Here is a 115,343-nt window from a genome sequence, read left to right as displayed (position 1 = left end):
GACGCAGATGTTCCCCGCCATGCCGGTGAGGAGGAGCGTCTGCGCGCCGAGCGACTCGAGCAGGATCTCCAGCGTGGTGCCGTAGAAGCCGGAGTGCTTGGGCTTGAGCACGAAATAATCGTCCTCTCCGGGCCGCAGCAGCGCCGCGATCTCGCGGCCGCGCACGCCCTCTTCCAGGCAGTGCTCGATCTGACGGTGGAAGTTGGATTGCCAGCGGCCGAAGTTGTCGTTCACGTAGACCGCCGGGATGCCGGCGTCGCGACACCGCTGCTTCAGCGCCCGGATGCGGTGCGCCATCGGGAGCGCGTGGGCGAGCAGCCGATCACCTCCCTGGAAGTCCAGATCGTTGATCACGTCGATGAGGAGCAGCGCTGTCCGGCTCTCGTCCGGCGCGGCGCCGTGAAGATCGTGGGAACGCCGAGGCATGTCGTGCGCCGGTTATAACCTGCCGGCGAGGGCGCGTGGGGCAGCGATCACCGCCGATCACCGCCGCGCCCGGTCCGCCGTGGCGAAACGCGACCTCGGCCGTGGCAGCGCGCGGCAGGAGGCGCCGGTTCCGCGATGCCCCCAGGCGGCCAGGACGGGCGCGCGGCGCAGGATCAGCGAGGACGCGTCGTCGGCCGCCGGCTTGCATTGCTCGCCATGACGGACCTGGCGCGGCCCTCGGGTCGCCTTCCGGGTCGAAGGAGCGCACATGCCTCGCAGCATCTGGAAAGGGAGTATCAGCTTCGGGCTCGTGCAGATCCCGGTGGCCCTCTACCCCGCCGAGGAGCCCGACGAGCTCCACTTCACGCAGCTCGACAGGCGCACCATGGGGCCGATCCGCTACGAGCGCGTGAACCGGGAGACGGGCGAGCCGGTGAGCTGGGACGATATCGTCCGCGGCTATCCCTACGAGAAGGGCGAGTATGTCGTCCTGTCCGACGAGGACCTGCGCCGCGCGAACGTGGAGGCGACGCAGACCGTGGACATCCTCGACTTCGTCGACGCCTCGGAGATCGACCCGATCTACTACGACAAACCGTATTTCCTCGCCCCCGCGTCCCAGAACGGCAAGAAGCGCTCGCCGGTGACGGCGTATGTCCTGCTGCGCGAGGCGCTGCGGAAGACGGGCAAGGTCGGTATCGCGAAGGTCGTGATCCGGACGCGCGAGCACATCGCCGCGGTGAGGCCTCACGGCAGAGGGCTCGTGCTGAACCTGCTCCGGTTCGCGCACGAGCTCCGCTCCGATGAGGAGCTCGACCTGCCCGAGATGGACGCCCAGGGAAAGGGGCTCGGGAAGCGGGAGCTGGAGATGGCGGAGCGGCTGGTGGCCGAGATGGCCACCGCGTGGGAGCCGGAGAAATACAAGGACGAGTACCGCGACGACGTGATGAAGCTCATCGAGAAGAAGGTGAAATCCGGCCGCACGACGGCGCCCGCGGAGCCTGTCGAGGAAGAGCGCCACCGCCGCGCCACCGGCACGGTGGACCTCATCGCGCTTCTCAAGAAGAGCCTCGGACAGAAGGGCGAGAAGGCCGCGAACGACGAAGCGAACAGCGGCGCGAACGACGGCGCGAAGGACGGGAGAAGAGCGCCGGAAGAAGGCGGCAAATCCAGGGTGCGAAAGGCGGAGGCCCCGAAGCGGAAGGGCCGCGGCTCGCGTCGGGCCGCGTAGCCCGCACGGAGAAGCGGCCTGCCTGCCGCCCGCCGGTCTCACCGGGGGCGCAGAGGAGGTAGAGCGAGCTCATGCGCCCCAAGTATCCGGCGGACGTCACGGCGGCTTTTCTCGAGCTGCAGGGGCAGCCCCCGCTCGCGGCGCAGAAGCTGGCTCCGGGCGCCCGCGTCGCCGCCGACGAGGCGCCGCCCTCCTTCGCCGCGATCCTGACGCAGCTGATCGAGACGCTGTTCTTCGCGTCCATGGCGACGGAGGAGGGGCGGCTCAACCCGATCGGCGTCGTGTTCGCCGAGCGCCTCGCCGAGTTCGAGTCCGGAGAGCCCGCGTGGGATCTCGTGCGGTTCGGGTCTCCGGTGGCGTTCGACGCGGAGCACCTGGCCAACCTGGGCCCGGCGAGCGCGTGGCCGCGCGCCTTCCTGGCCGTGGTGCCGCTCGATGGGTCGCTCGCCGTCGCCGGCATCGCGGTGCCGCACGGCCGGCCGTCGTTCGCGCTCGATCAGCTCGTGCGCGTCGTCGCCTCGAAGCCCGGCGTCGTGGCCGTGTACCGCGGCGAATGGGAGGTCGTCCGTTACGAGCGCGGCGCCGTGCGGACGTGGATGCCCAAGAACCGGCCGCTGCTCGACTCCATCGAGCGGACCGTCGCGCGGGACCAGGCGAGCGCGCTCGCCCGCAACGTGCGCGGCTATCTGCTGCGCATCGTCGAGGGAATGGTCGAGCTCGGTCGCGGCGGGCTCCTCGTCGTCCTGGGGCCCGGCGAGGGCCTGCCGCAGCTCTTCGGGGAAGAGGGCAATCAGCTCGACACCGAGGTCAAGCGGCTGGCCCCTGCCCTGTGCCTCGGCTCGGCCATCCTCGACCTCGCCGGCGCGCACGAGACCCACCTGCCGGACGGGCCATGCCAGCCGTCCGGGGGGAGGCCAGCGCCGCGGGACTCGGAAGACGCGCTGCAGAGATCCGAGCGCGTCAGCCGGCTGCTCGAGCTCATCGTGCGGCTCACGACCGTCGACGGCGCGGTCGTGATGAGCCACGCCCTCGACGTGCTCGCGTTCGGCGCGAAGCTCCCGCCTCCGAGGGCGATCATCTCCGAGGTCTTCGCCGCCACCCCCGACCAGCGGATGGACGCGAGCTTGAGCCTCGACGCGCGCGGCACCCGCCACCGCGCGGCCGCGGCGTTCGTCGCAGGGTACCCGGAGAGGATCGCCTTCATCGTCTCCCAGGACGGCAACGCGGCGACGTTCCAGGAGATCGAGGGGAAGGTCGTCTACTGGCCGCTTTGACCAGGCGCGGCGCGCGAGGCGCGACCTGCGAACTCAAAGATGCCGCAGGATGGCCGCAGGCATCTGATCGAGCGGCGCCGCGGCCGCGGCGAGCCCGGCCTCCAGCACGCGGCGGGGCATGCCGTAAACGATGCAGGACGACTCGGCCTCCGCGAGGACCCTCCCGCCCGCCGCGCGGATCGCCCGGGAGCCCTCCAGGCCGTCGTCCCCCATGCCCGTCAGCACGACCCCGAGGACGCCGGGCCCGAACTCGACCGCGGCGCTCGCGAAGAGCCGATCCACGGACGGGCAATAGAGAGACGCGCCGGCCGTCGCCGGGAAGCAGACGGTGGCGCGCCCCAGGTTGCGCCGGACCTCGATGTGCGTCCCCCCGCGCGCGAGGACCACGAGCCCGGGCCGGAGCGGGAGATCGTCCGACGCCTCGACGATCGAGAGCGCGCTCCCGTCGTCGAGGCGGCGCGCCAGCGATTCCGTGTAGCCAGCGGGGATGTGCAGCGCGACGACGATGGGGGCCGGGAACCCGGCGGGCATCGCCGCGAGGAGCCGCGTCAGCGCCAGCGGGCCGCCGGTCGACGCGCCGATCACGACGACCTGGGTGCGCGAGAGCGCCGGGATCGCGCCAGGCGCGGGCGGCGGCGCGGGCGGCGGCTCCACGCGGTGGACCTTCGCCTCGGCGGCGGCGAGCACCTTGCGGACCAGCTCGTCCGCGAGGCCGAAGAGGCGATCGGTCGCGAGCGCCGTCGGCTTCTCGATGAGATCGGTCGCGCCTTGCTGGAGCGCCCTGACGCCGAGATCGCTGTCCGCGTCGGCGCTGCTGACGACGATCACCCGCGGCGCGCCCTCGCGCGGCAACGACGCGAGCACGCCGAGGCCGTCGAGGTTCGGCATCACGAGATCCAGCGTGACGACATCCGGCTTGTAGCGCGCGATCTTCTCCAGCGCGTCGAGGCCGTCCATGGCCGTGTCGACGACCTCGATCGAGGAGCTCGCGCCGAGGACCTGCCGCAGCACCTTGCGCACGAAGGCCGAGTCGTCGACCACGAGCACGCGGACCGCGGGGCGCCTCATGGCTCCGCGTTCCGGTACAGGAACACGCCGCCCCGCTCCTCGCAGGCGAGCGCGGTGCCGAGCCTGAAGAGCGACTCGGAGACCCCGACCAGGAGGATCCCGCCCGGGGAGAGCGCCCCCGAGAGGTTCTTGACCACCCACCGCGCCGTGTTGTCGTGGAAGTAGATGAGCACGTTGCGGCAGATCACGACGTCGAGCCGCCCCAGCGCCGCGATCTGGGACGCGTCGAGCAGGTTGATCCGCCGCCAGTCGATCGCCCGCCTCAGCTCGGCGCTCACGACGACGCGATCGGGCGTCACCTGCAGCCACCGCTCGGCGAACGGAGGCGGCGGGGCGTTGCTCCGGAGCGAGCGCGGCCCGAGCACGCCGGCCTGGGCCCGCGAGAGCGCCCGCGCGCTGACGTCGCTCGCGATGAGCTCGACCTTGTCGAGCAGGCCCCGCTCGGCCAGGAGCATCGCGAGCGTGAGCGGCTCCTCGCCGCTCGAGCAGGCCGCCGACCAGATCCGCGGCCGGCCGCCCGCCGCCACCCGCGGCGCGACGAACTCCGAGACCGCGAGCTCGAGCTGCGCGAGCTCGCGGAAGAAGTACGTCTCGCCCACGACCAGCCCGTCGATCAGCGCGTCCATCTCGGCCGCGCCCCCCGGGTCGTAGCGGAGGAAGTAGTAGTAATCGAGCAGCGAGTCGAAGCCGGCGTCGAGGGCGCGCGCCGACAGCTTGTCGCCGAGCAGCTCGCGATCGGTCGCGTCGTAGTGGAAGCCGATCTTCTCGGCGACGAGCGCGCTGAAGATCGCGAAGACCTGCGGAGAGATGGGGAGGCGGCTCGTCATGCCCACGGGATCAGGCCCACTGCGCGAGGACGGACGCGGACACGCGCCGCACCTCGGGATCTGGATCGGTCCGCGCGGCGCGCTCGACCGCCGCGAAGCCCTCGCGGGTGGCCACCGCGGCGAGCGTCGTGGCGGCCGCCTTCCGCGCCGGCGCGCGCGGCAGCCGGAGCGCCTCGAGGAGCGCGGCGTGCGCCCCGGGGAGCCGCATCCGCGCGAGCGCCGCGGTCAGGAGCGGCGAGAGCTCGTCGTCCGCCGTCCCCAGCGCGTCGAGGATGCCCTCGATCCGGCCCGGCACGGGCGTCGAGAGCGCGGCGAGGAGCGGCCCCTGCGCCCGCGACGTGACCAGCAGCGCGACCAGGGTCCTCGTCGCCTCGACGCCGGGCCGCCCGGCGATGAAGCTGGTCGCGGCCGCCCGCACGCTCTCGTCCGAGTCGCTCGCCGCCCGCACGAGCGCGGGCAGGACCTCGGGCGACGAGAAGCCGGAGATGGCCGAGACCGCGACCAGCCGGGTCGCCACGTCCGTGGACGAGAGCGCGTCGAGCAACGTCGGCAGCGACACCTCCCGCCCGGCGATGCCGAGCCCGATCAGCGCCGACCGCCGCATGTCCGTGTCGCCGTCCCGGGCCGCCTGCTCCAGCGCCGCGAGCGCGAGATCACCCTTGATCCCCGACAGCGCCTCGATCGCCGCCACGCGCACCTGGCCGCTCTCGTCCCGGAGCCGCTCGGCGATGACCCCCGCCGCCGCCTCCCACCCGAGCTTCCCCAGCGACTGGCAGGCGTAGTACCGGACCCACGCGTCGCCGTCGCGGAGCCCCGCGAGGAGCGCGCCGATCACGCGAGGATCCCGGCGCGACTGCCCGAGCGCCCGCATCGCCACGGCCCGGATCCGCGCCGTGGGTTCGGCCGCGACCTCGACGAGCGCGTCGAGCGCCGCCGGCGCCGCGAGGGACGCGAGGCCATGGATTGCCTGCTCGCGCGCCCGCACGTCGGGGTCGCAGAGGCTGTCGAGGAAGACCGGCAGCGCCGACGGAGGCGCGAGGTGCCCGAGGATCCGGAGGGCCGTCCGCCGCGCGGCCGGGGCCCCGTCGCGGGCCGCGGCGAGCGCGAGCGCCTCGACGTCCGGGCCGCCGATGCCCTGGATCGCGGCCGTCGCGGCGTGGACCACGCGGGGGCTCGGGTCGTCGAGGAGCTGGAACAGCGCGCGCGCCGAGCCGGGCTCCGCGATGCGCGCGAGCGCGTCGCACGCCGCCGCGCGGACCTCCGCGTCCGGATCGGCGAGGCAGCGCTCCACGTCGCCCGCGGCCGCGACGCCCCGGACGAGCGGCAGGAGCAGGAGCCTGCGCGCGCTGTCGCCGTCGCGCAGCGCCGCGAGCACCCGCGGGTCCGCGCTCCGCGAGAGCTGACCGAGCGCCTCCGCGGCGGCGCTCGCGACGGGAGGATCGGCGTCGAGCAGGCGCGTCAGCTCGAGCAGGGCCTCCTCGCCCCCGATCGCGCCGAGCACGCTGCAGAGGGCGGCCTGCTCGGCCGGATCCGCGCCCGCGAGGCTCTGGGAGAGCCGCCGCGCCACGCCGGGCGCCGGCGCCTCGCTCCGGAGCGCCTCGTCGATCGGCGCGACCGTCGCGTAGCGCTCGCGGTACCGCTCGCGCAGCTCGGCGAGCGCCGCCGCGGCGACACGCACGACGCCATCGCTCGGCCGCCCGAGGAGGCGCACCAGCGGCGCCACGGCGCCGCGGCTGCCGGTGCGGCCGAGCGCCCGCGCCGCCTCGAGCACGTAGCGCGGATCCTCGAGGAGGACCGCCAGCGGGTCGGTCGCGCGCGGGTCGCCGCTCCGGCCCAGCACGTCGATCGCCGGGAAGACACGGAAGAAATTTCCACTCGATACGGCATCCACGAGCGAGTCGACCGCGGACCTGCCGCCGACCCGGCCGAGCGCCTCGATCGCGGCGACCGCGACGTTGTCGTCGGGGTGCGACGTGAGCTCCGCGAGCCGGGAGACGGCCTTCGCGCTGCCGCGGCGGCCGAGGATCTGCGCCGCGTCGGCGACGAGCGCGGGGCGAGGATCCAGGGTCAGCGCGAGCACGGCGGCGTCGACCTCGCCCAGCGACGCGACGAGCGCGTCGACCGCGGCGGCGATGCGCGCCTCGCTGTCGCGCCGTGCAGAGAGGCACGCGCAGAGCGGGTGGACCGCCGCGTCGCCGAGCGCGGCGAGCGACGCGACGACGGCCCGCCGCACGGTCCAGCTCGGATCCGCGAGCATCTCGACGAGCTCAGGCACCCCCGGGGGCCCCGAGGCGGCGAGCCGCTCGACCCGCTCGACGCGCAGCCGCTCCGCGTCCGAGATGGCGAGCGTGGGCGCGGGTCGACGAGCGATCATGCTGTCTCCGGCGGCGTGGGGTGCTGCGTCCCGTTCGCCTTGATGTGGGCGACGGCGTGGGCGAACGTCGCGACGACGCCCGCGACCGCGTCCGCGTGCTCCGCGCTCGCCTGCCGGATCCTGCCGAGCTGCTCGAGCACCTGGCCTGCGTCGCTCGCGATCGCGCCGGTGTCCCTCGCGTGCCTGGCCGTGGAGGCGAGCAGCTCCCGGACCGGGTCGCGCAGCCGCGAGAGCGAGGCGGCGTGCTGCTCGCTCCGGGTCGAGAGCTCGCCGATCCCCTTCTCGGCGGCCTGGAGCGACGACGTGTGCCGGTTCGCGCCCGACGCGAGGGCCATGCTCGCCTCCGCCTGATCGGCCACGGCCCGCGCCGCCTGCCTGGCGATCCGGCGCACGGACTCCCCCTCTTTTGCCAGGGCCGCCGTCGCCTTGCCCTGGTCCGCCGTCGCGGCGGTCACCGCCGCCGCGAGCCGCGCGACCTGGCGGGCGGACGCCTCCAGCTGCTTCGCGGCCCGCGCCTGCTCGCCGATGCTACGCGCCGACTGGACCGACACCCGCCGGATGTCGTCCATCGCTCGTGCGATCTCGGTCGCGCCGCCCGCCTGCTCCGCGAGGCCGGCGACCATGCGCTGCGACGCGCCCGTGACGTCCTGCGTGAGCGCCGTGATCCCGGCCAGGGTGCGGGTCTGCTCGACCATGGCGGCGTTGGTCTGCTGGGTCAGCGCGCGCATCTGCGCGGCGACCTTGGCCAGCTGCAACGCCCCCGTCGCCTGCTCGTCCATCGCCCGCGACACGCGCTCGGCGGTGGACGTGAGCTGCGCGTTCGCCTTCACGGATTCCCGCAGCGCGCGCGCCTGCTCGGCGGTCGCGTCCTTCGTCTGCCGGGCCATGCGCCGCATCTCCGCGCTGCCCTGCGCGAGCGCCTGGATCGCCTTGGTCTGCTCGACCGCGGAGCGCGCGACCGCCTTGCCCTCGTCGCTCATGCGCGACGCGGTCTGGGTCAGGGAGGCCACCGCCTGCACCTGCTCCGCGTTCGCCCGGTCGATGTCGCGGATCGAGCGGCCGAGCTCCTCGACCCCCTGCAGGATGGACGCGAGCGCCCGATCGGCGTCGCTCGCCAGCCGGGTCCCCTCGTCCGCGACCTTCACGCCCTCGCTCGAGGCGGCCACCGCCTCCCGGGCGCTCGCCTGGAGCGCGCGGACGATCTTGGCGATCTCGGCGCTCGAGACGGCGGCCCGATCGGCGAGGTTGCGGATCTCCTCGGCGACGACGGCGAAGCCGCGGCCGTGCTCCCCCGCGCGCGCGGCCTCGATGCTGGCGTTGAGCGAGAGGAGGTTCGTGCGGTCGGCGATCAGGTTGATCGTCTGGACGATGTCGCCGATCTCCTCCGCCCGCTTGCCCATCTCCTTCATGACCGACGCGGAGTCGGCCATCGCCTGCCGGATGCTCCCGAGCCCGGCGATGGACCGGCCGACCGTCGCGGCGCCCTGGCGCGCGGTCGCGACCCCCTGCTCGGCGGTCGCGCGCGCGGTCTCGACGATGGCGACGATCCGCCGCGTCGAGGCCTCGACCTGCGACGACGTGGCGGCGTTGCCGGCCGCGAGCCCGCTGATCTGCTCGGCGCTCTGCGCGGCCTGCTGCGCGGCCCGCGCGAGCTGCTCGGCGGCGACCGCGTTGGCCTCGATGGTCGCCGCGTTCTTCTCGGCGGTGGCCGCGACCTCCTCGACCGAGCTCGCGATCTCCGTGATCGTGCTCGCGGTCGTCGACGCGCTCGCGTCGAGCGCCTTCGCGCTGTCGGCCACCCCGCGGATCGACCGCGCCATCTGCTCGGCGGTCGCCGCGGTCTCCTCGACCGCGCTCGCCATCTCGGTCGCGTCCTTCGCGACGCGATCGAGGGAGCCGCTCACGCCCACGACGGCCCCGGCCATGCTCGAGATCTGCGCCCCGACCCCCTTGGCGTCGGCCGAGAGGCGCGCGACGCCCTTCGACATCTCCTCGATGGTGGCCCCGATCTGCTCGATGGCCGCGGCGCTGCTCTCGCCGCGGACCGCCGCCTCGTCGGCCGATCCGCTCGTCACGGAGACCGCGCTGAGGAGCTCCTCGCTGGAGGACGCGAGCTCCTCGGCGCTGGCGCTCACCGCCTTCACCGAGCGGGCGATCTCCTCGAGCGCGACCGCGGTCGTGTCCGCCGAGGCGGCGAGCGCGTCGGCGTCGCCCTTCACGCTGGCGAGCGCGGGGGCGAGCGCGCCGATGCCGCCCGCCATGCCCTCGGTCCCCCTCACGGCCTCGATGATGGCGTCGCCCACCCGCTGCCCGGAGCGGGCGAGCGCCTGCGCGGCCACCCCAGCCTCCTCGATCTCGCCCGCGAGCGCCCCCGCCATGGCTCCCTGCTCCTTGCCGGAGGCGGCCTGCTCGGCGCCGAGGGCGGCGAGCCGCGCGGCCGCCTGCTCGACGCCGGCGACGGTCGCGACCGCCTGGCGGAGCGCGCGCTCGGTCTGCTCCGCCCGCGCGAGCGCGCCGTCGATGTCCGCGATTGCATCAGATGCCATGATCCTGCTCCTCACCGATGATCCTGCCGACGTCGACGAGCATGACGAGGCGCTCCCCGAGCTTCGCGACGGCCCTGACGAACCCGGCGCTCTCCTCCGCCATGACCTCGGGGGGCGGCCTCAGCTCGCCCTCGGCGATGTTGACGACCTCGCGCGCGCTGTCCACCAGGAGGCCCACGGTGCGGCCGCCGTGCTGGACGACGATGACGCGCGAGTCCAGCGTCGGCTCCGCGCTCGGGAGCCCGAAGCGGACGCGCAGATCCACGACCGGGACCACGCGGCCCCGGATCTGCACCAGGCCGCCGACGTACGATCGCGCCCCCGGCACCCGGGTCGCCCCGGCGAACGACTCCATGTGGAGCACGTCCGCCGCCGAGATGATGTACTCGGTGTCCGCCACCTTCAGGACCACGTGCAGATCGCTCACGAGGCCCACCGGACGAGCGCGCCGCGACCGCCGCGGCCAGCGGAGAGCCTGCCGCTGAGGGTCACGAGGTCGAGGACGAGCGTGGGGCGCCCGTCGCCGAGATCCGTCGAGCCAGACACGCCCGGCACCCGGACGAGCGGGTCCTCGAGCGGCCGCACGACCACCTCCTGCTGGCCGATCACGCGGGTCACGCCGAACGCGAAGGGCGCGCCGTGGCGACGAACGACGAGCGCCCTGCGCGCCGGCGAGGCCCCGAGCTCGAAGAGGGCGCCGAGGTCGACGAGGGGCACGACCTCGCCGCGGCGCTCGATCAACATGGTCCCGCCCCGCGCTTCGCCCACGGCTGGCAGCATCGTCCCGCCCCGCGCTTCGCCCACGGCTGGCAGCATCGTCCCGCCCCGCGCTTCGCCCGGCGCTGGCAACATCGTCCCGCCCCGCGCTTCGCCCAGGCCTGGCAACATCGTCCCGCCCCGCGCTTGGCCAGGCGCTGGGCCGCGGAGGATGCGCGCGGCGTCGATCTCGATGACCTCCTCGACGCCCGCGACGGGCGTCACGAACAGCTGGTCACCGCACAGGAAGGAGAAGGCGTCCACGATGGTCAACGTGAGCGGGATCCGGAGGGTGAAGGTGGTGCCGGCGCCGGGCGACGTGCTCACCGAGAGCTCGCCGCTGAGCTGCTCCACCGCGATGCGGCGCACGATGTCCATCCCGAGCCCGCGGCCGCTGGTCTTCGTCGCCTGATCGAGCGTCGACAGCCCGGGGAGCGTGATGAGGTCGAGCAGCGCCGCCTCGCTCTCGGGCGCGGGGCGGCCGGCCCGCCTCGCGACCAGCGCGCGATCGATGCCGCGGCCGTCGTCGGCGACGCCGAGCTCGAGCTGGTTGCTGGAGCGCTCGAAGCAGGAGACCCGGACGACGCCCTCCTCGGGCTTGCCGAGGCGCCGCCGCTCGGCGGGCGGCTCGATCGCGTGATCGACGGCGTTGCGGAGCAGGTGCACGATCGCAGGGAAGACGCGCTCCGCGACCGCCTTGTCGAGCTCGGCCTTGCCGGCGTCGATCTCGAGCCGGACCTGCTTGCCGGTCGCGCGTCCGAGGCCGCGGACGACGAGCGGCACGCGCTCGAGGAGCTCCGCCACGGAGATCATGCGCGCGCGCATGATGGCGCCGCGGAGGTCGCGCAGCGTCCGGTCGTGCTCGCGCAGGATCTCCGACAGATCGCGGGTGTCGACCCCGCGGGCGCGCAGCTCGGCGGCCGCCCGAGCGAGCCGGAACCGCGTCACGACCAGCGCCGAGAGCTTGTCGAGCGCGTCGTCGAGGCGCGCCACCTCGACGCGGACGACGCCTCGGAGCTGGGGCTCCCGGTCCGCCGGCTCGTCCGGCTCGCGCTCCGCCAGCGCCGCGACGGCCGGCGGGACGGGGGGCTCCACGGTGAGCGCGCGGACGCCATCCGCCGCCGCCGCGCGCGCGACCTCCTCGTCGGGCGCGCTCGTGAGGACGAGGAGCGCGAAGACGATGCCGCCCGGCGCCCCATCGCTGGCCGGCACCGAGAGCGGGACGACCTTGACGATCTCGGCGAGCTTGCCGACGCGCTCGCGGACGGTCGTGATGTTCACCCCCTCGGCGGTGCGCGCCGGCGAGGGGACGAAGTCGACCCGCAGCGCGCGCCGCCCGCCGGCCACGCCCTGCGCGAGCTGCACCCGCTCGCCAGGCCCGAGCTTCGCGAGGATCTCGGGATCGGCGCCGATGGTCGGCACGGGCGGCGTCGGCGCGGCGGCGAGATCGAGCGCGGTGAGCGCGGCGAGGAGCTCGGGCGCCGCCGGCAGCACCGGCTTGCCCTCGGCGAGGGCCCGCGCCCGCTCCTCGATGGACCGGAGCCCGCGGAGCAGGACCTCGATCGACAAGGCGGAGAGGCTCCCGGCCGCCCGGTCCGCCGCCCGGAGCACGGTCTCCATCGCGTGGGCGAGATCCACGATCGGCTCCACGCCGACCATGGCGGAGAGGCCCTTGATGGTGTGAAGGGCGCGGAAGAGCTCCCGGATCGCCTTGGGGCTCGACTCGCCGGCGCGGAGGGCCGCCTCGACGGCGAGGAGGTTGGCCATCGACGCGGAGAGGTGCTCTTCCACCTCGACGAGGTAGCCGGCCACGAACTCGTTCACATCGAGCGCGCCGCCCATCCGGTCATCCGGCGCTGGCGCCGTTGTCCTGCAGGAGCGCGCGCACGCTGGCCAGGATGGCGTCGGGAGTGAAGGGCTTCGTCATGAACTCGGACGCCCCCGCGGCGAGCGTGCGGACGCGGGACTCCTCATCACCCCGGGTCGTCACCACCAGGATCGGCAGGCTCCGCAGCCTGTCTTGACCCCGGATGAACTCGATCACCTCGAGTCCCCCGATATCGGGCATATTCAGGTCGAGCACCACGAGATCGAACGGCCTGAGCGAGAGCGTCTCAATCGCCTCAAGCCCGCTCGCCGCGTGCGCGAACCCGTGCTGCTCTGCCCGGAGGCAGGCCACCACCATCTCACGCATCACCCGGCTGTCATCGACGACGAGGATCTCTGCCACAGCGGTACTCGATCGGGGGAATAGCCTTTCCGAATCCGGGGTGTCAATCGCGCTTGTGCGTCCGTGGGAGAATCAGGGAACTCCCGTCAGACACGTCCCGAGCTGCGGATGCGACGCTCGGGTGAGCAGCGCGCAGCGGCCATGCGCTGCCCGCGCGTAGAGGACCCGGTGCGCCAGCGAACGTCGGCGGGCGCGAACGCCACGACAGACGTCGATGGAACCCGGCGAGCGTTGCGTGATGCATGGCGCAATGACCAGAGGCAACCTGACGCGACCAGAGGCAACCTGACGCGACCAGAGGCAACCTGACGCGACCAGAGGCGACCAGAAGCAACCGACGCAGACAGGCAGAAGAGGGCGACAGGGCGCGCCTTTCATCGTATTAGGCTTGCATCGTCGCGGGCTCTCCCTCAGATGAGACTGGGCGGTAAAGATGCTTGCGGAACCAACACGTTTCCGCGTCCCGTCCCATCCCGAGAGGCGCCGCCCTGTGGCGAACTGCCTCACGGCCCCTGCTGCTCCTGGAGAACCATGAATCGGCCAATGACGATGGACTTCGTGCTCGCCGACGTCGCGCGCGATGCGAACGGCCCGCCCCGGCGCCCGGCGCCGGCCGCGGGGCGAGGCGTCCGGGAGGGGGGCATGGAGCCGCCGCCGAGCGAGCACGCGCAGCGCGGGGTGGTGTGGATCCTCGACGATTCGTTGCTGGAGGCCGAGATGGCCGCGCGCGCCCTCGCGCCAGGGTACGAGGTCCAGATCTTCACGGACGCCGCCGCGATGCTCGAGCGCGTGGCGGGGGGCGATCTGCCGGATGTCCTCGTGCTCGACCAGGTGATGCCGAGCATGTCCGGCACCGAGATCTGTGGCCTCTTGCGGTCGCGCGCCGCCACGGTCGGGCTCCCGATCCTCATCCTGACCGTGGCCGGGCAGGAGGAGGACCTCGTCGAGGGGCTCACCGCGGGCGCCGACGACTACGTGGTCAAGCCCTGCCCGGCGGCCGCGCTGTCGGCGCGCGTCGGCGCGCTCCTTCGCTCGAAGCGGCTCCGCGAGCGGGCCGAGCGGGCCGAGCGGATCGCGGCGGTGGAGCGCGATCTGCTGCAGGCGCTCATCGAGCAGAGCGGCGACGGCATCATGGCCGCGGACGCGCGCGGGGCGCTCCGCATCTGCAACGGCGAGGCCCAGCGGCAGCACGGGGTGTACGCGAGCGACGCGCGCGACGCGCTCCGGACCCGCGGGCTGCTCGCGCTGGACGGCCGGCCGCTGCGCCCCGACGAGGACCCGCTCCACCGCGCGCTCCGGGGCGAGAAGGTCGAGAACGCGCGCTGGCTCGTCACGCGCCCGGACGGCTCCATCCGCGCCCTCGCCGGGACGGCATCGCCGCTCAGGCACGCCGACGGCTCGCCCGCGGGCGCCGTGCTGATCACCCGCGACGAGACCGACGCGATCGAGGCGGAGCGGGCGCTCCGGGACAGCGAGGAGCGCTATCGCGTGATCATCAGCGCGCTCGAGGAGGGCATCACGCTCCAGGACGAGCGCGGCGTCATCCGCACCGCGAACGCGAGCGCCGAGCGGATCCTGGGCCTGCCCATGGCCCAGCTCGTCGGGTCCACGATGCTGGGCCCGTCGTGCCGGCTCGTCCGCGAGGACGGCTCGACGTTCCCTTTCGAGATGGTCCCCTCGCAGATCGCGCTGCGGACCGGCGCGCCCCAGTCGAGCGTCCTCCTCGGGCTGGAGCGGCAGGGCGGCTCGGTCCTGTGGCTGTCGGTGAACGCGCAGCCGCTCCGCGGCGCGGACGGCTCGGTGGCCGGCGTCGTCTCCTCGTTCTTCGACATCACGGCGCGAAAGCGCGCGGAGGAGGAGCGGCAAGACCTGCTCGCCGCGGCGCAGTCCGCCCGGCGGGAGGCCGAGGCCGCGAGCCACCTGAAGGACGAGTTCCTGGCGACGATGAGCCACGAGCTCCGCACGCCGCTCACGGCGGTCCTCGGCTGGGTCCGGATGCTGCGCACCGGCAAGCTCCCCGACGAGCGCCGCGACAAGGCGCTGGAGACGGTGGAGCGCAACGCCCAGGCGCAGGCGCAGCTCATCGACGATCTGCTCGACATCTCGCGCATCATGGCCGGCAAGCTCCGGCTGGACGTCCATCCGATCGAGCTCGCGCCGGTGATCGACGCCGCCCTCGAGGTCGTGCGGCCGGCCGCCGACGCCAAGGGGGTGCGGCTCCAGTCGCACCTCGAGCCCGGCGTGGGCGCCGTCGCGGGCGACGCGGGCCGGCTGCAGCAGGTCGTCTGGAACCTGCTCAACAACGCGGTGAAGTTCACGCCGCGGGGCGGCGTGGTGCGCATCCGGCTCGATCGCGCCGACGGGTCCGCCGAGATCACCGTGTCCGACACCGGCCAGGGCATCGAGCCCGCGTTCTTGCCTTACGTGTTCGAGCAGTTCCGGCAGGCCGAGAGCGGCACGACCCGCAGGCACGGCGGCCTGGGCCTCGGGCTCACGATCGTGAAGAGCCTCGTGGAGATGCACGGCGGCACGGCCCACGCGCTGAGCGACGGGGAGGGTCGGGGCGCCACGTTCGTCGTCCAGCTGCCGCTCGCGGCGCCGCCGAGCCACGACCGGGGGCGCCGGCTGGCGCCGCTGCCGTCCGTCTCCTCCGGGAGCGACCGCCCGCCGGAGCTCGCGGCGCTGAACGTGCTCGTGGTCGAGGACGAGGACGACACGCGCGAGCTCCTCGTCACGATGCTCGAGCAGTGCGGCGCGCGCGTGACGGCCGTGTCGTCCGCGGCCGAGGCGCTGCTCGCGGTGAAGGCGCTGCAGCCCGACGTGCTCGTGTCCGACGTCGCGATGCCCGGCGAGGACGGCTACGTGCTGATCCGCAAGATCCGCGCGCTCCCGGCGGCGAGCGGGGGGCGGACCCCGGCGATCGCGCTCACCGCCTATGCGCGCACGGAAGATCGCATGCGCGCCTTGCGAGCAGGGTTCAACACCCATGTCCCGAAACCCATCGAGCCGGCGGAGCTGCTCGCGGTGCTCACGACCATGTGCGGATCGAGGGCGGGCTCCTAGGCCGCCTGCGGCGCGCGATCGCGCGATCGCGCCATCGCGCCGCTCGCACGATCGGCGCGGCGCGCCGCCGGCTCACCCCCTCCGGCAGCTCCGCTCGATGGTGTCCATCAGCTTCAGCACGTCGAACGGCTTGCTGAGGATCGCGTCCGCGTCGATGCCGGCGCGCTCCGTCGCGCCGCGCGCGGTCATCACCACGGTGGGCGTGGCGGCGAGCGTCGGGTCGCGCTTCTGCTCGGCGCGAAACTGGAACCCATCCATGACCGGCATCATCAGGTCGAGCAGGACGAGCGCGATGGACGAGGGGTCGTCCCGCAGGCATGCGAGGGCCTCGCGCCCGTTCGCGGCGCAGGCGACCGCATACCCCTCCTCTTCCAGGAGCTCGCTCAACGTCCTGCGGATCGCCGCGTCGTCATCGACGATCAGGATGCGCTTGCTGGGACGGCTCGTCGTCATGCGCACTCGCTCCCTTCGCAGGGTGACAGCGACCAGGGCGCCACGACCTCGGGCCGGCCCGCGGGGCCCCCTCGCGCCGGGCGCCTCAGGCGCCCTCGAATCCCGGCAGACCCTGCCGGCCCGAGGCCCGAGGGCCGGCGAGCGGCAGGGTCACCTTGAAGGTCGAGCCCTCTCCCAGGACCGAGCTCACCTCGATCGAACCCTCCAGCGCTTCGACCACCTGCATCGTGATGTAGAGCCCCATGCCCAGGCCGCCATAGTGCCGCGCCGACACGGCGCGCTCGAACCGCCCGAAGATCCGGCCGATGTGCTCCTGCGCGATCCCGATGCCGTGGTCCGCGATCGTCAACGTGGCCATCGAGCCCGTCGAGGCGACGGTGATCTCTATCGGGTTTCCCTGACCATATTTGAGCGCGTTCGAGACGAGGTTCTCGACGACCTGCTCGAGCCGCACCCGATCCCAGCTCCCTGCGGCGTCGTCCGCCGCGCTCACGGTGACCCGCGAGCCCGCCTCCGCGATCTCGCCGCCCTCCTGGAAGCGAGACACCACCTGCCGGACGATGTCCGACAGCCGGACTTGCTCGAGCTCCAGGGCGAGGCGCCCCGCGGAGATGCGGGAGATGTCGAGGAGGTTCTCGACGAGCCGCCTCAGCCGCTCGCTCTGCCGGCGAACGAGCCCGAGCCTGTCCATGAGCCACGGGAGGCGCTCCCTGTCGGGGCACAGCTCGGGCGCGCGGCGCATCAGGGTCTGGATCTGCAGCGCGAGCGGGGTGAGCGGCGTCTTCAGCTCGTGGGAGGCGATCGAGAGGAACTCGTCCCGCAGCGCGATCGCGCTCTGCGCGTCCCTGTACAGGCGCGCGTTGTCCACCGCGAGCGCGCAGCGGCGCCCGAGCTCCTCCGCCGCCGCGAGGTCCGCCTGGCTGTACCGGCGCTCGGATCGCACGACCATGAAGGTCAGCGTCCCGAAGAGCCGCCCGCGCCGCGCCAGCGGGACGCACATGAACGAGTGCGCCCCGATGGCCCGTATCACCCGGAGGTGCTCCTCGTTCTGCGCGATGGCGCGCATCTGCTCGTCCGTGAAGTGCTCGACGAGCACCGACCTCTGCTCGAGGAGCACCTTGGTCGGCGGGTGCTCCGGGTTGCCGTCGAGCTTGGGCGCGAAGCGCTTCGCCTCCTCGGCCACGGCGGCGAGCGAAGGGTCCGAGTGCGCCACGCCGACCCGCCGGAAGGCGCCGTCCTCCTCGTCGAGCGCGTCGACGACGCAGAAGTCGGCGAGGACAGGCACCGCGAGCTGCGCCACCCGCGCGAGCGTCGTGGAATAGTCGAGAGACTCGGCCAGCACCACGCTCGCCGCGTCCAGGAAGCGGGGCAGCTCCTGCGCGCGCTCCCGCTCCGCGGCCTCGACCGCGCGCCGCCGCATCCGCGCCATCTCGATCTGCGTCCGGACGCGGGCGAGGAGCTCGCGCGGCGAGAACGGCTTCACCAGGTAATCGTCCGCCCCCGTGTCGAGGCCCTCGACGACGGCGTCCTCCCCCGCCCGGGCGGACACGAGCACCACGGGGACGCTGCTCGTCCTCGGATCCGCGCGGAGCTCCCGGAGGAGCGCGACGCCGTCGAGCTCGGGCATCATCACGTCGCTCACAACGAGGTCGGGCGGGCGCGCGAGCGCGGCCTCGAGGGCCGCCCGCCCGTCCGAGGCCGCCTCCACGCTCCACCTCGGCGTGAGCAGGTGGACGAGGTACTCGCGCATGTCCGCGTTGTCGTCGGCGACGAGGATCCGGCCCTCTCCGCCGCCCGGGGCGATCTGCGCGGGCGCGGCGTCGGCGCGCGGCTCCGGGCCCGCGGGCGCCGCTCCTTCGCGCCCGGGTGACTGGGGTGAAGACCACTGGGACGCCTCGAGCACGTGGAGGCTCGCGCTCGCCGCCGAGGGCGCCGGCTCCCCGGCGGCGACCACGCGCTCCGGCGAGAGGTGCGCGCGGCCCCTCGGGATCGCCACGGTGAACGCGCTCCCCTGCCCCACCGCGCTCGAGGCGCGCAGCGAGCCCCCGTGCGCCTTGACGAGCTCCTGGACGAGGGAGAGCCCGATCCCGGTGCCCTCGATGCTCCGGCTGCGCGCGCCGTGCACGCGGTGGAACCGCTCGAAGATGCGCGGGAGCTCCTCCGAGGGGATCCCGGTGCCTGTGTCGCGCACCGTCAGCTCGACGTGGTCCGGGTGAGCGCGCAGCGAGACCGCGATCTCCCCCTCGAACGTGAACTTGAAGGCGTTCGAGAGGAGGTTCATGACGACCTTCTCCCATTGCGCCGCGTCGACGTAGACGGGCTCGGGCAGCGGCGGGCAGTCCACGACGAGCGACAGCCCCGCGCCCTCGATCAGCGAGCGGAAGGAGCTCGCGAGCTCCGCCGTGAGCCGCGCGAGATCGGTGGGCGCGAACGACGTCTGGAGCCTCCCCGCCTCGATGCGGGAGAAATCGAGCAGCGTATTCACGAGCCGGAGGAGCCGGAGCGTGCTCCGGTGGGCCGCGGCGAGGCCGTCGCCCCCGAGAGACCCCGCCGGGCTCGACAGCGCGTCCTCGACGCGCCCGAGGATAAGGGTGAGCGGGGTGCGGAACTCGTGGCTCACGTTGGCCACGAACTCCGTCTTGAGGCGGTCGAGCGTCGCGAGCTCGTCCCGGTGCTGCGCGACCTCGCGCTCGAGCCGCCGCTGCTCGGTGACGTCCCGCCCCTCGGCGATCATGAAGACGACCTTGCCCAGCCGATCCTTCACGGGGTTCAGGTTGAAATCGATCGTGATGCGCTTCTCACCTTCGTTCCCCCCGAGGACCTCCACGTCGTACCTGACGAACTCGCCGCGCGCCGCGCGCCGAACAGCGTCCTTCAGGCGCTCCTGGATCTCCGGCGAGCCCTGCCACCAGCGGCACTCCCAGAAGGGCACGCCGTGCACCTCCCTCCGCTCCACGCCGGCGCCGCTGGTCGAGGTGTGGTTCGACTCCCAGCTCGTACCGTGGGCGTCGAGGAGGCCGAAGAACTGGAAAGAGCTGTTCATCGCGACCCGCGCCGCGAGGAGCCGCATCAGCCCCGACTCGCGGCCAGGGCTTGCGCGGGCGAGCTCCTGCTTCAGGAGCTCGGTGTCCCAGAGGAGATGTTCTTCGGAGTCGTCCACAGGTCGCACGATCGCGAGATCTTCCAGGCATTCGATGAAGTCGCGCCCTTCTGCGCGCTCCTCGCTCGACCGCTGTTTCATCCCTTCTCGCATCACGCTCGCGGCTGCTCGAGGCAGAGAACAGCTCATCCTGAAGCGCTTAGTGGAGATCGCCGACCACGCAAGGGCCGAGCGGCAACCCCCCTTGAACTTCCACGGGGGGCCCGCGCGTGGATCCGGATCGCTCGAGCACACGACCCCCCTGCGTGCGCCGCAGCTGCCGATCACCACCCAGGGGGTGACGCAGGCGTCGGGCGCTGGCCGCGCCGCGCTGAGCGGGCGGCTGCGCGACGCGCTGGCGCTGTTCGTCGCGCTCATCGCCGGCGAGTTCCTGTTCAGCCGGATCGCCGGCCTCTGCCAGATCCTCGTCGGGCCGTGGCAGCGCCAGAACGTGACCCGCAATCTGTACGCGTACCTCCAGCACCACTCCCATCGTTACATCAGCAACAACTTCGCCGGGGCGCTCGCCCACCGGATCAGCGAGACGTCGATGGGGGTCTCGCAGACCCTGTGGGCCATCCTCTTCGACTTCTGGCCCATCGCCATCGTCTTCTCGGTCTCGATCGGGCTGCTCTACAGCGCTCACCCGGCGCTCGCCGCGGTCGTCTCGGCCTGGGCGGCGCTGTTCGTCGGCGTCTCCTACTGGCTCGCGACCCGGTGTCAGCCCCACGCGGTGCGCGCCGCGTCCGCGCGGAGCGAGACAACAGGCAAGCTCGTCGACTCCGTCACGAACCTCACGAGCGCGCGGCTCTTCGCCCGGTTCGGCTTCGAGCGCGCGTACCTGGACGAGCAGCTCAAGCGCGAGCTCCGCGCGGTGCGCAGATCGAACTGGTACTCCGAGCGGGTGCGCTGGTTCCAGTTCGCGTCCGCCGCGCTGCTCAAGGTGGGGACGCTCTACCAGTCGCTCAGGCTCTGGGAGCGCGGCGACATCGGCGTCGCCGAGTTCGTCATGGCGACGAGCCTGTCGCTCCTCATCATCAACGAGGCGCGCAACCTCAGCCGCCGCTTCCTCGAGTTCTTCGAGTTCGTCGGCAACGTCGCGAACGGGGTGAACACCATCGTCCGCTCCCACGAGCTCGTCGACCGCCCCGAGGCCGTCGCCCCGACGCTCGAGCGCGGCCGGATCGAGCTCCGGAACGTGACCTTCGGGTACACGCCCGGTCACCCGATCTTCGGCGGCTCCAGCCGACGGCTGACCGCGCCGACGAGCTCCCCCGGGGTGCTCCGCTGAAAGCGTGGGAGGCACCGCTCGCCTGAGCGGCCGCCAGGATCAAGCAGGCCGCGGGCGCTCGTGCCGAGCTCAGGCCGAGGCCGGCTCCTTGAGATGAGCTTCCCCCGACGCCGAGGCGCGCGGGACTGGAGCGCGCCGGCGCCGGAGAGGCGCGCTTACCGGAAGCTCCACGGCTGCGGCTGACCCATGCGGGCGCGGAGGCCCTCCTCCCAGCGGACGAGCCGCGGCGTGAGCCACGCCGTGCCCACGGCCAGGACGGCGCCGGCGACGACGTCGACCGCGTAGTGCCAGCGGAGGAGCATGGTCGAGACGATGATGTTCATGGAGAAGAACGCGGTCACCACGGCGAGCCAGAAGAGGCGCCGGTCGGTGCGGGCGCGGTGGAACGTGTACAGGGCGAACCAGAGGGGAGCGGCCGTGTGCAGGGAGGGAAAGACGTCCTTCATCGCGCCGCCGGCCTGCACGACGCTGCTCACGCAGCCCCAGAAGAAGCCGCCGTCCAGCGGCCCCTGATAGAGGTGGCTCAGCGCCTGGATGGGGCCGTACGCAGGGACGGCCATGTAACCGAGCTGGCCAACACAGTAGACGATCGTGGTGCCGACCGCGTACTCCGTCGTCCCCCGGCCTGGTCGGGCGACCCATACCGCCAGCACCATCGAGAGGAAACAGATCAAGAAGTAGCTGAAATAGAAGAAGGAGAACCACTCCACGATCGGGCGCGTGTTGAAGCGCTCCATCCAGAGCGCCGGCTCGACGCGGAAGAGGAGGAGATCGAGGTGGAGGAGCTCCGCGTCGACGCTATCGCTCCGGACCGCCGGCAAGAGGGTCCGGAGCGACAGGTAGTTGAGGAGGAAGGCGCCGACGAGCGAGAGTCGGTAAAGGACGCTCCGCAGCAAGGGCGCCAGAAACGTCGCGCGGCGCACGAGCACGCAGACGGACACCAGGGCGGCGATGCCCGCCAGATTGCGGTTCATGCACTGCGCTCGCAGCTCCGTCGGCGGCGCGCCAAGCAGGAAGATCGTCGTCAAGGCGAGATAGCCGATGAGGATCGCGTCGTGGAGAGCGAACACGCCGACCAGGCCGCGCAGAGCGTCCTTTAACAGCGCGCCTTCGGGCTCGACGTCGACCAGCCCGCCGGAGCCGGCGACCTCATCGCAGTCCGTTGTGAGCCTCTCTTGCATTCGGGGACGTTCCAGGGATGGGATGGTGCGCATGGGCTGATGACGCCGGGCCGCTCTGTATCACGTGTTCGCGCGTGGCGTCACCGTGACATCGGTGACGCTCCAGCGACCGGGAGGCAACAGGCGCAGCAACTCGGGGGCCACACGGACGTCGAGTTTTTGACGGGCCGGTTCGCGCCGCTTGACAGCGGTAGGGAGCCTCCACGCCCCCGGCATGGCGGCCCCGCGACAGCCCAACCGCCGCCTCGGCGGACCGCACGCGTGCGAACGCAGCGACGCAGCGGCGCAGGGTCTACGCGTCACGACGACACTATCGCGTCCCAGGTTGGGCTGCCCGGCTCCCGGAGGCGCAGAATCTGCGCGACGGCATCGCCCCTGGATCTGCGGGACGGATGCGCCCACAACGCCGGTCGGGGGATCCGCGATGGCGATCGACAACGCGCGCCGTCAAGCACGCTGGGCACTGGAGCACGATCGTCGCGGCGTGCCGGCGGCGGTGACGTCGGCGACGTCGCGAGCGCTGGAGTCGTCCACACGAGAGGACGCCGTGGATTTCGACCGCGCGGCGCGGACGAGGCGCGATGGCCCGCGCGCTCACGACCGGTGGGGCAGTCTGCCGCGCGGCGGGGCGTCCGCTGGAACGCCGCGCTCGCCGGGCTGAGCGGCGCTGGACGCAACGCGACACCATCGGCGCTGCGCACGTCGGCGCAGAAACCGCGCCTTCCCCGGGCGCGCCCGGAGGATCGCGCTCACCTCACCCTGCTGGAGCGCACCCTGGACGCTCCCGAGCGCTCACGAGAATCCACGGAAGTCCCGCTGGATCCGCGCCGGTGACGTCGCGTGTCCATGGATCCCTCTTCATGGCACTCACGTTGCAGTCCCCCGGAGGAGCCGACATCGTTCAGCGACGATCCCACAGGGCACCACGCCTGGGTCACCCCGTGAGGGCGCTGGAGCGATGCGCCCAGACACCAAGGAGACGACTCATGGCACAGCAACACGGTCAGAGCAGCAGTCGTGGGTTCGCCGCGATGGACCAGAAGCAGCAACGCGCGATCGCGAGCATGGGCGGCAAGGCCGCGCACGAGAAGGGCACGGCCCACGAGTTCAGCTCCGAGGAGGCCCGCGCGGCCGGCCGCAAGGGCGGCGCGAGCGTGAGCCAGAATCGCGAGCACATGGCCGCGATCGGCCGCAAGGGCGGCGCGGCCGTGAGCCAGAACCGCGGACACATGGCGCAGATCGGCCGCAAGGGCGGCGAGTCGCGCGGCGACGGACAGAGCGACGCGCCGGGGGAGAGCGCGCGCGAGGGCGAGCAGGGCGGCAGCGCCGCACGTGCCGACGCCGCCGAGCCGCGCCACGAGACGAACTGAGCAGCGCCGCGGCACATCGCCGCCGGTGATCGGGCGCGCGGGGGTGTCCGCGCGCCCGATCGTCCGTCACGGCGACAGGGTGACGAGGAAGACGTCGCCGTTGCTGCGATCGCCCACAGACGCGCTGTGCTCGATGGCGGGGAGGCCGCCGCCGAGCTCGATCCGCTCGCCGTGGAAGAGGCCAGCGGCGACGGTGTTCCCGCTTCCGGTGACGGCCTGGGCCGTCGAGAAGCAGAAGACCCCATCGCGGTAGACGTCGGACCAGAGCTCCTCGGAGAAGTCCGGACTGAGCTTCGCGACGAACGCATCGCCCGACTCGGGCGGCACGGTCTCCACGGGCGCCCCGCCGAGCTCGAGCGCCTCCGTGAAGTAACCGCTCAGAACGTGGTTGCCCCAGGGGTCCTGCGAGAAGCCCCAGACGAACTCGTCGCCCGCGGACGGGAGCCCACGGGCGGCGAGCGGCTCACCGGTCTCTGCGTCGAGCCGGGCCAGGTAGAGGTCGTAATCCCCGACCGCGGCGCGCTCGATGGCCGTGGGCCCGACGCGGAACGGAGCGCTGTAGTTGCCGAGGACGACCGGGTGGCCATCGAGCCCGAGGCCGATGAACTTGGCGAACTGCTCGCCGGCGGCGCCCAGCGACCGGCCCCAGACGAGGCTGCCCGACGCGAGATCGAACCGCAGGACGAGCCCATCGATGCTGTAGATCGGCTCGTCGTCGCGCGAGCCGTCGATGGCGCTCTCCACGACGTGGCCGTCGATCTCGAGCCTTCCGCCGAACGCGCCGGCCGCGTAGAGGGCCGACTCGCCGACCGCGATGCTGCGGAAGCGCTGCCAGCTCTCCGCGGAGCCGAACCGCCGGCTCCAGAGGTGGCCGCCGCCGGCGTCGAGCTTCGCCACGACGACGTTGGGACCCCCGCTCCCCTCGAGCGCGGTCCCGGGCGCCTCGCTGAAATTGATGCTGCCGTCGACCATGCCGAGGACGACGATCTCGCCCGCCTCGGTGACGGCCACGGCCGTGGCGCCCTGATCGAGCTCGCCGCCAAAGCGCTTGCTGAAGAGGTGGTTGCCGCCGGCGTCGAGCTTGGCGACGAAGAGGTCCTTCCCGCCGGCGCTCACGAGCTCCGTGCTCGCGTCCGCGCCGAAGTTGAGGGTCCCCTCGAACTCCCCGGCGACGACGACGTTGCCGCTCGGATCCGTGGCCACCGCAAACGCGACCTGATCGGACTTGCCCCCGAAACGCCTGCTCCAGACGTGGCCTCCCGCCGCGTCGAGCTTCACGACGAAGAGGTCGAGACCACCGTCGCTCACGAGGGCGTCCGCCTCGCCACCGAAGTTGATCGCCGTCTCGAAGCCGCCGACCAGGACGACGTTATCGTGCAGATCTGCCGCGATCGCCTCGATTCGCTCGTTCTTCGCCTCGCCGGCGCCGAGCCCCCACAGGGCATCTCCGAGGAACGCCGGAGGCTCGCCGCCGCCGCTGCCGCCCGCGCCGCCGTCGCCGCCTGCGCCCCCCACTCCACCTGATGCACCGGCGCCCGTTTCGCCACCTTGCCCCCCGGCGCCTCCGACTCCATCGCTACCGCCGGCGCCTCCGACTCCACCGCTGCCGCCGGCGCCTCCGACCCCGCCTTGTCCCCCAGCCCCCCCTTCACCGCCTTGCCCGCCGCCGCCTCCGGCCCCGCCCTGCCCGGCGACGCCGCCGGCGCCGCCTTCGCCGCCATGCCCGCCGGCGCCTCCGACGCCGCTCGTAGACGAGGTGACGCCGTCCTCAGGCTCCGAGTCGCAGCCGTTGCAGCCCAGGGGGAGCCCCATGCTCGTCAGAAGAGCAATCCGAGCCACGTTCGTCACCAGGTGCGCTTTCATCCATCCTCCATGTCTCGACGAAGAGCCCGAGCCGCGGGCGCTCGGTGGAGCCAAGGCCGATCCGGCACCCCTCGCTGTGGGCTGTCGAACGTCCTCAATCTGCTGTGTCGTGGACGTCAAGTACGCGTGCGCGCGGATTGAATCAAGCAGCTGTCGCGGCGAATTCGTGGCAACGATCGGCTACCCCTGGATCCGCCGGAACGGCGTGTCCCGCCTGGACGGCGCGCCTCGCCTGAACGGCGCTCCCCGCTGACCAACCGTTCTCTTGCATGCGGCCCGCGATCGCCTCGGACGCGCGCCGCGCGCGTCGCAGGTTTGCCTCATCGTGGCAGAATGCCTCACCGTGAGCCCCGCGGCACGTCCAACATACAAGCCGCGCCGGGCGGCGGTGGGCGCGGTACGCGATCTGCATCGTCCCGCGAGTGATGTGGGTGGCTTGGCTCAGGAGCGCCACGACTCTCTCTACGCTCGTCACGCTCGCTCCCTTCGCGTGCAGCGGCGACAAGCGCCGCGCGGGCAAGCGTCGGGACGGCGCTCGGCCGCTCCCCCGCCTGTCGCCCGCTCGCTTCAACGACCTCTCCGCCAACCCGCGGGAGGGGTCTGACGACCTCGCCCGAGCGCGCATTCGCGCGCGAACGAAGAGCGCCGCCGGCGCGCGTCCCCCCGCGCGCGCCGGCGGCGCGGCGGCCATGGAGGCCGCATCCGGGGCGTCTGGCGCGGCGGATCATCACGCCTCCCGGGCGGCAGACCCCATGACCCATCACCGAGACGAAGCGCCGAGCCAAAGCGCTCGGCGCCCAGACGCGGAGCGCCTATGACGGAGCGAGCCTACGATAAGAACACCGCCTGGACCCACGCCGTCATCCCTCCGATGACCCCCCTCGCGACCGACCACGAGGCGGACGTGTGCGTCGTTGGCGCGGGGATCGCCGGCCTGACGACGGCGTATCTCCTCGCGAAGGCCGGAAAGCGCGTCGTCGTCCTCGACAACGGCGCCATCGGCGGAGGCGAGTCAGGGCTCACCACCGCGCACATCACGCACGCGCTCGACCGGCGCTGGGCCTCGCTCGCGAAGCTCCACAGCAAGAGCCGCCTGCGCCTCGCCGCAAGGAGCCACACGGCGGCCATCGAGACGATCGAGCGGCTCGTCGCGGAAGAGAAGATCGACTGCGACTTCCGGCGCGTCCATGGCTATCTCTTCACAGCCCCGGGGTCGCCCCCGGCCACCCTCCGGGACGAGATCGAGGCCGCGCAACGCGCCGGGCTCGGCTCGACCCATTACGTCGACCGCGCGCCGCTGCTCGATTTCGATACGGGGCCCGCGGTCCGTTTCCCCGATCAGGCGCAGTTTCATATCCGCAGGTACCTCGCGGGGCTGGCGCGGGCGATCGAGCGCGACGGCGGCAGGCTCTACACGCTCGCGCACGTGGTCGACGTCGACGAGGACGCCGTGCCTCACGGGGTGGTCGTCAAGACGGCGCGCGGGCACCGGGTGATCGCCGGCGAGGCCGTGCTCGCCACGAACTCCCCGTTCATTCCGCGCTTCTCCGTGCACCTGAAGCAAGCCGGCTACCGGACCTACGTCGTCGGCCTGCGCATCCCGCGGGGCGCCGTCCCACCGGGGCTCTACTGGGACACGGCCGAACCGTTCCATTACGTCCGCCTCGCCAACATCAACGGCGCAGACGGCCCGGACGAGGTGCTCCTCGTGGGAGGAGAGGACCACAAGACCGGACAGGCCAGCGACGCGGACCAGCGCCACGCGCGGCTCGAGGCATGGGCGAGAGAGCGCTTCACGCAGGCCGGCGAGGTGCTGCACCGCTGGTCCGGCGAGGTGATGGAGACGGTCGACGGCCTCGCGTACATCGGTCGCATCAAGAAGGGATCGAGGATCTTCATCTCCACGGGCGACTGTGGCAACGGCATGACGCACGGGACGATCGCAGGCCTCGTGATCTCGGACCTCGTGCAGGGCCGCGAGAGCCGGATGGCGTCGCTCTTCGATCCCACCCGCGTCAACCTGAGCCTGGCCGCCGTCTCCGAGTACGCGAAGGAGAACCTCAATGTCGCGTGCCAGTACGCCTCATGGCTCGGCAAGGGCGATGTCCCTGACGTGGCGCAGATCGCGCCCGGCGCAGGCGCCGTCGTGCGCAGGGGCCTGAAGAAGCTCGCCGTCTACCGCGATCCGCAAGGGCAGATCCACGAGATGTCGGCCATGTGTACCCACCTCGGCGGCGTGGTCTCGTGGAACTCCGCGGAGCGCAGCTGGGACTGCCGCTGTCACGGCGCCCGCTTCGACGCCATGGGCCGCGTCCTCCGAGGCCCGGCGACGGCCGATCTCACGCCGATCGCGCCGAGCGAGGCGCCTCTCAGCGCCGGAGGCTCGGTCTCGCCTCCGAGGGAGCGGGAGCGGGTCGCCGACCAGCCTGCGGTCGTGCCCCTGCCCCAGAGTCGCTCGGCCACGTGAACGGAGCGAGTCGCGAGCGCCAACAACCGATGAGCGCAATGGACGTGGATCGACGTGATCGACGTGATCAACACGATCGACGCCCTACGCGATGCGCGCGCCATGGCCTCATGAGCACGATGCGCGCGCGCCGGCGTAGTTGACCCCCGCGCGAGCGGCGTGCGATCATGATCGAGTAGTCCGGGACAGTCCCGGGCGGCTTGGTGATGAGATGAAATTGTTGCGCCCCCGTGCCTCCCGCGCCGCAGGCATAGCCCTGGCTGTCCTCTCGGTCGCCGGGGCGCTTCCGGCGCGGGCCGAGCCCTCGGCGGCCGATCGTCAGACCGCGCGGACGCTCCTCATCGAGGGGCGCAAGAAGCGCGACGCGGGGGACGTCGCCGGCGCCCGCGAGGATTTCCAGGCGGCCCACGCGCTCGTGCGCGCCCCCACGACGGGGCTCGATCTCGCGCGCGCCGACGAGGCGCTCGGTCGCCTGATCGAGGCCCGGGAGACGGCCTACGAGGTCGTCCACCTGCCCCTCGGGAGCGACGAGCCGCCGGTGTTCACGCAGGCGCGGGCGGCCGCCGCGGCGATGGTCGAGCAGCTCGAGGCGCGCATCCCGTCGCTCCAGCTCCGGGTCGAGGGCGCGGCGCTGGACAAGATCGACGCGCGCGTGGACGGCCAGCCGATCCCCCGAGCGGCGCTCCCCTACCCGCGCAAGCTCAACCCCGGTCGCCACGAGGTGGTGGTGACGGCGCCCGGCTTCCAGACGGCGCGGCGCGAGGTCACGCTGAAGCAGGCGGAGCGCGCGCCGGTGGAGGTCCGCATCCACCTCGTGCCGGGGCGCTCGACCGAGCCGCAAGCAAGCGCAGCCGCAGGTGGGAGCATGGGCGCAAACGTGGGCGGAGCGCAGCAGCCGCCCGCGGACGCGCCGGCGGAGCCCCGCGCGCCCGTTCCGCTGTGGGCGTGGACGGCGGGCGGCGTGGGGCTCGCGGCGATCGCGGGCAGCGCGGTGTTCGCTGCCGACCACCTGGCCGCGCGGGCTCGGGTCGAGGACGAGTGCCCCGGGTCCGTCTGCGATCGGGGCGTCCACGACTTCGAGAGCATGGAGGCGCTCCGGGCGCGGTGGAACCGCAGCCTGGGGCTGTCGGTGACGCTCGGCGCGGTCGGCCTCGCCGGCGTGGGCGCGGCGCTGGGCGGCATCCTCCTGCGGCCCAGGGCGGGCGGCGAGCGGGCGTCGTCGCTCGTGCCGATCGCGACGCCGACGGCGCAGGGCGTGATGTGGCAGGGGGTGTTCTGATGAGGGTGAGACGGTTCTACCCGGCGACAGCCGGCGCGGCGCTCGGCATCGTGACGGTCGGCGCTGCGGCGCTCGGCGCTGCGGTCCTCGGCTGCGCTCCCGAGCTCAGCCTGCCGACCCCTGTGGGGGCCGGCGGCGAAGGCGGCGGTGGCGCGCCGCGGTCGGGCGGCGAGGTGCAGTGGGCGCGCGCGCTCGGGGGCGACGGGGAGCGTGCAGGGACGAGCGTGGCCGTCTTCGACGACCGCACCGCGGCGCTCGTTGGCAGGCTCACGAAGGCGGAGGACGTGGCCCTCGACGACGAGAGCGTGACCCCGATCGGCGAGGAGAACGTCTTCTGGGCGCGGCTCGCGGCGAGCGACGGGTCGGGGCTCGGGCTGAAACGCTTCGGTGCGTTCGATCCGCAGACGGTGAACGCGCTCGCGCCGGACGGGAACGAGGGCCTCCTGGTCGCGGGGGAGTTCTCCGGCACGCTGGAGTTCGGCGGCGAGCCGCGGACGAGCGCCGGCGGGCGAGACGGCTACGTCGCGAGGCTCGACGCGGAGGGGAAGGAGCTGTGGCTGCAGCCGCTCGGGGGCATCGGCTTCCAGGCGGCGACGAGCGTGGCGGCGACGGCGGCGGGGCTCCTCGTCGTGGCCGGCCGCTTCTCGGGCGCGCTGCACGTCGGCAAGGACCGGCTCGAGAGCGCCGGGGGCAGCGACGTGTTCCTGGCGAGCTTCAACAACGACGGCGTGCTGCTCTGGAGCAAGCGCTTCGGCGACGGCTTCGATCAGCAGGCCCGCGCCGTGGCGATGGACGCGCGCAACAACGCGATCGTGATCGGAGATTTCGCCGGCACGCTCGATCTGGGCGGCGAGCCGCTGGAGAGCGCCGGGGATTTCGATGTGTTCGTGGCGAGCTTCAACGCGCTCGGCGAGCACCGCTGGAGCAAGCGCTTCGGCGACGCGGGGCCGCAGCGGGCCAAGGCGGTCGCGGTGGACGGGGCGGGCAACGTGATCGTGGGCGGGGAGTTCGGCGCGACGATCGATCTCGGCGGGGGCCCTCGGACGGCCGGAGAGCGCCAGGCGGTGTTCGTGGCCAAGCTCGATCCGACGGGCGAGCACATCTATAGCCGGGTGATCGGCGAGGACGGCGCGTCGCTGGGACAGCTCCTCGTCGACGGCGCGGGGGACGTGGTCGTCGCGGGGGGGTTCCGCGGAGACACGACGCTGGCGGACGGGTCGGTGACGAGCGCGGGGGACGACGACGTGTTCGTGGCCAAGCTCGATCCGGAGGGCGGCTACCGGTGGAGCCACCGCTTCGGCAGCGCCGGCGCGGACCGGGCGACGGGCGTGGCCATCGACCGCGACAGGCAGGTCTACGTGACCGGCGCGTTCACCGGGAAGGTGACGTTCGGGGAAAAGCGGATCGAGGGAGGCGAGGGCACGGATGTGTTCGTGACCAAGCTGTCGCCATGAAGGCCATGAAGGACGGAGGCGCGATGAAACGTGCGGGGACGAGGGGCGTGCGGTCGCGCGGGCGACGGTTCTCGGTGGGGATCGTGGCGGGCCTGTTCGGGCTGATCCTGCCGGCCGCGGGGTGGGCGGAGGACCCCGATACCGATCTGGATGGGGTCGTGGATTCAGCGGACAACTGCGTGCAGACCCAGAATCCGGACCAAGCGGATGCCGACGGCGATGCGGTCGGCGATGCGTGCGACGACTGCCAGTCCGTTCTCAACCAGGATCAGCGGGATTCGGACTCCGACGGCGTCGGCGACGCGTGCGACAACTGTCCTGTCGGGATGAACCCGGACCAGTCGGATGCGGAGGCGGACGGCACCGGCGACGCCTGCGACGACGATGACGACAACGACGGTGTCCTGGATGCCGACGACAACTGTCCTTTCACGGCGAACGCCGATCAGCTGGACTCCGATGGAAACGGCACCGGCGACGTTTGCGAGGCCGGTGACGACGACGGCGACGGCATCGACAACGACGTCGACAACTGCCGCGACGTCCCGAACTCGCTCCAGCAGGACAGAGACGACGACAAGATCGGCGATCTCTGCGACAACTGCCCTGCCACGCGCAATCCGAACCAGGAGGACGGCGACGGCAACGGCATCGGCGACTTCTGCGAGCCCGACATCGACACCGACGGCGACGGGCTGCGCAACGCAGAGGACAACTGCCCTGTAGATCAGAACCCTGGCCAGGAGAACGCGGACGGGGACAGCCTCGGGGACGCCTGCGATCCCGACAGCGACGACGACGGCGTGGTCGACGTGGAGGACAACTGCGCTGTCGTGTCCAATCTGTTCCAGGAAGATACGGACGACGACGGCACCGGCGATGCCTGCGAGGACGACGACGACAACGACGGCGTCGTGGACGCAGAGGACGACTGCCCGCACGTGCCCAACCAGGATCAGGCCGACGGCGACGGCGACGGCCGCGGCGACGCCTGCGACCTCGGGGCCGACGTCGACGGCGACCGCGACGGCATACCGGACGAGACGGACAACTGCCCGCACGTGCCGAACCCCGATCAGACGGACGCCGACGACAACGGCGTGGGCAACGCTTGCGAGGACCTGGACGGAGATGGCCTGAGCGACGCGGCGGACAACTGCGACGAGGAGTACAACCCCGATCAGGCCGACAGCGACGGCGACGGTCAGGGCGACGCCTGCGAAGAAGACGACGACAACGACGGCGTCCCGGACGAGCAGGACAACTGCGCCTCCGTCCCCAACGCGGATCAGGCCGACAACGACGAGGACTATCAAGGCGACGCCTGCGACGTCGATGACGCGGACGACGACAACGACGGCGTCCCGGACGGCGACGACAACTGCCCGCTCGCGGCCAACGCGGATCAGGGGGATGGCGACGCCGACGGGGTCGGCGACGCCTGCGACGACAGCGGCGGTGCGGGCAGCAGCGGCGGCGGGTCCACGGAGCCGGAGGTCTCGTCCGGGCTGGTCTGCGCGATGCAGCGAGGCGAGCGTGGCGGCGCGCTCGTCGGCCTCGTGGCGCTCCTCGCGGGCGCGCTGGGCCTGGGCGCCCGAAGGCGGCGCGATCACGCGGCCTGATCGCCGCTGCGCGCGGCCCTGACGCGCAGCGGCCACGCGACCCCTTGAGAGCGACGAGCGTGCCCGCTCGCTTGCCCCCCGGAAGAGAAGAGACAACCGCGAGCACAACGTGGGTTATCACCCCACGGCCACACGCCGGTGTCGCGATGGCTCCGCGTTTTTTTCGCGACGGGTCTTTTTCTGAGCCGTGACCTGACCGCGGCGGAACTGCTCCGGATGAACGCGCCGGTAGTCCCGCTCCGCAGCGCGCGCTGCGGACGGGAGCGCCTGAGCCACCTCTGGAGACACCATGCGCCTAGCTCTCTCTCTTTCTCTCTCGTTGGTGACCGCCCTGTCTGGACTCACCCTCGGCGCCGGCTGTAGCGACAGCACCGTTGACGGCGCCGCCCCGTCCGGCGGCGCGGGGGGTGGCGACACCGCGAGCGGCGGCGGCAGCGCGAGCGGCGGCGGCAGCGCGAGCGGCGGCGGCAGCGCGAGCGGCGGAGGGGCCGGCACCGGCGCTGCGGGCGGCGGCATGGCGACCCCGACGAGCATCGTGGAGTGCCAGGGCAAGACGTACGCGTGCGGGGATCTCGTCGACAACGACGACGATGGGCTCCTCGACGCGCAGGATCCGGACTGCCTCGGCCCGTGCGACAACACCGAGGGCAGCTACTACGGCGGGATCCCCGGCCAGGCGGGGCCGGCGTGCACCGTCGACTGTTATTTCGACCAGGACTCCGGCTCCGGCAACGACGATTGCCACTGGAACCACAAGTGCGATGAGCACGAGGTCGCGCCCGGGTTTCACCCGGAGTCCAGCAACGGGACGATGTGCGCCTATGACAGCGGGGCCTCGACGCCGGGCGCCGACGGCAAGAGCTGCAGCGATCTCAACGGCGAGCAGTCCGAACTGTGCCATACGATCTGCGGTCCGCTCACGCCGAACGGCTGCGACTGCTTCGGCTGCTGCGAGCTGCCCGCGGGCGGCGGCAAGTACGTCTGGCTCGGCTCCGACGCCGATGGCACCGGTGAAGGCTCCTGCTCGCGCGGCCACGAGTCCGACCCGACCCGCTGCGAGCCCTGCACGCCCGTGGATGCTTGCCTGAACGAGTGCGGCCGCTGCGAGCTGTGCCTGGGCAAGGACACGCTGCCAGACGACTGCTTCGAGTCCGGCACCGGCGCAGGGGGCGGCGGCGGTGCTGGAGGCGGCGCCGCGACAGGCGGCGGCGGCGACGCCACCGGCGGCGGCGGCGGGCCCACCGGCGAGCCCCAAGGCCAGTGCGCGGCGGGGGTCCAGCCGTGCGGGCTCTCCGGCCAGGAGCCTTGTGCCGCAGGCTACTACTGCATCACCGGCTGCTGCCAGGTCATCTTGAACTAGCCCCTACGCTTGCCCGGGTTCTCCCTGGATTCGAGGGCAGGGATTGAACCACGAAAGACACAGAAGAACCGGAGGGATGTGTTCCCCCTGCTCGGTGCCCGCCGCGCCTGCGTGATTCACTGTCCCTGCTAGGAGCGGCGACAGGATCGCAGGCCGCGGCGCTGGCCGCTCACGAGCTGAGAAGCTGAGCCTGCAGCGACGAGACGTGGTTTGAAAGGAGACGAATCGATGGTGATGCGCTCGATGTCTGTTGGGATGCTGTGCGCCTTGATGGGGATGGGGTGCGGCGGCGACGACGAGGGTCAGCCGCAGAGCTGCTCGGTGGCCGCGCAGACAGGGTGCGCCGCCCCGCAGGTGTGCGAGGAGGTGGAGGGCGCCGAGCCCGCTTGCTTCGAGCCGGTGACCCTGAGGGGGCGCGTCTACGACTCGCTCGACGACAAGGCCATCGCGGGCGCGCGCGTGCTCGCCCGGGACCCGAGCGACGCGGTGATCTCCCGGGTGGCGATCACGGGGGCCGACGGGACCTATGAGCTCGTCGTGCCCGCGCGGCGCGACGCGAGCGGCGCTCCGGTCGAGGCCAACATCACGCTGCGCGCCGACGCGCAGACGTACGAGACGTTCCCGAAGGCGCCGCGGGTCGCGCTGCCCATCGACCTCTCCACCGCGGCAGGCAAACCGCCCGCGATCGAGTCGGCGGCGACGGAGATCTCGCTGTTGCCGCTCTCGGACAGCGAGGGGCTCGGTTCCATCTCCGGGGTCGTCCACGCCGACCAGCCCGGCGGGACGCTGCTGGTCGCGGGCGGCGCCACCGGCGCGGCCGATCTCGACGGCAGCTACACCATCTACAACGTGGCTGCGGGCGACGTCACGGTGAAAGGTTACGCCGCCGATCTCGCGCTCGACACGGCGAGCGCGACGGTCAGCGCCGGCAAGGAGACGACGAGCGTGGATCTTCACGCGACCGGAGACGCCACGGCGGTGGTGAGCGGCAAGGTCGAGATCGTGAATGCTCCAGGGGGGAGCGCGACCTCGGTCATCCTCGTCGTGGCCGATACCTTTGACGAGGCGACCGCGCGCGGCGAGACCCCGCGAGGGCTCCGGCAAGGCAACATCACCGGCGACTTCTCGATCGCCGGGGTGCCCGACGGCGATTACGTGGTCCTCGCCGCCTTCGAGGACGACGCGCTCGTGCGGGATCCTGACACGTCGATTGGCGGGACCGAGATCGTGCGCATCACGGTCTCCGGCCAGGATCTGCCCGTCGCGGAGTCGTTCAAGGTGACGGGCGCGCTCGCCGTGGTCTCGCCCGGCGCGAGCACGATGGAGGAGGTGAGCGGGACACCGACGTTCGTCTTCGAGGACGACTCCAGCGAAGATCTGTACGAGGTGCGGTTGTTCGACGCGCTCGGCGCCAAGATCTGGGAGGACCTGGAGGTGCCCAGGGTGTCGGGGAGCGAGAACGTCTCTGTCGAGTACGACGGTCCCGCGCTGATCCCGGGGATGATCTACCAGTTCAGGACCACCTCGAAGAAGGACGGCACGCCCATCTCGCAGACCGAGGATCTGAAGGGGGTCTTCGTCTACAGGTGATCGCAGGGCGCGCGGGCGCCGCCGTCAGCGGCGACGGCGGCGGGCGCGGCGCGCGCTGCCGAGCGCCACGAAGACGCCGCACAGCGCGAGCGCGCGGGCCGCTCCTGACGCGTGCCCGGTCTCGCCGCCGATGACGGCATACGCGCAGCTGATGCTCAAACAACAGCAGCAGTGGACCGGGGCCGCTCCTCCCTCGGATTGGCCCCCTCCCCCTTCCCCACCCCCACCCGCCGCATCTCGGCCACCGCCAACCCCTGTGCCGCCCGGCCCGCCGGCATCGGTGGAGCAATCGCCGCCGGCGCCGTCGCCCCTGCCTCCAGCGCCCTCGGCCGGTCCTCCGGCGTCGCCGCCGCCGCCCGCGCCGCTGCCGCCTGCGCCACCGCCGCCTGCGCCGCCGCTGCCCACGCCTACTGCAGTCCCTCCGTCATCGCCGCCTCCGCCCCCTCCCGCGGCGGCGCTGTTCGGCGTGTTCCGGCAGCCAAAGAAGGGATGGCATTCGTCCGTGGTCGTCGGATCCCCGTCATCGCAGTAGAGCGGGATGTCGCTCAGACAGAGTCCCTGGAAGCAGACCTCGCTGCCATTGCAGACATCGAAATCATCGCAGCTGGCGCCGTCCGGCAGGCTCACGTCCGCGGGGCAGCTCCCTGCGCCGTCGCAATACTCCCCGGGATCGCACAGCGAGGTCGCGATGCGGCAGATCGTGGTCGGCGGCTCGGCGGTGCACAGATCCGAGCAGCAATCGCCGTTGCGCAGGTTGCCGTCGTCGCACTGCTCGCCGAGCCCGAGCTCGCCGTCGCCGCAGACGGCGGGCCTCACCGTGAGCACCGTCGGATCGGCCGCGCCGGCGAACAGGGGCTCGTCCGTCATCGCGCTCGACTCGTTCACGCCATCGGAGTCCGCGTCGAAGAAGAGCGTGCCCTGGTTCGTGACGACGAGTCCATCGGTCAGGGGACGGAGGATCGCTTCCATCGTGAGCGCCACCCACTCCCCCGGCTCGACCTCGCCGTCCCAGCCCACCGTGTTGGTGGCGGGATCGGCCGAGACCGCGCCGCTGTCCGCGAACGCGCCTTCCAGGAGGAGCTCGGGCGGGAGCACGTCCACGAACTCGAAGCCTGCATTGTCGGGCTGCACGCGTCCACCGGTGTTGGTGATGAGCGCCGTATAGGCGAGATCCTCGCCGGCGATGCGCTCGCCGAGGACCGTGAGATAGCCGATCAGGCGCGCTGGCACGGAGACGTCGATGCGCACGCCGCTCTCGTTGTTTTCCGGCGCCGGATCGTGCTCGCTCGCGCTCACCTTCGCCGTGCTCTCGATCTCCTCGTCGACCGTGGACGGCGGGAGCGTGGGCGCGACCAGGGTGACCGCGATCGACGAGCTCTCCCGCGCGGCGAGCGAGGCGCGCCGGCACGCGAGCTCTCCGCCGGCCAGGTCGCACGTCCAGCCGGTCCCCGAGGCGCTGACGAGGCTCGCCCCGGCGGGCAGCACGGACGACACGCCGACGTCGCTCGCATCGCCCGGCCCCTCGTTGGCGACGTCGATCGTCATCGTGAGCTGGGCGCCCGGCGATACAGGATCCGGCGCGGCCGTCTGGGTGATGGCCAGATCCGCCCCGCAGGCCCTGGACACGACCGGCACCGCCGCGAACACGATGTTGTCGACCGCGACGCCGCACGGCCCGGGGCACCCGATATCCGTGCAGACCCGGCTGTCGTCCTGCGTGTAGTCGAAGCGGAGCCTCACGGTCCGCCCGCGCAGCCCCGCGCCAGGGAAGCGAATCGACACGCGCTTGCTCCCGCCGGAGCTGCCGGACCATACCGCGTTGTCCGCCAGGTAGTCCGGGTCGTCGCGGGCTGGAAGGTGCTTTGGGAAGTGGTGGCTCCCGCCGGTGACGATCCGCTCGGCGAACGCCTCCGCGAGCACCGCCCGGGGCGCGGCGCCGGCCGTGAGATCCTCCACGCGCAGCGTCAGACCGTCGAACGCCTGGATGAGCTTCTGCGGATCGTCCTCCAGCTCGTAGGTGAGATCGAAGTCGAGCGTGACGTGGGAGTTCCCGGAGCTCTCCGGGATGGTCACGGCGGGCGACACGAGCGCGACGAGCGACGTCGCCGCCTCCTCGTCGTGAAATGCCGCGTTGTTTCCGGGCGTCAGCGTCTGCGCGACGGTCCACGGCGAGGCGGAGGCCGTCCCGCCGGCGCGCACCGACTGCCAGCCGGAGGGCAGCGCCGGCGCGCTCGCTGCGTCGAAGTCCTCGCGGAGGAGGACCTCCGCGGGGCCCGGCGAGCCCGTCTCGAGCTGGATCGGCAGCTCGACCGTGCCCTGAGCCGAGCTCACCGTGAGCGTCAGATCGATCGGCGCTCCAGGAACGAAGTCCCGGCCCGTCCTGAGGACGAACGGCGCGTCGCCCGCGACCGTGCGGAGGGGCTCGATATCCGGGTAGAGCGCGCTCGCCCTCACCAGGGTCACGGAGGGCGTCTCCGTGGACAGCGCGGCGGTGATCCGGGAGACGGTCGTCCTGCCGGAGATCGGGTTGGCGAGGTGGTTCTCGAGGTAGACGCCGACGTCGACGATCTCCCCGGGATCGACGCGCTCGTTCGCGAGGGCGCCGCACGCGGCGTCGGCGATCCGGGCGCCGGCCGCGCGCAGCGGCGGGACGCGGGCGAGCTCGTCGAGGACGTCGAGGTGCACGTTGGGCGCGATCAGGGAGGTCGACGACGGCTGCCCCTCGTCGAACCGCGGCGGGGTGGCCGTCATGCTGAAGACGCTGTAGAGCTCACCGGCGAGCGCGACGCCGCCGATGCGGTCGCCGAGGTTCTGTCGGGAGGCGTCGTTGCCGTGGCCCGCGTGAAAGGGGCGGTCGGAGATCGGCGCAGGCGGGCTGAAGGAGGCGCCTTGATCGCTCGACGCGGTGTGGACGATCTCGGTCAGGTCGCCCGAGCTGTCGACATCCTGGTCGTAGTAGACGACGTGCGCGGTGCCGGTCGTTCGGTCGACGGCCACGAAGGGGAAGAACTGGGCCCGATCGCGCCCTGGATTGCTGTTGAGGAGGACGGCGGGGCCTGCGGTGCACTGCTCCGTGAACGAGCGCAGGGCGATGTCCCCTGTGCCGTCCGCGCCGCTCCGCTGGTAGACGACGTAGACCTGCCGCGTGGCCTGGTCGACGTCGATCGACGGGGCGCTCCTTCCGTGGTCGACGCCGAGGATCTGGTCTTCCATGGGGTAGCTGGCCTCGTCGAGGAGGGTGAGCGGCTCCCAGGTGACGCCTCCGTCGATCGACCGGCGGCAACCGACGTTGCGCAGCGAGGTCCCCGGCTCGATGGCGCGAAAGACGGCATAGACGACGGAGTCCCTGTCGGTCGCCCCGGGGAGGATGCGCGCGCTCGGCCCGTCGAGATCGCCACCGGCGGGCGCCTGCGCGATCGTGGCCGCGGGCGACCAGGTCTGGCCGAGATCGTCCGAGTGGCTGTAGAGGATCCTCGGAGACGCTCCGCCGCGCTGAACCCAGGTAACGGAGAGGCGCCCGGTCGCCGCGTTGACGTCGATGGAGGCCTGCTCGGCGCTCTCCCCCGCGACGAACGCGGGGGTCACCTCGACCGGCGCGGACCACGAGGAGCCGGCCGTGCGGCTACCGGGGTTCGAGGCATGGAGGCAGAGGCCCTGGAGGCCATCGGCAGGGCGAACGTAGGTGGAGGAGCTGACGAACACGTCGCGGGTCGGATCGTGGACGACGCGCGGGGCGCCGAGCACCTGGCCGCCGGCGACCGAGGGCAGCGCCCCCGCGCCGCTCGGGCCGAGGACCTCGGCGAAGGATCTCCCGCCGTCGGCGGAGCGCGCAACGCCGGACAGGCTGATCGGATCCGCGAGGGCGCCGCGCGGATCGGTGTAGGTCGCGATGAGGATGCTCGCGTCCGCGTTGGCGGCGATGGCGGCCTGGTGCTGAGCGCCGAGCGCGTCGACCGCGTGCACGGTGCGGTCGGCGCTCGCGACGGCCGCGAGCCGAGCTGCGCCGAGCGCCTCCGGTTCGTCGCTGCCACAACCGGCGCCGGCGGTGAGGAGCCCCCCGCTGAGCAACCAAGCGACCGTGCGTCGCGCGCGCATAACACCTCCGAAAGGAGATAGATGCCGCGAGCTCGCAGGACGTGCCGATTTCCCCGACATTGCGAGGCCGGTCCGGCGAACGGGCGCGATGTGCTGGGGTCGGTCTCGCGCAACGCCAGCGCAAGCCCCGCGCCGCGCGAGGGATGCGCCCGGCGCGAAGGCGCACGTCGACGCGATTTCCCTTTCTTCCTGGCCGGCGAGCCGTGTGCCAGAGGCCGGTGCGTCGCGCGCGAAGCGTCCTGGGGCCGGCAGGCGCCTGGGCGGACGGCTCAGGCGCGGCGCCCGGGGCCGCCGCGGTCGCGGCTCGCCTGGGAGGCGGGCGGCTCGGGTGGACGGTCGGGGAGCACGAGGTCCGCGAGACGGCGTGCCGCGGCGAAGGCCACCTCCGCACCTCCGACGGGGCCCTCACCCGGGTTGGCGGCGGACCCCTCACCCAGGTTGAGATCCTCACCGGGGGCGGGTCCCTCACCCAGGTTGGGATCCTCACCAGGGTTGAGTGGGGTACCAGCCCCATGCGGGTCTCCATCCAGGCTGGAAGAAATCAATGCGGATGCAATTTCCCCGGACGCGGACGAAACCTCACCCAGGTTGGCGTGCCCGACGTTGGCGCGCCCGCTCAGCGCGAGCATCGCGATGCCATGGAGGCCCGCGAAGAGCACGTAGGTATCCTCCTCGGGCCGCCTGCTGCCGTGATGGCGCAAGAGCTCGACGAATGAGCTCCAAAGAGGGCGCGCGAGCCGCAGGCGCCCCTGTTCGCGCAGGCGGGCACGGTCGAAGCGGCGCTCAGCCATCAGCCAGTACAGATCCGGATGGCACAGCGCAAACTCGACGTAACCGACGGCAAGCGCCCGCGCATCGGCGCCAGCGCGCGCTCGCGCATCGAGGCGCTCCGCGAGCCGCCGCCACCCGAGGCCATCGACGCGAATGAGGAATCCGTCGAGCGAGCCGAAGTGGTGATACAGCACCATCGTCGTCTGGCCCAGGAATGCGGCGATCTTGCGGGCCGTCAGCTCATCCCGCGTCAGCCGTCCCTCGCAGAGCGCCATGAACACGCGCTCCACCGGCTCATCGGCATCCATCACACCCATGCCCACCATCCTGCCACGTCCGCGCCTCGCCCGTTGACGCCACCAGGATAACATTGTTATCCTGGGTCATGGGGTGGCTGCTTCGCAACGCAACGTCGGTCTCCGGGGCGCAGCGCGGGGGCCGCTGGCTGGTAGGGTTGGCGCTTGCGGGGGCGTGCACGTCGCGACCGCCGACGGCGGACGACGCGCCCGCAGGGCCGTACGCGGTGGTGGACGGGTGGCCGCGTGTCCCTGACGGGATGGTGTTCGGCCCAGCGCTTGATGTGGCGGTTGACACGCGAGGGCGCGTGCTGGTGAGCCATGCGGCCGGGCGTACGTCAGGGAACGACGCGCCGATCCGCGAACCCACGATCTTGGCGTTCGATCCAGAGACGGGCGAGCTGCTCGACGCGTGGGGAGAGGGGCTGTTCTTCTATCCACACGGGATCGAGGTGGATCGCAACGACTTCGTCTGGGTGACGGACTCCGAGCAGAACCGGGTGTTCAAGCTGACGGCGGAGGGGGATGTGGTCATGACCCTCGGCGAGGCGCCATGAAGGGCATCGGTGTGTGGATCCTCGTCCTGCTCGCGGATATCGGGTGCGCGACGAGCCCCGAGCAGCTCGACCGGCCCACCAACGTGGCCTTCGGCCTGGACGGCGACATCTACGTGGCGGACGGCTACAACCATGCGCGGATCGCGCGCTTCTCCGAGGACGGCGAGTTCGTCATGGAGTGGGGCGAGAAGGGCTTCGGGCCGGGACAACTCGACACGCCCCACGGCATCGTCACCGACGACGAGGGGCGCGTTTACGTGGCGGACCGGGAGAACGCGCGTGTTCAGGTCTTCAGCGCGAACGGCCACTACCTGGCGCAGTGGAAGAGCCCCGCGCTGGGGCGACCGTGGGCGATCGCCTTCGGATCCGACCGGCACATCTACGTTGTAGACGGAGGCGATCAGGATCCAGCGCGGCCGCGGGGGCATGTGCTGCGGATGAGCCTCGACGGGAATATCGTGGACCGGTGGAGCACATCGGGGGACGGTCCCGGGGAGATCGACTGGGGGCACGGGATCGCCGTGGGGCACGACGGCAGCGTCTACGTCACCAGCCTGAGGGGTCGCGGCGTGCAGAAGTTCCGGAGGACGAAGTGAGGAGGAGAGCGCGCGGGCTCGCGCTCACAGTCACCGTGGTTGCCTCGGTCGGCGGGGCGCCGAGCTGGGCACAGACGACGGGGGACATTCCGTCGCGACCTGGTGGCCGCGGCCACGTTGCGCTGTACGGCATTTTCACAGCCTCGCCGCAGGACCGGACGGTGGCTACGATTCATGTCGCGCCGCAGGTGGCGGCGGGCGTTCGCCTGAACAGCTGGCTGCTCGCAACCACGGACGTCACCTCGGCCTGGACCACGTTTCGAATCGAGGGCGAGGCGCGGCGCTCGTCGTTTCGCTTCGGGAATCCGTTCGTGACCGTGCAGGCGGCGCTTCTCGAGGAGCGAAACCGCTCGATCTATGCCGGGGTCGGGGTTGCACCGCCGGTGACGACGTTCCCTGGCACCATCCCGAAGAATACGGAGGTCGAATACAACTACGCGGTAGCTACGGCCGCGCGCGGGTTCGCGGATTACTGGATGTGGGCACCGAACGCGATTCCGATCGCGCTGTTGCTCCGCAGCCGGGCGGAGCTGTCCATGCCGGTGATCGTTGGCGCTGAGCTGGATCCAGCCGTGCTCGTTTCCGTGAACTCCAACCCGTCTCGGCTGGCGGTCGTGGCCGCCGCTCACGCGGGCTTGCGGATGGGTCCGCTGACACCCGGAGTGCGAGTGCAGATGCTCGCGCAGTCGGCGCCGCTCGCAGGGAGAGATTTCTCACAGTGGGCAGCGATCTTGTATGCGAATGTCGAATTCCAGCCGGTGTTCGTACGCTCCCAGGTTGCCGTCAACCTGGATGCGCCGTCCGGGCTGACCGGGCAGCGAGGGGCGACTACGTGGGGGGTATCGCTGGGAGGCGGGGTCCATCTGTAGAACTGTTGAGCTCTTTCTTTGGTTTTGCTACCGGCCCACGATGCATCGCCTTCGCAGCAGCCGCCCTCTACCGAGCCACGTTGCGACGTCGCGCTCGACTGACGTTGCGCTCTGCACACGCTCTGCTCTGCCCCCCGACCTGACCATTGGGTGGCGCAGGTGGCGAAGAGGATGGCGGCCGCCACCGGCTCGATCACCCCGATCCTCAAGAATCGGCGGATTTTGAGTCTGGCACGGCGCTTGACATACCCGTCAGGCATGAGCCAGCCTCGTGCGATCGTCCCCGGCGCTACGTATCTTCTCACCCGCCGTGTACTGCGAAGGCATTTTCTCTTCCGCCCCGATTCCGCGATCACACGGCTCGTGATCTATACCCTCGCGGTCTCGGCCCATCGCTATGGTATCCTCGTACACGCCCTCTGCGTGATGTCCACGCACATTCATATCGTTGTCACAGACACACACGGCGAACTACCACGATTTCTTCAGAGATTCCATCGACTTGTCGCTCTCGGGACCAAGATCTTGCGCGCGTGGGAGGGGTCGGTGTGGGACGATCGAGCAACGAGCGTGGTACGGCTAGCAACACGGGACGCCCTGGTGGAGAAGATCGCTTATACGCTCGCAAATCCGGTCGCTGCTGGTCTCGTACCGCATGCACATGAGTGGCCAGGAGCCAAGGTGCTCGTCGGCGACATCGGCCGCGGCGTGCTGCGCGCCCGACGCCCTGAAATATACTTCAATCCACAGAACCCCGAATGGCCAACCGACGTAGCACTTGCGATCACGCTTCCACCGTCGATCAGCGATTCCAACGCCGACAAATTTCGCCGCGAGATCACAGGACGGATCGAGCTGCACGAGAGACAGGCTCACGCTGACCTACAGCGACAAAGGCTTGGCTTCCTCGGGGCTGCGCGCGCGACGAATATTTCTCCTTACGAGCGAGCAACGAGCATCGAGCCACTTCGCGATCTCAATCCAACATTCGCAGTCGGTCGCCGGCAGACAGACGCAAAGAACGCCGCCATCGCGGCCGTACGAGCCTTTCGCATCGCATACCGACATTCGATCAATCAATGGCGCGCAGGTGTACGCAGCGTAACTTTCCCTGCGGGCACGTGGTGGATGCGCGTGTTCCACGGGGTCACCGTTAACGAGGGCAAGCCTGCGGCCGCATAGACGCAGGACCAGCGACGTCGACACCATTATTTTGAGATCGGAAACCAGGAGTATCAGAGAGGCGATTCGGGACCGGAACCGAGCTGGCGCGCGCGGCTCGTAGCGCCCCCGCTGCGACGTCCACGAAATACGCTCCCAGCACGGTGGGGTTGCGTCCCCGGCCGCGGCAGGGTGGGGTTGTGCCCCGCGCGCGGCGGGGGTTGTGCCCCGCGCGCGGCGCGAACCACGGTCGGGTCGAGACCGCGGGTCGAATCGCGCCGCCTATGCTAGACCGCGCTGCGCCGATGCCCCCCGAGCGCTCCCTCACTTCCACCTCGAGCTCCCCGCTCAGCGCCACGATCGCCGAGCTCTCAGGCCATGTCGACGACAGCGCCTCGAACGATACCGCTGCCAGCGGCCCGCCCGCCTCCACGCCGGCCGACTTCGAGCCGCTCCCGTCGTTCGACCTCCCGGCGGACCGCAGGGTCGTCACGCCCCGTGAGCTCGCCGCAGAGCTCGCCGCGGCGCCGCCGGGCACCCGTCATGTCACAGGCTCGGCCGGCTCGGCCGGTGCCCTCGTCATCCGTCGCCTCGTCGCGGCCGCCGCCGGGCGCCGGATCATCGCCCTCACTCCCGACGTCGACAGCGCCCGCGCTCTGGCGGCCGATACCTCGTTCCTGCTCGTCGATCGGGACGCCGATGACGCCGAGGCCGGCGGCTCGACCACGTTCGGCCGCGTCCTTCTCTACCTGCCGAACGAGGCCAGCCCTTACGCGGATGTCAACCCGGACCGGCGGGGCGCCCAGACCCGCCTCGCCACGCTCTTCCATCTCGGCATGGACCTCCCCTGGTCGGTCCTCGTCTGCCCCATCGCCGCGCTCGCCCGCAAGGTCGTACCCAGGGACGAGATCACCGAACACGCCGAGCTCGTCATCGCCGAGCAGGAGATGGATCGCGACGCGCTCTCGGCCCGCCTCGGTGCATCGGGCTACGTCCGCAGCCCCCTCGTAGAAGACCCCGGCACCTTCGCCGTCCGCGGCGCCCTCCTCGATGTCTGGGCGCCTTCCGCCGAGCTGCCGGTGCGCATCGATTTTTACGGAGACATCGTCGCATCGATCAAGATCTTCAACCCCGACGACCAGCGCACGGTCGCCGACGTGAAGGAGGTCTGGCTCCCGCCGGCGCGTGAGGCGATCCTCACGCCTGCCAATGTCGAGCGGGCCCGCCAGCGGGTACGGGCCGCGTGTGACGTCATTGATTTCCCCTCAACCAAGGCGCGCGCCCTGGTCGACGACGTCGCGAGCGGCCGCGCCTTCTTCGGGGCCGAAGGCTACTTGCCTGCCTTCATCGACCTCGCCTCCTTCACGTCGTACCTGCCCGACGACGCGCTCATCCTCCTTGAGGACCCATCCTCCGTCACCGCCGCCGTGCGCAACGAGCTCGGTCGCGCTGCGGCCGATCGGAGCCACAAAGACCGTGAGCCGCACTTCCCGCTGACCTCCTTCTACGAGGACGAGGCACACGTTGCCTCGTGGCTCGGCGCGCGTGTCGTGCTTGCCCTGCACCGCACCGGGGTTGAGGGTGCTGCGGAAAACCGGAACTCGCTGGAGCGCTTCGAGGTCGTCCCTGAGGACATCCCGTCGCTCGCAACGCGCGACCAGTCGGACCTTGAGCGCGCCATCAAGACCGCCCGTGCGTCACGCGGCAAGCACGGCGCTCTCGATCCGCTCGTTCGTCGCGTGGTCGCTTGGCAAGAAGCAGGCCTACGAGTGCTTATCGCTGCACGCGCGCAGACCCAGGTTGAGCGCCTCGTCGCCCTGCTCCGCCATCGCGACGTGCGGGTGAAGGCCAACCTCGGTCCGTTCGACCCCGCGTTCTTCGATGGCAGCAGCTCCGCGTCTCCGCGCGACACGGCCCTCGTCGTGACGGGCTCTCTTGCGCGCGGCGTCATCGCTCCTGCCGAGGGGCTCGCGCTGGTCACGGAGGAGGAAATCTTCGGTGCCCGCGCTCACCGCCGCGCCGCACGCGCCGCCGCCTCCTCCACGAAGCCGTCGCAGGCCTTCCTCGAGGACCTCCGCAACCTCGGCGTCGGCGACTACGTCGTCCACGTAGAGCACGGCATCGGGCGGTACCTTGGCCTCGTCCACAAGCAGGTCGGCTCAACCACGGTCGATCTCATCGCCGTCGAGTACGCCGGCGGCGACAAGCTCTACCTCCCGGTCTACCGCCTGAACCAGATCCAGAAATTCAGCGGCGGCGAAGGCACCCCCAAGCTCGACCGGCTCGGCGGGCAGACGTTCGCCAAGACAAAGGCGCGGGTCGAGAAGAGCGTCCGCAAGATGGCCGACGAGCTCCTCCGCCTCTACGCCGAGCGCCGCGCCGCCACGGCGGAGCCGGTTCCACCGCCGGACGATGATTACCGCGCCTTCGAAGCGACCTTCCCCTTCGACGAGACGCCCGACCAGGCCCGGGCGATCACCGAGGTTACGGCCGACCTCGAGTCCGGCCGTCCGATGGACCGCCTCGTCTGCGGCGATGTCGGGTTCGGAAAGACCGAGGTTGCCATCCGCGCCGCCTTCCGCGCCGCAAACGCCGGCAGACAGGTCGCCGTCCTCTGCCCAACCACGGTGCTCGCGCAGCAGCACTACCTCAGCTTCCGATCCCGGATGGCTTCCTACCCCATCGAGGTCCGCGTCATGTCCCGCTTCCAGACCAAGCAGGAGCAGGACGAGGTCTCTCGCGGCCTCCGCGACGGCAGCGTCGACGTCGTGATCGGCACCCACCGCCTCCTCTCCAAGGACGTCCACTTCAAGCGGCTCGGCCTCCTCGTCGTCGACGAGGAGCAGCGCTTCGGCGTCACCCACAAGGAGCGCATCAAGGCGCTCAAGACCAACGTCGACGTCCTCACGCTCTCGGCCACCCCCATCCCCCGCACCCTCCAGATGGCGGTCTCCGGCCTCCGCGACATGTCGATCATCACGACCCCCCCGGTCGATCGCCGCGCCATCCGCACCGTGGTGACCCGCCACGACGAGGCCGTCCTCCGCGACGCCGTCCTCCGCGAGCTCGGCCGCGGCGGCCAGGTGTTCTACGTCTACAACCGCGTCGAGGGCCTCTACGAGCGCGCCGCCCGCCTCGCCGAGCTCGTCCCGAGCGCCCGCATCTGCGTCGCCCACGGCCAGATGAGCGAGCAGAACCTCGAGCAGGCGATGCTCGACTTCGTCGAGGGGCGCTACGACGTCCTCTGCGCCACCGCCATCATCGAGAGCGGCCTCGACATCCCCCGCGCCAACACGATCCTCATCGACCGCGCCGACATGTTCGGCCTCTCGCAGCTCTACCAGCTGCGCGGCCGCGTCGGCCGCTCCAAGGAGCGCGCTTACTGCTACCTCATCGTCCCGCCCCCGAACGCCATGACCGACGAGGCCCGCGCCCGCATCGAGGCCCTTGAGCGCCACACCGAGCTCGGCTCCGGCTTCCAGATCGCCTCGCTCGACCTGGAGCTGCGCGGCTCCGGCGACCTCCTCGGCGCCGAGCAGAGCGGCACCGTCGCCCAGGTTGGCTTCGAGCTCTTCTGCCAGATGCTCGACGAGGCCGTCCACGAGCTGCGCGGCGAACCCGTGATCCACGACGTCGACACCGAGCTCTCCTTCGACGCCGACGCGCTTCTGCCAGAAGAGTACATTTCCGATGTAGGCGTACGCCTCTCCCTCTACAAGCGGCTCGCCGGTGCCGCTTCGACCGAGGACGTGCAGGACCTCGCGGTCGAGATGGAGGATCGCTTCGGCCCGCCTCCGCTCGAGGCGCGCCGGTTCGTGCATCTCATGCGGCTCAAGACCGAGCTGCGCCGGCTGAAGGCGCTGGCATGCGAGGCGAGCGCCAAGGGCGTGACGCTGCACTTGCGCGAGGACACCCCGCTCGATCATGCCAAGGTGCTCAAGCTGGTCCAGCCGAAGAGCTCACCTTACCGACTCTCGCCCGACATGCGGCTCACCCGCCGAGCCAAGGAGGGCGAGGCCTTCACGAGCGGTCTGGAGGCGACCGACAAGCTCCTCAGCGAGCTCGCCGGCTGCCTCAAGGAGGGCGGTGATCTCGCCTAGCGGGAGCGCCCACGACGTCGTCGCGCCCCGCGGAAGCGCGCGGGCGAGGCGGCGCGGCGCTCCGGCGGTGATAACCTCCCTTGAGCGGAGGGACGGATGATCGATCGCCCGGATCGCGAGCGGCTCGCGGCGCTCCAGCGGAGCGTCATGACCTGCTGGTACAGCCCCTTCCAGCTGGCCCGCTCCGCGCTCGACATGACCGTCTCCCGCCTGATGGGCGCACGCGGCGATTTCCGCCTCCTCGAGGCGATCGCGGGGCCGCAGCCGCCCTTCGACTACGCCGCCCGTAGCGGCGTCATGCGCGACGAGCTCTGGATCGATTACGTGGCGGACACGGGCGATGGCTTCAACCCCACCTACGCGATCGCCACCCTCCTCGCGCGGCCGGTCCTCTCGCTGGGCGGCCGGGAGACGAGGCGCGGAGAGGTCCTCATCATGGGCGGCGACCAGGTCTACCCCTCGGCCACGCGTCAGGCGTACTGGACGCGGCTCGTCGAGCCCTACGCGGCCGCGCTCCCGAAGGCCGATGTCACGGAGGCGCCGCACCTGTTCGCCATCCCTGGCAACCACGACTGGTACGACGGGCTGATGAGCTTCATGCGCCTCTTCGGCCAGAAACGCACGCTCGGCGCCTGGAAGACGTTCCAGTCGCGGAGCTACTTCGCGCTGAAGCTGCCCCACGGCTTCTGGCTGCTCGGCGTCGACATCCAGCTCGAGTCCGACATCGACCAGCCGCAGATCGAGTATTTCTGCAGGCTGGCGACGCACGACATGCGCGACGGCGATCGCGTGATCCTCTGCACCGCCGAGCCCGACTGGGTGAAGGGCGCCATCTACAACCCAGAGCTCCAGAGCAACCTCGCCTTCTTCGAGAAGCAGCTCGCCGACGCGCGGCCCGCGGTCGAGATCGTCGCGCGCATCGCCGGAGATCTGCACCACTATCGCCGCCACGAGTCCGCGGACGGCCGGCAAAACGTCATCGCCGGCGGCGGCGGCGCGTTCCTCCACCCGACCCACGGCGAGCCGGTCACCGTGGTCCGCTCCGGCGCGGGCGCCGACCAGCGCCCTTATATGTTGCGCGCCTCGTTTCCGTCAGAGTCGGAGTCGCGCCGGCTCGCCTGGCGCAACCTGTGGTTCGCTCGGCACAACCTCGGCTTCTGGCCTGCCGCCGCCTTCGTCTACATGCTCTCCTCCCTGACGCTGCCCCGTCCCGGGCCGGGGGCCGTGGGGTGGGTCCTTGTCGTCGTGCTCGTGTTCATCGTCTTCACCGACACCTACAAGACCTGGTATCGCCGGTTCGCGGGCTCGCTCCACGCGCTCGCGCACCTCGGGGCGGCGCTGGGGCTCGCGCACCTCGGCGGCGCGCTGCTCGGCGTCGACGTCCGGGACCTCCCGTCCATGTGGAGCCTGCTCGGCGTGACGCTCTTCGTCGGCGCCACCGGCGCCGTGGTCGGGTCGACGATCATGGGCGTGTATCTCCTGATCTCGCTCAACGTCGCGCGGCGGCACGGCAACGAAGCGTTCTCGGCGCTCCGGATCCAGGACTACAAGAACTTCTTGCGGATTCACGTCCACCGCGATGGCCTCACCCTCTATCCCGTCGGGCTGAGGCAGGTGCCGCGCGCGTGGAAGGTGGCCGACGACCGCAAGCCCGGCGAGCCGCGCTTCGTCCCCGCCCGCGGCGCCCTGGCGCCGGAGCTCATCGAGGAGCCCATCACGATCCCGACCGCGCGGCAGCCACGACGGACCGGCCAACTCACGGTCGACGCGGCAGGCGCCGGGCACCGCGAGTGCCCCGCGGGCGAGCGGCGGAGTCGCCCCCCCGCAGCGGGCGCCACGGCGGGAGCCGGCGCGCCCGAGCCGTAGAGGCAGACGGAGCCCTGGCGATCGTTCCTTCTGCATGAGGCAGTTCGCCTCGGCCGGGACATTCTGCCTTCGCGCTGGCAGGCACAACCACGTACGGGCGGTCGAATCGTGGAAGCGGTCGACCGCAGAAGGACCTCTTTCGTGCCGAGCTCGCCGCGCGCGCCTGCGCGCGCGAACGTGAGGTCAGAGGACGCAGCGAGGTTTTCTGGCGCGAGCCGGCTGCGCTCAGGGCGACGCGGCGGCGTTGGGCAGCCTCGGCGGAGCGGACTTGGGACAGATCTCGCGCAGCTCGCCGGGGGGCGAGAGCGGATCGGGCCCTTCCCTGGGGCAGGAGCCCGGGCCATTCGCGATGGCGTCCTGACCACGGTCGTCCGCGGTCCATTCGCGGTTGATGCTGGGCGCGTTCGCGAGCCCCTCGGCGCAAGCCGCGGAGGCGGCGAGGAGCAGCGCGAGCGCGGCGCGCATCGAGCGGCCAAGAGAGCGTTTCATAGGCACATCCCATCTCCCCGGGGCGCCGGCGCTGGCGGCGCCGGTCCACAGAAGCTGTCAGGGTCTCCCGTCTCTCGGCGTGTATCACGCTCCGTGCCAGGTCGAGGTTGCCGGGCCGTTCGGGATGCCGGACCGCCCGCCACGGCCGCCATCGGCAGCCTCGAGCGGCGGCCGAGCCGGGCGCGGCAACGGCGACCACAAGTTCCGGTGACGACGTGCGCATGGCTTGCGCCCCCACGCAAATGCCCCAGGTGGTGGGCGGTGGGGTCCGAGCGGAGCGGGATCCCGGAAGGAGTGTCGATCATGGCGAGAGACGTCATCGAGGTACTCAACGACCTCATCCAGCTCGATCGCGACGCGATCGCCGCTTACGACCGCGCCATCGAGGCGTGCGAGCACGCTCATACCAGGGAGAGGCTCGCGAGCTTCAGGGACGATCACGCGCGCCACGTGGTGGATCTGACCGCGCATGTGACGTCGCTCGGCGGCATCGCGGCACAGACCCGCGACCTCAAGGGCAAGCTCATCGAAGGGTTCACGGCGATCACGAGCCAGGGAGACCAGAGCGCGCTCCTCGCCATGCGCGGCAACGAGGAGCTCACGAACCGGCAATACCAGGCGGCGCTGGACGAGTCGCTCACGGCCGAGGCGCGGGCGATCGTCGAGCGCAACTACACTGATGAGCAGCGGCACCTCGCGTGGATCAAGGACGCGCTGTCAAGGAAGGTCTGGGAACAAGCCGCCTAGTGGGCGGTCGGCCCGCGGCGGTGGTGAGTACGATCGGAAGCAGATTCTACGGTTGGGGGTAATATGAAATCGAATCGGTCCATCCAGTTCGCGCTCGCCATGGGAGCGCTCGCGGTCGTGCCGGCGCTCGCGGCAGCACAGACGGGCGGCACGGGCTCGCAGCAGCAACGCGAATCGGGCTCGTCGCAGCAACGCGAATCGGGCTCGCCGGGAGCGGCGCAGGGCGGCGCGCTGCATCAGGGCGACAAGCCCAGCCCGAGCGGCGCACAGCGCACGCAGCAGCAGGGGCAGAGTCAGAAGAAACAGGCGATGAATCTCCAGGAGCGGATCTCGTTCCCTGTCGAGGAAGGGTGCACCTACACGGCCTCCGTGAACGGTCGGATCGATCCCGTCGCGGCGGGCAAGTCGCAGCAGCCGTCGGGCGGCCAGACCGGCAGCGGCAACCTGGGACGGGGCGGCGCGGGAGAGCAGGGCCATACCGACGGCAGCCAGGCCCAGGCTCATGCCGGCGGCGCTCAAGCCGGCAGCCAGCCCCACGAAGGCGCCCAGGCCGGCAGGGCGCAAGCGGGCGGCCAGGCCGGGCCAGGTGCTGACTACCGCGAAGGTCAGGAGAAGGTGAAGCCCAACCTCACCGTCGCCGCCAGCGTCAGCTGCCCGAACGCGGTCGATCTCAAGGTCTCGGACACGCTGAAGACGGACAAGGCCATCAGCCGCTCGGAGCTCGAGGAGATGATCTCGCGTCGAACGAGCATCGCGACCGAGAAGGGCGGCCGCTTCTGCATGTACGTGCCGCAGTTCGAGCTGACGCGCGAGAAGCTGAGCGGAAAGGGCATCGCCCAGCTCTGCCGCGTGCCCGCGGCGGCCGAGAAGGGCGGAACGCCGTAAACGCCGAAGGGGGGAGAGGGCGATCCTGAGGGCGCGTGCCCTCAGGATCGCCCGGTGAACGCGCCGCTGCGCCGCGGCCGCGCCGGCTCAGGGGGTCGGAGCGGGCAGCGGGCAGGAGTTCAGCCTGCCGATCACATAGGGCCGCGCCCCGTTCCCCGTCGTCCAGTACACCGTGGCGCCCGAGGTGACGCTCCACGAGTGGCCGATCGGGTTCCCCGTGGCAGCATCGGCATAGAGGCGCATGTAGCCCGTCCCCGGCCCCGCGGTGAAGTTGGTGCACGTGCCCGTCCACCGGCTGTCCTTGTAGATGGTGCTGCACCCGTGGACCGAGGTGGTAGAGTCAGCGATCGGCAACGCCCACTGCGTTGTGGTCGCGTGGATCGGGTTCATGGGGGTCGTGAGCTGCACCGCCGGGCCCGTGACGATCACGGTGTGCCCGCCGTACGACGCCGTCTTGTTGAGGACGAGCACGTCGCCCGCAGCGATGCTGCTGACGCTCGTGACCAGCGAGACGAGGCTCGGAGTCTTGGTGAACTCGGAGTAGTACTTCTCCGAGCTCGGGCTCGTCGAACCCCAGTAATAGGAGATGTTGGCCGTGTCGTTCGCCGCGTCCACCACGGGGTCCGGGTCGGACCAGAACTCCTCTTTCTGAACGCTCGTGAAGAAGACGGCCCCGGTCGCCGCCGGGGTACCGGCAGCGATGAAGTCGAGCGCTCCGGCGGAGAGCAGGGAGCACGCGTCGGCCGGGGCAGAGCCGAGCGCGACGATAGAAGCAGCAGATACCATCAGAAAGCGAGCCGCATTGCTGAGCATGAAGTACCTCGGTTGACGGTTACCACGTTGCAGTTCCGCAGGCCGAGCAGATTCGGTTGAGGAGGTCGATCGTGTACAGCCAGAGAATCGCACCTGGTCGCGTCGAGCCTAGCATCCAGTGTTTACTTCCAAAGCACGGCATTCGTCAACACACTTCGAGCACGTTATCCATCGATTCAATCACTTTTCTGTGTTCATGTAGGACACGAGAGTTCTTCAGACGGCACTGCCGGATACTGTCCACCGCGTGATGGCGACCTGAAGTCATCGAATCGGTCGTCGTTTGCCTCGCGCGCCTCGCGCGCGTCGAGCCCTTCGCGAACGCTGGCGCGCAGCGTCAGCGTCCGTGAAGGGAGACATCGTGACGCGTCGGTCTGGAAGCTGGCCTCGGCGGAATCCAGCAGCACGCCAATCGCTGAGCGCTGGAGCTCGATGGGCCGCAGTGGCGACCGCAGGAGGGGAATGTCGCCGATCGGGTGAGACGAGGCATGCTGGGGACGCGGCGAGGCGGCTCGAGACAAGCCGCCTCGCCCTCGCGCCCGTCCGGACGGACCGCCTCAGTACGGCAGTTCATCCAGCGCAGGCACCTCCGGGGGCCGCCCCCGTGCGCCGTTCTTCCCGAGCCGCGCCGTGGTCGGCACGCCCGCCCCGGGCTGCGTCGGCTCGCCGTCGTCATCCGGACCCGGCGCGGGCTCCGTCAACGCGGCCCGCCGCCCCGCGAAGCGGAGATCCCGCGCGATCACCTCGGTGCGGTAGCGCTTGATCCCGTCCTTCTCGTAGCTCGACGTGCGCAGCCCGCCCTCGATGAGCACGCCGTCCCCCTTCGTCAGCACCTTGGCCAGCGCCTCGGCGCGCGGCCCCCAGAACACGATGCTGTGCCACTCGGTGCGCTCCTTGGGCTCCTTGTTCCTGTCCACGAACGACTCGTTCGTCGCCATGCGCAGGTGAAGCACCGGGGTGCCGTTGCCCGTGTAGCGCAGCTCCGGATCCGCGCCGAGATTGCCCATGAGGATCACCTTGTTCAGTCCTTCGTTCATGACATGCTCCAGTTCGCTTCTGTGTTGTCGTCTGCTGTCGTTCTCTTGTCCGTGTCGTCTCTGCCGTCGCTCACCATCCGCCGGCGCCCGCCGCCCTGCGCCTCTCGCGAGGCGCGGCGTCGTCGCGCGGCGAGAGCGGCCGCGCCGGCGGCGGCGAGCCGCCGGGCGCGCCGGCCGCCCCGAGATCAGCAATCCATCGCCGCGCTGCCGTTGCTGCCGTTGGCGCGCGCCGGCGCCGCCGCGTCGACGGCGGCGCGGAGCGACGAGGCGAGCGTCGGCTTGCCGAGCAGCGCCTCGCGGGCGCGCTCCCTCCCCTGCCCGATGTGCTCGCCCGCGAACGACAGGTGCGCGCCGCTCTTCTCCACGACCCCGAGCTGGCAGGCGAAGTCGATGAGATCCGCCGCGCCGTCGATGCCCGCTCCCCACCGGATGTCGAACTCGGCTTCTCTGAACGGAGGAGCCATCTTGTTCTTGACCACCTTGACGCGCGTCCTGCTTCCGATGGCCTCGTCGCTCACCTTCACCGGCCCCACCCGGCGCACGTCGAGCCGCACGCTCGCGTAGAACTTGAGCGCATTGCCGCCGGTCGTCACCTCGGGATTGCCGAAGACGACGCCGATCTTCTGCCGGAGCTGGTTGATGAAGATGAGCGTGGTGTCGGTGCGGTGGCATATGCCCGTGAGCTTCCGCAGCGCCTGGCTCATCAGCCGCGCCTGGAGGCCCATGTGCGAATCGCCCATGTCCCCCTCGATCTCGGCCTTGGGCGTGAGCGCAGCCACCGAGTCGACGACGATCACGTCGACGGCGCCCGAGCGCGCGAGCATCTCGACGATCTCGAGCGCCTGCTCGCCGTTGTCCGGCTGCGAGACGAGCAGCCTGTCGATGTCGACGCCGAGCGAGCGCGCGTACGTGACGTCGAACGCGTGCTCGGCGTCGATGAACGCGGCGACGCCGCCCGCGCGCTGCGCCTCCCGCATCGCGTGCAGCGTGAGCGTGGTCTTCCCCGACGACTCCGGGCCATAGATCTCCACGATGCGCCCGCGCGGGTATCCCCCGATCCCCAGCGCCGCGTCGAGCGACAGGGATCCGGTCCGGATCAGGCCGATGTCCCGGGTCTGGTTCTCGTCGTTCAATGACATGATCGCGCCCTTCCCGAACTGCTTCTCGATGGTGCCTACGACGGTCTTCACGGTGCGGAGCTTCTCAGCGATCTCGGTCATCATCTCGGTCTCTCCTTTTCGACGTGCGTTCGTTGCTTGTTGCGGTTCAACCGTTGCGTGCTGAACGTGCGCGCCCCCGAGCGCGCGGACAGACGATGCAGCGCGGCCGTCGGGGCGGCCGCGATCGCGCCCGCATCGCTGCGGGCGCGGTGATCCTTGGCCCTGCGGCGAGCTCAGGCGCCCGCGGCGGTGGTGGCGGGCGCCGGCCCGCAGGCGGCCTCGCGGTCGAACAGCCGCGCGCCGATCGCCTCGGCCACGTGCGCTGCCCGCACGGCAGAGCTCCTGTCCATGTCGGCGAGCGTGCGGGCGACCCGCAGCACCTTGGTATACGCCCGCGCCGAGAGGCCGAGCCGCTCCACGGCCGACGCGAGCACGCGGGCGCCGGTCGCGTCCGGCATGGCGACGCGCGCGAGATCGCGCGGGCCGAGCTCGGCGTTGTGCGTCGCCGCGACCTCCCCCGCCTCGAAGCGCGCGCGCTGCGCGGCCCGGGCCTCGACCACGCGCGCCCGCACCGCCGCGGAGCTCTCCGGCGCGTCGAGCGACGAGCGGCCGTCGGCGAGCGGCGCGCACAGGTGAGCGACATCGACGGGCGGCAAGGAGATGTGGAGATCGATGCGATCGAGCAGCGGCCCGCTCAGCCGCGCGCGGTAGGCGCGGACGCGATCGAGGGAACAGGCGCAGCGATTGCCGCGGTCGCCATGGAAGCCGCACGGACAGGGGTTGATGGCGGCCACCAGGATCGGACGCGCCGGGAACACGACGCGGGCGCGGGCGCGGCAAAGGGCGATCGTGCCCTCTTCGAGCGGCTCGCGGAGCGACTCGAGGACGCCGCGGCGGAACTCGAGCAGCTCGTCGAGGAACAGGCACCCATGGTGGGCCAGGGAGACCTCGCCGGGGCGGATGGGATCCCCCCCGCCGACGAGGCCCGCGGCGCTCACGGTATGATGCGGGGCGCGGAACGGGCGAATCGCGACGAGGCCCCTGTCCGGGGAGAGCAGCCCGGCGACGGAGTGGATCGCGGTGATATCAAGCGCCTCGTCGTAGGACATCGGCGGCAAGACCGTTGGCAGGCGCCGAGCAAGCATGGTCTTTCCGCTGCCTGGCGGGCCGACCATGATCAGGTTGTGTCCCCCGGAAGCGGCGATCTCGAGGGCGCGGCGCGCCCCGTGCTGGCCGCGGACCTCCGCGAGATCTGCCGCTGCAGCGCTCGGCTCCGCGTGGATCGAGGCCAGGGTCCCCGCGCCCGGGAGGGGCTTGTTGCCGCGGAGGTGCGCGACGACCTGGCCCAGGTGCTCCGCGATGAGGACGTCGATACCAGCCACGCTCGCCGCTTCGCGCGCGTTGCCCTGGGGCACGATCGCGCGCGTGACCCCCTGCGCCGCCGCGCCGCGCAGCGCGGGCAGGACGCCGCGCACGGGGCGCACCGCGCCGCTCAACGACAGCTCGCCGAGCAGGCCAATCCGGTCGAGCCCCTCGGCGGGCACCTTGCCGAGCGCCGCGAGCGCGGCGATCGCGATGGCGAGGTCGTACGCGCCACCGCTCTTCTTGAGATCTGCCGGGGCGAGGTTCACGGTGATCACATATTCGTCAAGCTCGATGCCCAGTTGCTGGAGCGCGGCGCGGACCCGCACGCGGCTCTCGCGTACGCTCGCCTCGGCCAGGCCCACCATCTGGAAGAACGACGGACCGCGGCCCGAGTCGACCTCCACCCGGATGGGGTGCGCGTCGAGCCCGAGCAGAGAGAACGTGAGCGCCGTGGCCTGCATGCCGGAGCCCTTTCGCGAAAGGCGTGCCAGGCGGAGAAGGCGGCGAACTCAGGGAATTTCGCGGCAGGAGGGGTGGCGAACGCGGCGGATGGGGTGGCGGCCGCCAGAGGGAGTCGCCGGAATCGAGAGGATCACCGGCAGGTGCCCGGGGAGCGAGCGTTGCCACGTCGACAGGCAAGGCAGTTGTCCGCAGTCCCTGTGCGTGTGGCCCCTGGCGCCCGCCGCGTCTCATTACACGCGCTCTGGCTAATTCATCACGAGCAGCAAGAATTGGTCGCTTCCACGTCGTCGGTCCGAGCGACGGCCCTGTCCGGCGGAGGATCGGATTCGCGACATCGCGGCTCGCCAACCTCGCTCCCTTCGAGTAGAGACAGGCGGATGCCGGGGACTCCGCACGAGGTGCTCGTCGTCGCGCTTCGGGATCGTCCAGCGCTGCTCGCCGATCTCTTCCACCAGCTCACCGGCTGCTCGCTCGGCGTGCCGGCCGAGGTGATCGATGCGACCGTGCGCTTCACCAAAGCCATCGAGGTTCGTCCGGATCTGCTCCTGCGCTCGCGACAGCGGGGCTGGCTGATGGTCGAGGTCCAGAATTCCATCGATGAGCGCAAGCGGAGGAGTTGGCCGCTTGCGGTCAGCGTGCTTGTCCATCAGGAGAAGGCAATGGGTGAGGTCCTCGTGATCACGGCCAGCCGCCGCGTGGCTTCCTGGGCGAAGCGGGTCGCGCACCTCCAGGGCGAGCTCGGCACGCGCTTCGAGCTGACGCCGCGGGTGCTGCTCCTGGCAGGCCGACGCGTCGAGGCGCTGCTCGATCCGATGCACCCGGAACTCGCGCTCTTCGCCGCGTGGGCCGTACACCACCGCCGCGGGCCGGCCGCGCGCAGGATCGTGATGCGCGCCCTGGAGCTGACCGAAAAGCACCTCGCCGACGAGCCGTTGCGGAACGCGCAGGCGCGTGCGATCCTCGCGGTGCTGAGCGACGCCATGCTGGCCGCGCTCAGGGAGATGGCCATGGATCCGAGCAAAGTCCCTGAAACCCCGGCGTCTCGACGTTTCCGGCTCTTCTTCGAGAAGCGTGGTCGGGCCGAGGGCAAGATCGAGGGCAAGATCGAGGGCAAGCAGGAGGCGCTGCTCGCCGTGCTCGAAGCGCGCGGCCTGTCACCGACGGCGGATGAGCAGGCTCACATCGATGCCTGCACGGCTCCTGCGGAGCTCGACCGATGGATCGCCCGCGCAGCGACGGCGGCGTCCCTGAGCGAGGTGTTCGCGCCGAAGCCGGCCAGCGTGCGGCGCCGATCCCCCGCCAAGACGCGCTCGCGCGCGCCGGACCACCGTGGACCGCGGGCACAGAACGCGACAAGGCCCCAGAAACCAGGGCGCTCGCGGTAACTGCGCGCGGCCTTGTCCTTCGCCCTCTCGCCAGCAGAAGCACCGGCGGTGCCCCACGCAGCGAGGAGCTCCACCGGCGCGACGGGTCCACCACGCAGAACAGCCCGGCCAGAGCGAGCGCCGCCCCGCCGCAGCTACTCGGGCGCGCGATACCTCGCCACCACGATCGTGATGTCGTCGTCCGGGCTCGGGCACCACCCCTCGACCGCATCGAGGATCCGGTCGCGAATCACGCCGACAGGCTCCGCCTGGACAGCCTCGATGACGGCGCAGAGCCGCTCCAGCCCGAACTGCTCGTGATGGGCGTTCCGCGCCTCGGTCACGCCATCGCTATAGAGCACGAGCACATCCCCATCCCCAAGGTAGAGCTCGGCATCCCGCGTCAGCGCCCCGATCTCGGGCAGCGCGCCGATCCAGACGCCTGAGCTCGGAATGCACCCGCAGCGCCGCGTCCGCGCCGAGCACACGACCAGGTCGTCGTGCGCGCCCGCGAACGTCACGCGCCCGTTGCGCTCGTACCGGAGCAAGAGGAGCGTCGCGTGCTCGTCGCGCTCCAGACGATCGCGGACGTTCTTGTAGATTGCCTTGTTGAGCGCCGTGATGACCTTCGCCGGGCTCGCGGCCGGGTCGTTGCACGTGAGCGCCGATACCATGCTCTGGATCATCAGCATGATGAGACCCGCCGCGAGCCCGTGCCCCGCGACGTCGCCGATCCCCAACCACCCGCCCCCGTTCGCCGGGATCACATCGTAGTAATCACCGCCGACCTCGGCCGCAGGCTTCATGACCGCGCAGAGGTCGAGCCCCTCGATAGAGAGCTGCTTCGGCACCAGCGTTGTCTGGATGCGCGCCGCGACCTGGCTCTCCTGACGGACCCGCTCCTGCTCCAGCCGCTCGCGCAGCTCCACCTCCCGGACGACCTGCCGGTGCAGCGCCGCGGCCTTGACCGCGGAGCCGAGCTGGAGGCGCAGCACCTCGTAGATCATCCCGCTGGCGCGGTGGTCGAGCACCGCGACGCCGAACCTCTCCTCGTCGCCGAACGCGACCGGAAGCACGATCCTGCTGATGCGCTCGTCGGCGTCCAGGAAGCCCGGGGGCGCGAGGAGGTGCGCCGGGAAGCTCACGGCCGGCACCTCCACCTCGTGGCCGTCCTCCATCACGAACAGCGGCTTCATGGTGGCGTGCTGAGCGTCGTCGTACAGTGACACCGCGACGTCCGAGAACCGCATCCTCGGCAGCTCCGACGCCAGCAACCCCTTGAGCACGGGCAAGCTCAAGCACGCGGAGAACCCCCGCGCGCCGTAGGTGACGTCGATCGCGGCGAGCTCCACGTTCAGCCGCTGCTCCCCCTCGACGTGCACGCACTCGCTCCCGATCAGGATGCGCGCTGCGTGCCAGAGATGCTCCAGCGCCGCGTCGCCGCTCACGGGCGCCCCCTGTACCCGCGAGCGCAAGAGCGATATCACCGCCTGGAACTCCTCGAGGAGCACGCCCTCGCGCCTCGCCCCGTCAAGGAGCGCCTGGAGCGCGCGCAGGAAGCGCCCCTCGTCGCCCGCGAGCTCCGCCTCGATCGCGGCGAGCAGGTCGCCCGCCCAGCCGTCGAGGGCGCCGCTCGGGATCGCCACGGTGCTCGCGAGCGCGCGCTCCAGCGACGCCCGCTGATCCGCGATGGCGCGCGGAAAGCCGCGCACCGAGGGGACCGGCTGCAGGAACGTGTCGCCCGCGCGGTACCCGCAGCCGCAGGACTCGCGCTGCGTGAGCTCGACCGGCGCGAGCTGCAAAGGCTCGACGGCCTCGCCGTCGATCATGCGGAGGACCGTGCTCACGGCCATCCCCCCGAGCCGCTCGATCGGCTGGCGGACCGTCGTCAACGACGGCTTCGTGAAGCGCGCGATGCCGACGTCATCGAACCCGCACACGAGGACGTCTTCCGGGATGCGGCGTCCCTCGGCCTTGAGCACCTCGATCGCCCCGAGCGCCATCCTGTCGTTGGCCGCCACCACGGCGTCGAACGCCACCCCGCGAGCCAGGAGCTCGCGCATCGCCGCGCGCCCCGTCGAGATCGTGAACCCACCGAACACGAGGAGGCGCTCGTCGCAAGGGAGCGCCCGCGCCGCAAGCGCCCTCCGGTACCCGCCGGCGCGCAGCGCGGCCTCCTCGCTGCTGCTCGGGCCGCCGATGTACGCGATGCGCCGGCACCCGTGCTCGTCCGCCATGTGCCCGACCGATATCTCGCTCCCGAGAGCGTTGTCCACCATCAGGCTCGGCACACCGTCGATCGCGGTCCCGATGCTGCACACCGGCAGCGGCGCGAAGGACCGGCAGAACGATCGCATGACCTCCATGCCGCCGTAAGGGGAGAGCGTCGACGAGGCGACGATGACGCCGTCGGCGGTCTCAGGGCCGATGAGGTGATAGAAGGTGCCCCGGTCGGCCACCTCCGGCCGGCGAGCCATGGCCGGGTCGCTGAACGCCGTCAGCAGGTTGACGTCGTGCGCCGCGGCGCCGCGCTCGACCCCGGCGCGCAGCTCGGACTGGTAGTCGCCAACGACATTGTCGATCAGAAACGCGAGCGTCCGACGCTTCCTCGTCATGGCCTCGGGCTCTCGATCATGCATCCGCGATCGAGACCAGCTCCGGGCATATGCGATCCAGGGGCTTCAGGCTCCGACGCTGCCATGTCCGCTTCGCGTCCGTGACGAACCGTATCCTGCATTTGAGGCCATGGCCCATCAGGCCGCAAATGAAGCCGACGAACGCCTTGAGGCAGCTCGAGCTCATGAAGCGCAGGTCGCGCACGTCGAACTCGACGGTGCTCACCGAGAGGCGCATCACCTCGCCCTCCAGCGCCTTGACGTACCTGCTGAGCGGCGGAGATGCCGCCATGTCCCCCGTGCCGGTGAGCTTGACGCTGAGGGTGTCGTCCCTCAAGGCTGGCTCGATCCCGAAGCTGTCGGTGACGACAGGATCCACGCTCAAGCAGCTCATCTCTTCTCCATCTCTCGGCCACGCGCGCGACGACCGCCGGCTCGTTCCTCTGGATGCTGCAGCCGACGGCCGGTGCGATGGTCGATGCGAGCTCTCCACACTACGACGTAGTCGCGCCGGATCCAATCCCTTCCCGCAGGCCGCGCGGGTCGATCTCGGCACGCGCCACGCGCCACGCGCCACGCGCCACGCGCCACGCGTGAGTGCGGGTAGCAGGTGGGAGGCGCACAGGATGCGGCGTCGCGCGGTGAGCATCGCAACATTTCGCGAACAGGCTCTCGATGCAGAGCGCGCCCGCTCGATCGCGGCATCCCGGCTCGGAGCGCGGGATGCCTCCGAATTCATGTGGATGTCGTCCGGGCGCGTGGCGCCTCGCAGGGCAGGCGCCATGCAGCGCGTCGACGGTCGCGCCGGCGCGGTTTCAGAGCGCGCTGACGAGCGGCCCGGCGTCGCCTTCGAGCCATTGCTCGGAGATCATGAGGCTCGTCGTGAGCCCGGTCTGGAAGCGGTATCCTTGCTCGATCGAGAGGATCTCGATGACCCTCCTGTCGCCGATCCGGACGGGGAAGATCACCGAGACGCTCGACGGAAAGGAGCCGTCCTCGTCGGCCCTGTGCTCGCCGACCGAGACAGACTCGCCTCCGGCGCCGGCGCCGAGCGACCTCACGGCGACCACCGACGGAACGCTGCAATCGATCCGCAGCCACTCGCGCTGCCGGCGCGCCTTGCACGCGCCGCCCCTCGCGACGCGCGCGAGCGACACCTGCTCCGCGACGTCCCACTCGGCCGCTGCCGGCCGCGCCGTCCGCTCGGGCGGCGGCGGCGTCGCCTCGAGCGCGCGCCTCGGCGGCGCCACCGCGCCTCCTCCCGCGTCCGCCGGGCCTGCCGCGGCTCCCGCCTGCGGCCCGGCCGTCGCGCCCTCCGCCGGGGCGAGCACCGACTCCGCCGCCTGCGCCGGCGCGAGCACCGACTCCGCCGCCTGCGCCGGCGCGAGCACCGACTCCGCCGCCTGCGCCGGCGCGAGCGCGCCGAGCAGGACCATCCCGATCACCGCTCTCTTCTTCATAACGTCCTCAGGAAGGCGGCGAGCGCCGCCTTGTCGTTCCTCGACATGTGGCTGGTGCGACCCATCCGGTCCTGGTTCTCGTCGATGAGCTCTTCGAGCGTCTTCGCGGATCCATCGTGGTAATAGGGCGCCGTCCCGCCGACGAAGCGCAGCGAGGGCGTCTTGAACACCTGGCCCGCCTTCTCCTCCGCGAACCCGGGCCGCGCAGCGAACCCGGGCATCGGGTAGCCCATGCGGTCGGTGTGCTCCGTCTCGGGCACGTGGCAGCGAGCGCACTGCGCCGTGTCGCTCATGAAGAGGGCGCGGCCATGCTCCTCCTGCGGCGTGAGCTTCCGCGCGTCCCTGGGCGGCGGCACGAGGCCCGCGCGCAGGAACGCCGCCAGGTGGCGCGCCCTCAGGGCGAGCTCGCCGTTGCCCAGACCACCGGGCCCCCACCGGTGAAGGCCGAACCCCTCGCGGAGGCGCTCCGCCAGGTTCTCGCTCTGGGCGTTCCAGCCATAAGGCCCCTCGGCCGACACGCGGCCCGCGAGCATGGGAGTCTGCCGGGGCACGCCGCCGCGCGGCTCCACGTCGACCGGCTGGTTCTCGGCGGATCCGAGGAAATTGACGCTCTCGCCGCCGATGTCCATCACGTGGGCCTCGTGCCACACATGGCCGTCGTCGCGCCCGTCCGGGTGGCAGCCAGCGCACCCGAGGCCGCCGCTCGTGCCCCAGTCCACCGCGTTGTAGAAGAGCTTCCGGCCAAGGGCCGCCTGCTGCGGGACCGGCGCGTCGGCCAGCGCGATGTACGGCACGGGGCTCAGCTCGAACGGAGCGTCGTCGCGGTGCTCGTCGAGGCGGACGATCGCGAGGGCGTCCGTGGAACGGCAAAACACCCACGCCATGGACTCGTCCGCGGACAGCGCGACGCCGCTGGGCGCGCCGCACAGGGTCGCCACGTCGATGTCGGAGCGCGTATGGCGGCCGAGATCGTAGGTGCGGAGCGGCCGGAGCGCAGGATCGACCGCGAGCGCGTCGAGCTCCACCAAGGTGTCGGTGCCCTCGCTGGCGACGAGCAGCGTGCGGGTGCTCTTCCGGTACACGAGCGCGCGCGGCTGGACGAACGGGGCGAGCGAGGTGTTGGGGAGCTCCAGCTCCGCGTCGTCGAACGCGGCATCGTCGAGCGCGCTCGCCCGCCAGAGCGGCGCGCCCTGGCGGCGCCGGGGCGCGAGGGGCGCCTCGTCGCTCGTCATGAGGACGTCGACCGTGGAGGCGCCGAACCACGCCTGTTCACCGAGCGCGCCGAGCGCGTGGCGCGCGACGAAGAGGCGGCGGCCATCCGGCGAGAGCGCTGCCGCGTAGCCGAGCGACGCGGAGAGCGACTTGCCATGAGGAGCGCGGAAAGGCGACGGAGAGAGGGCGACCGGCCGGGCCTCGGGAGCACCACCCAGCGCGATCCGGGTGAGCGAGGCGGACGTGAGGTGCGTGACGTACGCGGCCGCGCCATCCTCGCGGATCACGACGCCGCGGGGCTCGCGCGGGACATCGATGGCCCATGTCGCCGTCGCGGTCGCGAGATCCACGGCGGAGACCTTGCCCGCCCATGCGCTGGTGACGAGCGCCGTGCGCTCATCGGGCGTGATCGCGAGCCCCCAGGCGTCGGCCGGCAGGGGCACGCGCGCCGCTTCCACGAGCCCCACCGCCGGATCGGGCCGCAGGATAAGGAGGAGCCCGGGATCGCGGATCGTGACGAGCACGCGGTCCGCGAGCGCGAGCACCTGCGCCGGCCGCCCCGGCATGGCGATCTCGACAGGCGGCGTGCTCACGTCGACGGGAAGCGGGATGCGCCGGAGGACGGCGTGGTCCTCGTCGGCCAGATAGAGCGCGTCGTCTTGCGGCGCGCGCGCGAGCGCGCTGCCGACCCGCGTGACGGCCTTGAGCTTCTGCGGCGGCGGAGAGGCCGGCGGAGCCGGCGCCGCCGCCCCGGCGACTTCGGCGCTGCGCTCGACGGCCGGCGCCTCTCTGGAAGGGCGCGAGCAAGCCGCGGCGAGGAGCGCGGCCAGGAGGAGGGTTGATGGTCGGTGCTTCATCGGTCGCCCGAGCCAACGACGGCGCCTGGCATGCGTATTCCTCGGCACCGTCGGTCCCGGTCCTCCGCGCCTCGGCCCCCTGCGCGGGAAGCGTCGCGGCGCCTGCGACAGCCCTCCTCTCGCTTCTTGGCGACCTTGGCGCCATGGCGGTTTCTCTGCTGATCCGGGGCAACTTCCAGCAGTAAAGCAAGAGAACCTCTCCGCCTCGCTGCGACGGTATATCTGTGTGTGACGTTCGCTGTGGCACGGTCATCGCTCGTCCCGTTGCCTGGATACAGCGGCTCCCGTGGAGTCTTGGGGAGCGTTGGTGGGACCGAGGGTGGGGCGACTCGGCACATGGGAAGGTGCCGGCGCTGGCCGGCTGCGCGCGCGGCTACGCCCGCCTCGGCCGGCGCCCGGCGCCCCTCACCGCGCGATAATCGGTGAGGAGCGACCCCAGGATCGTGACCGCCCCCGCGGCGACGTGGATCACCGCGGCGAGCGGGTCGCGCTTCGCGTAGCCGAGCGCGAACGGCGCCGCGATCGCCGACACGCCGAAGGCATGGTCGATGACCTCGTGCGCCTCGATCGGGATCCGCTTTGACAGGCTCAGCCGGTAGTCGGTGAGCAGGGAGACGAAAATGACCGACGCGCCGAGCGCGACGCCCGCGATCCTCGCGGCCTTCGTCCGCGCGGAGAGCCCGGCCAGAGCGACGATGAGCCCGTTCGAGTAATCGAGGGCGGAGTGCACGTCCTCGGGGACGATCCGCGCGAGGGGCGCGGCGCCGAGGAGCGGCCTCGAGGGGATCGTCGTCGTCCGCGGCGCCCCCCGCGCGCTCGGGACGAGCGAGGCGAGCTCCGCAGTCGGTACGTCGTCCGGCGGCAGGTAGGTCGTCGGCAGCTCGGATGCGCCCAGCGAAACGTCGGATTGTGCCATGAGGTCCTCCCGCCCTGCGCAGAGGCAATCCACAGACCGGGGACAGGCCTCCTGCGCGGCGCGGGGCCCAGCTCTCTTGAGCTCGCCCCCCCCCCGCGCCCCGCACAGGTCGGTCCGCGCGCGCGGCGCGTCCCACGGAGGCCTCTGTTCGTTCGATCCGCGATGCTAGGCTGCGCCCATGGGAGTCCGGATTATTCCTCTCGGCGGCCTCGGCGAGGTCGGGATGAACGCGATGCTGCTCGAGGAGGAAGGCCGCCGCGTGCTCGTCGACTGCGGCGTCATGTTCCCCAACGATCAGGTGCTCGGCGTCGAGGTCGCGATCCCCGACCTCAGCTACGTCCGCGAGGCGGGCGGGGTCGACGCGGTGCTGCTCACGCACGGCCACGAGGATCACATCGGCGGGCTGCCGTCGCTGCTGCGCGAGTTCCCCGTCCCCGTGTACGGGACGCGCTTCACGCTCCGGCTGGTGCGCGAGCGCCTCGCCGAGCACGGCATCGACGTGCCGCTCCGCGAGGTCGAGCCGCAACAGCACTTCGCGGCGGGCCCGTTCCGCGCCGAGCCCCTCCGCGTGACCCACTCGATCCCCGACGCGGTCGGCTACGCCATCGAGACGGGCGAGGGGATCCTCATCCACACGGGCGATTACAAGATCGATCTCACCCCCGTGGCCGGCGAGCGGCTCGATCTCGGCCGCTTCGCCGAGTACGGCCGCGCCGGCGTGGCGGCGCTCCTCTCGGACTCCACCAACTCGGAGCGCGACGGCTGGTCGGTCAGCGAAACGGCGGTGGCAGAGGGGTTCACCCGGCGGTTTCGCGAGGCGAAGGGGCGCATCCTCGTCGCGCTGTTCGCCTCCAACGTCCACCGGGTCCAGAGCGTCCTCGACCTCGCCGCCCAGCTCGGCCGCAAGGTGGTGCTCGCCGGGCGCAGCCTCGTGACCAACACGCGGATCGCCCAGGAGATCGGCATCCTGAGCGTCCCGCCCGGCGTGCTCGTCGACGACGCCACGGCGGCCTCGCTCCGGCCCGAGCGCCTCGTCGTGCTCGCTTCGGGCGCGCAGGGCGAGCCGAACAGCGCCCTCGCGCGCATGGCCATGGGCGACCACCACCGGCTGCGGGTCGATCCGGGGGACACGGTGATCTTCTCTTCCCGCGCGATCCCCGGCAACGAGATCGCCGTCAGCCAGCTCGCCAACCGCCTGGCGAAGCGCGGCGCGGTGGTGCTCGATCGCGGCCTCGATCCCATCCACGCGAGCGGCCACGCGCAGGCCGAGGAGCAGAAGGTCCTCCTCGACGCCGTCCGGCCGGAGCACTTCGTCCCCATCCACGGCGAGTACCGGATGCTGCTCGCCCACGCGCGCACGGCGCTCCGGATGGGCGTGCCGGCGTCGGGGGTCTTCGTCGTCGAGGACGGCGACTCGCTGATCCTCGAGAACGGCCGGATGCGCCTCGGCGAGACGGTGAAGAGCGGGCGGGTGTGGCTCGACGCGCGCGGCGGGCTCGACGTCTCCGAGCTGGTTCTCCGCGAGCGCGAGCAGATCTCGGATCAGGGGCTCGTGATGGTCCTGGTGGTGGCCGACCGCAAGACGGGCGAGATCTTGCGCGGCCCCGATCTCCTCGGGCGCGGCGTGGCGCACTTCGAGGAGGGCGGCCCGCTGTACGCCGCCGCGCTCGACAGCGCGCGCGACGCGCTCGCGGCGCTGTCCCCCGCGGCGCGCACGCTGGCGCCGGCGCTGGAGGACGCGCTCAGCCGCGGCGTGCGGCGGGTGTTCCGGCGCGAGGCCTCGCGGCGCCCCGCCGTGCTCCCGCTGGCCGTGTTGCTGTGAGGTCCGGCGCCTCTCGGTCAGGCGGGCCAGGCGAACCGGACGGCCCGCGCGGCCCAGGCGCCTGGCCGCGGTGACAGGCGATCTGGAGTGAGCGCGGCTGTCGCCGGCGCTGGATCACGCGGACCGGCGGAGCCCCTTTGTTCTGTCGCCGCATGACCGGAGTCGCTTCATGGTCCATCCTGGGGAGTTGCCCTCAGGCCGCGTGTCCCGGCGAGCGCCCGAGCCGATCACCGCGCGACGCGGCATCATGGTGGAGCAGGCGAGATGAACGAGAGTCCCACGAGCTCGCGCCTTCTGGGCGAGGCGGAGACGACGATCATGGAGGGAAGGGACGCTGTCGCCGAGACGCAGGCCGAGGAGCCGATCGGCGCCGACACCCGCCCTCCCCCGTCGTCGCGGCGGGCGGCGCCCGCCAGCCGGCGGGCCGCGCCGTCGGCGCGGCCGAGCGAGGACGTCGCCGCGGTCTATCTCCAGGAGATCTCGGCAAGCGCGCCGCTGAGCCGCGAGCTCGAGGTGGAGCTCGGCCGTCGTATCGAGTCGGCGGAGCGCGCCATGATCGAGGCCTGGGTCGCGTCGCCCGTCGCGCTGCGGGCGCTCGCGGCGCTGGCGGACGATGTGCGGGCGGGGCGGGTGGACATGAGCGATCTGCTGCTGAACGCGGACGCCGAGGACGCGCCGAGCGACGCGACGTCCGTGAGGATGGCGCGGCTGCTCGGGCTCGCGCGGTCCCTGGCGGAGGCCGGGCGGACGGAGGCGAGCGGGCAGCGAGCGCGCGCCGCGCTCTCGGCCGGGCTCTCCGACGTGCGCCTGGGCCCCCTGGTGGAGGCGCGGATCGAGGGCGCGCTGAGCGCGGCGATCCCCGCGGTCGACAGGCTCGGGCGCCAGGCGATCGACGGTACCCTCTCGGCGATGCGCGCAGCTCGCCGGGCGGCGGCCGAGGCGAGGGCCGAGATGGTCCGCGCGAACCTGCGGCTCGTGGCGGCGGCGGCCCGGCAGCTCCGGCACCGGGGCGTGCCGCTGCTCGACCTCATCCAGGAGGGCAATCTCGGGCTGATCCGCGCGGCGGAGAAGTTCGATTACCGGCGCGGCTATCGGTTCAGCACGTACGCGATGTGGTGGATCAAGCAGGCGCTCTCTCGCGCGCTGCTCTATCAGGGCCAGGTCATCCGGGTGCCTGTCCACATCGCCGAGACCCGGCGCCGGGCGCTGCAGGCGCGGCGGGAGCTCGAGCAGGAGCACGCGCGCGAGGCGGCGCCCGAGGAGGTCGCCGAGCGGAGCGGGCTGTCGATGGAGAAGCTCCAGACATTGCGGGAGATGGCGCTGCCGCCGGTGTACCTCGACGCTCCGGTGGGGGACGACGACGGCGCGCGCCAGGGTGACTTCTTCGCGAGCGAGGGCGCCGCGCCGGACGAGCTCCTGGTCCACCGCCGCCTGCACGCGCAGGTCTCTGCGCTGCTCGAGTCGCTGACGCCGCGCGAGCGCGACGTGCTGCGGCTCCGGTTCGGCCTCGACGGCGGGCAGCCGCACACGCTCGCCGAGATCGGGGGCATGTTCTCGGTGAGCCGCGAGCGCGTCCGGCAGATCGAGGAGAGCGCGCTGAGCAAGCTGCGCACGCTGTCGCGGAGGCAGGCGCTGGAGACGCCGCTCGGGGGTTGAGGGGCACGGCGCGGCGGCTGACCCGGGCAGCCGTCGCGCCGCGATGGGCGGACGCGGCGATGTCGCGGCGGCCCTCCGCCGGACGAGCCGCTTGCGCGACAGCGCACTTGCGGGCGATGGTAGCGTCTCTTCACCCGAGGAACGCTCATGAAGGACATCCTCTCTGCCCGCCTGGAATCACCTGCTTTCTCCGCGGATGCCGTCGAGCTCCACGAGCTCACCGGGCGCGAGGTCGTCTCGCAGCCCTTCGAGTTCCAGCTCCACGTCGTCTGCAAGACGCCCGAGGGCCTCGACGAGGAGGCGCTCCTCGTATCGTCAATCACGCTGGAGCGGCGAGCGTCATGGAGGCGCTCAAGGGGGAGAAGGGGCAGAAGCTGCTGGACGGCGTGCTCGGCGTCGCCAAGGGCGTCGTGGACGCCAACACGAAATGGCACGGCCTTCAGCACGCAAGGCTCGACGAAGAAGCCGTGAAAGCGCAGGCGCGCGTCGACGCGCTCGAACGCTCGGTGATTAGCAGGATGCAAACCATCGACTTCATGACGCGCCCCGAGGGTGAAGACGCGAAGGGCGCGAGCCGGCCGACCACGCGCCAGGAGTGGGATGCCAGCCATCCCGAGGACGTCCAGAGGATCGCAAAGGCGACGGAAGACGCGAAGGCCGCGAAGGCCCTGGCCGACTCGTACAAGACGCTGAACGCGGAGAGCGACGACGCGGTGACCTGGCGAACCGCCGGGGATTCGCTCGAGAGGGCAAAGGCGGGAAGTGCGCTATTAAATGCCACGCGTGACCTCATCAGCTCCACCACGAAGATCGCCCAACGAAACACGGATCATGCCAGCGTCGCGGGCGCGAAAGGCATGGCTCTCCTGGCCAACGGCTTCGCATCGGCGGGCCGGATCCCATCTCCTGTCCCCGCACCTGGAACCCCGATCAACTTGAATTCTTCCATGGTGACATCCGCCATCACGGGGCTCACGAGCGCCTATGTGCTCGGCGGCGCCAACGCGACAATGTCAGCCAATGGGCAAGCTATCGTTGCAGGCGGGGCGGCCGCGGCACTGAAGTCCGGCGGCGCCGTCGAGATCGCAGGCAGGGCCAGAGCCCTGGTCACATCCGATGCGCTCGTGGACCTGATGTCGCTCGGTCTCTTAATGCTCAAGAGCAGCCACGCGATCACAATCGACAGCGACAATGTCGTGCATATAGAGTCGGGCACAAGGCTCGACATGAAGACTGGTAGCTCGCTCGAGATGAGAGCCACAGGGCCGCTCGTCGCCGAGTCGAGCGGCGCCGTCAACATCAAGTCCAAAGGTGCGACGAGCATCAAGAGCGCAGGCAAGGTCACGGTGGAAGGCAGCACCGCGCTCGTCAAGGGCGGCCAGTGGAGCCTGAACGCGGACTCCGCCACGGTCACCGTCGGAAACCAAGACAGCCGTCTCGCGGTCACAGGGAGCCAGGCGCGCCTCATCAAGGGAGGCTCGATGTGCAGCGTGACCAGCGGCACCGTCGAGATGCAGGCCGGCTCGACGAAGGTCACGGTAGGGAAAGGCGCGGTGAAGGTCACCGCGCGCCGGATCGATCTCGGATGACGCGGCGCTGCGTGGCCGCTTACAAGCGACATTCTTGAACGGCGGTGAGCGCGGCGATGAACAGGATGATGAAGATCCAAGAGTACTTGTACGGGCGCGCCTGCCTCTCGTTCTCCAGCCTGTCCATCTCCCTGGCGCTTCGCATCGCATCCTCGCGGATGGCCTCCACCTGCACATTGATCATCGCGAGGCCGTTCTCCAGCTGCTGATCCATGGCCTCGCGCATGGTCGGGTTCTTCGGCCTGGGCTCCTTCTCGCTGGCGAAGAGGAGCTTGCCCCTCGGGTCGAACTTCCAGGCGAGCCCCTCCTTGCCGAACAGCCAGAACGACCCGTCTGGACATACCGCGATGCTCATGTCCGCGCGCGGCAGGGCGTCGCGCTCCACGTGCAGAATCACGCTCTCGTTGCCCGTTGCGCCGACCCGCACGAGTCGATCGCCGCGGATGACATAAGCATTCCCGTCACGATCGGCGCCTAGCGCACCACGCTGCCGATCCGCGGAGCCGCCGCCGATCTCGACGCAGTATACCTTGCGCCCGCCTCGTTCGAAGCGAGCGAGCAGGTTCCCGTCGAGCAGGTAGAGCGAACCATCCGGACCGGAATGTATAGACGTGCTCGCCATGGACGAAAGCGTCACCGGATGATCGGCGAGCGACGTCAAGCTCCAGTAGGAATCCTCACCCGTGTCGCTCCGTGTGGCGCCGTTGGTCCACACGGGCATCGCCGCTCCGTCCGCCCCGATCCGCTGGAGCTTGCCATCCTTGTGGAGCAGCAGCGAGCCGTCGTGATCGCAGGTCAGGCAGCCCTGCTCGGCCAGACTCAGCTCGATGCTCGGCGCCACGGCGCCTGCGCTGTCGAGGGGTGCGCCCGTCGCCGACGAGAGCCGGAGCGGCACCCCTCCGGCGTCAATCACGAGGAGCGTGTCCTTCGCGCATCCCAGGAAGCGCACCTCCTCCGATCGATCGCGCTGGAGCCAACGGATGCCCAGCGAGGGGTCCATGGACCACAGGACCCTGTCGATCTTGTGTTGCGTTCTGCCGGCTTGATCGAGGAACCAGCGCGACTGCGTGGCTGCGCAGTAGAGGTTCCCCTCCGCGTCGACGGCCGCCTCCGGCAGCCCTTCCCAGTCGAACAGCCCCGCGGCGACGGCCTGCGCGGCGGGGGTGCGCACGACGACGGACGGCGCGAAGCAGAGATACCAGTGCGCCACCACCCGCCTTCGTCCCCGGTACACGAACTCATCCGGGACGTGGACGCTCGCGCTGCAGAAGCGGCACACACACGCTCGGCTCACCCCGTCGAAGGCGACCGGCGAGCCGCACTGCGGGCACGGAAACGTCGCCGGCTCCCCCTGGGGCGCAGGGGCTCCTGCGAGCCGGTCCGGCTCCTCGCCGACCAGGTGCGTGATGTCAGGGAGCGCTCCGGCCAGCTCCGGCGGCACCTGCCGGACCCAGGTCTGCACCGCACAGCGATCGCAACGGAGCATCGCTTGATCCACCACCGCCTGGATGCTCGATACGGGGATCGCCTTCTCGCATCCCTGGCACGCGGGCGCGCGCCGGATGTAGGCGGCCGACAGCTTGCCAGCCGCGCTGCGACGCACCTCGTTCGGGAGCAATCTTGGGCCGTTGTAGAGCGGATCACGGAGCAACGCTTGCCAGAGATCGACACCGAGCGCCGCCGGCCTCCCGCAGCTCGGGCAGCCCACCTCGCGAGCCAGCGTGTTGACCGGCATCGGCATCCTGCACGTCCCGCACGCCGTCTCGATCTTCACCGCGACGCTGATCATCCCTCTCCGCTCCCCTCCCCCGCTCCCAGCCAGCGCCCCCGGCACCCCCGGCGAGCTCACGCCCAGCCCGCACGCTACCTCAGCGACACAGGCCGCGCGATGGCCTAGCCTCGCCGCGACCATGTCCGCCGAGCGCAACGACGGCTGCGCCGCGACCGCAGCCGAGCTCCGGCAAAAGAGCCAGCGCGGCGAGCTCGCCGGCAGCCACATCGCGGACGCGGCCGCGCCCGGCATCGATCTCCGCGGCGCCGATCTCTCGCAGGCCCTCCGGCGCGACATCGATCTCCGCGGCGCGAACCTCTCCGGCGCCGTCTTCCGCGACGTGAACCTCTATGCCATCCAGAGGGGTTCTGGCGCGCCGCGCACCCCGACCGGGGGCATCGGGACGACCTCGGGCCTCCTGGCGGGAGCCCGCCAGCCCCCGCTCAGCGCGGCGAGTCCCCGCGGCGGTACTCCGCGGTCGCCTCATCGAGCCGGGCCTTGAGGGCTGGATCGAGCGCCAGCTCGGCCGCGGCGATCGTCGCGTCCAGCTGCTCCGGCCGGCTGGCGCCGATGATCGCCGACGTGATCGCCGGGTTGGCGAGCACCCACGCGACCGCGACGCTCGTCAGCGATAGCCCTGCTTCGGCGACGATGCCCTGCAGCTTCTCGACGGTCGCGAACGCGCGCTCGTTCCAGTAGCGCTGCTGGTAGTTGGACGCCGCCGCGCCGAGCGTGAAGCGGGTGCCCGGCGTGGGCTCGCCGCGGCGGTGCTTGCCCGTGAGGAGCCCGCCGGCGAGCGGGTTGTACGGGATGACGCCGAGGCCCTCCTCCTGCGCGAGCGGGAGCAGCTCGCGCTCGATCTCCCGGAACAACAGCGCATAACGCGGCTGCACGGACACGAACCGCGCGAGCCCGCGCACGTCGGCGCGGCCGAGCGCGCGCGCCAGGCGATATGCCAGGTAGTTGGAGACGCCGATGTACCGCGCCTTGCCCGAGCGAACGACGATGTCGAGCGCCTCCAGCGTCTCGTCGATCGGGGTGTCGCGATCGTCGGAGTGGAGCTGATAGAGATCCACGTAATCGGTGCCGAGCCGGCGAAGGGACGCGTCGATCGCGTCCAGGATGTGCTTGCGGGAGGCGCCCTGATCCCACGGGTTCGGGCCGACCCGGCCGACGCACTTGGTGGCGAGGATGAAGCGGTCTCTCTTGCCCTTGAGCCAGCGGCCGACGATCTCCTCGGTGCGCCCGGCCGTCGGCAAACCGCCGCCGAGCGGATACACGTCGGCCGTGTCGAGGAAGTTGACGCCGGCCGCAGCGGCCTTGTCGAGGATGGCGCGGGAGGTCTCCTCGTCCGTCTGGAAGCCGAACGTCATCGTGCCCAGGCACAGGCGAGAAACGGTGAGGCCGGTACGGCCGAGTCGGGTCGTCGGGATGCTCATGATTTTCCGTGGTGCTTTGGCTAGGTTGGCGTGAGGCCTCGAGCTGGCGCCCTCGTCTTCAGCTCCCGAGCGCGGCGCGGGCCCGTCGGTTCAGGCCTCAATAATAGATCGGCCCGACGCTGCCGCCGCCGGCGACGACGGCATCGCCGTTGATCGCGACGCTCCTCGGCGAGGCGAGGAACGCCACGACCCACGCGACCTCGCGGGAGTCGACGATCCGGCCGATGCTCACCGACGCGGCGAGGTCCTTCTCGGGCTCGGGCCGGGTGCGCTCGGTGCGGGTCGCGCCGGGGTGCACGACCGTGACGTTGATCCCCTTCGGGCCCAGCTCGTCCGCGAGGTTCTTCGTGATCGCCGCCACGCCGACGTTGCGCAGGGTGGCGACCGGGCGGCCGGCCTTGCGCACGGCCAGCCCGCCGATGTTGATGATGCGGCCCCAGCCGTTCGCGATGAGGTGCGGCGCGACGGCGCGCGCGGTCCGCAGGTAGCCCACGACCTTGATGTTGATGTCCTCGATCACCTGCGCGTCGACGATCTGGTCGAGGCGCGTCGCGGTCGAGATCCCGCCTGGCACGGCCGCGTTGTTGACGAGGATATCCACGCCGCCCAGCGCGGCGACCGCGCGCTCGACGAGCGCGTCGACCGAGGTCTCGTTGCCGGTATCGACAACCAGCGGGACGACGCGGCGGCCCGTCTCCGCCGAGAGCTCCGCGGCGGTCGCCTCCAGCTTGTCCTTGCCGCGCGCGGCGATCACGACGTCGGCGCCTTCCCGCGCCAGCTCCCGCGCGATCGCCTTGCCGATACCGCGGCTGCCGCCGGTGACGATGGCCCGCTTGCCGGTGAGTTCGAGATCCACGATCAGCTCCTTCCATCGGCAGACACGAGGTCGTGTGTCTTCTCGCGCCGAGGGAGCCGCGCCTGAGCACGTTTCATTCCACCCTGCGCTTGCCCCGTGTTCGCAGAGGAGATGGCGCTCACCGGCGTCCGCGTCGCCCTGCCCGCGCCCGCCGGGCGCTCCTGGCGGTACCGCGCGCGCCGGCACGCCGGGCGGCGTGTCTGCTTCGCAGGCAGCAGCCTGCTGGCGACGTGCTGCGGGCGGAGCAGCTCGCCCGTCACCGAGGCGCGCGGAGCGAGCGCCTGGCGCTCGAGGGCGCCCTGCGCAAGCCCGCCGAGGCGGCGCGGGCAGCGGCTCAGCGCGGCAGCGAGCCGCCCGAGAGGGCGCGGGTCACCGCGACCGGAGCCTGTCGACCACCGCGAACACGCCCGCCGCGATCGCGAGGATCGGCGCGAAGATCACGCCGCCGAACCACGCCAGCGCGTAGGTGACGCCGAGCAACGGGTCGCCCCCACCGGCGGGCGGTGGCGTGCCGCTCAGCACGGACACATGCTCGCGCAGGCCGAGCATGTGGCAGGCAACGAAGGCCGCGATGAGCATCGCGGCGCCGAGGGCCAGCTGTCGGCTCACGGGGCACCTCCCGCGCCGGCGATCCGCTCCCAGAGCGGGCCGAAGCTCAGCGCGTAGAGCAGCGCCGCGTCGCCGACCTGGTTGCTCGCGGCGTACCGCAGCCGGTCGCCCTCGCGGATCGGGAACGCGGCGAGGTCGAGCGACGTGAGCAGCCCTCCGAGGTACGGCGCGTCGCCGAAGGCCGCGGCGCCGAGCAGCGCGAGGCCGCTCGATCCGGCGCTCGCCCCGACGAGCGGCACGATCGGGCCCGAGTCCACGTCCTCCGGGCCGGCCCACGAGCGGGGCCACTCGCGCGCCCAGCCGAAGCCGAGGAGCTCCGCCCCGAGCTCGCGGCGCGCCCGCGCGTACTGATCGCGCGCGAAATCAGGGTCGATCAGGAGCAGCCCGTGCGCGACCAGCCAGAGGGACGACCCCTCCGGGCCGTCCAGGATCCTGCCGTCGTGGGTGTAGCTCGACACGAGCAGCCCCGTCTTCGGGTCCAGGAGCCGGGCGCGCGCCCCCGCGAGCCAGCGGCGGCCGAGATCGAGGCCGCGGCGCTCGCCGTGCAGCGCGTCGGCCATGCGCATCGCGGAGAGGGCGAGCGTGTTGCAGAAGGTCCAGCACTCGTCGGGGTAGCTCTCGGCCGACAGCACGGGGCTCCGTTCCATGCGGGATCGCATCTCGGCGACGCGCGCGTCGAGCTCGGCCTCGTGATCGGCGCGGCGCGCCACCAGGGCGCGCGCGCCCAGCATGAGGGCGATCTCGCCGTCCACGAAGAGGCTGCGCGCAGGCTGCTGCACGAACGGCCGCCGCGTGGCGTACGGCATCATGAAGTGCAGCATCCCCCGCTCGCGCTCGATCGCGAGGGTCTCGTCGACGATGCGGTCGATGACGGCGAGGTGGCGCGCCTGGGCGCCCGGATCCCGCAGCGCGGCGTTGGCCAGGCCGAGGACGAGGAAGGTCCGTCCCATGAAGTCCCACTCGGCGTTCGCGGCCCGCATCCGCGCGAGCGCCGCCTCCTGCGCGGCGCTGTCCTTCTCCCAGAGCGAGAGCTGATGCGCGAGCAGCGCCTGGCCACGCGGCGAGAGCGCGCCCGAGGCGCGGTGCTCGCCCGGCTCGCTCCGGAAGAAGAGGTGGAGGCACGGAAGCCATACGGCCGTGGCGACCAGCAGCGACAGCGCGGCGGCGCCGAGCCGGCGCAGGCGGCCCGCCGCCGCAGGGCGAACCACGACGCCGGCGGTGGAGGAGAGGTCGGTCATGAGACGGAGCGTGGCGCGGCGCCGTGGCCGGGCTGCGCGCGAGATGTGGCGGATCGAAGGAGGCTCCGGGGATTCTCTCACCGGATGGCCAATCTCGTACATGAGCGCGAAGATCGGGTCGACGAAGCTTCGGACCACTCTTGCGACGACACCGACGTCTACCTCGCCTCCCGTTCGCGGTGCGACAAGGACGCCACGTCATCCCATCCGACCTTCACCTACGCGAACATGCCGTGGGGTCGACGGTTGTCCTACCGCGTGACCGGATCACGCAAACGAGGAGCCGATCGCCAAAGCGCCGCACACAGGCGCTTGAGCGTCTGATATTCCAAGCGTGAGGGAGCATACATGACGAATCACGCTGGGTTCACGATCAACTTCAGGGCCACGGCGGGATCGCTGGCCCTTGGTATTGCGCTGCTCGCGGGAGGCTGCGCGGAGGAGGCCGCGACCGGCGAGGCGACGAGGGCGTCGAATGACCGCCTCGCCGCGGGCACGAGCAGGGCGCACGCGCATGTGGAGAAGCACGGGTCCTGGAGCGCGCGCCGCCGTTGGCAATCACGGGGTGTGGGCGGCGGGGGCGCGCTCTATTCGCCGTCCATCAACCCGCACGACGGCCGCGAAATCTTCATGGCCAGCGACATGAAGGGCGTCTATCGCACGAGGGATTTCGGCAGGAGCTGGACGACCCTGCATTTTCACAAGCTCCAGGGCGGCGTCCTCTCACAATTTCGCTTCACCGCCGATCCTGACGTCCTCTATGGGGTGAGCTACAGGCTGTCCACGAACGGCATCCAGGACGTGGCCACGCTGGCCAAGAGCACCGACGGGGGGGCCACCTGGGACGCCGAGATCACGACGCCCGGGCGGCCTGGAGACGGCCACTACCTGTTCGTCGACCGGCGGGGCACACGGCGGCTGCTCTTCTCGGATTCCACGGAGCTCTACTTCTCGCGCGACGGCGGCCGCACCTTCCGCTCGGTTCACGCGACGACCTGGCCGGGCGGCCTCCTGGTCGGCGGCGTTTACTGGGATGGGCGCGACATCTATGTTGGTACGAGCGACGGACTGCTCGTCTCGCACGACAACGGAGGCACCTTCGCCGTCGACACGTCGATCGGCGGCATACCGGCGGGCGAGAAGATCGTCTCGTTCGCCGGCTCCGGGCACGGCAAAAGCACGACCTTCCTCGCGGTCACGTTCTCCGCGATGGACAGCGAAGGCAACGCCCTCGTCACCGCGAACACGACCGGCGGGGAGGTGGACGCGTACGCCGGCCTCTACCGGCTGAAGCTCGGCGGGACGCGCTGGGAAGCCGCGACGTCCGGGCTCGGACCGAGCGACAAGCTCGCCTTCGTGGCGATGCCCGACGACAACGCCCGGGTCGCGTACGTCGCCGGCGGCGATCGCGACAAGCTCTCCCCCATCGTCCTCCGCACGGTGAACGGCGGAGAGACCTGGCAACACGCGTTCCGCACCGAGCACAACGCCAACATCGACACCGGATGGAGCGGGTTCGAAGGAGACATGGACTGGGAGTTCGGCGAGTACGCGCTCGGCCTCTCGGTGTCGCCCACGAACCCCGACCGCGTGGCCCTCACGGATCTCGGCTTCGTCCACGTCAGCGAGGATGGGGGCAGGACCTTTCAGCAGGCCTACGTGAAACCAGCGGATGAGAACCCGAGGGGAGCAGACACGCCTCAATCCGGCGTCTACCGCACGAGCGGCGTCGAGCAGACGTCGGGCTGGTGGCTGACGTTCTACGACGAGGACACGATGTTCGCGTCGCTCACGGACATCCGCAGCGCCTTCAGCGAGGATGGCGGCGAGTCCTGGTCTCGCGACGGCGCGAACGGCCTGTCCCTGAACACCACCTATCACGTGGTCCGGCATCCGTACACGGGGGCGCTCTACGCCGCGACCGGGAGCGTTCATGACATCTACCAGAGCCCCTACCTGCGCGACGCGCGCCTCGACGGCACGCCGAGCCGCCCGGCCAGAGGGGGGATCATGGTGTCCACCGACAAGGGCGCCACATGGTCGCTCTTCGCCGATCTCGGCCGTCCCGTCGTCTGGCTGGCGCTCGATCCGAGCGATCCGGACCAGCTCTACGCGAGCGCGGTCAACAGCCTGACGGGGGGGATCCATCACCTCGATCTGAGCGCGCCGAAGGCGGCGCCCGCCGCGCTCCCCGCCCCGCCGCGCACGCAGGGTCACCCCTACAACGTCCATGTGCTGAGGGACGGAAGCATCGTGGCCACCTACTCTGGTCATCAGCCCGGCAATACCCGGACGTTCACCGATCGGTCCGGCGTGTTCCTCCTCCAGCCTGGAGCCTCGGCGTGGGAGGACCGTTCCTCGCCCGAGATGCACTACTGGACCAAGGACATCGTCATCGATCCGAACGACACGACCCAGAGCACCTGGTACACCGCGGTCTTCAGCCATGATGAGCGCTTCTACGGGGGGCTGTACCGGACCAGGGATCGCGGCGCGACATGGCAGCGCATCAGCGACCGATACCGCGTCGAGTCGTGCGCCATCGACCCGAGAAACCCGGACCGTATGTACATGACGACGCAGCGGGACGGGCTCTGGCTCACCGAAAACCTCAACGACGAGACGCCGACCTTCGTGCTGGACGAGGGCTACCCATTCCACCAGCCGGTGCGGGTGTTCTGGAACCCATACCGCTCCGAGGAGGCGTGGACGGTCAGCTTCGGCGGGGGCATGCGCTCCAAGCTCGACCGCTGATCGCGCTCGAGCACCGAGGTCGCCGCCCGGCTGACGTCATCCCGGCGCTCGAAGGCGCCCACGAGATCGTTCGCCGAAGGCCCCCCGTTGCTCAACGCTTGGCGTCCCGGCGGAAGAGCCTCCGCATGACGGCGCGGGTCATGGCGAGGAGGTTCTCGCTGGTGAAGCGGAACCAGAAGCCGGCGTAGCACCCGTTCGTGCGGAAGCCGGGGTTGACCGCGGCGTAGCGCCGCGCGGCAGGGCGCTCGAAGTAGCGCGGCGGATACCGGCTCACCGTCTCCTCGGTCATGAAGATGTTGACGCGGAAGAGCCCGGTCTCGTCGTCGACATGGTAGTTGCTCTCCCTGGCGAGCTTCAGGAACGCCTCGCGCACGGCCTCGTCCTCCGCGGCGCCCCGGCGCTTCGGATCGAAGAGCTCGTAGTGCGCGAGCGCCTCGGTGATGGAGACGAACCCGAAGAGGCTGGCGATCGAGAGCCGGTAGAGGCGGGTCCGCGGGGCGCGGCGCTTCGTCTCGGTCAAGAACAGGAGGCCGGAGACGAGGTGCAGCCCGCGGGTCCGGAAGTCCGGCGAGATCCTGAGCTTCCCGCCGACGATGGCCCGGCTGCGGGGCAAGGCGAGCGGCGCGGTCTTCCAGAACTGGAAGCCGACGATCGCCCCGGTGTCGGCGCGGCGGAAGACGTGCACGACATCGTTGGTCCTCGCGTGGACGCAGAAGTGCCCGAAGTCCTCGGCCATGAGCGCGTTCGAGAGGGCGTGGAGCTCGCGCAGGCGCGGCTCGGTGAGGTCGCGCCGCTCGACGGTCTCGAGGCGGACGGCGGGGCGCAGCGGAGAAAGTCGTAGAAGGAGGTTCAACATGGAGGGCTCTTGACGGGCTGGGATGGCCCGGTATCCGCGGCGGATGATCGCCCGCAGGTAGTCGTCGAGCATCCCTCATCCAGAGAGGCGCGCCCAGAGAGGCGCGCCACGCGGAAAGCACGGCGCGCAGGAGGAGCGCCAGCGCGAACGGCTGGATGTCGTCTTACGACATGCCCAACAGGGCGTGCAGCGCCCGCGCCGCCTCGTCCGCGGCGACGTTCACCGGGTCGGCCAGCGCCGCGTCCGCGCCGAACGTCGTGCGCAGCGGCCGCTGCCCGTGCGGCGTCTCCAGCAGCCTCAGCAGCACGCCCGCGACCTCTTCCGGGGATGGCCCCTTCATCGTCCTGGCCATCTCGAGCGTGGCGCGCCCCACGCCCCCGAGCGCCCCGTACTCGGCGGCGCGCGCCGTGTCGTCGTCCAGCCACATGTTGTCGAAGATCTTCGTCTGGACCATTCCCGGCTCCAGGATCACGACGTCGATCCCGAACGACGCGAGCTCGCGCTTGTAGCCCTCGGCGATCATCTCCATCCCGGCCTTGGCCGCGCAGTAGAGCGTCGTGGTCGGTACGACGATGCGCCCGCCGAAGCTGGACGTGAAGGCGAGCACCCCGGTCTTTCGCCGGCGCATGTGCGGCAGCACGGCGCGACAGACGCGCTGCGTCCCGAGGACGTGGGTATCGAGGAGCCGTTGCAGCAGATCGACGCTGCCGCACTCGGTCAGCCCCATCAGGCAGCCGCCCGCGTTGTTCAGGAGCACATCGATCTTCCCCGCCTTCTCCACCACCGTCGCCACCGCCGCGGCCACGGAGGCGTCGTCCGTCACGTCGAGCGCGACCGCCTCGATGGGGATCCCCGCGGTCGCCAGGCCGGCCACCTCGTCGCGCGCCGCTCGGTTCCTGCCGTTGGGATCGCGCATGCCCGCGAAGGCCACATACCCGTTCCTCGCGAGCGTCTCCGCCACGCTCCGGCCGATCCCCGTGCTCGCGCCCGTCACCAGCGCCACCCGCTTCGCCGTCATCGGTCCTTCCCTCCTCGGGCGCCGAGAGGCCTCACCCGGCGCTCGTTGCCCCATCGACGGTGATACACGACCCGGAGAAAATTGGAATTCCGAACGAAGGAGTAAGTTATCATCCAGCCAGGATTGAAATTCAAACCGGAGGCATCGGCGGTCGCCGCCGACAGGCCCTACGCCACGGCGAACCCGGCGCAGAGCAGGTCCTATGATCGGGACGACGAGCCGAGCGGGTCCGGCAGATCGAGGAGAACGCCTTGAGCAAGCTCCGGATGCCGTCGCGAAGGCAGGCGCGCGAGGTGCCGCTGGAGGGGCAGATGGCCTGCCGCGAGCTGTGTCGCGCGGCGACGCGGCGGTGCTCCGCTCTACGAACAGCTGGAAAGAGAGCTTGCCGACGGGCGATGGTAGCGTCTCTTCACGCGAGAGACGCTCATGAAGGACATCCTCTCTGCTCGCCTGGAATCGCGTGCTTTCTCGGCCGACGCGGTCGAGCTCCACGACCTCACCGGGCGCGCGGTCATCTCGCAGCCGTTCGAGTTCCAGCTCCACGTCGTGCGCAAGAGCCCCGAGGGGCTCGACGAGGAGGCGCTCCTCGCCGAGCCCGCCGCGCTCGTGTTCCTGAGGGGCGACCGCGAGGAGCGACGTCTCTTCGGCGTCATCTCCGTGGTTCGGGACGCGCTCCACACCGAGACGCTGCACATGGCGTACACGCTCACGTTCGTGCCGCGCGCGTTCCGGTTGACCCTCGCACCTCCACGATGCTCGCGACGGGGATCTCCTTCCCGCACCCCTGGCAGCACGGGCCAAGCCGCGTATACGCGACCGACAGCCCGCCCGCCCGGCTCCGCCGCCCCTCGTTCCGGAGCATCCTCGGCCCGTCGTAGACCGGATCGCGCAGCAGCGCCTGCCAGATATCGCCGCTCACCTGCGCCGACCTCCCGCAGCTCGGGCAGCCCACCTCGCGAGCCAGCGTGTTGACCGGCATCGGCATCCTGCAGGTGCCGCGCTCCGTCGCGATCCTCACCGCGACGCTGATCATGCCTCTCCGCTCCTCTCCCCCGCTCCCCTGCCACGGCCCCTCCCGGACAACTCCGACGAACCCGTGCCAGCGCGCACGCTACCTCGGTGACACCCCCCGCGCGATGGCCTAGCCTCGCCCGAACCATGCCCGCGGAGCGCAACCACAGCTCACCTCCGACGCCTGCCGAGCTCTTGCAGAAGAGCCAGCGCGGCGAGCTCGCCGGCAGCCGCGTCTCGGGCGCCGTCGCCGCCGGCATCGATCTCCGCGGCGCCGATCTCTCGCAGGCCCTCTGGCAGGACGTCGACCTGCGCGGCGCGAACCTCGCCGGCGCCACGCTCTCCGGCGCCATCTTCCGCAACGTGAACCTCGAGGGCGCCGACCTCACCGACGCCGACCTCACCGGCGCCCTCCTCGGCGGCCCTCCCGGCGAGGCGTGCCGCCTCGCAGGCGCCGATCTCCGCGATGCCGTCCTCTCCAACGCCTCGCTCCATCAGGTCGACCTCACCGGCGCCAAGCTCTCCGGCGCGCTCCTCGAGAGAGCCGATCTCCGCGCCGCGCGCCTCCACAAGGCCGAGCTCCTCGACGCGGTCCTCTCTGGCGCGCGCCTCCAGGCCTGCGACGCCCAGGGCGCCCGCCTCGACCGCGCCGCCGTCGACGGCGCCGACCTCTCCTCCGCCGACCTCACGGGCAGCTCGCTCCGCGACGTCAATCTCCACGCCGCCGTCACGACAGGCCTCCTCCTCGGCGGCGCCGATCTCCTGCGCGCCGCCGCCGCCGGACTCGACTTCTCCGCCTCGGACCCCCCGGCGTCCCTCGCGGGCGCCGAGCTCCACGCCTCCCGGCTCACCGCGATCGATCTCCGCCGCACCGCCCTCGAGGGCGCGCGCCTCGTCCAGTGCGACCTCGCCCGGGCCGACCTCTCCGGCGCGAGCTGCGACGGGCTCGTCCTCGACGGCTCCTCGCTCCGGGGCGCCCAGCTCCAGCGCTGGCGGGCCCGCGGCGCCTCGCTCGCCGGGGCGGACCTCACCGGCGCCTCCCTCGACGGCGCCGATCTCCGCAACGCCAACCTCGCCGGCGCCACCCTCGACGAGGCGTCTCTCGCCGGCGCGAAGCTCGAGGGCTGCTCGCTCGAGGGCGTCCGCCTCGCGGGCGTCGACCTGCGCGGCCTCGACCTCGCCGGCGTGTCCCTCGGCAAGGCGGCTCTCCGCGGCCTCTCGTGGGCCGGCGTGCACCTCTCCGGCGCCGATCTCGCCGAGGCCGACCTGCGCGGCGCCGACCTCGCGGGCGCCGACCTCTCGGACGCCGACCTCTCCGGCGCCTGCCTCGCCGGCGCGAAGCTCGGCGGCGCCACCTTCCGCGGGGCGCAGCTCGCCGACGTCGACCTCACCGGGGCCGATCTCTCCGACGCCGATCTCTCGGAAGCCGCCCTGTCCACCGCCTCGATCACCGGAGCCGACCTCCGCCGGACACGGCTCTTCGCGGCCGACCTCTCCGGCGCCGATCTCCGCACCATGCAGCTCGCCGGCGCGGTGCTCGAACAATCGCTCCTCTGCGACGCGAACGGCGAGGGCGCCGATCTCCGCGGCTGCGTCCTGACGAATGCCACGCTGTCGGGCGCGAACCTCCGCGGCGCCAACCTCACCTCGGTGGAGGCCTCTCAGGTCAACCTCGAAGGCGCCGATCTGAAGGGCGCGAAGCTCGCGGGCCTACAGGCCCCCTCCGCGAACCTCAGGAGGGCGATCCTCGACGGCGCCGATCTCTCCCGCGCCGACCTCTCCGACGCCGCGCTCAACGACGCCGTGCTGCGCCGCGCCCACCTGCGCGAGGCCAGCCTCGGCGCGGCGAGGCTCCCGGGCGCGGACCTGCGCGACGCGGTGATGGCGAACGCCGATCTCTCGCTGGCCGATCTCTCGCACGCGCGCCTCGAGCGCGCTCACCTCGTGAACGCCAACCTCGAGGGCGCCGACCTGCACCGCGCCACGCTCGAGGACGCCGAGCTGCTCGGGGCGCGCACCCGCGACATGAAGAGCACCGACCCTGACCGCGCGCGCGCGGAAGACTTCCGGACGGAGACCCGATGAACGCGAACGACGCTGTCGCCCTGGAACACGAGCCCTCCCCGGGCGGCGTGCTCGAGGCCACCCTCGTCGACCTGGAAGACGCCGCGCGCGCCGTCGTGCGCCTCGTCCGGCCCGGCGCCCCCGGCGTCGAGGGCGCCACGGCGCGCGCGCGGCTCGCCGTGCCCGGCTACCAGGCCACCCCCGGCGACCGGGTGCTCGTCTCGAAACACGCAACCACATCAGATTTTTACATCGTAGGCATCCTCCTCGCCGCCCGAGGGCCGGTGATCCACACGGCCGAGGGGGCCACGGCGTCGGCCGAGGGGAGCACGATCGCGATCCGGGACGCGTCGGGCGCTGTCGCCGTGACGTACGACGCCGCGACGGGCGCGGCGCGCGTCGCCGCCCCCGCGGGGGACCTGACGCTCGCGGCGCCGCGGGGGAAGGTCGTCGTGGAGGCGGCCACGGACGTGGAGCTCCGCGCGCGGCGCGACGTCCGGCACAGGGCGGGTCGGCGCGTGGCGAGCGAGGTCGGCGAGGGCGGCGAGCCGGCGCTCGTGGTCGAGCGGGCGGCCGTGCGCGTGTCCACGGCGGCGGTCGACGTCACCTCGGAGAGGGCGTCGCTCCACGCGACCGAGGCGACCGTGCTCGCCGAGCGGATCGCCACGACCGCCGCGCAGATCGCCGCCACCGCGGGCCGGATGGAGATCCAGGCCGAGCGGCTGATCGAGCGGGCCAGGGACGCTTACCGCGACGTCGATGGGCTGCTCCAGACCCGGGCGACGCGCGCGCGCTCGCTCATCCGCGAGGCGTATCAGCTCGTCAGCGAGCGGACATCGATGGTCTCGAAGAAGGAGACATCGATCGACGGCGAGCGCGTGCTGCTCGGATGAGCCAGCGTGGAAGTGGAGGGATCCCGAGATGAAGATGCCCGCAGCGACGAAGGCCGGAGGCATGTGCTTCGCCATGCCGGACGTGTGCAAGGTGCCAGCGCCGCCGGCGCCCCCCGTGCCGACGCCGTTCCCGAACATCGGGACGCTGAACGGCTGCGAGTCGACCGTCTCCAAGGTGCTCGTCCAGAAGAAGGAGACCGTGACCGAGGCATCGAAGATGCCGAGCAGCAAGGGCGATGAGGCCGGCACGCTCGGCGGGATGGTCTCGAACGTGAACCGCGGGCAGGTGACCTTCAAGCGCGCGAGCTCGAAGGTCTACGCCAAGGGGAAGAAGATCGTCTATCACACCGCGATGTCGGCCCATAACGGCTCGAACGCGAACATGCCCGCCGGCGCCCACGTCGCGCCCTCGCAGCTGAAGGTTTTCGTGGCGGTGTGATCCGTGCCGCTCATCGCTCCTCCAGCTTGGTCCCTGCCGTGAAGGCCTCCGCGATGTGGAGTTCGGCCGTGCGCGCCTTCCAGGTCTCCGCCTGATACAGGTTGGCGCCGCGCAGGTCGGCCCCCTCGAGATCGGCGCTGTCGAAGGCGGCGCGCATCAGGTTCGCCTGGCGCAGGCGCGCGCCGCGGAGCCGCGCCTTGCGGAAGCGGGCGTCGACAAGGTCGGCGCCCTCGAAGGTGGCCCGGTCGAGCGTCGCCCGGGTGAAGCTCGCCTCCGGGAGCGCCGCGCCCGCGAAGACCCCCTCGGTGAGGTCGGCGCCCTCCCACACGGAGCCCGGGCCCCGCACGCGACGGAACGACCCGTTCCGGAGGACCACGTCGTCGGCACGGAGGTCGGCGAGCGAGGCCCCGTCCAGGGTGACGCGCGCCCCGGTAGCACCATAGCTCTTCACATCATCGAGCGTCGCGTCGCAGAAGCTCGCCTCGTCGAGGGCGGCCTGCATCATCTCGACGCCGGTGAGGTCCGCGCGATCGAAGCAGGCCCTCGTGAGCGTGGCCCCCGCGAAGCTGGCGCCGGGCGCCCGGGCCCCCTCGAAGACGGCGCCCTCGCAGCGCGCCTCGGCCGCGGCCGCGAGCTCCAGGACGGCGCCGGCGAAGCGCGCGGCCTTGAGGCTCGCGCCGGTGAGGTCGGCCCGGGTGAGGTCGGCTCCCTCGAAGCGCGCGCCCTCGGCGTCGGCCTCCGCGAGCACGGCCTCGACGAGCCGCGCGCCGTCCATGCGGGCGCCCCGGAGGTTCGCCCGCTTCAGGATGACGCCGCCCAGGTCGGCCCCGGCGAGGTCTGCGCCGGAGAGGTCGATGCCGGTCAGGTCCATGCCGGCGAGCGGCTCGCCGAGGCGAAGAAGCTCGATGATGGCGTCGCGGCCGGCGGTCGGCGGCGCCGCCACGGGATCGCTGGGAGCAGCGTCTTCTCGCGGGGGCACGTCGCCTTCCTCCGCCTGCGCCGGCGCTGCGGCAGCCTCCGCCGCGGCAGCCCCCACCGCCGCCGCGCCGCTCCCGGCCGCCGTGCGCCGCCGCGCGCGCGCCTGGGCGAGCGCCTCGGCGATGCGCGCCTCGAGGGCCGATTCACCCTCCTCGGCCGTGGCGTCGTTCGCCGCCCCCTCCTCGCCTGCCGCCGGCGCCTCGGCCGCCTCGCGCGCCGCGAGCTCCGCGAAGAAGCGCGCCCGCGCGTCGCGCCTCGCCGTCGGCTCGCTCTTCGCCCCGCCCTGCGCCATCGGCTCGCTCAGGACGAACAGCGACGCGATCTCGGAAGCGTCCTCGTCGGCCACGTCGAGCAGGCCCCGCCAGACCAGCACGAGACGGAGCGCGTCGGCGTCGAACCACACGGTGTCGAGCCGCATCGGGACCTCGGAGAACCCGCCGCCGGCCTTCTCCGTCGCCTGCTTGAACACGCGGACCCGCAGCTCGGGCAGCCGCCCCCGGACGATCTCGCCCTCCGGGCGCACGGACCAGAGCTCGAACGGCTCGTCCCCCCGGGGATAGGCGATCTGCTGCTCCGCGGGCGCGGCGTTGAAGAAGGTCCAGTCGAAGTCGTCGGGGAAGAACGGCCAGCGCGTCTTCCTCCAGCGCTCGCCGTAGGACCCGATCTTCTCGAGGCGATCGCTCCACGTCGCCGCGATCGGCGCGAAGCACGCCGGAGAGGGCCTGTCGCCCGCCGAGCGGATCACCCGATCCGGCAGCTCGAGCGACGGGAGCGCGCCGCCTGCTTGCGCGCCGTACCCGGTCCCGACGGGGTTCGGGCCGAACCCGGCGCCGCCGAAGGCGCTCTCGAAGCGGAGCGGGATGCGGTCCCACGGCCCGGGCGCGGTGGGCGCGCCGAGCGCGTCCCAGCGACGCGGGCCGACGGCCGCGACGGAGCGGTCGAGCGCGTCGCCCAGGCGCAGCCGGACGAGCGCCGTGGCGTCGCCGTCGCTGGCGCGGTGCGCGTGCCCGACCAGCAGGACGTCGGCTCTCGGCTTGAAGATCGCGAAATCGGACGGGTAGCGGAGGCTCTTCGCGGGGTCGTCGTCGACGTGGACGTCGCCGCCGGGGAGCTCCTGATCGGCCGCGATCGCCGCCGGCGCCCCGGGCACGAGGTCGAAGGTGCCCTTGACCACGACGGTGAGCGAGTCCCTCGGCGGCCGGGCCTGCCAGGGGATGGTGAAGGCGGCGAACGGGGTGATGTTCAGGATCGGGACGTGCTCGGTGGTCCTCGCGGGCGGCGGCAGGTCGGGCGAGCCGGCGAGATCTTCGCTGGTCGGCTTCGACGGCTCCGGCTCGGGCAGCGGCAGCGTGGCCGTGGGCAGCGGCGCGCCGGCGTGCGCCGCGATGTGCGCGGCCATGGCGGGGAAGGCCTGCCGGAGGGCCTCCAGCGAGACCTCGGCGGGGGCCCGCGCGGGCTCGGCCTGCTCCGCGGGCCGGGGCGGCGCGATCGGGAACGGCGCGTCCTGCTGGCGCGCGCCGCGCAGCACGTCCTGGAGATTGAACTCGCGCGTGTCCACGAGCACCGGCGGCTGCACGGACACCGGCGGCTGCACGGACACCGGCAGCTGCACGGACACCGGCGGCGCCGGCGCGCCCGCGCCTCCGGCCGCCTCCCCGGCGCCGGGACCCGCCGGTGAGGCCTCCCCGGCGACGGCGCCGGGCGGCGCCGGGTCGAACGCGCGGAGGGCCTCGGCGAAGGCAGCGGGGTCGAGGGGGCGCGTCTGCGTCAGGTCGAGCGACGGGCGCGCCGCCTCCGCGCCCGCGCCGCGCGCGGCCCACTCCTCGGCGCTCATGCCGCGGGCGACCGACGGATCCGGCTCGGGAATCGGGAGCGACAGCCGCGCGGCCGCGGGCGGCCTCACGCCCTCCGGCAGCGGCGCCGTCGTCGCGCCGACCGGCGGCGCGGCCGCGGCGGCGGGCTCGGGCGCAGGCCACGCCGCGCGCTCGTCGAGGGGCGCCAGCGTCACCAGGATCCTGCCGCGCTCGACGGCCTCCAGGGCGCGCTCGGCGACGGCCAGGGACGCGCGCCAGGTCAGCGTGCACCGGAGCGCGTCGGCGTCGATCCAGAGCGTGTCGCAGCGCACGGTGAGCTCGACGCCGGCGGGGTCGGCGAGCCGCGGCGCGCGGAGGAGCACGCGCGCCGTCACGCCGGGCAGGCGAGAGCGCACCTGGGCGGCCGTGGGGTGGAGTCCTTCGAGCAGGATCCACTCGTCCCCGCGCAGGTAGCGTATCTGCTGGTCGCGCGGGGCCGCGTTGAAGTAGCCCCAGTCCATGGCGATCGGGAGCTCCGGGACGGGCAGCAGGAGCTTCGCCGGATCCCACGCGCCGAGCGCCCGCCGCCGCTGCTGCCACGCGCTCGAGATGGGCCCGAAGCCGTCGGGGGCGTCGGGCGCAGCGGGGTTGACGATGCTTGGCAGCCGGAGGTCGGCGGGGTCGGCCCCCCTTCCGACAGGGTTCTCGGGGCAGCGCGCGCCGCCGAAGGCGAGCTCGTAGCGCACGGGCAGCCTGGAGAATGGGGCCGACGCCGTCGCCTGGCCGGTCGCGGGATCGCGCTGCCGCTCGCCCACGACCTGGAGCCGCTTGTCGATCACGGGCGCGTGCCCGTGCGCGTGCGCTTCGAAGACGGCGAGGCGCACCCACCGGTGGCTCACGCGCTGGCCGGGCGGGGCGTACGCGCTGCCGCTGAGCAGGACGTCGGCGCGGGGCTTGTGGGGCACGGCATCCGAGGCGACATAGAGGCTCCGGCCCGCGTTCTGCTCGTGGAAGACGTCGTCGAAGAGCGGCAGCGGCGCGGCCAGCGCGGCGACGCCGTCGGGCGAGAGCTGGAAGGTCGCCTTCACGGCGACGGTCACACAGGGTCCGTTCGCCGTTCGCCAGAGCAACGCCGACGCGGCCAGGGGGGACAGGGAGATGGGCTGCATGAACGGCCCGGCACACTAGCCGAGAGCGCCGGCGGATGCGCCCCCCTCGGCGACGCTGGGCTGCTCCGCGCTTCGACCCGCGCGGGGTGAGCAGCAGTGAGCCTCAGAAGCGATGTTGAGAGACGAACCTGGTCGACCCGGCGCGAGATCCCTGGAGCTCCTCGCGCCCTGGCGGTCCTCTTCTCCCGTGTCTCTGCCGTCGCGTCACGCCACGGCGAAGCCGGCGCCGAGCAGGTCCTGCGGCCGGGACGACGAGCCGATATGGACACGGAAATCCCCCGGCTCCACCACGCGGCGCCCCTCCGCGTCGACCAGGGACAGCTCCGCCACGGGCAGGTCGAAGCGCACCTTGCGCGCCTCCCCCGCGGCCAGGCTCACGCGGCGGAAGGCCTTCAGCTCCTTCTGCGCCCACGTGGACGACGTCACCAGATCTTCGATGTACAGCTGGGCGATCTCCACGCCATCGCGCCCGCCTGCGTTGGTGATCGTCACCTCGAACGACGCCGTGCCGCCTCGCTCCACGCTCGGCGTCAGGACCTTCAGATCGCCGTAGGTGAAGCGCGTGTAGCTCAGGCCGAAGCCGAAGGCGAACGCCGGCTCCTGCGTGAGGTCGGCGTAGCGATTCCCGTGCTGACCGCGGGCCTGGTTGTAGAATATCGGCTGCTGGCCCACGTGGTAGGGGAACGAGATCGTCAGCTTGCCAGAGGGGTTGATCGTTCCGAACACGGCCTCGGCCACGGCCCGCCCGCCCATCATCCCCGGGTTGAACGCCTCGAGGATCGCCGCCGCGCCGAGCGCCGAGCGCGGCAGGACCAGCGGCTTGCTGTTGACGAGGACAACGACCGTGGGCACATAGGTCCTGGCGATCGCGTCCGAGAGGGCCCTCTGTCCGCCCATGAGCTCGAGGGTCGCCGTGCTCTTCGTCTCGCCGATGAGCTCGATCCTGTCCCCCAGGACAAGCACCACCGCGTCTGCGCCCCGGGCCAGCTCGACCGCCGCGGGAATGCCGGACTCGTCCTCGCTGAGAACCGAGCAGCCCGCGGCATAGACCACCTCACACCCCGGGGGCGCGAGCTCCCGTATCCCATCCACGATCGTGACGATGCTCGAGCGGGGGTGCTGCGGCCCGTTGCCGCCGCTCATCTGGCCCGAGCCGAGCGACCAGTCGCCCAGCTGGGCGATCGTGTCGTCCGCGTTGGGGCCGATCACCGCGATCCGCCGCAAGGGCCTCGACGCCGCGGCCTCCGCGAGCGGCAGGAGGCCGTCGTTCTTGAGCAGCACGAGAGACGCCCGCGCGACCTCCAGGTTCAGATCCCGGTGGGCCGCACACCCGATGATCTCCTGGATGCGCTGCTCGCTGCTGTACCCCGGGTCCTCGAAGAGCCCCAGGGAGAACTTGAGCGACAGGACGCGCCGCACGACCGCGTCGATCTCGGCCTCGGCGAGGAGCCCGCGGCGCACCGCCTCCTGAGCGCCCTCGTAGAACTGCGGTGTCGCCATCATCAGGTCGTTTCCGCTCCGGACCGCCACCGCGGCCGCCTCGGCCATGTCCTTGCAGACCTTCTGATCGAGCACGAGATTGCCCACGTTGTTCCAGTCGGTCACGACGATCCCCTCGAACCCCCACTCCTCCTTGAGGACCTCCGTCAGGAGCCAGCGGTTTGCGGTGGCCGGGATCCCGTCCATGGACTGATATCCAGTCATGAAGGCCATGCAGCCGCTCCTCGCGGCCCGCTCGAAGGGCGGCAGGAAATACGAGCGCAGGTAGCGTCGCGAGATGTTCGCCTCCGAGGCGTCACGGCCGCCCAGCGTCTCCGAGTACCCCGCGTAGTGCTTGGCGGTCGCCAGCACCGCGTCCGGATCGTCCAGGCCCTTGCCCTGATAGCCCTTGATCATCGCGCAGGCGAGCTCGCCGATCAGATAGGGATCCTCGCCGAAGGTCTCCCCCACCCTGCCCCAGCGGAGATCGCGTGTGAGGCACAGGACGGGAGAGAACGTCCACTTGAGGCCCGTGGCCCGCATCTCGGCGGCGGTCACCCGCGCGACCTGCTCCAGGAGCCCCGTATCCCAGCTGCAGGCCATGGCGAGCTGCGTGGGGAAGATCGTGGCGCCCGCCCAGAAGGAATGGCCATGGATCCCGTCGTCGGCCATCAGCACCGGAATGCCAAGGCGGGTGTCCAGCGCGCGCCGGATCGCGGTGTCAGCGTCCTTCCCGTTGCAGTGCAGGAGGCTGCCGACCTTCATCCGCCCGATCGCGTCCTCCAGATCTCCCTGGGCGTCGAGCTGCATGAGCTGCCCCACCTTCTCGTCCAGGGTCATCCGACTCAGGAGGTCTTCCACCCGCTTTCCCACGGGCTGCTTGGCATCTTTGTAGAGAGGAGCGTCGTTCATGGGTTCTCCTGCACGATGGGGAGCGCACGGCGACAAGTCCACCGTCGCGCTCGTCGCTCGGTGGCGCGGGGAATCCCCCCACTACCACCGAGCGCAGCGCGCGGGCTCCCTCGAGGGCCGTGTGCCGGCCGGGCCGCGCGCCGCCAGAGACCGCGGCCCTCGTCGACTCAGACGCGGAGCACGGCGCTGCCCCACGTGAGGCCGCCGCCGAGCGCACACAGCAGCACGTGATTTCCGGGCAGGATCCGGCCATCGCGGAGCGCCTCGTCGAGCGCCATGGCCACCGAGCCCGCGCAGGTCCCGGCCGCGCTGGCGCCGTCGACCGCGCCGAGGACGCGCTCGGGCGGGCACCCGAGGCGCTCGGCGAGGAGGGCGACGAGGTGCGGGTCGGCGTGGTGCGGGATCACCCAGTCGACGTCCGCGGGCGCAAGCCCGGCGGCCGTGATCGCCGAGAGGGCGTGGGCCCCGAGGTGCTCCTCCGCGGCCTGCCGCAGCTCGGGCTGCTTCACGCGCAGGTACTGCCGCCGGTCGGCCAGCCGCTCCACGGTGAGCGGCTCCGCGGATCCTCCGCCGGGCACCTGGAGCACATCGGCCCTCTTCCCGTCGGCGCGCAAGCCGACGCTCAGGATCCCGCGCCCGTCGCCGGTCGCCGGCCCGATCACCACCGCGCCGGCGCCGTCGCCGAACAGCTGGGCCGAGGCCCTGTCCCGCGGATCCAGGCGGCGGGAGAGCAGGTCCGCGCCGATGACGAGCACGTGCTTCATCGTCCCCGCCGTCACGAACTGGTTCGCCACCGACAGCCCGTAGAGGAAGCCCGTCAGCGACGCGGAGAGGTCGAACGACGGGATGTGCTCGGCGCCGAGCTTCTGCTGCACGTACACCGCGGTCGCCGGCATCGGCGCGTCGCCGCTCGAGGTGGCGAGGATGATCATCTCGAGATCCCGCGGCCCGACGCCGGCCGCCTCGAGGGCCGCCTTCGCCGCCCGCGCCGCCAGGTCGCTCGTCCGCTCGCCGGGCGCGACGCGGCGCCGCTCGTCGCTCGCGCCCGGGTCGCCCGCCGCGCCGTCCGCCGGCGGCGCGCCCGCCTGCGCCTCGCTCGCCGGGACGGCGAGCGGCAGGGAGCGGCCTGTGCCGAGGATGCGCGCGCGTGGATTTCTGGCATCGAACGTCATCGCGGCCGCAGCCTACATCAAGGGCTGCTCGTTGGAACGGGCGATCGTGCCCTGCCGTTCGGTCCACGGAATGCTTGAGTCGCGGGCGCGCTCCGGTACATAAAGCGCCTCGATGGCTACGAGCTCCGAAGACAGAGACCGCCCCGACACGGACGAAGCGCCTCCCGGCGAGGCCGACGCGCAGGACACCCGCAGCGAGGAGGACGGCGAGAGCCGCGCCGACGCCGCGGCGCCCGCCAGAGCCTCGCGTCCTGCAAAGCAGGCTGGCGCAGCGCGGCGCCCGGCCGGCAAGAAGCCCGGCGCGCGGCCTCGCGCCGCCGCCCAACCGCAGGGCGGCTCGCTCGGCAAGAGCATGATCCTGTTCCTCATCATCATCGGCGGCCTCGCCGCGGCCTTCGCCTATTTCGGGCGTGAGCCTGCGGCCGGCACGGCCGGCCCCAAGTGGAAACCCGGGGACAAGTCCCAGGTCGAGGTCACCCTCGTGTCCACCGACATCAAGGATCTCGCCTGCTGGTCGGCCGAGGAGATCAGCGGCCGGCACTGCGCGTTCGAGTCGCCCACCCAGGGTTGGTCCAAGGGGGATGCGGACGACAAAAAGCTGCTCCGTCCTTACACGACCACGGACCGCGTCCAGTTCCTCGCCGCCGGCCTCTGGAGCGAACCCGCGCTCACCTCAGGCAAGCTGCCGTCCGCGCGGTTCGCGGTGAAGTGCACCTACACCGTCGAGGGCAGGATGAAGCGGCCCGGCATCCGCTGGTCCAGCGAGGGCGCATGGCTCGACAGGACCGATGACTGGTACACGGGGCTCCTGTCGGACTGCAAGCTCATCACCCCCTGATGTCGCAGGCGCCGCTGCGTTCATCGTCGTGACGCGCGTGAAGCGGCGCACGACGCAGTGCATACAGCCGGCGCTGCGCCGTGTGCCATGCCCCCCTCGTGTGGCCGCGCCCCTCCGTGGTAGTGTGATTTTCGGCTTGGAGGTGCTCATGCCCTGTCATCGGGTGATCGCGTTGCTGTCGTGGGCCGCATTGTTCGCCGTCGCTGGATGTGAAGCTGACCCGGGCACCGTCGACCTTTGGCCGACCTATGTCACCGCATCGAGCTCCTCCAGCGCGGGCGCGGGCGGGGAAGGCGGAGCGACCTCCACCGTCGCGACGACGAGCTCGGGGGGCGAAGGCGGCATGGGCGGCGAGGGCGGCACGATGTGCACGTGCGAGCCCGGGCTCTCGTGCTGTGGATCGGAGTGCGTCAACCTGGCCGGCGATCCGAGCAATTGCGGGTCGTGCGGCACGACCTGCACCGAGGCTCAGGTCTGCATCCAGGGCGAGTGCGCGAATGCGTGCGCCCCCGGCTTCGGCTGCGAAGAAGGCCTCTGCTGCGGCGTGCGATGCTGCGACGCTGGCGAGATCTGCTGCGACTACGGCGACAGCGCCGGCGCGCCCGACCTTCACTGTCAGGCGACGGTGAACGGCACCTGCCCCCTCGCCTGCAGCGGCTGCGAGAACTGACGGACGTCGATAGCGGCGCGCGGCGCACCAGGCGGCGCCGCGCGCGGCGCGCCTCGCACGCGCGCCGCGCACGCCACGTCGGCTCACGCCTTCTCGAAGATCTTGCCCGGGTACTTTCGCTCGAAGTGCCCCACCACGCCCCGGCCGATCGCCTCGATGGTGAGCGCCGCGATGCCCATCTTGATGGCCGGCCCGATCAGGGGGACGAAGCCGACCGCCCGGGTGGCCAGGAATTTCAGGCCTTGCCCGAGGATCGCGAAGCTCCCGCCGGCGGCGGTCGTCACCACGGATCCCATGTTCTCGCCGTAGATCTCGCCGACCATCGCCATCATGTGCGTCTCGATCGCGACGAGCCCGGTGGAGGTCGAGATCGGGAGCGGAAGCGCGGCGAACGCCGCCCCGCCGATCGCGTAGCGGTGAACCCAGCGGAGAGCTTCATCCCTGCACGTCGTCATATCCCGAGGTTGCCGCAAGTCGCGCCGTCCGTCCATCGAGCACCGCGCTGACGGCGCGGGCGCGTCGGAGGCCCGGCCACGCTCGGGCCTTCTGTGCGCTGCCTTCCCGCGCCGCGGGAACCGCGCGTGCATGGTCCTCGCTCGGCTCGACCTCCGCGATCGCGCCGGAGGGCGGCGCCCGAGGCAAAGCGACCCCGCGAGGGGATGTTGGACCGTCGGAACCCGTGGCGATCCGGGCTCCAGGGAGGTTGCCCATGACAGCTCGACGCGCGCTCTTCAGCCTGCCCCTGCTCTGCGCCTCCGCCGTCTTCGCGGCGTGCGGCGCGGAGCCGCGCCCCGCCTCGCCCGGAGCGGAGCCGCCGACCGACCCGGCGCCTACGGAGGCGCCCGACGCCGAGCGCGTCCCTCTGTTCGAGGACATCGGCGCTCTCCATCACCCGGTGACGACGTCATCGCCGCTCGCGCAACGCTATTTCGATCAGGGATTGCGGCTCGTCTACGCGTTCAACCACGACGAGGCGAGGAAGGCATTCCGGGAGGCCGCCCGCCTCGATCCCGGCCTCGCCATGGCCCGCTGGGGCATCGCGCTCACGCTCGGCCCCAACATCAACCAGCCGACCGACGCGGCGCGGGAGCGGGCCGCCCTCGAGGCCGTGGAGGAGGCGCGCGCGCTCGCCGCGTCCGCCAGCGAGCGCGAGCGCGCGTACATCGACGCGCTGGCGGAGCGCCACGCTTCAACGTCGGGCCGCGACCGCGCGGACCTCGACCGCGCCTACGCGAGCGCGATGCGCGAGCTCGCCCGTCGCTTCCCCGACGACCTCGACGCGGGTGTCCTCTTCGCCGAGGCGCTCATGGATCTGCGCCCGTGGGATCTCTGGACGCAGGATGGCCGGCCGCAGCCCGGGACCGAGGAGATCGTCTCCACGCTGGAGGGCGTCCTCCTGCGAGATCCCGAGCACCTCGGCGCGAATCACTACTACATCCACGCGGTCGAAGCGTCGCGCGCGCCGGAGCGGGCGTTGCCGAGCGCCGAGCGGCTCGGCGGTCTGGCCCCTGGCGCTGGGCACCTCGTGCACATGGCGTCGCACATCTTCATGCGCGTCGGTCGCTACGCCGACGCCTCTGACGCGAACGAGCAGGCGGTGCTGGCCGATCGCCGGTACATCCGCGAGCGGCGGCCGGAGGGCATCTATCCGATGATGTACTTCCCGCACAACCTCCATTTCCTCTCGGTCTCGGCGAGCATGGAGGGGCGCAGCGCCGTCGCCGTGCGCGCCGCGCGAGAGCTGGCCGAGGCGGTGCCCGACCACAACGTCCGACACATGCCGATGCTCGAGATGTTCCGCCCTGCGCTGCTGTTCGCGCTCGTCCGGTTCGGACGGTGGGACGACGTCCTCTCGGAGCCGGCGCCGCCGCCCGAGCTGCGGTACACGACGGGGATATGGCGCTATGCGCGCGGCCGCGCCCTCGCCGCGACGGGGCGCCATGACGATGCCGCGCGCGAGGCGGCGGTGCTCCGGGCGATAGCGTCCGAGAGCCGGGAGGACGCGACGATCGGCAGGAACCGCGCGAAGGATCTGCTCGAGATCGCCTCGCTCGTGCTCGAGGGCCAGATCGCGTCCGAGCGCGGCGACACCGGCGCCGCTGCTCGCGTGCTCGAGGACGCCGCGCGCATCGAGGACGAGCTGCGCTATTTCGAGCCGCCTGACTGGCCCGAGCCGGTCCGCCACACGCTCGGCGCGGTGCTCCTCACGGCGGGCCGCGCGCGCGACGCTGAGGCGACGTACCGGGAGGACCTGCGCCAGAACCCGCAGAATGGCTGGTCGCTGTCCGGGCTCGAGCGCAGCCTCCGCGCACAGGGCAAGGAAGAGGAAGCGGACGCCGCACACGCGCGCTTCAAGCGCGCCTGGGCGCGAGCCGACGTGCGGCTGTCCGGGTCACGCCCGTGAATGTCCGGTCTCGAGCGGCTGGAGACGGCGAGGTAGGCGCGCATTGCCGGCGTGCGCATCGGAGCATCTGCTAGGTTGGTGGGGTGTTGCGCACGAAGCTTGGACACTCGGCGCTCTGGTGTCTTTTCTCTCTCGCTTCCAGCCTGTGCGCGGTCTCGCTCTTCGGCTGCGAGAGCACCGACCTGCCGCCGTATACCCACCTCCCGGGGGAGGGCGCCGGTGGCTCGGGGTGTGCGCCGGGGCAGATCAGCGGCGCCAGCGGATGTGCGCAGGTAGGCATTCAGGGCTGCGCCGACGCCTTCGTCGACGAGGACGGCTTCTGTCGTCCCGCGCTCGCGAAGTGCTCGCCCGGGACGATCCCGAAGCACGACGAGGGCTGCATGGAAGTCGGGATCCCCGGCTGTGCGGCGGAGTTCGTGGAGGGCGGTGCCTGCCATCCCACCATGGCCAGGTGCCCGGAGGGAACATTCGCGGTCCCGCAGAAGGGCTGTGTTTCCATCGACGGCCCGGACGGCTGCGGCTCGGCGCCGTGGGGCGAGATCGTCGAGACGCCCGGCGATCTCCACGTCGATCCTGGCTACGAGGGCGGAGACGGCGACGGGTCGCGGGAGCGGCCGTTCACGACGCTGGCGGAGGCGCTGGCGGGCGTCCAGCCGGACGGGCGCGTCGTCGTGGCCGAGGGCGAGTACGACGAGCCGATCGAGATCACGAAGCCCATCGAGATCGTCGGGAGGTGCGCCTCGCGGGTGGTGCTCCGGGGCGAGCAGAGCGATCCCAGCGGCAACGTCAGCGCGGTCTGGATCCACGACGTCGACCGCGCCGGCGTGCGCGGCGTGAGCGTGCTCAGCGCCTCGATCGGGGTGCTGATCCAGGCAGCGACGGTCTCGGTGCGCGACATCCGGGTGACGGGCGAGAGCGGCAATGGTCTCGTGGTCGCGCTCCCTGGCGCGAGCCTCGATCTGTCGCGCAGCCTCGTCCAGTCGTCGTGGGCGGACGATGGAGCGGGCGAGGTCTGGACCAGCGTGCTCGTCGTCTCCGGGGCCGAGGCGCGGCTCACCGAGAACGCGCTGGTCGGCGGCACGGTCAACCTGCGGATCAGCTCCGAGGCGGCGGAGGTGGTCGCGGAGGGCAACCTGCTGGAGGCCGCGGCGCTGCGGTCGGCGGCGAGCGACGGCGTCGGCGTGCACCTCGAGAACGGCACGCTCCGGCTCGACGCGAACGCGCTCGTCCACCATCACCTGGGCGCGCTGGTGACGGGCGCCGGCGCGGAGCTCGTGGCGGCGCGCAACCTCATCGCCGCCCCGGCGGACGCGGCGCCCGAAGCCGGCGGCCTGGCCGTGGAGCAGGGCGCGCGCGCGTCGCTCGCGTCCAGCGTGCTGTCCGGCGCGTGCGACGCGTTGCTCGCCGTCGCGGACGCCGGCACCGAGGTCGAGGCCTCTGGCAACCTCTTCGACGGCGCGTCCGCCTCGGAGAGCGGTCACCTCGGCGTGGCCGTCGAGCTGCGCGGCGGAGCGCTCTCGCTGTCGTCGAGCCTCGTGCGCCAGGCCGGCGACGCCGGGCTGTTCATCTCGGGCGGGACGCTCACGGCGAGCGGCGTTGTCATCGAGGGCACGCGCGCGAACCCGCTGCACCGGGATCGCGCCGCCGGCGTGCTCGTGCAGGGTGGCCGCGCCGCGCTTGCGTCGACGTATGTCCTGGAGCCCCACGTCGCGGGCGTGTCCGCGTCCCGGGGCGCGACCCTCGAGATCTCGGACAGCCTCATCGAGCGCTCTCTGCCGGAGGAGCGCGACGGCACGGGCGGCGTCGGCCTGCTGAGCGCCGGGGCGGAGCAGGTCCTCGTGCAGAGGTCGGCCGTTCTGGAGAGCCGCGTGGCGGGCCTGCTGCTGGCCTCGCCGAGCACGGTGGAGGACACGGTCATCCTCGGGGTCGAGGGCGGCACGTTCTCGGCCCTGAGCTCCGGTGGGCAGACGGAATCGGTGCCGGACCTGGGCGATGGCCTCGTGGTCCTGGGCTCGACGGCGCAGGTGAGCTCGGTGCAGGTGCAGCGCTGCGCGCGCGCCGGTTTGCTGTTCAGCGACAGCCACGGCGCGCTCGCGAGCTCGGAGTCCACCGGCAACCGGTTTGGCCTCGTCGTGCAGGGCGCGCAGGCGCCGTCGGTGTCGGAGGACAACAGCTTCGAGGGCAACCAGGAGAGCGATCACCTCACCGAAGGCGCGCTCCCCGTCCCGAGCAGCGCCACGCCCGCCCCGTGACGATCGCGGTTTGCGTCGCCGAGAGCTTGCGTCGATGTCGCGAGAACGACGTCGGTCAGGGCTCACGATCGCGTCGATGACGACGATCGCGCACCTCACGGACTTCCATCTCCTCGAGGCGGATCACGACCGGCGCCGCGGCGCCGAGCGGTGGCGGCTTCGTTACCTGAGCTTCGGCCGCCCCATCGACGCAGCGCAACGCCGCCGTCGCACGCTGGCCGCGCTCATCGAGGCGGGGCGGAGCGGGGCGGACCACCTGGTGCTCACCGGCGACCTCACGGAAGACGGGACTCCTGCCCAGTTCGAGGTGCTCGCCGCCGTCCTGGCGGAGAGCGGCTGGGACCCGGCCCGCGTCACGTTGGTGCCTGGCAACCACGATGCGTATACCGAAGGCGCGTGGGAGCGCGCGCTGGAGGGCTGCCTCCGCCCCTTCGCGGCGACGAGCAGGCAGGGGACGGCCGTCGCTCTGCCTGGGGCTGTCGTCGCCGCGGTCTCGACCGCCATGATGCAGCCGGTGACCCGCTCGGCAGGCGCGATCGCGGCCCGCGAGCTCTCGTGGATCGCCTCGCTCGCCGTCGAGGCGCGCCGCTCGGGCGACGCGCTCGTGCTCGCCCAGCACCACCCGCCGCTCCGCCATCCGATCGGCGCGATGCAGTGGCTGGACGGCCTCATCAACAGCGCTGAGCTCATGGCATTGCTCCACGAGCACGATCACCTTCACGTGATCCACGGCCATACGCACCGAGCGCACGACGCGCCGGTGCGCTCAGGCGCGCCGCCTCGCATCTTCTGCGCTCAGGCGCTCGTGGACGGACCTTCACCGCTACGCCTCTACCGTGTGCGTTGCGGACGCCTCCTGTCCGAGCGGGCGCGGGTTCGGAGCGGCGCGTCGGCGTTCGCGCTGGCGTAGAATCTCTCACACGCACTGCAGCGCGCGTTCCCCTCATCGCGCTCTTTTCGCCCAAGACGCGGCTCGTATAGAGTCCTCGTTCGATCATGAAATTCACGCGCTTACTCAGGGGTACCATCACTGTCGTTGCTCTCTCGACGTTCGCGGCCCAGCTGGGCTGCGGCGGCGCCGCGCCCACGTCCGTGGCGCCGGTGATGGTCGACGCCGAGCCTGTCGAGACGTCGGGCCCGAAGATGAGCTCGGGTTCCGAGATCGGCGGCATGAACGAGGAGAAGGTGCAAGCGGCGTTCGAGCGCGTGTCGCCTCGGCTCTCGCGCTGCTACCAGAAAGGCGTCCAGCGGATCCCCTATCTCGGGGGCGAGATCCGCTTCAAGGTCCGGGTGACCGAGGAGGGCACGGCGCGCTGGGCGTTCGTGAAGGACTCCAACCTGGGCGATCGCGAGACCGAGGCGTGCATGCTGAGCGTCCTGAAGGCGACGAGGTGGCCGAAGCCGGTCGGCGGAGAGGGCCTGGCGGAGAACAGCTTCACCTTCGAGCCGAGCAGCGACGAGCGCCTGCCCGTGCCCTGGACGCCCGACCAGCTCGGGACGCCGTACAAGAAGGCGAGGCCGGCGCTCGCGTCGTGCCGGAGCCAGGCGGGCGCCAGCCAGATCAAGGCCACGCTCTACATCGACACCGACGGCAAGCCGCTCAGCGTGGGCGTGTCCAGCAACGACGAACGGGGCGAGGAGGCGGCCGAGTGTGTCGCCGGCGCGCTGCGCGAGATCACCTTTCCCTCTCCTGGCAGCTATGCATCGAAGGTGAGCGTCGACATCGATTGACGTGACGCCGCGCACCGCACGCAGCGATCGCCCGCACGCCGGGCTGGCCGCTGGCGGAGGTGCCCGGCAGGCGCGGCGCGCTGCGTCCCGCCCTGTCCGAGGCGGCGAGGGCCGCAGGGCTCGTCCATTGGCCGCGAATTCTACCGCCCTTGCTGGCAGCGCGCGCAGCGGGACTGCGCTACGCTCTCGTCGTGGGCAAGGTCCTCCGGCAGATCCTGGTGCTCTTGTGGAAGGTGGCTCGCCTCGTCCTGTGGAAGTGGCTGAAGCCGCGCCTCATGAGGTTCGCGATGATCACGGCGGCGCTCGTCGGGGTCATCCTGCTCGTGGTGGCCGTGCTCGGCAGGCTTTAGCGGCGAGCGCGGCTCCCCGGCTGGCAGCCGCGGGCGGCGCGGCTGTCGTTCGCTTGTCCGCGGTCGCAACCGGCAACTAGTCTCTCCCGCTTGCATGGCTAGCTCACCGCCTTCCTTCCTCCTCGCGGCCCTGACGTGCGCGATCGCGTCGGGGGGCGCCGCAGCTTGCTCCGAAGAGAGCCCCGCCGAGGCGGCGCCTGCCTCGCTCGAGGCGGACGCCCTGCGGACGCCCCCCGAGGCGGACGCGCCACGCGTGTCCTCGGGAGCGGCCGCGCCGCGCGCCGCGCTCGTCGAGGCGGCGCACGTCACGAAGGCGCCGGCCCAGGCGGAGGCCGACGCGCCGCCCGCGGCGAGCGCGGCGGCAACGGCGCCGCCCGCCAGCGCGGCGGCGGAGGGCGCGCGCATCTACTCCAAGGCGCGCTTTGCGTGGATCAGCCCTGGCCCTTACCCGACGCGGGGCTGGAGCGGCTACCTGGGGCTCGGCGGCTCCGTCGCGCTGCGCGGCGGCAGCGTCGAGGCCGCGCGGACGCCTGGCGAGGGGTGCAACGCATGGTACGCCATCGAGCCGCGGGGCTACGTCTGCGCTGGCGCCGGCGCCGCGGTCGACCCGAACGACCCGGTCGTGGCCGCGCTGCGGCCGCACGCGCCCAGGGTCGACTCCCCGTGGCCCTATGACTACGCGGAGTCGACCGGCGCGCCGCGCTACCCGCAGCTCCCGAGCGCGAAGGAGCAGCGGCGCTCCGAGTGGGACCTCGAGGAGCACCTCGCGAACATCGCGAAGGTGCGCGCCGCCGAGGGCGCCGGTGAGGAAGCCATCCGCGAGATCGACGAGGCCCTCGTGGGAGTCGACCTGAAGCCCGCGGGGGTCGCCGCCCCGGCGCTGTTTCCATTCGGGGGCCTCGTGCGCGAGGGGCGCGACCGGATCGTGAACGGCTCGACGGTGGCGTTCACCCGCGCGTTCGACGCGCAGGATCGGACCTGGGTGGTGACCTCGGACCAGGCGTACATGCCGAAGGATCGCCTGAAGCCCTACCCGCGCTCGAGCTTCCAGGGCGTCTGGCTGAAGGACGGGCGTTCGCTCCCGCTCGCGTTCTTCCGCAAGACCGATCGGCCGAAGTACCAGCGGGGCGCCGGCGGCCGCTTCGAGGCGACCGGCGCGTCGTTCGCGCGGCTCGCCTCGGTCGGGCTCACCGGTCGCGCCGAGGTCGAGGACGGCGAGCGGCTCCTCGAGACGCAGGAGCCGGGGGTCTACGTGCGCGCGGACGACGCCGTCGTGATCGAGGCGGCGAAGCGCTCGCCGCTCGATGGCGACGGCGATCCGTCGTCGCCGCGCAAGTGGATCGAGGTGAGCGTGCTCGGCGGCTGGTTCGTCGCCTACGAAGAGCTCACCCCGGTCTTCGCGACGCTCATCTCACCGGGGCGCGGCGGCGTCCCGAGGCAGGGCATCCCCGCCATCGAGACCGCGGCGACGCCGACCGGGCGCTTCCGCATCGACGGGAAGTTCGTGACGGCGACGATGGTCTCGAGCACGAACGACAAGATCGTCCACTCCGAGGTGCAGTTCGTGCAAAACTTCAGCGGACCTCACGCGCTGCACGGCGCGTACTGGCACGACGCCTGGGGCGAGCCGAAGAGCGGCGGCTGCGTCAACCTCTCCCCCATCGACGCCAAGCAGATGTTCGCCTGGACCGACCCGCCGGTGCCGGAGGGTTGGCACGGCCTGCGGGCCTCCCGCGACGCCGGCCGCTCCACGGTGGTCCTCATTCACCGCTGATCGCGCGCGCGATCCGGCCGATGAGCCGCAGCGCGGCTTCCGCGAACACGTCCGGATCGAGCAGCAGGCCGACCACGAGGAAGCCGTCGCGCGGCATATCGAAGAAGTAGCCGGGGTGGACGATGATCCCCTCGTCGCGCACGAGCAGCTCGACCCAGCCGTCCTCGTCGTGCACGCGCGGGACCTCCAGCGTCGCGTACCAGCCGCCGTCGATCGGGAGCCGCCGGACCGCGCCCCCGGCGCGCGCGGCGATCGCCGCGTCGAGCGCGGCCAGGTTGGCCTGCACGCGCGACAGGATCGCGCGCTGGACGGGCGCCCGCGAGGCGAGGATCTCCGGCAGCGCGAGCTGCACCGGGGTGCCGACCGAGAGGTAGGTGTCCGCGATGACCTCGAGCCGCTCCAGCGCCGCGGCGGCGAGCTCCGGCGGCCCTGAGACCGCGATCCAGCCGAGCTTGAGCTGCGGCAGCGCCATCACCTTGGAGAGCCCGCTCAGCACGAACGTCAGCGCCTGCCGCGAGCCGGCGAAGCTCGGCAAGCGGTCCGGGGCGAGGTCTCCGTGGGCGTAGTCCCCGAAGACCTCGTCGACGATCAGCGCGAGCCCGCGCTCCCTGGCGCACGCCTCGAGCGCGGCGGCGTCGTCGCGACGCACGAAGGAGCCGGTCGGGTTGTTCGGATGGACGAGCACCACCGCGCGCGTCCGCTCGCCGGCAGCGCGCTCTAGCGCGCCGAGGTCGATGCGCCATCCTTCCTCCCTGAGGAGCGGGTAGGGCGTGAGCGCGACGTCCTCGAGGCAGGCGAGGTACTCGAGGAGCGGGTACGACGGCACGGGGACGAGCACGTCGTCGCCGCGCTCGGCGAGCAGCTTGAGCAGCCAGCCGTACGCTTCGCTGGTGCTGGCCGTCAGCACGACGCTCGACGGATCCACGTCGAGCCCGCGCTCCTGGTAGTAGCGCGACACCGCGGCGCGCGCGGCCGGATCGCCGAGCGGCAGCGGCGCGTACCGCGCGCCGCGCGGCTCGCCGAGCGGCGCGATGAGGTGAGCCGTCTCGACGATCCCGCAACGCGTCGGGTTCGACTCGGTGAAATCGACGAGCGCGCGCCCCACCCCGCGCGCCTCGGCGAGCACGGAGGCGAGGCTGTTGCCCGAGAGATCCCAGCCTGTGCGCGCCGCGAACCGCAGCGGCCTGGGGGCGCGCGCGTGTCCCGCGTGCGCCTCTGCCGCGGGAGGTCGATCCACGATCACCGGTTTCTCCATGCGTCCATGCTCCATCGCCGTCGTGCTCTACCCCGCCCCGCCGCTCGGCCACGGTGACACGGACGGCGGCGGACGGCAGCCGCGCGCGCCCGGGCGACGCAAGGGCGCGCGGGCAGCGGGGGTGCTCAGCCGCGGCGCCGACGGCGCGCCGCGGACGCCGCCACGAGGAGGCTCGCGAGGCCCCAGGCGGCGCGGCTCGACGGCGGCGTGCCGTCCGGGCGAGCCGCGGCCCAGGTGCACGCGCCGCTGGTCGCCTCGAGCTCTCCGTTCGCCATCCAGACGTCGCTCCCCACCGGGAGCTCGCGCGCGCCGAGCGAGGCGCCGTCGTAGAGCACGTCGACGGCCAGCGTCGCCCCTCCGGAGCCGCGCGGCGCGGCGACCGCGAACTGCCACAGCCCGCGGCGGACCTCCCGGAGCGCCGTGTGCATCACCCCGCCGCGGACGGCGACCGTGAGCTTCTCATCGACGCCCCTCACCGGGGCGCCGTCAGGGCGTCGCAGCTCGATCGTCCCCCAGACCGGCCACGACGGGTCGGGCCTCGCGTAGGAGCTCGACAGGACGTACCAGCTCTTGTCGAGCGCCGGCTCGTTCCCGCCGGTCTCGGCGGCCTCGAGCGCGAGGCGCGCGCCTTCGAGATCGAGCACGCCGGGACCGAGCTGCGCGTCGAGCGGCACCGCGCCCCTCGGATACCGCGCGCCTGCCTGGAGCGCCTCCGTGACCTCCGCCTGGCTCAGGTTCGGGTTGACCTGGAAGAGGAGCGCGATCGCCCCTGCGACCTGCGGCGCCGCCATGGACGACCCTGACGCGATCGCGTGGTGGTCGTCGACGACGAAGCAAGGCTCGTCACCGGGGCACCCGGGTGTATCGAACAGCCCTCCGGGATCGTCGCGCGGGTCGACGCCGCTGGCCATGGCGGCCGCGACCAGGCCGCCGGGCGCGCTGATCTCCGGCTTGGCCACGCCGAACGGCGTGGGACCAGCCGCGCTGAAGTAGCAGGCGCTGTCCTCTTCGATGTCCACGCCGTCGAGGCTCGTGAGGCGCACGCTCGTGGAGCTCCCCTGCGGCTGCCAGCGGACGCGGTTGATGGTGCACCCCACGGCGAGCAGCCCGGGGTGGCTCGCGGGCACGTTGATCGTCCCTTGCTTGATGGCGCGCGGGAACAGGAGCCCGAGATCGTGCGACGGCGAGACGTCGCCGAGCCCCGTCACCCAGAGCTGCGCGTCCCCTCGGCCTCGCAGGCGGATCGCGAACTCGCCCGCCTTCCACGCCCCGCTGAAGGCCACGACGGCGCTGTTCGTCGCCGCGGTGATGGGCGACTTCCCGTTCGCGAGCCGGTTGATGACCGCGCCGGTCGTCTCGCCGTCGTCACCTGTGTAGCCGGCGTCATCTCCGGGCTCGATCAGGCCGATCCACGCCTCGCCGCCTGGCCCGTCGAGGCCGACCGACACCTCGTCCCCGGGCCGGAAGGTGATCCAGACGTATCCTTCGCCGCGCTTCGCGCTCGGCGTGCGGATGGGCACCCGCGTCTCGGCGTGCGCCGACACGTGGGCCTCGGTGTGGATCCCGAGCGGTCCTTCGCCGTCGATCTCGTACGTCGCGCCGCTGTTGCCGGCGGCGACGACGATCGCCCGCCCCGGATGAGCGCTGCCGACCATCGCGGCGAGCCCCGCCTCGAGCGGGCTCGTCCCGTCGTGGGGCCCGAAATCGCTCCCGACGCTCAGGTTGACGACCGCCGGCATGTTCAGCTCCTCGGCGCGGTCGAAGATGAACTGCACCGCCTTGAGGATGTCCGGATCGTCGAAGCCCTCGCCGGGCAGCGCCGGCGCGGCGATGATCAGCGTCGCAGCGGGCGCCACGCCGACGTACCGCGGCCGCTCCGAGACCATCGGCCCGCCGTTGCCCGCGGCGATGGATGCCACGTGCGTGCCGTGCCCCGCGATATCGCGGAGGATGCCGGGCTTGCTCTTCGCGAGCATGGCGTCGATGTCGGCGTCGGAGAAGATCGCGCACGCCGACTGGTCCGGATCGTCGCACCCGTACGTGTGCTCGAGCGCCGCGTGCAACCCCTTCGGGCTTCCGGCCTGCAGCATCCATCGGATCCGTGTCTTGCCGTCCTTGTCTCGAAAGTCCGGGTGGGTCACGTCGAGACCGGTATCGACGACGCCGACGACCACCCCCGCGCCGTCCGCGCCGGTCGCCTTCCTGTACGGCTCGACGCGGATCCACCCCTTGGAGCGATCCAGCAGGGGCCGCCGCGGCGGTCCTGTGAGCAGCCTGAGCTCCGGGTGCGCGGCGGAGAAGGCGCCGACGTCGCCGGGCGCGAGCCGGATGGTCCCGAAGCCTGGCGCGACCGGGAGGAGCCCGAGCGCTCGCGCGTCGGCGCCGGCGGGCAGCGGCACCGTCACGGGGATGCGCCCCCGCGGATCGGCGAGCGGGTGCCGACCCAGGCGCGAGCCGAGCAGGCGCGCCACCGCCGGGGCCGAGACGTCGGCGCGCGCTTCACCCGCCGCGAGGGTGAGGCCGAGCAGCGCGATGGAGAGCGGAAACCTGCGGGCGAGCACGCCGCGAGTCTACACCACGTCCGCGCGCGGCCGAGGTCTCGAAGGGCACTGCCGTCGCCCCGCGCTCTCCGGAGCGCGCCGCGGGCCGCTTCACACCGGCGGCACGAGGTGCTTCTTTCGCGGCCTCTCCTCGACCTTGCCGGCGTACCGCTCGAAGCGGCGCGCCACCTCGCGGCGGAGGTTCGCCGTCGGGATGATCGCGTCGATCACGAGCTCGCTGGCGAGCTTCTCCAGATCGACGTCGGCCCGGTACTCGTCACGCAGCTTCTGGACGAGCGCATCGCGCTCGGGCCCCGCCGGGATCGCCTGGATCTTGTTGAAGTAGACGGCGTTCACCGCGGCGCTCGGCCCCATCACGGCGATCGAGGCCGAGGGCAGGGCGATGCACTCGTCGGGCGCGAACGCCGGCCCGCACATCGCGTAGAGCCCGGCGCCGTACGCCTTGCGCACGACGACGGACAGCTTCGGCACGCTCGCCTCGCTCACGGCGGCGATCATCTTCGCCCCGGCCCGGATGATCCCCTGCCTCTCGACGACGGTCCCGATCATGAAGCCGGGCACGTCGGCGAGGTACAGGAGCGGGATATTGAACGCGTCGCACAGCCAGATGAACCGGGCCGCCTTGTCGGCCGAGTCCACGAACAGCACGCCGCCCTTGTATTTCGGCTGGTTCGCGACGATGCCGACCGCGCGTCCCTCCACGCGCGCGAGCCCCGTGACGATCTCTCGGGCGTAGAGCTTCTTGATCTCGACGAAGCTGCCCTCGTCGATGATCGCGTCGATCACGGCCATGATGTCGAACGGCTTGTTCTCGTCGGCGGGGATCACGTCCTCGAGCGATCGCTGCCCTGGCTTCTCCGACCTCGGCTCGACGCGGGGCGCGGTCTCGGCGGAGCTCTGCGGCATCAGCGCGAGGTAGCGCTTCGCGAAGGCGATCGCCTCTTCCTCGGTCTTCACGAGCACGTCGCCGCACCCCGAGACCGAGCAGTGCATGCGCGCTCCGCCGAGCTCTTCGAGCGTGACCTTCTCGCCGATCACCATCTCCGCCATGCGCGGGGAGCCCAGGTACATGCTCGCGTTGCTCTCGACCATGCACACGACGTCGCAGAACGCCGGGATGTAGGCGCCCCCCGCCGCCGACGGGCCGAACAGCAGGCAGATCTGCGGGACGAGGCCGCTCAGCTCGACCTGGTTGTAGAAGATCCGGCCCGCGCCGCGCCGCCCGGGGAACATCTCGATCTGGTCGGTGATGCGCGCCCCCGCGGAGTCGACGAGGTACAGCAGCGGGCACCGGAGGCGCCGCGCGGTCTCCTGCACGCGCAGGATCTTCTCGACGGTGCGGCGCCCCCACGACCCGGCCTTCACGGTCGAGTCGTTCGCCATCACGCACACGGGGCGCCCGCCCACCGTCCCGGTGCCCGTGATGACGCCGTCGGCCGGCAGCTCGGGATCCAGCGCGTTGGCGAGCGCCGCGTCCTCGATGAAGCTGCCTTCGTCGACGAGCAGCGCAACGCGTTGCCGCGCGAACAGCTTGCCCTGTTCCGCGTTCTTGTCGTGGTACTTCTGCGCGCCTCCCTTCTCGATGCGCGCCGTGAGATCCCGCAGCTTCTGATCGAGCGACATGGCGCGACCCATAGCCCTAAGCGCGCCGGGCGACCACCTCCCGCGCCGCCGATTCGAGCTCCCGCGCGGTCCGGGCGACCAGCACCTTCGTCGCCGCCGCGGCGTAGCGCGGCATCGCGCTGTCTCCCGTCCCCCAGGCGCCCGGCCCCTCGGGGCACAGCCACAGGAGCGCCCGCGCCCGGTCACGGAGCCTCCTCACGACCTCCGCCTCGTCGGCGAAGTAGTTCGTGCGCCCGTCGCCCAGGATCACCAGGGTCACCCGCCGGTCCACGTCGCGCCCGTATCGCTCCTCGAAGGCCAGCAGCGCGCGCCCGTAATTCGAGTTGTGCGCCCGGCTCACCACCTCGCCGCGCTGGATCCGCTCGAGCGCCGAGCTCGCCGGCAACGCCTCGAAGAGCTCGGTCGTCTCGGCGAGCTCGCTCACGAAGACGAACGATCGCGTCCGGTCGAAGAGCTCCTGCGCCGCGCAGACGAACTCGAGCATGAACCGCGCGGCGACGCGGACCGAGTCCGACACGTCGCACAGGATCATCAGGCGCGGCTTGTCGCGCCGCCGCGCTCGACGCGCCGGCTGGAACGGCACGCCGCCGGTCTGGAGGCTGCGCCGCAGCGTCCGGTGGGGATCGATCCTCCCGCGCCGTGCGCGGCGCCTCCGGAGCCGCTCCGCGCCCCGGAGCCGCACGGACAGCTCCTTCACGGCGCGGCGCACCTCCTCCATCTCGCCGTCGCCGAGCGAAGCGAACGGGACATCCATGCGGCCCTGCGCAGCTGGCTCCTCGCCCTCGACGCGCCGGAGCGACAGCGTTACGTGCTCGCGCACGCGGTGCCGCATCCGCTCCAGCTCGGCGGCGAGCGCCTCCGCGAGGGCCCTCCCCCGCTCCTCGCCGAGCGCCTCCTCGAGCGCGCTCCGGATCCGCCGCAGCGCGCTGGCGACGGCTGGCACCCCGAGCTGATCCATCACCCGCTGCGCGAAGAACCCGACCTGGAGCGAGCTCGTCATCGGCGCGAGCACGCGCGCGATCCCGGCCGCTTGGAGCGCGCGGTCGAGCTCCCCCGCGGTCCCTGCGAGCGCCTGGAACGCGATCGCGTCCCCCGAGGCGCCGCTCCGCTCCGCCGCCGCGCTCAGCAGATCGCGAAGCGCGGAGAGCTCCCCATCGGAGAACCCTCGCTCCCGCAGGCGCCCCCACAAATCGCCGACGTGCGCGCCCGCGGGAGAGAAGAAGCGATCGAAGCAGGCGCGGTACCGGCCGAGCTCGGCGGCGCGCTCGACAACCACCGCGCCGATGGCGTCGCGCAGCGTCCCTCGGTCGCCGAACCCGACGAGGGCGCACGCGCGCGTGACATCAATGGCCTGCGCCGTCGAGACGGCGAAGCCGTCGCGGCGCAGCGCCCAGAGGAACTCGTCGATGGAGAGGAGCATGGCGAGCGTACCGGTCCAGCCCGCGCGGCCCCGCGCCGGTTACGGCGCCGGCGCGGCCTCCGCGAGCAGCGCCTTGAGGAGCTTCTCGACCTCGGCGTGCCGGGTCGGATCGTACCCGACCACCACGTCCCGGATGACGCCCTTCTTGTCGATCACGAACATCGTGGGGAGCGCCTTGACGCCGTAGGCCGCGGAGGTCGACTCCGACACGTCCGCCGCGACCGCGTAGCGCATCGAGAGGGCCTGCGCTGTCTTCGTCGCGACGCCCACGTCGTCGGTCGTCACGCCCACGACCCGCAGCCCCTGCGCGGCGTACGCCGCGTGCCACGCCGAGAGCTGCGGGGCCATCAAGCGGCACGGCCCGCACCAGGTCGCCCAGAAATCGAGCAGCACCACGTTTCCGCGCAGGGTCCCGATGTTCGCCGGGACGGTCCCTCCGACGGTGGTGAGCGACTTCCAGGCTGGCGCGAACGTGCCGATCTTGTCGAGGCGAAGGATCTGATCGTGCCCGGGGAACGGCACCAGCGTCGGCGCGACGTCTCGCTCTCGTCCGCCGCGCCGGATCCGGAGGTTCACCACGTTCCCAGGCCCCGCGAGCGCGACACGCGCGACGAGCTGCTTTGGCTCGTCGATCTGGACGCCATCCGCCGCGATGACCTGATCCCCGTCCACGATGCCCGCCTTGGCCGCCGGCGAGCTGGTGACGACGTGCTTCGCGACCACCCCCCCGGCCGGCCCTGGCTCCAGCTCCACGCCCAGCCAGGCGCGGCGGGACGCCTCCTCGGCGGCTGCGTGCGGGGCGCCTCCCAGCAGCGTGGCGCCCGGCAGCGACACCAGCGTGGCGGCCCAGAGGGCGCGCCATGCGCGGCCTCGCCTGGAAGAGGCCAGGTACATCCGGGCAGTGTAGCATCTCGACCGGTGCGGTCCCGAACCCGCCTCTCTGCGTGGTGCGCGCTCGCTGCGGCGTCGCTCGCCTCGATGACGCTCTCGACGGAGGCGCGGGTCCGCTCCGGGTGGGCCCCCCTGCCGCTCGGCTGTGCGCCGCCCCCGCCGTCCCCGTCCCCCGTTCGCGTCGCGGAGACCACGGAGTGGATCGGACGCGGCTCCAGCTCCGTCCCCGAGGGGCGTGCCTCCGCCCCGGCGCCCGCTGCACCTCCGGCCGCGGCGCCCTCGGCGTGGGAGCTCGCCGGGCAGCTCGCGAGCTTCCAGCCTGTCACGGGTCGGGCTCGCTCCCAGCACTTCACCGGCGAGATGGAGGCGGAGGTGAGGGTCAACGCGGCGGCTGCGCCCTACCCGCAGCTCGGTCCGGATCGCGTCCTCCCCTCTGGCGCGGCCGTTGTCGAGTTCCACTACCGGGCGGGCGCATCGGAGCCGGACACGCTCCTGGCCATGGTGAAGCGACCGGCTGGCTATGACCCCGACGGCGGCAACTGGGAGTACCTCGTCCTCACGCCCCAGGGCACCTCCACCCACCGCGGCGCCCTGCCCCTCTGCAAGCGCTGTCATGCCGACGCGCCGCACGACCACCTCTTCGGCGGCCCCCGATAGGCGCTCGCGTGGCCCTCGACAGCGCGACGCGTCACAGCGTCCGTTGGCCGGGCTCTTGGTCCGCAAAGATTGCGAAACACGGCATGGCACGCGACACCGCTGCCCGAGCACCTCGTCGGACACGGATCCATGACAGCCCAAGAAACCGCGGCGAAACGTGAGTATTCCGCTGGACGTACGCGCGCGCGAGGACGCGCCGAGGAGGAGGCTGCGAGATGGCACAGAGGCTGCTCCAGGCGGAATTGGCCGTGTTCTGCGCTGTGGGCTGCAGCGTGTCTCGGTCCTCCTCCCCTCGTAACGGGCCTCACTAGCTTGTGCTTGGTCGTTCAGCGGGCGCCATCCCGCCTCTTCATGGCGCCGCTGCTGCTTGGCTTACGGCTTCTTCCCGTTTCGTCAGCTTGGCCTGCTCGTCTCGTGGTGCGCTTTCAGAGCTTCGCTTGCCCTTCGAGAGCGTGTGAAAGCGCGCGGCCATTCCGTGACGGAGTCGCCGCGCGCCCTGTTTTTGTCCTGCGCTCCGAGCAGGCGCCCTCAGGCCTCGATCACTTTTCCTTTGACAGCTCGCTCAGGGGCGTATAAACGCCGGCACTCACTTCGCGCAACCGAGCGCGACGCGGGAGTGCGGTGGCGTAGCCACGCCTTGCACTTGCCTTCACCAGAGCGCCCATAGCTCAGCTGGATAGAGCATCGGCCTACGAAGCCGGGGGTCGGAAGTTCGAATCTTCCTGGGCGCGCCTGATCGGTCGTGTAAAAGGTCCTGAGCCTCTCATGGATGTCATGGATGACGGAGCGGATTTGCTCCTCTCCCCTGTGGCACAGCCGGAGGAACCAGCGAGCGTCGACGCGCTGTGGATGCGTGAGGCGCTCGCGGAGGCCGAGGCTGCGGCAGGTGCCGGTGACGTCCCCGTGGGGGCGCTCATCGTCGATGCGTCGGGGACGGTGCTGGCGCGCGGTCGAAATCGTCGCGAGATCGATCAGGATCCGACCGGTCACGCCGAGGTGGACGCGCTGCGGGCGGCGGCCAGGCGGCTTGGTCATTGGCGGCTCGAAGGGGCGACGGTCTACGCGACGCTGGAGCCGTGTCCCATGTGCGCCGGCGCCCTCGTCAATGCCAGGATTGCGCGGCTCGTCTACGGCTGCCCGGACCCGAAGGCGGGAGCGGTCGACACGCTCTTCGCGATCGGACGCGACAACCGGCTCAACCATCGCTTCGCGGTCACGTCGGGCGTGCTGGCAGACGAGTGCGCCGGCGTGCTTCGCGCGTTCTTCGCGAAGCTCCGGACCGCCGCCTCGAAGCGCTGACGGCCCGGCCCGCGCGTGCGGGCGTCAAGGCGCCGCCCAGGCGCCCCCCTCGTCCTCTCCCGCTCTACCCTCGCCGGCCTCACCGCCGTCCTCGGAGGGCTGACGGGGCGCCAGATGAGGCGCAGGGGAGCCTCGCACCACGACCTCCTGGAGCCCCTTCTCCAGCTCCTCGTCGGAGATCCGATGGCGCCTGTGCGCGATCTGCATGAGCTTGCGCAGGTACCCGCTCCACGCAGCGGTGACCTCGCCGTTCGCATCGAAGTGCTGCACGCTCGGGTTTGGAAGGATCGAGGCGATGTACAGCGCCTGCCCGAGCGAGAGCTGCGCCGCCGACGCGTTGAAGTAGTGCCGCGCGGCGGCGCCGATGCCGTAGACCAGCGGCCCGAACTCCACCGCGTTCAGGTAGAGCTCCATGATCTGCTCCTTGGTGAGCTCCTGCTCCAGGTACATGGTGAGCAAGGTTTCCTGGAGCTTGCGCGCCACGCTCTTGGTCCGCTCGAGGTAGAGGTTCTTGGCGAGCTGCATGCTGACGGTGCTCGCCCCCCGAACGAACCTCCTCTTCCGGAGGTTCTCGCGGATCGAGTTCTTGATGGCTTCCTCGTCGAACCCGTGATGCCGGTGGAAGGCGCCGTCCTCCGTGGTCAGCACGGCGACCTCCATGAAGCGGGAAATGTCCTCGTAGGGGACCCAATCGGCGGTCCCTGGCCCGGACTCGATGTCGACGCGCTTGCCCCCGGGCCCGTAAACCAGGCGCCGGAACGCGCGCTTGAAGCGATCGACGCTGAGCTCCGGCGGCATCTCCGTCACGCGGCAGGTGTTGGAGACGCTCCAGTCAAGCAAAAAATTCCGGTCGAGGTTCGCGGTATCGAACCGGAGCTTCCCTTCGATCCCGAACGAGCCGGCGAGCCTCATTCCGTGGAGCTTCGCCACGATCCCTTTGGGCACCGAATCCAGCATCGACTGGCAAGCCGTGAGGGGCACCTCGAAGGTGCCGCGGACCCGGTGTGAGTTCCCGGCGTGCTCGTACTCGCCGCGCGCGATCAGCCTCAGCGCACCGAGGTCGACCTCGGCGTCCTCGGCGACGAGCTTGGACCCGTCGAGCTTGCCGTTCGCCTTCGCTCGCCATGCCAGGTCGAGGCCTGCGATGGGCTCGTCTGCCAGGGCCGCGCTCCGCAGAGAGAGGTTCTTCAGCCTTCCTTCGCCGTCGACCCCAAGCGTCTGGCCGTCGGCCGAGAGGACGACCCGCGCGCGGCTGACGATCGACGTCCGCGCCACATCAAACAGGCCCATGTCCCCTTCATGGACGCCGAGGGTGGAGAGCCAGATGGGTCCGCCCTGCACGTCGGCGACGATCTCCTGCGGGGTCTCCTTCGCGTCGCTGAGCGGCACGCGAAGGCGAAAGGTGAGCGCTTGCTGGGCGTCGGCGCCAGCGGCCGCGATCGCGGCCTCTCCAGGTGACAGCTCGACCACGAGCGAGCCTGCTTCGCGCCGCACGGCGAGGTGCCCCGGTCCCAGGTTGAGGTGATCGGCGTCGCGCCGGAGGCGCGCGGTGACACCTGCGACGTCGACCTTGGCGTCCTTGCCGAGCGCCAGATCGATGCCCTGCGCCGCCCGCAGAAGGGCTTCTCGAACCGCAGCCCCTCGATTCCGCCCCGCATCGGCCCCGTCGCCGCGCTCGGCCGTCCTCGTCAGCTGTGCCGGATGGGTGCGCCCGCTCTGCTCAGGCACGACCTGAGGTTCAGGGGTCCCCTCCGGGAGCGCCACGTTGGCGTCGATGGAGTCGGCCGAGAGCTCGCTCACCTGGTATCGCCCCTGCTCCAGGGCGAGCACCAGCCGGCCGTGCCGGACCGAGAAGGCCGCCCGTCCCAGGGACAGGATCGCTTCGCGCGCAGCGATGGCTGTCCGCCCTCCCGCGCGCGACAGGTGCACGTTATCGGCCGACAGGCTCTCCGCGGGTGAGTCGGCCCGATCGGTCCAGACGAGCCGCAAGCCCTCCAGCTCGGTGCTACCGCCCCCCTCGCTCGTCGCGGTGCCGGTACGTCCAGCCGGTTGCCCCGCCCGCCAGGTCTCCAGCTCGTGGAGGATCGCCTCGCGCGGGCCGACGGCGGAGACCGTCCCCCCGCGCATCGTCACGCGCCGTCCCGAGACGCCCAGCGCGACGGCGACCTCCTCCAGGCGGATGGAGATGCTCGGCGCCCCGCGCAGCTGGACGTCCACACCCTTGAGGGAAACGCCGCTCCAGGTGGGCCGAACCTGGTCGATCGACAGCGATGCCCCGTACCGATCAGCCGCCTGCTCGGCCTGGTAGCGCACAAAAGGGGCGAATCCGACGACGAGCCCGCCGCAGAGGGCCCCCCCGGCGACCGCAGCGATTCTCCTGCGCTTGAATCCCAAGGTTCCCCTAGGGTAGCAACGCCTGGCGGCCGGAAGAAACTCGCAGCGTCATCTTGATCTCGCGCCGCCGTCCCCTGCCGGCCCCTTCGCCGCCGCCTGGGCTGGCACTTCTTCTCACGCGGCGAACGGCGCCACACGCAGCGCGAACGCCCAGAGCTGCGACCAGCGAAAATTCAAGCCAGACAACAAAAACGAAAGCCTTCAACAGGCTCCTGGCGCACATTGGGACCAACGATCGCGGAGGTCGTAACCGCACCGCGTTGACCAGAAGCACCGCCAATGAAACCCCGAGACGTCCTCGGCGCCGCGATGATGCCGCAGAGCGCGTCCCGAGCTCCAAGCAAAATGACAAAAAAAAACCTGCGCACGGCTTTCACCGTGCGCAGGTTCGAAGAAAATCCCGGCGGCGTCCTACTCTCCCACTAGGTTGCCCTAGCAGTACCATCGGCTCCAAGAAGCTTAACTTCCGAGTTCGGTATGGGATCGGGTGTGACCTTCTCGATATCACCACCGGAAACTTGTGGGTGCGTCCAATCGGAACCCGGCGGAGCCCGCTCTTCGCGGTGCTCTACGCTGGGCCAGCTGTGTCACGCTGCTCGTCACCCGAACTCCGGGCGCGACGCTTCGATGTTTGCCTTAGAAGTATGGTCAAGCCGCACGACCTATTAGTACCGGTTAGCTCCGCCGATTGCTCGGCTTCCACACCCGGCCTATCAACCTCGTGGTCTACGAGGGGTCTTTAGGGGCCTTGCGGCCCGGGACACCTAGTCTTGAGGCCGGCTTCCCGCTTAGATGCTTTCAGCGGTTATCCGTTCCGTACATGGCTACCCGGCTATGCCCTTGGCAGGACAACCGGAACACCAGAGGTACGTCCACCCAGGTCCTCTCGTACTATGGGCAGCTCCTCTCAAGTGTCCTACGCCCACGGCAGATAGGGACCAAACTGTCTCACGACGTTTTAAACCCAGCTCGCGTACCGCTTTAATCGGCGAACAGCCGAACCCTTGGGACCTGCTCCAGCCCCAGGATGCGATGGGCCGACATCGAGGTGCCAAACCGCGCCGCCGATATGAACTCTCAGGCGCGATCAGCCTGTTATCCCCAGAGTACCTTTTATCCGATGAGCGATGGCCCTTCCATACAGAACCA

Annotated in this window: 80 protein-coding genes, 1 tRNA gene, 2 rRNA genes and 1 pseudogene (2 of these 84 only partly in view); 40 read left to right on the top strand and 44 right to left on the bottom strand. The window is 71.6% G+C overall.

Annotated elements, in window-relative coordinates; all coding sequences use genetic code 11:
• Nucleotides 1-426 carry the 5' portion of a cysteine hydrolase family protein gene (locus WMF11_RS14900; protein WP_437909041.1) on the bottom strand. It extends 174 nt beyond the left edge of the window, so the window shows 426 of its 600 coding nt (coding positions 1-426); the start codon lies at nucleotides 424-426; its stop codon lies off the left edge, out of view.
• Nucleotides 427-694: 268 nt separating this feature from the next.
• Here WMF11_RS14900 and WMF11_RS14895 point away from each other — a divergent pair, with 268 nt between their 5' ends.
• Nucleotides 695-1,657 (top strand): Ku protein, encoded by a 963-nt coding sequence (locus tag WMF11_RS14895; RefSeq protein ID WP_437977917.1) that lies wholly within the window; start codon nucleotides 695-697, stop codon nucleotides 1,655-1,657.
• Nucleotides 1,658-1,728: 71 nt separating this feature from the next.
• Entirely contained in the window at nucleotides 1,729-2,931 is a 1,203-nt protein-coding gene (locus tag WMF11_RS14890; protein WP_437977916.1) for a putative sensor domain DACNV-containing protein, read from the top strand.
• A 33-nt stretch (nucleotides 2,932-2,964) separates the two neighbouring features.
• Here WMF11_RS14890 and cheB read toward each other — a convergent pair whose 3' ends face one another.
• From cheB to WMF11_RS14855, 7 genes are read right to left on the bottom strand one after another with little or no spacing between them, the layout of a single operon-like run.
• The gene (gene cheB, locus WMF11_RS14885) at nucleotides 2,965-3,999 is read right to left on the bottom strand and encodes a chemotaxis-specific protein-glutamate methyltransferase CheB (RefSeq protein WP_437977915.1); all 1,035 of its coding nucleotides are present in this window, start codon (nucleotides 3,997-3,999) and stop codon (nucleotides 2,965-2,967) included.
• On the bottom strand, nucleotides 3,996-4,826 hold the full coding sequence (locus tag WMF11_RS14880; RefSeq protein ID WP_437977914.1) for a CheR family methyltransferase: 831 nt from the start codon (nucleotides 4,824-4,826) through the stop codon (nucleotides 3,996-3,998). The genes cheB and WMF11_RS14880 overlap by 4 nt, the downstream gene beginning before the upstream one ends.
• A 10-nt stretch (nucleotides 4,827-4,836) precedes the next feature.
• Complete coding sequence (locus tag WMF11_RS14875; RefSeq protein WP_437977913.1) at nucleotides 4,837-7,200, bottom strand: HEAT repeat domain-containing protein; 2,364 nt, start codon at nucleotides 7,198-7,200, stop codon at nucleotides 4,837-4,839.
• On the bottom strand, nucleotides 7,197-9,746 hold the full coding sequence (locus WMF11_RS14870; protein WP_437977912.1) for a methyl-accepting chemotaxis protein: 2,550 nt from the start codon (nucleotides 9,744-9,746) through the stop codon (nucleotides 7,197-7,199). The genes WMF11_RS14875 and WMF11_RS14870 overlap by 4 nt, the downstream gene beginning before the upstream one ends.
• The gene (locus WMF11_RS14865) at nucleotides 9,736-10,173 is read right to left on the bottom strand and encodes a chemotaxis protein CheW (RefSeq protein WP_437977911.1); all 438 of its coding nucleotides are present in this window, start codon (nucleotides 10,171-10,173) and stop codon (nucleotides 9,736-9,738) included. The genes WMF11_RS14870 and WMF11_RS14865 overlap by 11 nt, the downstream gene beginning before the upstream one ends.
• Entirely contained in the window at nucleotides 10,170-12,344 is a 2,175-nt protein-coding gene (locus WMF11_RS14860; protein WP_437977910.1) for a chemotaxis protein CheA, read from the bottom strand. The genes WMF11_RS14865 and WMF11_RS14860 overlap by 4 nt, the downstream gene beginning before the upstream one ends.
• Before the next feature lie 4 nt (nucleotides 12,345-12,348).
• A complete protein-coding gene (locus tag WMF11_RS14855) occupies nucleotides 12,349-12,732 on the bottom strand; it encodes a response regulator transcription factor (RefSeq protein ID WP_437746092.1) in 384 nt (127 codons plus the stop codon).
• A gap of 531 nt (nucleotides 12,733-13,263) precedes the next feature.
• Here WMF11_RS14855 and WMF11_RS14850 point away from each other — a divergent pair.
• Nucleotides 13,264-15,795, top strand: a complete 2,532-nt coding sequence (locus WMF11_RS14850) for a hybrid sensor histidine kinase/response regulator (RefSeq protein WP_437977909.1) — start codon at nucleotides 13,264-13,266, stop codon at nucleotides 15,793-15,795.
• Nucleotides 15,796-15,867: 72 nt separating this feature from the next.
• On the opposite strand, the gene WMF11_RS14845 is transcribed toward WMF11_RS14850, so the two are convergent.
• Both WMF11_RS14845 and WMF11_RS14840 read right to left on the bottom strand, forming a co-directional pair.
• Complete coding sequence (locus tag WMF11_RS14845; protein ID WP_437552478.1) at nucleotides 15,868-16,248, bottom strand: response regulator; 381 nt, start codon at nucleotides 16,246-16,248, stop codon at nucleotides 15,868-15,870.
• 85 nt (nucleotides 16,249-16,333) lie between these two features.
• Nucleotides 16,334-19,489: an ATP-binding protein gene (locus WMF11_RS14840; protein WP_437977908.1), complete on the bottom strand. Its 3,156-nt coding sequence runs from the start codon at nucleotides 19,487-19,489 to the stop codon at nucleotides 16,334-16,336.
• A 103-nt stretch (nucleotides 19,490-19,592) separates the two neighbouring features.
• Between WMF11_RS14840 and WMF11_RS14835 the strand changes: the two genes are divergently transcribed.
• Complete coding sequence (locus tag WMF11_RS14835; protein WP_437977907.1) at nucleotides 19,593-20,678, top strand: ABC transporter transmembrane domain-containing protein; 1,086 nt, start codon at nucleotides 19,593-19,595, stop codon at nucleotides 20,676-20,678.
• A 155-nt stretch (nucleotides 20,679-20,833) separates the two neighbouring features.
• On the opposite strand, the gene WMF11_RS14830 is transcribed toward WMF11_RS14835, so the two are convergent.
• Complete coding sequence (locus WMF11_RS14830) at nucleotides 20,834-21,748, bottom strand: phosphatase PAP2 family protein (protein ID WP_437977906.1); 915 nt, start codon at nucleotides 21,746-21,748, stop codon at nucleotides 20,834-20,836.
• Nucleotides 21,749-22,845: 1,097 nt separating this feature from the next.
• Between WMF11_RS14830 and WMF11_RS14825 the strand changes: the two genes are divergently transcribed.
• Nucleotides 22,846-23,229 (top strand): KGG domain-containing protein, encoded by a 384-nt coding sequence (locus tag WMF11_RS14825; RefSeq protein ID WP_437977905.1) that lies wholly within the window; start codon nucleotides 22,846-22,848, stop codon nucleotides 23,227-23,229.
• Between the two features lie 66 nt (nucleotides 23,230-23,295).
• Here WMF11_RS14825 and WMF11_RS14820 read toward each other — a convergent pair whose 3' ends face one another.
• A complete protein-coding gene (locus tag WMF11_RS14820) occupies nucleotides 23,296-25,092 on the bottom strand; it encodes a PE-PGRS family protein (RefSeq protein WP_437977904.1) in 1,797 nt (598 codons plus the stop codon).
• A gap of 814 nt (nucleotides 25,093-25,906) precedes the next feature.
• Between WMF11_RS14820 and WMF11_RS14815 the strand changes: the two genes are divergently transcribed.
• The 6 genes from WMF11_RS14815 (at nucleotide 25,907) to WMF11_RS14790 (ending at nucleotide 34,864) form a co-directional block, all read left to right on the top strand.
• A complete protein-coding gene (locus WMF11_RS14815) occupies nucleotides 25,907-27,559 on the top strand; it encodes an FAD-dependent oxidoreductase (RefSeq protein WP_437977903.1) in 1,653 nt (550 codons plus the stop codon).
• Between the two features lie 211 nt (nucleotides 27,560-27,770).
• Complete coding sequence (locus tag WMF11_RS14810; RefSeq protein WP_437977902.1) at nucleotides 27,771-28,838, top strand: hypothetical protein; 1,068 nt, start codon at nucleotides 27,771-27,773, stop codon at nucleotides 28,836-28,838.
• Entirely contained in the window at nucleotides 28,838-30,292 is a 1,455-nt protein-coding gene (locus WMF11_RS14805; protein WP_437977901.1) for a hypothetical protein, read from the top strand. The genes WMF11_RS14810 and WMF11_RS14805 overlap by 1 nt, the downstream gene beginning before the upstream one ends.
• A gap of 23 nt (nucleotides 30,293-30,315) precedes the next feature.
• On the top strand, nucleotides 30,316-31,914 hold the full coding sequence (locus tag WMF11_RS14800) for a thrombospondin type 3 repeat-containing protein (RefSeq protein ID WP_437977900.1): 1,599 nt from the start codon (nucleotides 30,316-30,318) through the stop codon (nucleotides 31,912-31,914).
• A gap of 289 nt (nucleotides 31,915-32,203) precedes the next feature.
• The gene (locus tag WMF11_RS14795) at nucleotides 32,204-33,274 is read left to right on the top strand and encodes a hypothetical protein (protein WP_437977899.1); all 1,071 of its coding nucleotides are present in this window, start codon (nucleotides 32,204-32,206) and stop codon (nucleotides 33,272-33,274) included.
• A gap of 228 nt (nucleotides 33,275-33,502) precedes the next feature.
• Nucleotides 33,503-34,864: a hypothetical protein gene (locus WMF11_RS14790; RefSeq protein WP_437977898.1), complete on the top strand. Its 1,362-nt coding sequence runs from the start codon at nucleotides 33,503-33,505 to the stop codon at nucleotides 34,862-34,864.
• Nucleotides 34,865-34,888: 24 nt separating this feature from the next.
• Here the strand turns inward: WMF11_RS14790 and WMF11_RS14785 are convergent, their stop codons facing one another.
• Both WMF11_RS14785 and WMF11_RS14780 read right to left on the bottom strand, forming a co-directional pair.
• Nucleotides 34,889-38,959 carry a hypothetical protein gene (locus tag WMF11_RS14785; protein WP_437977897.1) on the bottom strand — a complete coding sequence of 1,357 codons (4,071 nt, stop codon included), beginning with the start codon at nucleotides 38,957-38,959 and terminating at the stop codon, nucleotides 34,889-34,891.
• Between the two features lie 269 nt (nucleotides 38,960-39,228).
• Entirely contained in the window at nucleotides 39,229-40,047 is an 819-nt protein-coding gene (locus WMF11_RS14780) for a TetR/AcrR family transcriptional regulator (protein WP_437909020.1), read from the bottom strand.
• A 353-nt stretch (nucleotides 40,048-40,400) separates the two neighbouring features.
• On the opposite strand from WMF11_RS14780, the gene WMF11_RS14775 reads away from it, so the two are divergent.
• The 6 genes from WMF11_RS14775 (at nucleotide 40,401) to WMF11_RS14750 (ending at nucleotide 49,175) form a co-directional block, all read left to right on the top strand.
• Nucleotides 40,401-40,583, top strand: a complete 183-nt coding sequence (locus WMF11_RS14775; protein WP_437552463.1) for a hypothetical protein — start codon at nucleotides 40,401-40,403, stop codon at nucleotides 40,581-40,583.
• A complete protein-coding gene (locus WMF11_RS14770) occupies nucleotides 40,580-41,179 on the top strand; it encodes an SMP-30/gluconolactonase/LRE family protein (protein ID WP_437909019.1) in 600 nt (199 codons plus the stop codon). The genes WMF11_RS14775 and WMF11_RS14770 overlap by 4 nt, the downstream gene beginning before the upstream one ends.
• Before the next feature lie 35 nt (nucleotides 41,180-41,214).
• The gene (locus tag WMF11_RS14765) at nucleotides 41,215-42,048 is read left to right on the top strand and encodes a hypothetical protein (protein ID WP_437977896.1); all 834 of its coding nucleotides are present in this window, start codon (nucleotides 41,215-41,217) and stop codon (nucleotides 42,046-42,048) included.
• A gap of 258 nt (nucleotides 42,049-42,306) precedes the next feature.
• Nucleotides 42,307-43,230 carry a transposase gene (locus tag WMF11_RS14760; protein ID WP_437979309.1) on the top strand — a complete coding sequence of 308 codons (924 nt, stop codon included), beginning with the start codon at nucleotides 42,307-42,309 and terminating at the stop codon, nucleotides 43,228-43,230.
• Nucleotides 43,231-43,514: 284 nt separating this feature from the next.
• Entirely contained in the window at nucleotides 43,515-47,309 is a 3,795-nt protein-coding gene (mfd, locus tag WMF11_RS14755; RefSeq protein ID WP_437977895.1) for a transcription-repair coupling factor, read from the top strand.
• A gap of 96 nt (nucleotides 47,310-47,405) precedes the next feature.
• Nucleotides 47,406-49,175, top strand: coding sequence for a metallophosphoesterase (locus tag WMF11_RS14750; protein WP_437977894.1), 1,770 nt, complete (start codon nucleotides 47,406-47,408; stop codon nucleotides 49,173-49,175).
• A 225-nt stretch (nucleotides 49,176-49,400) separates the two neighbouring features.
• On the opposite strand, the gene WMF11_RS14745 is transcribed toward WMF11_RS14750, so the two are convergent.
• Complete coding sequence (locus WMF11_RS14745; protein ID WP_437552458.1) at nucleotides 49,401-49,664, bottom strand: hypothetical protein; 264 nt, start codon at nucleotides 49,662-49,664, stop codon at nucleotides 49,401-49,403.
• Nucleotides 49,665-49,967: 303 nt separating this feature from the next.
• On the opposite strand from WMF11_RS14745, the gene WMF11_RS14740 reads away from it, so the two are divergent.
• Both WMF11_RS14740 and WMF11_RS14735 read left to right on the top strand, forming a co-directional pair.
• Entirely contained in the window at nucleotides 49,968-50,411 is a 444-nt protein-coding gene (locus WMF11_RS14740; protein WP_437552457.1) for a ferritin-like domain-containing protein, read from the top strand.
• A gap of 63 nt (nucleotides 50,412-50,474) precedes the next feature.
• Nucleotides 50,475-51,296 carry a hypothetical protein gene (locus WMF11_RS14735; RefSeq protein ID WP_437909015.1) on the top strand — a complete coding sequence of 274 codons (822 nt, stop codon included), beginning with the start codon at nucleotides 50,475-50,477 and terminating at the stop codon, nucleotides 51,294-51,296.
• An 87-nt stretch (nucleotides 51,297-51,383) separates the two neighbouring features.
• Here WMF11_RS14735 and WMF11_RS14730 read toward each other — a convergent pair whose 3' ends face one another.
• From WMF11_RS14730 to WMF11_RS14715, 4 genes are all read right to left on the bottom strand, one after another.
• Complete coding sequence (locus tag WMF11_RS14730; protein WP_437977893.1) at nucleotides 51,384-52,109, bottom strand: hypothetical protein; 726 nt, start codon at nucleotides 52,107-52,109, stop codon at nucleotides 51,384-51,386.
• Nucleotides 52,110-52,666: 557 nt separating this feature from the next.
• Complete coding sequence (locus WMF11_RS14725) at nucleotides 52,667-53,146, bottom strand: single-stranded DNA-binding protein (protein ID WP_437552454.1); 480 nt, start codon at nucleotides 53,144-53,146, stop codon at nucleotides 52,667-52,669.
• Between the two features lie 185 nt (nucleotides 53,147-53,331).
• Complete coding sequence (gene recA / locus WMF11_RS14720; RefSeq protein ID WP_437977892.1) at nucleotides 53,332-54,369, bottom strand: recombinase RecA; 1,038 nt, start codon at nucleotides 54,367-54,369, stop codon at nucleotides 53,332-53,334.
• Nucleotides 54,370-54,539: 170 nt separating this feature from the next.
• On the bottom strand, nucleotides 54,540-56,132 hold the full coding sequence (locus WMF11_RS14715) for a YifB family Mg chelatase-like AAA ATPase (protein ID WP_437909013.1): 1,593 nt from the start codon (nucleotides 56,130-56,132) through the stop codon (nucleotides 54,540-54,542).
• Nucleotides 56,133-56,336: 204 nt separating this feature from the next.
• Between WMF11_RS14715 and WMF11_RS14710 the strand changes: the two genes are divergently transcribed.
• Nucleotides 56,337-57,518 carry a hypothetical protein gene (locus WMF11_RS14710; RefSeq protein ID WP_437909012.1) on the top strand — a complete coding sequence of 394 codons (1,182 nt, stop codon included), beginning with the start codon at nucleotides 56,337-56,339 and terminating at the stop codon, nucleotides 57,516-57,518.
• A gap of 134 nt (nucleotides 57,519-57,652) precedes the next feature.
• On the opposite strand, the gene WMF11_RS14705 is transcribed toward WMF11_RS14710, so the two are convergent.
• The 5 genes from WMF11_RS14705 to WMF11_RS14685 form a co-directional block, all read right to left on the bottom strand.
• Complete coding sequence (locus WMF11_RS14705; protein WP_437977891.1) at nucleotides 57,653-60,112, bottom strand: SpoIIE family protein phosphatase; 2,460 nt, start codon at nucleotides 60,110-60,112, stop codon at nucleotides 57,653-57,655.
• A 16-nt stretch (nucleotides 60,113-60,128) separates the two neighbouring features.
• Nucleotides 60,129-60,506 (bottom strand): hypothetical protein, encoded by a 378-nt coding sequence (locus WMF11_RS14700; protein WP_012235248.1) that lies wholly within the window; start codon nucleotides 60,504-60,506, stop codon nucleotides 60,129-60,131.
• Between the two features lie 421 nt (nucleotides 60,507-60,927).
• A complete protein-coding gene (locus WMF11_RS14695; protein WP_437977890.1) occupies nucleotides 60,928-61,572 on the bottom strand; it encodes a hypothetical protein in 645 nt (214 codons plus the stop codon).
• A complete protein-coding gene (locus WMF11_RS14690; protein WP_437977889.1) occupies nucleotides 61,569-63,641 on the bottom strand; it encodes a hypothetical protein in 2,073 nt (690 codons plus the stop codon). The genes WMF11_RS14695 and WMF11_RS14690 overlap by 4 nt, the downstream gene beginning before the upstream one ends.
• 373 nt (nucleotides 63,642-64,014) lie before the next feature.
• The gene (locus WMF11_RS14685; protein ID WP_437977888.1) at nucleotides 64,015-64,557 is read right to left on the bottom strand and encodes an SPW repeat domain-containing protein; all 543 of its coding nucleotides are present in this window, start codon (nucleotides 64,555-64,557) and stop codon (nucleotides 64,015-64,017) included.
• 178 nt (nucleotides 64,558-64,735) lie between these two features.
• On the opposite strand from WMF11_RS14685, the gene WMF11_RS14680 reads away from it, so the two are divergent.
• The 3 genes from WMF11_RS14680 (at nucleotide 64,736) to WMF11_RS14670 (ending at nucleotide 69,624) form a co-directional block, all read left to right on the top strand.
• Nucleotides 64,736-66,379: a ribonuclease J gene (locus tag WMF11_RS14680; protein ID WP_437977887.1), complete on the top strand. Its 1,644-nt coding sequence runs from the start codon at nucleotides 64,736-64,738 to the stop codon at nucleotides 66,377-66,379.
• Between the two features lie 264 nt (nucleotides 66,380-66,643).
• Nucleotides 66,644-68,035, top strand: coding sequence for a sigma-70 family RNA polymerase sigma factor (locus WMF11_RS14675; RefSeq protein ID WP_437977886.1), 1,392 nt, complete (start codon nucleotides 66,644-66,646; stop codon nucleotides 68,033-68,035).
• A 341-nt stretch (nucleotides 68,036-68,376) separates the two neighbouring features.
• Nucleotides 68,377-69,624: a hypothetical protein gene (locus tag WMF11_RS14670; RefSeq protein ID WP_437977885.1), complete on the top strand. Its 1,248-nt coding sequence runs from the start codon at nucleotides 68,377-68,379 to the stop codon at nucleotides 69,622-69,624.
• Between the two features lie 19 nt (nucleotides 69,625-69,643).
• On the opposite strand, the gene WMF11_RS14665 is transcribed toward WMF11_RS14670, so the two are convergent.
• Nucleotides 69,644-71,413, bottom strand: coding sequence for a hypothetical protein (locus tag WMF11_RS14665; RefSeq protein WP_437977884.1), 1,770 nt, complete (start codon nucleotides 71,411-71,413; stop codon nucleotides 69,644-69,646).
• Between the two features lie 121 nt (nucleotides 71,414-71,534).
• Here WMF11_RS14665 and WMF11_RS14660 point away from each other — a divergent pair, with 121 nt between their 5' ends.
• On the top strand, nucleotides 71,535-71,897 hold the full coding sequence (locus tag WMF11_RS14660; protein ID WP_437977883.1) for a pentapeptide repeat-containing protein: 363 nt from the start codon (nucleotides 71,535-71,537) through the stop codon (nucleotides 71,895-71,897).
• Here WMF11_RS14660 and WMF11_RS14655 read toward each other — a convergent pair.
• From WMF11_RS14655 to WMF11_RS14640, 4 genes are all read right to left on the bottom strand, one after another.
• The gene (locus WMF11_RS14655) at nucleotides 71,839-72,834 is read right to left on the bottom strand and encodes an aldo/keto reductase (RefSeq protein WP_437977882.1); all 996 of its coding nucleotides are present in this window, start codon (nucleotides 72,832-72,834) and stop codon (nucleotides 71,839-71,841) included. The two genes, WMF11_RS14660 and WMF11_RS14655, sit on opposite strands and share 59 nt — an antisense overlap.
• Nucleotides 72,835-72,931: 97 nt before the next feature.
• On the bottom strand, nucleotides 72,932-73,690 hold the full coding sequence (locus tag WMF11_RS14650; RefSeq protein WP_437909001.1) for an SDR family NAD(P)-dependent oxidoreductase: 759 nt from the start codon (nucleotides 73,688-73,690) through the stop codon (nucleotides 72,932-72,934).
• A 369-nt stretch (nucleotides 73,691-74,059) separates the two neighbouring features.
• Nucleotides 74,060-74,299, bottom strand: coding sequence for a hypothetical protein (locus WMF11_RS14645; protein WP_437977881.1), 240 nt, complete (start codon nucleotides 74,297-74,299; stop codon nucleotides 74,060-74,062).
• Nucleotides 74,296-75,537 (bottom strand): hypothetical protein, encoded by a 1,242-nt coding sequence (locus WMF11_RS14640; RefSeq protein ID WP_437977880.1) that lies wholly within the window; start codon nucleotides 75,535-75,537, stop codon nucleotides 74,296-74,298. The genes WMF11_RS14645 and WMF11_RS14640 overlap by 4 nt, the downstream gene beginning before the upstream one ends.
• A 348-nt stretch (nucleotides 75,538-75,885) precedes the next feature.
• On the opposite strand from WMF11_RS14640, the gene WMF11_RS14635 reads away from it, so the two are divergent.
• The gene (locus WMF11_RS14635) at nucleotides 75,886-78,291 is read left to right on the top strand and encodes a hypothetical protein (RefSeq protein ID WP_437977879.1); all 2,406 of its coding nucleotides are present in this window, start codon (nucleotides 75,886-75,888) and stop codon (nucleotides 78,289-78,291) included.
• Between the two features lie 91 nt (nucleotides 78,292-78,382).
• Here WMF11_RS14635 and WMF11_RS14630 read toward each other — a convergent pair whose 3' ends face one another.
• Both WMF11_RS14630 and WMF11_RS14625 read right to left on the bottom strand, forming a co-directional pair.
• Nucleotides 78,383-79,147 carry a hypothetical protein gene (locus WMF11_RS14630; protein WP_437977878.1) on the bottom strand — a complete coding sequence of 255 codons (765 nt, stop codon included), beginning with the start codon at nucleotides 79,145-79,147 and terminating at the stop codon, nucleotides 78,383-78,385.
• 163 nt (nucleotides 79,148-79,310) lie between these two features.
• On the bottom strand, nucleotides 79,311-80,165 hold the full coding sequence (locus WMF11_RS14625; protein ID WP_437977877.1) for an SDR family NAD(P)-dependent oxidoreductase: 855 nt from the start codon (nucleotides 80,163-80,165) through the stop codon (nucleotides 79,311-79,313).
• Between the two features lie 426 nt (nucleotides 80,166-80,591).
• On the opposite strand from WMF11_RS14625, the pseudogene WMF11_RS14620 reads away from it, so the two are divergent.
• Nucleotides 80,592-80,846, top strand: a pseudogene (locus WMF11_RS14620) (hypothetical protein); the annotation flags it as partial.
• Between the two features lie 25 nt (nucleotides 80,847-80,871).
• On the opposite strand, the gene WMF11_RS14615 reads toward WMF11_RS14620, so the two are convergent.
• Nucleotides 80,872-81,198: a hypothetical protein gene (locus tag WMF11_RS14615; RefSeq protein WP_437979435.1), complete on the bottom strand. Its 327-nt coding sequence runs from the start codon at nucleotides 81,196-81,198 to the stop codon at nucleotides 80,872-80,874.
• A gap of 125 nt (nucleotides 81,199-81,323) precedes the next feature.
• Here WMF11_RS14615 and WMF11_RS14610 point away from each other — a divergent pair, with 125 nt between their 5' ends.
• From WMF11_RS14610 to WMF11_RS14600, 3 genes are read left to right on the top strand one after another with little or no spacing between them, the layout of a single operon-like run.
• Nucleotides 81,324-83,261, top strand: coding sequence for a pentapeptide repeat-containing protein (locus WMF11_RS14610; protein WP_437977876.1), 1,938 nt, complete (start codon nucleotides 81,324-81,326; stop codon nucleotides 83,259-83,261).
• Entirely contained in the window at nucleotides 83,258-84,133 is an 876-nt protein-coding gene (locus WMF11_RS14605) for a DUF3540 domain-containing protein (protein ID WP_437977875.1), read from the top strand. The genes WMF11_RS14610 and WMF11_RS14605 overlap by 4 nt, the downstream gene beginning before the upstream one ends.
• 28 nt (nucleotides 84,134-84,161) lie before the next feature.
• A complete protein-coding gene (locus WMF11_RS14600; protein WP_437908989.1) occupies nucleotides 84,162-84,572 on the top strand; it encodes a PAAR-like domain-containing protein in 411 nt (136 codons plus the stop codon).
• A gap of 10 nt (nucleotides 84,573-84,582) precedes the next feature.
• Here WMF11_RS14600 and WMF11_RS14595 read toward each other — a convergent pair whose 3' ends face one another.
• From WMF11_RS14595 to WMF11_RS14585, 3 genes are all read right to left on the bottom strand, one after another.
• The gene (locus WMF11_RS14595) at nucleotides 84,583-88,512 is read right to left on the bottom strand and encodes a DUF2169 domain-containing protein (RefSeq protein WP_437977874.1); all 3,930 of its coding nucleotides are present in this window, start codon (nucleotides 88,510-88,512) and stop codon (nucleotides 84,583-84,585) included.
• A 204-nt stretch (nucleotides 88,513-88,716) separates the two neighbouring features.
• Nucleotides 88,717-90,903 carry a glycoside hydrolase family 3 N-terminal domain-containing protein gene (locus tag WMF11_RS14590; protein WP_437977873.1) on the bottom strand — a complete coding sequence of 729 codons (2,187 nt, stop codon included), beginning with the start codon at nucleotides 90,901-90,903 and terminating at the stop codon, nucleotides 88,717-88,719.
• Between the two features lie 167 nt (nucleotides 90,904-91,070).
• Complete coding sequence (locus WMF11_RS14585; RefSeq protein ID WP_437977872.1) at nucleotides 91,071-92,075, bottom strand: beta-ketoacyl-ACP synthase 3; 1,005 nt, start codon at nucleotides 92,073-92,075, stop codon at nucleotides 91,071-91,073.
• Nucleotides 92,076-92,187: 112 nt separating this feature from the next.
• On the opposite strand from WMF11_RS14585, the gene WMF11_RS14580 reads away from it, so the two are divergent.
• Nucleotides 92,188-92,913: a hypothetical protein gene (locus WMF11_RS14580; RefSeq protein ID WP_437977871.1), complete on the top strand. Its 726-nt coding sequence runs from the start codon at nucleotides 92,188-92,190 to the stop codon at nucleotides 92,911-92,913.
• A gap of 148 nt (nucleotides 92,914-93,061) precedes the next feature.
• Entirely contained in the window at nucleotides 93,062-93,583 is a 522-nt protein-coding gene (locus WMF11_RS14575) for a hypothetical protein (protein WP_437977870.1), read from the top strand.
• 83 nt (nucleotides 93,584-93,666) lie between these two features.
• On the opposite strand, the gene WMF11_RS14570 is transcribed toward WMF11_RS14575, so the two are convergent.
• Nucleotides 93,667-94,038 (bottom strand): hypothetical protein, encoded by a 372-nt coding sequence (locus WMF11_RS14570; protein WP_437908983.1) that lies wholly within the window; start codon nucleotides 94,036-94,038, stop codon nucleotides 93,667-93,669.
• Nucleotides 94,039-94,292: 254 nt separating this feature from the next.
• On the opposite strand from WMF11_RS14570, the gene WMF11_RS14565 reads away from it, so the two are divergent.
• The 6 genes from WMF11_RS14565 to WMF11_RS14540 all read left to right on the top strand — a co-directional run bounded on the left by WMF11_RS14565 (nucleotide 94,293) and on the right by WMF11_RS14540 (nucleotide 102,094).
• On the top strand, nucleotides 94,293-95,987 hold the full coding sequence (locus WMF11_RS14565) for a hypothetical protein (RefSeq protein WP_437977869.1): 1,695 nt from the start codon (nucleotides 94,293-94,295) through the stop codon (nucleotides 95,985-95,987).
• Nucleotides 95,988-96,073: 86 nt separating this feature from the next.
• Nucleotides 96,074-98,239 carry a DUF1565 domain-containing protein gene (locus WMF11_RS14560; RefSeq protein ID WP_437977868.1) on the top strand — a complete coding sequence of 722 codons (2,166 nt, stop codon included), beginning with the start codon at nucleotides 96,074-96,076 and terminating at the stop codon, nucleotides 98,237-98,239.
• 76 nt (nucleotides 98,240-98,315) lie between these two features.
• Nucleotides 98,316-99,149, top strand: coding sequence for a metallophosphoesterase family protein (locus tag WMF11_RS14555; protein WP_437552423.1), 834 nt, complete (start codon nucleotides 98,316-98,318; stop codon nucleotides 99,147-99,149).
• An 86-nt stretch (nucleotides 99,150-99,235) separates the two neighbouring features.
• Complete coding sequence (locus WMF11_RS14550; RefSeq protein WP_437908979.1) at nucleotides 99,236-99,970, top strand: AgmX/PglI C-terminal domain-containing protein; 735 nt, start codon at nucleotides 99,236-99,238, stop codon at nucleotides 99,968-99,970.
• Between the two features lie 191 nt (nucleotides 99,971-100,161).
• Nucleotides 100,162-100,320, top strand: a complete 159-nt coding sequence (locus WMF11_RS14545; protein WP_157906653.1) for a hypothetical protein — start codon at nucleotides 100,162-100,164, stop codon at nucleotides 100,318-100,320.
• Nucleotides 100,321-100,414: 94 nt separating this feature from the next.
• Nucleotides 100,415-102,094 (top strand): L,D-transpeptidase, encoded by a 1,680-nt coding sequence (locus tag WMF11_RS14540; protein ID WP_437977867.1) that lies wholly within the window; start codon nucleotides 100,415-100,417, stop codon nucleotides 102,092-102,094.
• On the opposite strand, the gene WMF11_RS14535 is transcribed toward WMF11_RS14540, so the two are convergent.
• From WMF11_RS14535 to WMF11_RS14515, 5 genes are all read right to left on the bottom strand, one after another.
• The gene (locus WMF11_RS14535; protein ID WP_437977866.1) at nucleotides 102,081-103,349 is read right to left on the bottom strand and encodes a pyridoxal phosphate-dependent aminotransferase; all 1,269 of its coding nucleotides are present in this window, start codon (nucleotides 103,347-103,349) and stop codon (nucleotides 102,081-102,083) included. The genes WMF11_RS14540 and WMF11_RS14535 overlap by 14 nt on opposite strands.
• Before the next feature lie 125 nt (nucleotides 103,350-103,474).
• Nucleotides 103,475-105,910, bottom strand: a complete 2,436-nt coding sequence (locus tag WMF11_RS14530; RefSeq protein ID WP_437977865.1) for a S8 family serine peptidase — start codon at nucleotides 105,908-105,910, stop codon at nucleotides 103,475-103,477.
• 90 nt (nucleotides 105,911-106,000) lie between these two features.
• The gene (locus WMF11_RS14525; protein ID WP_437977864.1) at nucleotides 106,001-107,533 is read right to left on the bottom strand and encodes an acyl-CoA carboxylase subunit beta; all 1,533 of its coding nucleotides are present in this window, start codon (nucleotides 107,531-107,533) and stop codon (nucleotides 106,001-106,003) included.
• 16 nt (nucleotides 107,534-107,549) lie between these two features.
• Nucleotides 107,550-108,953, bottom strand: a complete 1,404-nt coding sequence (locus WMF11_RS14520; RefSeq protein WP_437908973.1) for a VWA domain-containing protein — start codon at nucleotides 108,951-108,953, stop codon at nucleotides 107,550-107,552.
• 39 nt (nucleotides 108,954-108,992) lie between these two features.
• Nucleotides 108,993-109,847: a redoxin domain-containing protein gene (locus WMF11_RS14515; protein ID WP_437977863.1), complete on the bottom strand. Its 855-nt coding sequence runs from the start codon at nucleotides 109,845-109,847 to the stop codon at nucleotides 108,993-108,995.
• A 24-nt stretch (nucleotides 109,848-109,871) separates the two neighbouring features.
• On the opposite strand from WMF11_RS14515, the gene WMF11_RS14510 reads away from it, so the two are divergent.
• From WMF11_RS14510 to tadA, 3 genes are all read left to right on the top strand, one after another.
• Nucleotides 109,872-110,501 (top strand): hypothetical protein, encoded by a 630-nt coding sequence (locus WMF11_RS14510; protein ID WP_437977862.1) that lies wholly within the window; start codon nucleotides 109,872-109,874, stop codon nucleotides 110,499-110,501.
• A 657-nt stretch (nucleotides 110,502-111,158) separates the two neighbouring features.
• A tRNA-Arg gene (locus tag WMF11_RS14505) sits at nucleotides 111,159-111,232 on the top strand.
• A 34-nt stretch (nucleotides 111,233-111,266) separates the two neighbouring features.
• Nucleotides 111,267-111,800 (top strand): tRNA adenosine(34) deaminase TadA, encoded by a 534-nt coding sequence (gene tadA, locus WMF11_RS14500; protein WP_437977861.1) that lies wholly within the window; start codon nucleotides 111,267-111,269, stop codon nucleotides 111,798-111,800.
• Between the two features lie 24 nt (nucleotides 111,801-111,824).
• On the opposite strand, the gene WMF11_RS14495 is transcribed toward tadA, so the two are convergent.
• The 3 genes from WMF11_RS14495 to WMF11_RS14485 all read right to left on the bottom strand — a co-directional run.
• Nucleotides 111,825-114,194 carry a transglycosylase domain-containing protein gene (locus tag WMF11_RS14495; RefSeq protein ID WP_437908970.1) on the bottom strand — a complete coding sequence of 790 codons (2,370 nt, stop codon included), beginning with the start codon at nucleotides 114,192-114,194 and terminating at the stop codon, nucleotides 111,825-111,827.
• 398 nt (nucleotides 114,195-114,592) lie between these two features.
• A 5S ribosomal RNA gene (gene rrf / locus WMF11_RS14490) occupies nucleotides 114,593-114,709 on the bottom strand.
• A 129-nt stretch (nucleotides 114,710-114,838) separates the two neighbouring features.
• Nucleotides 114,839-115,343: ribosomal RNA gene (locus WMF11_RS14485) — 23S ribosomal RNA — on the bottom strand; it runs 2,503 nt beyond the window's last position.

Origin of the sequence: Sorangium sp. So ce295 (assembly GCF_051527405.1) — a bacterium.
GTDB classification, from domain to species: Bacteria; Myxococcota_A; Polyangia; order Polyangiales; family Polyangiaceae; genus Sorangium; species Sorangium cellulosum_B.
Note: the sequence above shows the minus strand (reverse complement) of the source record. Positions and strands in the feature narration are given on the sequence as shown.

Coding starts and splice junctions, on each gene's coding strand:
- WMF11_RS14895 (WP_437977917.1), top strand. CDS start 695: ATGCCTCGCAGCATCTGGAAAGGGAGTATCAGCTTCGGGCTCGTGCAG.
- WMF11_RS14890 (WP_437977916.1), top strand. CDS start 1,729: ATGCGCCCCAAGTATCCGGCGGACGTCACGGCGGCTTTTCTCGAGCTG.
- cheB (WP_437977915.1), bottom strand. CDS start 3,999: ATGAGGCGCCCCGCGGTCCGCGTGCTCGTGGTCGACGACTCGGCCTTC.
- WMF11_RS14880 (WP_437977914.1), bottom strand. CDS start 4,826: ATGACGAGCCGCCTCCCCATCTCTCCGCAGGTCTTCGCGATCTTCAGC.
- WMF11_RS14875 (WP_437977913.1), bottom strand. CDS start 7,200: ATGATCGCTCGTCGACCCGCGCCCACGCTCGCCATCTCGGACGCGGAG.
- WMF11_RS14870 (WP_437977912.1), bottom strand. CDS start 9,746: ATGGCATCTGATGCAATCGCGGACATCGACGGCGCGCTCGCGCGGGCG.
- WMF11_RS14860 (WP_437977910.1), bottom strand. CDS start 12,344: ATGGGCGGCGCGCTCGATGTGAACGAGTTCGTGGCCGGCTACCTCGTC.
- WMF11_RS14850 (WP_437977909.1), top strand. CDS start 13,264: ATGAATCGGCCAATGACGATGGACTTCGTGCTCGCCGACGTCGCGCGC.
- WMF11_RS14845 (WP_437552478.1), bottom strand. CDS start 16,248: ATGACGACGAGCCGTCCCAGCAAGCGCATCCTGATCGTCGATGACGAC.
- WMF11_RS14840 (WP_437977908.1), bottom strand. CDS start 19,489: ATGAAACAGCGGTCGAGCGAGGAGCGCGCAGAAGGGCGCGACTTCATC.
- WMF11_RS14825 (WP_437977905.1), top strand. CDS start 22,846: ATGGCACAGCAACACGGTCAGAGCAGCAGTCGTGGGTTCGCCGCGATG.
- WMF11_RS14820 (WP_437977904.1), bottom strand. CDS start 25,092: ATGAAAGCGCACCTGGTGACGAACGTGGCTCGGATTGCTCTTCTGACG.
- WMF11_RS14815 (WP_437977903.1), top strand. CDS start 25,907: ATGACGGAGCGAGCCTACGATAAGAACACCGCCTGGACCCACGCCGTC.
- WMF11_RS14810 (WP_437977902.1), top strand. CDS start 27,771: ATGAAATTGTTGCGCCCCCGTGCCTCCCGCGCCGCAGGCATAGCCCTG.
- WMF11_RS14805 (WP_437977901.1), top strand. CDS start 28,838: ATGAGGGTGAGACGGTTCTACCCGGCGACAGCCGGCGCGGCGCTCGGC.
- WMF11_RS14800 (WP_437977900.1), top strand. CDS start 30,316: ATGAAACGTGCGGGGACGAGGGGCGTGCGGTCGCGCGGGCGACGGTTC.
- WMF11_RS14795 (WP_437977899.1), top strand. CDS start 32,204: ATGCGCCTAGCTCTCTCTCTTTCTCTCTCGTTGGTGACCGCCCTGTCT.
- WMF11_RS14790 (WP_437977898.1), top strand. CDS start 33,503: ATGGTGATGCGCTCGATGTCTGTTGGGATGCTGTGCGCCTTGATGGGG.
- WMF11_RS14785 (WP_437977897.1), bottom strand. CDS start 38,959: ATGCGCGCGCGACGCACGGTCGCTTGGTTGCTCAGCGGGGGGCTCCTC.
- WMF11_RS14780 (WP_437909020.1), bottom strand. CDS start 40,047: ATGGGTGTGATGGATGCCGATGAGCCGGTGGAGCGCGTGTTCATGGCG.
- WMF11_RS14770 (WP_437909019.1), top strand. CDS start 40,580: ATGAAGGGCATCGGTGTGTGGATCCTCGTCCTGCTCGCGGATATCGGG.
- WMF11_RS14760 (WP_437979309.1), top strand. CDS start 42,307: ATGAGCCAGCCTCGTGCGATCGTCCCCGGCGCTACGTATCTTCTCACC.
- mfd (WP_437977895.1), top strand. CDS start 43,515: ATGCCCCCCGAGCGCTCCCTCACTTCCACCTCGAGCTCCCCGCTCAGC.
- WMF11_RS14750 (WP_437977894.1), top strand. CDS start 47,406: ATGATCGATCGCCCGGATCGCGAGCGGCTCGCGGCGCTCCAGCGGAGC.
- WMF11_RS14745 (WP_437552458.1), bottom strand. CDS start 49,664: ATGAAACGCTCTCTTGGCCGCTCGATGCGCGCCGCGCTCGCGCTGCTC.
- WMF11_RS14740 (WP_437552457.1), top strand. CDS start 49,968: ATGGCGAGAGACGTCATCGAGGTACTCAACGACCTCATCCAGCTCGAT.
- WMF11_RS14735 (WP_437909015.1), top strand. CDS start 50,475: ATGAAATCGAATCGGTCCATCCAGTTCGCGCTCGCCATGGGAGCGCTC.
- WMF11_RS14730 (WP_437977893.1), bottom strand. CDS start 52,109: ATGCTCAGCAATGCGGCTCGCTTTCTGATGGTATCTGCTGCTTCTATC.
- WMF11_RS14725 (WP_437552454.1), bottom strand. CDS start 53,146: ATGAACGAAGGACTGAACAAGGTGATCCTCATGGGCAATCTCGGCGCG.
- recA (WP_437977892.1), bottom strand. CDS start 54,369: ATGATGACCGAGATCGCTGAGAAGCTCCGCACCGTGAAGACCGTCGTA.
- WMF11_RS14715 (WP_437909013.1), bottom strand. CDS start 56,132: ATGCAGGCCACGGCGCTCACGTTCTCTCTGCTCGGGCTCGACGCGCAC.
- WMF11_RS14705 (WP_437977891.1), bottom strand. CDS start 60,112: ATGACGAGGAAGCGTCGGACGCTCGCGTTTCTGATCGACAATGTCGTT.
- WMF11_RS14700 (WP_012235248.1), bottom strand. CDS start 60,506: ATGAGCTGCTTGAGCGTGGATCCTGTCGTCACCGACAGCTTCGGGATC.
- WMF11_RS14695 (WP_437977890.1), bottom strand. CDS start 61,572: ATGAAGAAGAGAGCGGTGATCGGGATGGTCCTGCTCGGCGCGCTCGCG.
- WMF11_RS14690 (WP_437977889.1), bottom strand. CDS start 63,641: ATGAAGCACCGACCATCAACCCTCCTCCTGGCCGCGCTCCTCGCCGCG.
- WMF11_RS14685 (WP_437977888.1), bottom strand. CDS start 64,557: ATGGCACAATCCGACGTTTCGCTGGGCGCATCCGAGCTGCCGACGACC.
- WMF11_RS14680 (WP_437977887.1), top strand. CDS start 64,736: ATGGGAGTCCGGATTATTCCTCTCGGCGGCCTCGGCGAGGTCGGGATG.
- WMF11_RS14675 (WP_437977886.1), top strand. CDS start 66,644: ATGAACGAGAGTCCCACGAGCTCGCGCCTTCTGGGCGAGGCGGAGACG.
- WMF11_RS14670 (WP_437977885.1), top strand. CDS start 68,377: ATGGAGGCGCTCAAGGGGGAGAAGGGGCAGAAGCTGCTGGACGGCGTG.
- WMF11_RS14665 (WP_437977884.1), bottom strand. CDS start 71,413: ATGATCAGCGTCGCGGTGAAGATCGAGACGGCGTGCGGGACGTGCAGG.
- WMF11_RS14660 (WP_437977883.1), top strand. CDS start 71,535: ATGTCCGCCGAGCGCAACGACGGCTGCGCCGCGACCGCAGCCGAGCTC.
- WMF11_RS14655 (WP_437977882.1), bottom strand. CDS start 72,834: ATGAGCATCCCGACGACCCGACTCGGCCGTACCGGCCTCACCGTTTCT.
- WMF11_RS14640 (WP_437977880.1), bottom strand. CDS start 75,537: ATGACCGACCTCTCCTCCACCGCCGGCGTCGTGGTTCGCCCTGCGGCG.
- WMF11_RS14635 (WP_437977879.1), top strand. CDS start 75,886: ATGACGAATCACGCTGGGTTCACGATCAACTTCAGGGCCACGGCGGGA.
- WMF11_RS14630 (WP_437977878.1), bottom strand. CDS start 79,147: ATGTTGAACCTCCTTCTACGACTTTCTCCGCTGCGCCCCGCCGTCCGC.
- WMF11_RS14625 (WP_437977877.1), bottom strand. CDS start 80,165: ATGACGGCGAAGCGGGTGGCGCTGGTGACGGGCGCGAGCACGGGGATC.
- WMF11_RS14615 (WP_437979435.1), bottom strand. CDS start 81,198: ATGATCAGCGTCGCGGTGAGGATCGCGACGGAGCGCGGCACCTGCAGG.
- WMF11_RS14610 (WP_437977876.1), top strand. CDS start 81,324: ATGCCCGCGGAGCGCAACCACAGCTCACCTCCGACGCCTGCCGAGCTC.
- WMF11_RS14605 (WP_437977875.1), top strand. CDS start 83,258: ATGAACGCGAACGACGCTGTCGCCCTGGAACACGAGCCCTCCCCGGGC.
- WMF11_RS14600 (WP_437908989.1), top strand. CDS start 84,162: ATGAAGATGCCCGCAGCGACGAAGGCCGGAGGCATGTGCTTCGCCATG.
- WMF11_RS14595 (WP_437977874.1), bottom strand. CDS start 88,512: ATGCAGCCCATCTCCCTGTCCCCCCTGGCCGCGTCGGCGTTGCTCTGG.
- WMF11_RS14590 (WP_437977873.1), bottom strand. CDS start 90,903: ATGAACGACGCTCCTCTCTACAAAGATGCCAAGCAGCCCGTGGGAAAG.
- WMF11_RS14585 (WP_437977872.1), bottom strand. CDS start 92,075: ATGACGTTCGATGCCAGAAATCCACGCGCGCGCATCCTCGGCACAGGC.
- WMF11_RS14580 (WP_437977871.1), top strand. CDS start 92,188: ATGGCTACGAGCTCCGAAGACAGAGACCGCCCCGACACGGACGAAGCG.
- WMF11_RS14575 (WP_437977870.1), top strand. CDS start 93,062: ATGCCCTGTCATCGGGTGATCGCGTTGCTGTCGTGGGCCGCATTGTTC.
- WMF11_RS14570 (WP_437908983.1), bottom strand. CDS start 94,038: ATGACGACGTGCAGGGATGAAGCTCTCCGCTGGGTTCACCGCTACGCG.
- WMF11_RS14565 (WP_437977869.1), top strand. CDS start 94,293: ATGACAGCTCGACGCGCGCTCTTCAGCCTGCCCCTGCTCTGCGCCTCC.
- WMF11_RS14555 (WP_437552423.1), top strand. CDS start 98,316: ATGACGACGATCGCGCACCTCACGGACTTCCATCTCCTCGAGGCGGAT.
- WMF11_RS14550 (WP_437908979.1), top strand. CDS start 99,236: ATGAAATTCACGCGCTTACTCAGGGGTACCATCACTGTCGTTGCTCTC.
- WMF11_RS14540 (WP_437977867.1), top strand. CDS start 100,415: ATGGCTAGCTCACCGCCTTCCTTCCTCCTCGCGGCCCTGACGTGCGCG.
- WMF11_RS14535 (WP_437977866.1), bottom strand. CDS start 103,349: ATGGAGAAACCGGTGATCGTGGATCGACCTCCCGCGGCAGAGGCGCAC.
- WMF11_RS14525 (WP_437977864.1), bottom strand. CDS start 107,533: ATGTCGCTCGATCAGAAGCTGCGGGATCTCACGGCGCGCATCGAGAAG.
- WMF11_RS14520 (WP_437908973.1), bottom strand. CDS start 108,953: ATGCTCCTCTCCATCGACGAGTTCCTCTGGGCGCTGCGCCGCGACGGC.
- WMF11_RS14515 (WP_437977863.1), bottom strand. CDS start 109,847: ATGTACCTGGCCTCTTCCAGGCGAGGCCGCGCATGGCGCGCCCTCTGG.
- tadA (WP_437977861.1), top strand. CDS start 111,267: ATGGATGTCATGGATGACGGAGCGGATTTGCTCCTCTCCCCTGTGGCA.